This window comes from Azospira sp. APE16, assembly GCF_047901315.1.
In the GTDB taxonomy this organism is placed as follows: domain Bacteria; phylum Pseudomonadota; class Gammaproteobacteria; order Burkholderiales; family Rhodocyclaceae; genus Azospira; species Azospira oryzae.
In genome coordinates, this window is sequence record NZ_CP179682.1 from 885,305 (window position 1) to 994,992 (window position 109,688).

107 protein-coding genes, 1 pseudogene and 1 riboswitch (1 of these 109 cut by a window edge) are annotated in these 109,688 nt (G+C 66.4%); of the genes and pseudogenes, 42 read left to right on the forward strand and 66 right to left on the reverse strand.

Features of this window, described 5'->3' with window-relative positions; genetic code table 11:
- The first annotated feature begins 127 nt into the window (after positions 1–127).
- Complete coding sequence (locus ACLSSQ_RS04440; RefSeq protein ID WP_416243900.1) at positions 128–1,204, forward strand: hypothetical protein; 1,077 nt, start codon at positions 128–130, stop codon at positions 1,202–1,204.
- Positions 1,205–1,443: 239 nt separating this feature from the next.
- On the opposite strand, the gene ACLSSQ_RS04445 is transcribed toward ACLSSQ_RS04440, so the two are convergent.
- From ACLSSQ_RS04445 to ACLSSQ_RS04455, 3 genes are all read right to left on the reverse strand, one after another.
- Entirely contained in the window at positions 1,444–1,890 is a 447-nt protein-coding gene (locus ACLSSQ_RS04445) for a c-type cytochrome (RefSeq protein WP_130459083.1), read from the reverse strand.
- Between the two features lie 153 nt (positions 1,891–2,043).
- A complete protein-coding gene (locus tag ACLSSQ_RS04450; RefSeq protein ID WP_416243901.1) occupies positions 2,044–3,234 on the reverse strand; it encodes an acetylornithine transaminase in 1,191 nt (396 codons plus the stop codon).
- Between the two features lie 245 nt (positions 3,235–3,479).
- Positions 3,480–4,418, reverse strand: coding sequence for a nucleoside recognition family protein (locus tag ACLSSQ_RS04455; RefSeq protein ID WP_416243902.1), 939 nt, complete (start codon positions 4,416–4,418; stop codon positions 3,480–3,482).
- A 109-nt stretch (positions 4,419–4,527) separates the two neighbouring features.
- Here ACLSSQ_RS04455 and ACLSSQ_RS04460 point away from each other — a divergent pair, with 109 nt between their 5' ends.
- Both ACLSSQ_RS04460 and ACLSSQ_RS04465 read left to right on the forward strand, forming a co-directional pair.
- Positions 4,528–4,761, forward strand: a complete 234-nt coding sequence (locus ACLSSQ_RS04460; RefSeq protein ID WP_014235148.1) for a DUF2789 domain-containing protein — start codon at positions 4,528–4,530, stop codon at positions 4,759–4,761.
- On the forward strand, positions 4,754–5,554 hold the full coding sequence (locus ACLSSQ_RS04465) for a TIGR01458 family HAD-type hydrolase (protein WP_416243903.1): 801 nt from the start codon (positions 4,754–4,756) through the stop codon (positions 5,552–5,554). Before ACLSSQ_RS04460 ends, ACLSSQ_RS04465 begins: the two co-directional genes overlap by 8 nt.
- Positions 5,555–5,663: 109 nt before the next feature.
- Here the strand turns inward: ACLSSQ_RS04465 and aceB are convergent, their stop codons facing one another.
- The 3 genes from aceB to ACLSSQ_RS04480 are packed head-to-tail and all read right to left on the reverse strand — an operon-like array spanning position 5,664 to position 8,789.
- Positions 5,664–7,262, reverse strand: coding sequence for a malate synthase A (aceB, locus tag ACLSSQ_RS04470; RefSeq protein ID WP_416243904.1), 1,599 nt, complete (start codon positions 7,260–7,262; stop codon positions 5,664–5,666).
- A gap of 52 nt (positions 7,263–7,314) precedes the next feature.
- Positions 7,315–8,100 carry a sulfite exporter TauE/SafE family protein gene (locus tag ACLSSQ_RS04475; protein WP_014235145.1) on the reverse strand — a complete coding sequence of 262 codons (786 nt, stop codon included), beginning with the start codon at positions 8,098–8,100 and terminating at the stop codon, positions 7,315–7,317.
- Entirely contained in the window at positions 8,100–8,789 is a 690-nt protein-coding gene (locus tag ACLSSQ_RS04480) for a haloacid dehalogenase type II (RefSeq protein ID WP_416243905.1), read from the reverse strand. The genes ACLSSQ_RS04475 and ACLSSQ_RS04480 overlap by 1 nt, the downstream gene beginning before the upstream one ends.
- A gap of 139 nt (positions 8,790–8,928) precedes the next feature.
- Here ACLSSQ_RS04480 and ACLSSQ_RS04485 point away from each other — a divergent pair, with 139 nt between their 5' ends.
- Positions 8,929–9,837, forward strand: coding sequence for a LysR family transcriptional regulator (locus ACLSSQ_RS04485; protein WP_416243906.1), 909 nt, complete (start codon positions 8,929–8,931; stop codon positions 9,835–9,837).
- A 39-nt stretch (positions 9,838–9,876) separates the two neighbouring features.
- Here ACLSSQ_RS04485 and ACLSSQ_RS04490 read toward each other — a convergent pair whose 3' ends face one another.
- Positions 9,877–10,308, reverse strand: coding sequence for a cyclic nucleotide-binding/CBS domain-containing protein (locus ACLSSQ_RS04490; RefSeq protein ID WP_014235142.1), 432 nt, complete (start codon positions 10,306–10,308; stop codon positions 9,877–9,879).
- A 134-nt stretch (positions 10,309–10,442) separates the two neighbouring features.
- Entirely contained in the window at positions 10,443–11,057 is a 615-nt protein-coding gene (locus ACLSSQ_RS04495; RefSeq protein ID WP_014235141.1) for a trimeric intracellular cation channel family protein, read from the reverse strand.
- 265 nt (positions 11,058–11,322) lie between these two features.
- Positions 11,323–11,427, reverse strand: a riboswitch (glycine riboswitch).
- Positions 11,428–11,552: 125 nt separating this feature from the next.
- Between ACLSSQ_RS04495 and ACLSSQ_RS04500 the strand changes: the two genes are divergently transcribed.
- Positions 11,553–12,035: a thioredoxin domain-containing protein gene (locus tag ACLSSQ_RS04500; RefSeq protein WP_416243908.1), complete on the forward strand. Its 483-nt coding sequence runs from the start codon at positions 11,553–11,555 to the stop codon at positions 12,033–12,035.
- Between the two features lies 1 nt (position 12,036).
- Here the strand turns inward: ACLSSQ_RS04500 and ACLSSQ_RS04505 are convergent, their stop codons facing one another.
- The 5 genes from ACLSSQ_RS04505 to clpS form a co-directional block, all read right to left on the reverse strand.
- A complete protein-coding gene (locus tag ACLSSQ_RS04505) occupies positions 12,037–12,924 on the reverse strand; it encodes a DMT family transporter (RefSeq protein WP_416243909.1) in 888 nt (295 codons plus the stop codon).
- Between the two features lie 221 nt (positions 12,925–13,145).
- Positions 13,146–14,456, reverse strand: coding sequence for an isocitrate lyase (gene aceA / locus ACLSSQ_RS04510; protein WP_014235138.1), 1,311 nt, complete (start codon positions 14,454–14,456; stop codon positions 13,146–13,148).
- Positions 14,457–14,874: 418 nt separating this feature from the next.
- Positions 14,875–15,366, reverse strand: a complete 492-nt coding sequence (gene rraA / locus ACLSSQ_RS04515; RefSeq protein WP_205230539.1) for a ribonuclease E activity regulator RraA — start codon at positions 15,364–15,366, stop codon at positions 14,875–14,877.
- A 107-nt stretch (positions 15,367–15,473) separates the two neighbouring features.
- Positions 15,474–17,729 carry an ATP-dependent Clp protease ATP-binding subunit ClpA gene (gene clpA / locus ACLSSQ_RS04520; RefSeq protein ID WP_014235136.1) on the reverse strand — a complete coding sequence of 752 codons (2,256 nt, stop codon included), beginning with the start codon at positions 17,727–17,729 and terminating at the stop codon, positions 15,474–15,476.
- Complete coding sequence (clpS, locus tag ACLSSQ_RS04525) at positions 17,730–18,047, reverse strand: ATP-dependent Clp protease adapter ClpS (protein WP_014235135.1); 318 nt, start codon at positions 18,045–18,047, stop codon at positions 17,730–17,732.
- A gap of 312 nt (positions 18,048–18,359) precedes the next feature.
- Here clpS and ACLSSQ_RS04530 point away from each other — a divergent pair, with 312 nt between their 5' ends.
- Positions 18,360–18,563, forward strand: a complete 204-nt coding sequence (locus ACLSSQ_RS04530; RefSeq protein WP_014235134.1) for a cold-shock protein — start codon at positions 18,360–18,362, stop codon at positions 18,561–18,563.
- Between the two features lie 85 nt (positions 18,564–18,648).
- On the opposite strand, the gene soxZ is transcribed toward ACLSSQ_RS04530, so the two are convergent.
- From soxZ to moaC, 3 genes are read right to left on the reverse strand one after another with little or no spacing between them, the layout of a single operon-like run.
- Positions 18,649–18,966, reverse strand: coding sequence for a thiosulfate oxidation carrier complex protein SoxZ (soxZ, locus tag ACLSSQ_RS04535; protein ID WP_014235133.1), 318 nt, complete (start codon positions 18,964–18,966; stop codon positions 18,649–18,651).
- A gap of 9 nt (positions 18,967–18,975) precedes the next feature.
- A complete protein-coding gene (soxY, locus tag ACLSSQ_RS04540) occupies positions 18,976–19,446 on the reverse strand; it encodes a thiosulfate oxidation carrier protein SoxY (protein WP_287873955.1) in 471 nt (156 codons plus the stop codon).
- Positions 19,447–19,481: 35 nt separating this feature from the next.
- Positions 19,482–19,976 carry a cyclic pyranopterin monophosphate synthase MoaC gene (moaC, locus tag ACLSSQ_RS04545; protein ID WP_416243911.1) on the reverse strand — a complete coding sequence of 165 codons (495 nt, stop codon included), beginning with the start codon at positions 19,974–19,976 and terminating at the stop codon, positions 19,482–19,484.
- A 42-nt stretch (positions 19,977–20,018) separates the two neighbouring features.
- Here moaC and ACLSSQ_RS04550 point away from each other — a divergent pair, with 42 nt between their 5' ends.
- From ACLSSQ_RS04550 to pabB, 3 genes are all read left to right on the forward strand, one after another.
- Positions 20,019–21,506 carry a M48 family metalloprotease gene (locus tag ACLSSQ_RS04550; RefSeq protein WP_416243912.1) on the forward strand — a complete coding sequence of 496 codons (1,488 nt, stop codon included), beginning with the start codon at positions 20,019–20,021 and terminating at the stop codon, positions 21,504–21,506.
- 80 nt (positions 21,507–21,586) lie between these two features.
- The gene (locus tag ACLSSQ_RS04555; RefSeq protein ID WP_014235129.1) at positions 21,587–21,814 is read left to right on the forward strand and encodes a sulfurtransferase TusA family protein; all 228 of its coding nucleotides are present in this window, start codon (positions 21,587–21,589) and stop codon (positions 21,812–21,814) included.
- Positions 21,815–21,881: 67 nt separating this feature from the next.
- Positions 21,882–23,702: an aminodeoxychorismate synthase component I gene (gene pabB / locus ACLSSQ_RS04560; RefSeq protein ID WP_416243913.1), complete on the forward strand. Its 1,821-nt coding sequence runs from the start codon at positions 21,882–21,884 to the stop codon at positions 23,700–23,702.
- A 182-nt stretch (positions 23,703–23,884) separates the two neighbouring features.
- On the opposite strand, the gene ACLSSQ_RS04565 is transcribed toward pabB, so the two are convergent.
- The 4 genes from ACLSSQ_RS04565 to ACLSSQ_RS04580 all read right to left on the reverse strand — a co-directional run bounded on the left by ACLSSQ_RS04565 (position 23,885) and on the right by ACLSSQ_RS04580 (position 29,254).
- Complete coding sequence (locus tag ACLSSQ_RS04565; RefSeq protein ID WP_416243914.1) at positions 23,885–26,722, reverse strand: valine--tRNA ligase; 2,838 nt, start codon at positions 26,720–26,722, stop codon at positions 23,885–23,887.
- Between the two features lie 100 nt (positions 26,723–26,822).
- Entirely contained in the window at positions 26,823–27,314 is a 492-nt protein-coding gene (locus ACLSSQ_RS04570) for a hypothetical protein (RefSeq protein ID WP_416243915.1), read from the reverse strand.
- Positions 27,311–27,742, reverse strand: coding sequence for a DNA polymerase III subunit chi (locus ACLSSQ_RS04575; protein ID WP_416243916.1), 432 nt, complete (start codon positions 27,740–27,742; stop codon positions 27,311–27,313). Before ACLSSQ_RS04575 ends, ACLSSQ_RS04570 begins: the two co-directional genes overlap by 4 nt.
- A gap of 15 nt (positions 27,743–27,757) precedes the next feature.
- Positions 27,758–29,254, reverse strand: a complete 1,497-nt coding sequence (locus tag ACLSSQ_RS04580; protein ID WP_014238544.1) for a leucyl aminopeptidase — start codon at positions 29,252–29,254, stop codon at positions 27,758–27,760.
- 101 nt (positions 29,255–29,355) lie between these two features.
- Between ACLSSQ_RS04580 and lptF the strand changes: the two genes are divergently transcribed.
- Together lptF and lptG are read left to right on the forward strand one after the other, a co-directional pair.
- Positions 29,356–30,441: an LPS export ABC transporter permease LptF gene (gene lptF / locus ACLSSQ_RS04585; protein ID WP_014238543.1), complete on the forward strand. Its 1,086-nt coding sequence runs from the start codon at positions 29,356–29,358 to the stop codon at positions 30,439–30,441.
- Positions 30,438–31,544, forward strand: a complete 1,107-nt coding sequence (gene lptG / locus ACLSSQ_RS04590; protein ID WP_014238542.1) for an LPS export ABC transporter permease LptG — start codon at positions 30,438–30,440, stop codon at positions 31,542–31,544. The genes lptF and lptG overlap by 4 nt, the downstream gene beginning before the upstream one ends.
- Before the next feature lie 97 nt (positions 31,545–31,641).
- On the opposite strand, the gene ACLSSQ_RS04595 is transcribed toward lptG, so the two are convergent.
- Genes ACLSSQ_RS04595 through ACLSSQ_RS04610 form a run of 4 tightly spaced genes read right to left on the reverse strand, consistent with a single transcriptional unit; the run spans position 31,642 to position 33,771 of the window.
- Positions 31,642–32,121: an RDD family protein gene (locus ACLSSQ_RS04595; RefSeq protein WP_014238541.1), complete on the reverse strand. Its 480-nt coding sequence runs from the start codon at positions 32,119–32,121 to the stop codon at positions 31,642–31,644.
- A complete protein-coding gene (locus ACLSSQ_RS04600; RefSeq protein WP_416243917.1) occupies positions 32,121–32,846 on the reverse strand; it encodes a DUF3106 domain-containing protein in 726 nt (241 codons plus the stop codon). The genes ACLSSQ_RS04595 and ACLSSQ_RS04600 overlap by 1 nt, the downstream gene beginning before the upstream one ends.
- Entirely contained in the window at positions 32,843–33,214 is a 372-nt protein-coding gene (locus ACLSSQ_RS04605) for a DUF3619 family protein (protein ID WP_165397465.1), read from the reverse strand. Before ACLSSQ_RS04605 ends, ACLSSQ_RS04600 begins: the two co-directional genes overlap by 4 nt.
- Complete coding sequence (locus tag ACLSSQ_RS04610; RefSeq protein WP_202946032.1) at positions 33,211–33,771, reverse strand: RNA polymerase sigma factor; 561 nt, start codon at positions 33,769–33,771, stop codon at positions 33,211–33,213. The genes ACLSSQ_RS04605 and ACLSSQ_RS04610 overlap by 4 nt, the downstream gene beginning before the upstream one ends.
- Before the next feature lie 195 nt (positions 33,772–33,966).
- On the opposite strand from ACLSSQ_RS04610, the gene ilvB reads away from it, so the two are divergent.
- The 5 genes from ilvB (at position 33,967) to pssA (ending at position 38,782) form a co-directional block, all read left to right on the forward strand.
- Positions 33,967–35,667 (forward strand): biosynthetic-type acetolactate synthase large subunit, encoded by a 1,701-nt coding sequence (gene ilvB / locus ACLSSQ_RS04615; protein WP_152090862.1) that lies wholly within the window; start codon positions 33,967–33,969, stop codon positions 35,665–35,667.
- A gap of 17 nt (positions 35,668–35,684) precedes the next feature.
- Positions 35,685–36,176 (forward strand): acetolactate synthase small subunit, encoded by a 492-nt coding sequence (gene ilvN, locus ACLSSQ_RS04620; RefSeq protein ID WP_014238536.1) that lies wholly within the window; start codon positions 35,685–35,687, stop codon positions 36,174–36,176.
- A gap of 29 nt (positions 36,177–36,205) precedes the next feature.
- Positions 36,206–37,222 (forward strand): ketol-acid reductoisomerase, encoded by a 1,017-nt coding sequence (ilvC, locus tag ACLSSQ_RS04625; protein ID WP_014238535.1) that lies wholly within the window; start codon positions 36,206–36,208, stop codon positions 37,220–37,222.
- A 138-nt stretch (positions 37,223–37,360) separates the two neighbouring features.
- Positions 37,361–38,005, forward strand: a complete 645-nt coding sequence (locus tag ACLSSQ_RS04630; RefSeq protein WP_014238534.1) for a phosphatidylserine decarboxylase — start codon at positions 37,361–37,363, stop codon at positions 38,003–38,005.
- 12 nt (positions 38,006–38,017) lie between these two features.
- On the forward strand, positions 38,018–38,782 hold the full coding sequence (gene pssA / locus ACLSSQ_RS04635) for a CDP-diacylglycerol--serine O-phosphatidyltransferase (RefSeq protein ID WP_014238533.1): 765 nt from the start codon (positions 38,018–38,020) through the stop codon (positions 38,780–38,782).
- Position 38,783: 1 nt separating this feature from the next.
- On the opposite strand, the gene ACLSSQ_RS04640 is transcribed toward pssA, so the two are convergent.
- Together ACLSSQ_RS04640 and ACLSSQ_RS04645 are read right to left on the reverse strand one after the other, a co-directional pair.
- Complete coding sequence (locus ACLSSQ_RS04640) at positions 38,784–40,172, reverse strand: sensor histidine kinase (RefSeq protein ID WP_416243918.1); 1,389 nt, start codon at positions 40,170–40,172, stop codon at positions 38,784–38,786.
- Positions 40,156–40,866, reverse strand: a complete 711-nt coding sequence (locus ACLSSQ_RS04645) for a response regulator (protein WP_014238531.1) — start codon at positions 40,864–40,866, stop codon at positions 40,156–40,158. Before ACLSSQ_RS04645 ends, ACLSSQ_RS04640 begins: the two co-directional genes overlap by 17 nt.
- A 76-nt stretch (positions 40,867–40,942) precedes the next feature.
- Between ACLSSQ_RS04645 and ACLSSQ_RS04650 the strand changes: the two genes are divergently transcribed.
- The 4 genes from ACLSSQ_RS04650 (at position 40,943) to ACLSSQ_RS04665 (ending at position 48,187) form a co-directional block, all read left to right on the forward strand.
- The gene (locus ACLSSQ_RS04650; RefSeq protein WP_416243919.1) at positions 40,943–42,199 is read left to right on the forward strand and encodes a TolC family protein; all 1,257 of its coding nucleotides are present in this window, start codon (positions 40,943–40,945) and stop codon (positions 42,197–42,199) included.
- Positions 42,200–42,215: 16 nt separating this feature from the next.
- Positions 42,216–43,367 (forward strand): efflux RND transporter periplasmic adaptor subunit, encoded by a 1,152-nt coding sequence (locus ACLSSQ_RS04655; protein ID WP_416243920.1) that lies wholly within the window; start codon positions 42,216–42,218, stop codon positions 43,365–43,367.
- A 4-nt stretch (positions 43,368–43,371) separates the two neighbouring features.
- On the forward strand, positions 43,372–46,479 hold the full coding sequence (locus ACLSSQ_RS04660; protein WP_416243921.1) for an efflux RND transporter permease subunit: 3,108 nt from the start codon (positions 43,372–43,374) through the stop codon (positions 46,477–46,479).
- Between the two features lie 166 nt (positions 46,480–46,645).
- On the forward strand, positions 46,646–48,187 hold the full coding sequence (locus ACLSSQ_RS04665; protein ID WP_416243922.1) for a 2-isopropylmalate synthase: 1,542 nt from the start codon (positions 46,646–46,648) through the stop codon (positions 48,185–48,187).
- Between the two features lie 52 nt (positions 48,188–48,239).
- On the opposite strand, the gene ACLSSQ_RS04670 is transcribed toward ACLSSQ_RS04665, so the two are convergent.
- Positions 48,240–48,602: a DUF2069 domain-containing protein gene (locus ACLSSQ_RS04670; RefSeq protein ID WP_014238526.1), complete on the reverse strand. Its 363-nt coding sequence runs from the start codon at positions 48,600–48,602 to the stop codon at positions 48,240–48,242.
- Positions 48,603–48,686: 84 nt separating this feature from the next.
- Between ACLSSQ_RS04670 and ACLSSQ_RS04675 the strand changes: the two genes are divergently transcribed.
- The gene (locus tag ACLSSQ_RS04675) at positions 48,687–49,517 is read left to right on the forward strand and encodes a YihY family inner membrane protein (RefSeq protein WP_014238525.1); all 831 of its coding nucleotides are present in this window, start codon (positions 48,687–48,689) and stop codon (positions 49,515–49,517) included.
- Here ACLSSQ_RS04675 and ACLSSQ_RS04680 read toward each other — a convergent pair.
- The gene (locus ACLSSQ_RS04680) at positions 49,514–51,040 is read right to left on the reverse strand and encodes a hypothetical protein (RefSeq protein WP_014238524.1); all 1,527 of its coding nucleotides are present in this window, start codon (positions 51,038–51,040) and stop codon (positions 49,514–49,516) included. The genes ACLSSQ_RS04675 and ACLSSQ_RS04680 overlap by 4 nt on opposite strands.
- 269 nt (positions 51,041–51,309) lie before the next feature.
- Between ACLSSQ_RS04680 and rpsP the strand changes: the two genes are divergently transcribed.
- From rpsP to rplS, 4 genes are all read left to right on the forward strand, one after another.
- Complete coding sequence (gene rpsP / locus ACLSSQ_RS04685; RefSeq protein ID WP_014238523.1) at positions 51,310–51,561, forward strand: 30S ribosomal protein S16; 252 nt, start codon at positions 51,310–51,312, stop codon at positions 51,559–51,561.
- A 6-nt stretch (positions 51,562–51,567) separates the two neighbouring features.
- The gene (gene rimM / locus ACLSSQ_RS04690; RefSeq protein ID WP_416243923.1) at positions 51,568–52,116 is read left to right on the forward strand and encodes a ribosome maturation factor RimM; all 549 of its coding nucleotides are present in this window, start codon (positions 51,568–51,570) and stop codon (positions 52,114–52,116) included.
- A 70-nt stretch (positions 52,117–52,186) separates the two neighbouring features.
- Positions 52,187–52,963, forward strand: coding sequence for a tRNA (guanosine(37)-N1)-methyltransferase TrmD (gene trmD, locus ACLSSQ_RS04695; RefSeq protein ID WP_416244282.1), 777 nt, complete (start codon positions 52,187–52,189; stop codon positions 52,961–52,963).
- Positions 52,964–52,979: 16 nt separating this feature from the next.
- Positions 52,980–53,351 carry a 50S ribosomal protein L19 gene (gene rplS, locus ACLSSQ_RS04700; protein ID WP_014238520.1) on the forward strand — a complete coding sequence of 124 codons (372 nt, stop codon included), beginning with the start codon at positions 52,980–52,982 and terminating at the stop codon, positions 53,349–53,351.
- A gap of 215 nt (positions 53,352–53,566) precedes the next feature.
- Here the strand turns inward: rplS and folE2 are convergent, their stop codons facing one another.
- The 4 genes from folE2 to ACLSSQ_RS04720 all read right to left on the reverse strand — a co-directional run bounded on the left by folE2 (position 53,567) and on the right by ACLSSQ_RS04720 (position 57,577).
- Positions 53,567–54,364 carry a GTP cyclohydrolase FolE2 gene (folE2, locus tag ACLSSQ_RS04705; protein ID WP_014238519.1) on the reverse strand — a complete coding sequence of 266 codons (798 nt, stop codon included), beginning with the start codon at positions 54,362–54,364 and terminating at the stop codon, positions 53,567–53,569.
- A gap of 93 nt (positions 54,365–54,457) precedes the next feature.
- Complete coding sequence (gene dxs / locus ACLSSQ_RS04710) at positions 54,458–56,311, reverse strand: 1-deoxy-D-xylulose-5-phosphate synthase (RefSeq protein WP_416244283.1); 1,854 nt, start codon at positions 56,309–56,311, stop codon at positions 54,458–54,460.
- Between the two features lie 43 nt (positions 56,312–56,354).
- Positions 56,355–57,263 (reverse strand): polyprenyl synthetase family protein, encoded by a 909-nt coding sequence (locus ACLSSQ_RS04715; RefSeq protein ID WP_416243924.1) that lies wholly within the window; start codon positions 57,261–57,263, stop codon positions 56,355–56,357.
- Between the two features lie 47 nt (positions 57,264–57,310).
- Entirely contained in the window at positions 57,311–57,577 is a 267-nt protein-coding gene (locus ACLSSQ_RS04720; RefSeq protein WP_014238516.1) for an exodeoxyribonuclease VII small subunit, read from the reverse strand.
- Between the two features lie 146 nt (positions 57,578–57,723).
- Here ACLSSQ_RS04720 and ACLSSQ_RS04725 point away from each other — a divergent pair, with 146 nt between their 5' ends.
- The 5 genes from ACLSSQ_RS04725 (at position 57,724) to ACLSSQ_RS04745 (ending at position 61,537) form a co-directional block, all read left to right on the forward strand.
- Positions 57,724–58,833: an aromatic ring-hydroxylating oxygenase subunit alpha gene (locus tag ACLSSQ_RS04725; protein ID WP_416243925.1), complete on the forward strand. Its 1,110-nt coding sequence runs from the start codon at positions 57,724–57,726 to the stop codon at positions 58,831–58,833.
- A 110-nt stretch (positions 58,834–58,943) separates the two neighbouring features.
- Positions 58,944–59,801 carry a DMT family transporter gene (locus ACLSSQ_RS04730; RefSeq protein ID WP_130459055.1) on the forward strand — a complete coding sequence of 286 codons (858 nt, stop codon included), beginning with the start codon at positions 58,944–58,946 and terminating at the stop codon, positions 59,799–59,801.
- Between the two features lie 93 nt (positions 59,802–59,894).
- A complete protein-coding gene (locus tag ACLSSQ_RS04735) occupies positions 59,895–60,251 on the forward strand; it encodes an STAS/SEC14 domain-containing protein (protein ID WP_014238513.1) in 357 nt (118 codons plus the stop codon).
- Positions 60,251–61,099, forward strand: coding sequence for a sulfurtransferase (locus tag ACLSSQ_RS04740; protein WP_416243926.1), 849 nt, complete (start codon positions 60,251–60,253; stop codon positions 61,097–61,099). Before ACLSSQ_RS04735 ends, ACLSSQ_RS04740 begins: the two co-directional genes overlap by 1 nt.
- Positions 61,100–61,111: 12 nt before the next feature.
- On the forward strand, positions 61,112–61,537 hold the full coding sequence (locus tag ACLSSQ_RS04745; RefSeq protein ID WP_416243927.1) for a DUF1992 domain-containing protein: 426 nt from the start codon (positions 61,112–61,114) through the stop codon (positions 61,535–61,537).
- 7 nt (positions 61,538–61,544) lie between these two features.
- On the opposite strand, the gene queG is transcribed toward ACLSSQ_RS04745, so the two are convergent.
- Entirely contained in the window at positions 61,545–62,660 is a 1,116-nt protein-coding gene (gene queG / locus ACLSSQ_RS04750) for a tRNA epoxyqueuosine(34) reductase QueG (protein WP_416244284.1), read from the reverse strand.
- An 18-nt stretch (positions 62,661–62,678) separates the two neighbouring features.
- On the opposite strand from queG, the gene tsaE reads away from it, so the two are divergent.
- The 8 genes from tsaE to ispH all read left to right on the forward strand — a co-directional run bounded on the left by tsaE (position 62,679) and on the right by ispH (position 71,015).
- The gene (tsaE, locus tag ACLSSQ_RS04755) at positions 62,679–63,206 is read left to right on the forward strand and encodes a tRNA (adenosine(37)-N6)-threonylcarbamoyltransferase complex ATPase subunit type 1 TsaE (RefSeq protein ID WP_152090858.1); all 528 of its coding nucleotides are present in this window, start codon (positions 62,679–62,681) and stop codon (positions 63,204–63,206) included.
- Positions 63,155–64,522 (forward strand): N-acetylmuramoyl-L-alanine amidase, encoded by a 1,368-nt coding sequence (locus ACLSSQ_RS04760; RefSeq protein WP_152089701.1) that lies wholly within the window; start codon positions 63,155–63,157, stop codon positions 64,520–64,522. Before tsaE ends, ACLSSQ_RS04760 begins: the two co-directional genes overlap by 52 nt.
- A gap of 225 nt (positions 64,523–64,747) precedes the next feature.
- A complete protein-coding gene (locus ACLSSQ_RS04765) occupies positions 64,748–65,671 on the forward strand; it encodes a bifunctional riboflavin kinase/FAD synthetase (protein WP_287873941.1) in 924 nt (307 codons plus the stop codon).
- Positions 65,672–65,697: 26 nt separating this feature from the next.
- Positions 65,698–68,490: an isoleucine--tRNA ligase gene (ileS, locus tag ACLSSQ_RS04770; protein WP_416243928.1), complete on the forward strand. Its 2,793-nt coding sequence runs from the start codon at positions 65,698–65,700 to the stop codon at positions 68,488–68,490.
- Positions 68,483–68,983, forward strand: a complete 501-nt coding sequence (gene lspA / locus ACLSSQ_RS04775; RefSeq protein ID WP_014238505.1) for a signal peptidase II — start codon at positions 68,483–68,485, stop codon at positions 68,981–68,983. Before ileS ends, lspA begins: the two co-directional genes overlap by 8 nt.
- Before the next feature lie 15 nt (positions 68,984–68,998).
- Positions 68,999–69,559 carry a sulfite oxidase-like oxidoreductase gene (locus tag ACLSSQ_RS04780; RefSeq protein WP_416243929.1) on the forward strand — a complete coding sequence of 187 codons (561 nt, stop codon included), beginning with the start codon at positions 68,999–69,001 and terminating at the stop codon, positions 69,557–69,559.
- Positions 69,559–70,002, forward strand: coding sequence for an FKBP-type peptidyl-prolyl cis-trans isomerase (locus ACLSSQ_RS04785; protein ID WP_130459047.1), 444 nt, complete (start codon positions 69,559–69,561; stop codon positions 70,000–70,002). Before ACLSSQ_RS04780 ends, ACLSSQ_RS04785 begins: the two co-directional genes overlap by 1 nt.
- A gap of 83 nt (positions 70,003–70,085) precedes the next feature.
- The gene (gene ispH / locus ACLSSQ_RS04790) at positions 70,086–71,015 is read left to right on the forward strand and encodes a 4-hydroxy-3-methylbut-2-enyl diphosphate reductase (RefSeq protein WP_416243930.1); all 930 of its coding nucleotides are present in this window, start codon (positions 70,086–70,088) and stop codon (positions 71,013–71,015) included.
- A 1-nt stretch (position 71,016) separates the two neighbouring features.
- Here the strand turns inward: ispH and ACLSSQ_RS04795 are convergent, their stop codons facing one another.
- From ACLSSQ_RS04795 to aspA, 13 genes are all read right to left on the reverse strand, one after another.
- Positions 71,017–71,685, reverse strand: a complete 669-nt coding sequence (locus ACLSSQ_RS04795; protein ID WP_416243931.1) for an energy transducer TonB — start codon at positions 71,683–71,685, stop codon at positions 71,017–71,019.
- Positions 71,686–71,738: 53 nt separating this feature from the next.
- Positions 71,739–75,242: a pilus assembly protein gene (locus ACLSSQ_RS04800; protein WP_416243932.1), complete on the reverse strand. Its 3,504-nt coding sequence runs from the start codon at positions 75,240–75,242 to the stop codon at positions 71,739–71,741.
- 35 nt (positions 75,243–75,277) lie between these two features.
- Positions 75,278–75,910 (reverse strand): pilus assembly PilX family protein, encoded by a 633-nt coding sequence (locus ACLSSQ_RS04805; protein WP_050804331.1) that lies wholly within the window; start codon positions 75,908–75,910, stop codon positions 75,278–75,280.
- 4 nt (positions 75,911–75,914) lie between these two features.
- Positions 75,915–77,036, reverse strand: a complete 1,122-nt coding sequence (locus ACLSSQ_RS04810; protein WP_014238498.1) for a PilW family protein — start codon at positions 77,034–77,036, stop codon at positions 75,915–75,917.
- Between the two features lie 18 nt (positions 77,037–77,054).
- A complete protein-coding gene (locus ACLSSQ_RS04815) occupies positions 77,055–77,432 on the reverse strand; it encodes a type IV pilus modification PilV family protein (RefSeq protein WP_014238497.1) in 378 nt (125 codons plus the stop codon).
- Positions 77,426–78,040, reverse strand: a complete 615-nt coding sequence (locus ACLSSQ_RS04820) for a GspH/FimT family pseudopilin (protein WP_235832416.1) — start codon at positions 78,038–78,040, stop codon at positions 77,426–77,428. The genes ACLSSQ_RS04815 and ACLSSQ_RS04820 overlap by 7 nt, the downstream gene beginning before the upstream one ends.
- Entirely contained in the window at positions 77,989–78,450 is a 462-nt protein-coding gene (locus ACLSSQ_RS04825) for a type IV pilin protein (protein ID WP_014238495.1), read from the reverse strand. Before ACLSSQ_RS04825 ends, ACLSSQ_RS04820 begins: the two co-directional genes overlap by 52 nt.
- Positions 78,451–78,577: 127 nt before the next feature.
- Complete coding sequence (locus ACLSSQ_RS04830; RefSeq protein WP_416243933.1) at positions 78,578–79,927, reverse strand: sigma-54-dependent transcriptional regulator; 1,350 nt, start codon at positions 79,925–79,927, stop codon at positions 78,578–78,580.
- Positions 79,924–81,804 (reverse strand): sensor histidine kinase, encoded by a 1,881-nt coding sequence (locus tag ACLSSQ_RS04835; RefSeq protein WP_416243934.1) that lies wholly within the window; start codon positions 81,802–81,804, stop codon positions 79,924–79,926. Before ACLSSQ_RS04835 ends, ACLSSQ_RS04830 begins: the two co-directional genes overlap by 4 nt.
- A 74-nt stretch (positions 81,805–81,878) precedes the next feature.
- Complete coding sequence (locus tag ACLSSQ_RS04840; protein WP_416243935.1) at positions 81,879–82,646, reverse strand: sulfite exporter TauE/SafE family protein; 768 nt, start codon at positions 82,644–82,646, stop codon at positions 81,879–81,881.
- Positions 82,647–82,758: 112 nt separating this feature from the next.
- Positions 82,759–83,109, reverse strand: a complete 351-nt coding sequence (locus ACLSSQ_RS04845) for a GlpM family protein (RefSeq protein WP_130459041.1) — start codon at positions 83,107–83,109, stop codon at positions 82,759–82,761.
- A gap of 20 nt (positions 83,110–83,129) precedes the next feature.
- The gene (locus tag ACLSSQ_RS04850; RefSeq protein WP_014238490.1) at positions 83,130–84,443 is read right to left on the reverse strand and encodes a dicarboxylate/amino acid:cation symporter; all 1,314 of its coding nucleotides are present in this window, start codon (positions 84,441–84,443) and stop codon (positions 83,130–83,132) included.
- A gap of 92 nt (positions 84,444–84,535) precedes the next feature.
- A complete protein-coding gene (aspA, locus tag ACLSSQ_RS04855) occupies positions 84,536–85,954 on the reverse strand; it encodes an aspartate ammonia-lyase (protein ID WP_416243936.1) in 1,419 nt (472 codons plus the stop codon).
- 336 nt (positions 85,955–86,290) lie between these two features.
- On the opposite strand from aspA, the gene ACLSSQ_RS04860 reads away from it, so the two are divergent.
- Together ACLSSQ_RS04860 and ssb are read left to right on the forward strand one after the other, a co-directional pair.
- Complete coding sequence (locus tag ACLSSQ_RS04860) at positions 86,291–87,469, forward strand: MFS transporter (protein WP_416244285.1); 1,179 nt, start codon at positions 86,291–86,293, stop codon at positions 87,467–87,469.
- Positions 87,470–87,501: 32 nt separating this feature from the next.
- Positions 87,502–87,996 carry a single-stranded DNA-binding protein gene (gene ssb / locus ACLSSQ_RS04865; RefSeq protein ID WP_014238487.1) on the forward strand — a complete coding sequence of 165 codons (495 nt, stop codon included), beginning with the start codon at positions 87,502–87,504 and terminating at the stop codon, positions 87,994–87,996.
- A gap of 105 nt (positions 87,997–88,101) precedes the next feature.
- On the opposite strand, the gene ACLSSQ_RS04870 is transcribed toward ssb, so the two are convergent.
- The 17 genes and pseudogenes from ACLSSQ_RS04870 to ACLSSQ_RS04950 form a co-directional block, all read right to left on the reverse strand.
- The gene (locus tag ACLSSQ_RS04870; protein WP_416243937.1) at positions 88,102–88,782 is read right to left on the reverse strand and encodes a hypothetical protein; all 681 of its coding nucleotides are present in this window, start codon (positions 88,780–88,782) and stop codon (positions 88,102–88,104) included.
- A 198-nt stretch (positions 88,783–88,980) separates the two neighbouring features.
- On the reverse strand, positions 88,981–90,240 hold the full coding sequence (locus tag ACLSSQ_RS04875) for a two-component system sensor histidine kinase NtrB (RefSeq protein WP_416243938.1): 1,260 nt from the start codon (positions 90,238–90,240) through the stop codon (positions 88,981–88,983).
- A 15-nt stretch (positions 90,241–90,255) separates the two neighbouring features.
- A complete protein-coding gene (locus ACLSSQ_RS04880) occupies positions 90,256–90,774 on the reverse strand; it encodes a chemotaxis protein CheW (RefSeq protein WP_416243939.1) in 519 nt (172 codons plus the stop codon).
- An 11-nt stretch (positions 90,775–90,785) separates the two neighbouring features.
- Positions 90,786–92,420, reverse strand: a complete 1,635-nt coding sequence (locus tag ACLSSQ_RS04885; protein WP_416243940.1) for a methyl-accepting chemotaxis protein — start codon at positions 92,418–92,420, stop codon at positions 90,786–90,788.
- An 18-nt stretch (positions 92,421–92,438) separates the two neighbouring features.
- Positions 92,439–94,655 (reverse strand): chemotaxis protein CheW, encoded by a 2,217-nt coding sequence (locus ACLSSQ_RS04890; RefSeq protein WP_416243941.1) that lies wholly within the window; start codon positions 94,653–94,655, stop codon positions 92,439–92,441.
- A complete protein-coding gene (locus tag ACLSSQ_RS04895) occupies positions 94,652–94,966 on the reverse strand; it encodes an STAS domain-containing protein (RefSeq protein ID WP_014238481.1) in 315 nt (104 codons plus the stop codon). The genes ACLSSQ_RS04890 and ACLSSQ_RS04895 overlap by 4 nt, the downstream gene beginning before the upstream one ends.
- Before the next feature lie 10 nt (positions 94,967–94,976).
- The gene (locus ACLSSQ_RS04900; RefSeq protein WP_416243942.1) at positions 94,977–95,345 is read right to left on the reverse strand and encodes a response regulator; all 369 of its coding nucleotides are present in this window, start codon (positions 95,343–95,345) and stop codon (positions 94,977–94,979) included.
- Between the two features lie 295 nt (positions 95,346–95,640).
- Positions 95,641–95,940 (reverse strand): annotated as a pseudogene (locus ACLSSQ_RS04905) (methyl-accepting chemotaxis protein); the annotation flags it as partial.
- Between the two features lie 557 nt (positions 95,941–96,497).
- Complete coding sequence (locus ACLSSQ_RS04910; RefSeq protein ID WP_130459035.1) at positions 96,498–96,857, reverse strand: response regulator; 360 nt, start codon at positions 96,855–96,857, stop codon at positions 96,498–96,500.
- Positions 96,858–97,098: 241 nt separating this feature from the next.
- On the reverse strand, positions 97,099–97,728 hold the full coding sequence (locus ACLSSQ_RS04915; protein WP_416243943.1) for a response regulator: 630 nt from the start codon (positions 97,726–97,728) through the stop codon (positions 97,099–97,101).
- Positions 97,725–98,894 (reverse strand): response regulator, encoded by a 1,170-nt coding sequence (locus tag ACLSSQ_RS04920; RefSeq protein WP_416243944.1) that lies wholly within the window; start codon positions 98,892–98,894, stop codon positions 97,725–97,727. The genes ACLSSQ_RS04915 and ACLSSQ_RS04920 overlap by 4 nt, the downstream gene beginning before the upstream one ends.
- 95 nt (positions 98,895–98,989) lie before the next feature.
- A complete protein-coding gene (locus tag ACLSSQ_RS04925) occupies positions 98,990–100,336 on the reverse strand; it encodes a sigma-54-dependent transcriptional regulator (protein WP_416243945.1) in 1,347 nt (448 codons plus the stop codon).
- Positions 100,329–100,688 carry a 5-carboxymethyl-2-hydroxymuconate Delta-isomerase gene (locus ACLSSQ_RS04930; RefSeq protein ID WP_416243946.1) on the reverse strand — a complete coding sequence of 120 codons (360 nt, stop codon included), beginning with the start codon at positions 100,686–100,688 and terminating at the stop codon, positions 100,329–100,331. The genes ACLSSQ_RS04925 and ACLSSQ_RS04930 overlap by 8 nt, the downstream gene beginning before the upstream one ends.
- Before the next feature lie 19 nt (positions 100,689–100,707).
- Complete coding sequence (locus ACLSSQ_RS04935) at positions 100,708–102,540, reverse strand: sensor histidine kinase (protein ID WP_416243947.1); 1,833 nt, start codon at positions 102,538–102,540, stop codon at positions 100,708–100,710.
- Positions 102,541–102,682: 142 nt separating this feature from the next.
- Positions 102,683–103,474 (reverse strand): ABC transporter ATP-binding protein, encoded by a 792-nt coding sequence (locus ACLSSQ_RS04940; protein WP_205231443.1) that lies wholly within the window; start codon positions 103,472–103,474, stop codon positions 102,683–102,685.
- Between the two features lie 132 nt (positions 103,475–103,606).
- Positions 103,607–104,425, reverse strand: a complete 819-nt coding sequence (locus tag ACLSSQ_RS04945) for an ABC transporter permease (RefSeq protein ID WP_416243948.1) — start codon at positions 104,423–104,425, stop codon at positions 103,607–103,609.
- Positions 104,426–104,429: 4 nt separating this feature from the next.
- Positions 104,430–105,416, reverse strand: a complete 987-nt coding sequence (locus ACLSSQ_RS04950; protein WP_014238470.1) for an ABC transporter substrate-binding protein — start codon at positions 105,414–105,416, stop codon at positions 104,430–104,432.
- Positions 105,417–105,752: 336 nt separating this feature from the next.
- Here ACLSSQ_RS04950 and ACLSSQ_RS04955 point away from each other — a divergent pair, with 336 nt between their 5' ends.
- Together ACLSSQ_RS04955 and ACLSSQ_RS04960 are read left to right on the forward strand one after the other, a co-directional pair.
- Entirely contained in the window at positions 105,753–107,303 is a 1,551-nt protein-coding gene (locus tag ACLSSQ_RS04955) for a tetratricopeptide repeat protein (RefSeq protein ID WP_416243949.1), read from the forward strand.
- Positions 107,304–107,388: 85 nt separating this feature from the next.
- Positions 107,389–108,246: a transporter gene (locus ACLSSQ_RS04960; protein WP_416243950.1), complete on the forward strand. Its 858-nt coding sequence runs from the start codon at positions 107,389–107,391 to the stop codon at positions 108,244–108,246.
- Positions 108,247–108,340: 94 nt separating this feature from the next.
- Here the strand turns inward: ACLSSQ_RS04960 and minE are convergent, their stop codons facing one another.
- The 3 genes in view from minE to minC are tightly spaced (at most 46 nt apart) and all read right to left on the reverse strand, a layout consistent with a single transcriptional unit that may run on beyond the window.
- Positions 108,341–108,607 carry a cell division topological specificity factor MinE gene (gene minE / locus ACLSSQ_RS04965; protein WP_014238468.1) on the reverse strand — a complete coding sequence of 89 codons (267 nt, stop codon included), beginning with the start codon at positions 108,605–108,607 and terminating at the stop codon, positions 108,341–108,343.
- A gap of 1 nt (position 108,608) precedes the next feature.
- Positions 108,609–109,421 carry a septum site-determining protein MinD gene (gene minD, locus ACLSSQ_RS04970; protein ID WP_014238467.1) on the reverse strand — a complete coding sequence of 271 codons (813 nt, stop codon included), beginning with the start codon at positions 109,419–109,421 and terminating at the stop codon, positions 108,609–108,611.
- A gap of 46 nt (positions 109,422–109,467) precedes the next feature.
- On the reverse strand, positions 109,468–109,688 hold the final stretch of the coding sequence (minC, locus tag ACLSSQ_RS04975; RefSeq protein ID WP_287873909.1) for a septum site-determining protein MinC. 628 nt of this gene lie beyond the right edge of the window; the window shows 221 of its 849 coding nt (coding positions 629–849); its start codon lies beyond the right edge, outside the window; the stop codon is at positions 109,468–109,470.

Genomic DNA, 109,688 nt, shown 5'->3' on the forward strand with positions numbered 1-109,688 from the left:
CCGGGCCGGCAAGGCGAACCCGGCGGCAGACGCCGCCGGGGTTTGCAATTGCTTACACCTGCTTACCCATGCCCCATCGGCGGCCCCTTATCCTGACGGCATCTTCCTTCTTCCCCGGTGCCGCGCCATGACCTTCCGCCCCCGCCACCTCCTGTTCCTGCCCTGCTGGCTGGCCGCGGCCGCCGGCGCCTGGGCGGCCCATGCGGACAGCCGCCGCGCCGCCGTGGAGCAGACCCTGGACCGCTCGCCCCTGTGCCGGGGCCTGGGCAGTTTCTACTGGGAAATCGGCGACCGCCGCGGCCCCCTGGCCCGGGGCAGCCGCGGCCGCCCGGGGGGACGTCAGATCGGCGCCGACACGGTGATGCCCATCGCCTCCGCCTCCAAATGGGTGTTCGGCGCCTATGCGGCGGAGCGTTACGACGGCCGCCTGCCGCCCCAGGCGGTGCAGGCCCTGCAGATGCAGGCCGGCGACGACCGCCTGCAGCACCGCTCCTGCGTGCGCAGCAAGACAGTGGCCGAATGCCTCGCCCAGGGCGACAACGGGGGGCGGGACCCGGCCCACGTCGGCCATTTCAGCTACGGCGGCGGCCACGCCCAGAAACTGGCAGTGGCCCTGGGCCTGGGCGAGCTGGACCTGGCCGCCCTCAACCGGGACCTGCACCGGGTGCTGCCGACGGCGGCCGGCATCGACTATCGCAGTCCCCAGCCCGCCGGCGGCATGGCCGCCTCCGCCAACGGCTATGCCGCCTTCCTGCGGGGACTCATGGGCGGCGACCTGCAACTGGGCCGCCTGCTCGGCGCCAAGGCGGTGTGCACCCAGCCGGGCAGCTGTTCCGGGGCGGTGCGCAGCCCGGTGCCCCGGCCCTGGCATTACAGCCTGCACCACTGGGTGGAGGACGGCCCGGGAGACGACGGCGCCTTTTCCAGCGCCGGCGCCTTCGGCTTCTATCCCTGGATCAGCGCCGACCGGCAGCTCTACGGCATCCTGGCCCGGCAGGCCCTGGAACGGGCCGCCGGGGTGGCCAGCGCCCGCTGCGGCGCCGCCCTGCGCCGGGCCTGGGTCAGCGGCGAAGTGCAGGACGGCCCGGCCTCCCAGGCAGACGGGACGCCGCTCGCGGCCGGGCCTGCCGTGGAGGCGGCACCGGGCAACGGCCGCAGCCGCCCCCTGTTGGAGGCCTGGCGCCGGCGCCGCAGTGGCGAATGAGTCTCTGAAGAATGGCTCCCTGCCTGGATGGCAGGGCAGGCAATGGCGGTAACGATAGCCGTGTCGCAGGAACAGCGGCAGCGCCGTCAGGCGCGGGGAAAGGAGTAGCGTTCGCCCTGGCCTCAGGCAGCGGCGAATGCAGCGTCGGGCACTGGGCTAAGCCAGAAAAATGCGGAGCGAAGCGGGTTTTTGGGAGCCCCGCGGAAGCAAGCGGGCCGGTTTCCACCGGCCCCCGGGCATCACTTCTTGAAGGTTTTGTGGCAGCTGCGGCAGGCGTCGTGCACCGCCTCGTAGGCCGGGCGCACCTTGGCTTCGTCCTTGCTGCGGGCTGCTTCCAGCAGCTTGCCGGTGGCGGCGAGGAAGCCCTGGCGTTCCGTTTCGAACTGGGCCGCCTCGCTCCACACCTTGTCCGTGGCCTTGGTCGGCGGGTAGTTGCTGTCGGCGGTGAAATGGCGCCACGGCCCTTCCTTGGCCGCCTCCAGCTTTTCCGCCGATTGCAGGAAGGCGTCGGCGTCGTAGCGCTTGTCCCGCAGCATCATGCCCATGGGCTCGAAGGCCTTGAGGATGGTGTTGAAGGCTGCCCGGCGCTGGGTCACGGGCTTGTCCGGATGGGTGTCGGCCGGCTCGCCGCAGGCGGTGAGCAGCAGGGGCAGGGCCAGGGAGAGAAGCAGGATTTTTTTGCGCATCGGTGTTCCGGGCGTTGGGCTGGGGTTGGGCAGGCGCCGCGGTGCGGCACGGGATGGGACGGCTCAGGGCGGCATTATGCCGGGGACGGGCGGGCCTGCCTGTAACAGAGTTGGTCCGGCCGCTTGGGGCGGCCGGACAGGGCTTGGGCCGCCTCAGGCCCGCAGCAGTTCCTCCAGCCAGGCCAGCATCTGGTCGATCTCCTCCCGGCTCACCGTCAGGGACGGCATGAAGCGCAGCAGGTGGGGCCGCGGCGCGTTGAGCAGCAGACCCTCGGGGCCCCGCTCCCGGGCCGCCTCGACGATGGCCGGGCCCCGCTCGTCGGCCAGCAGCAGGGCCCGCAGCAGGCCCTCGCCCCGTTCGCCCCGGAGACCGAGCCGGTCGGAGAGACGCTGCAATCCGGCGCCCAGGTACTCGCCCTTGGCCGCCACCTCATCGAGGAAGCCGGGGGCCGTCAGCACTTCCAGCACGGCGACGCCGACGGCGGTCATCAGCGGATTGCCGTTGTAGGTGCCACCCTGGTCGCCGGCCTCGAAGCAGCAGACCGATTCCTTGGCCAGCAGGGCCGAGAGGGGCACGCCGCCGCCGATGCCCTTGCCCAGGGTCATGATGTCCGGCTCGATGCCGGCGTGCTGGTGGGCGAAGAGCTTGCCGGTGCGGCCCATGCCGGTCTGCACCTCGTCCACGATCAGCAGCAGGCCCCGGTCGTCGCAGATCTGCCGCAACAGTTGCAGGAATTCCACACTGGCCGGCACCACCCCGCCTTCGCCCTGGATCGGCTCCAGCATGATGGCCACGGTGCGCTCGTTGATGAGGGCAGCCACCGAATCCAGGTCGTTCAGCTGGGCCTTGGGAAAGCCCGGCACCTGGGGCGCGAACAGGGTGTCCCAGCCCGGCTTGCCGGAGGCCGACATGGTGGCCAGGGTGCGGCCGTGGAAGCCGCCGGCGAAGGTGATGATCTCGTGGGCGCCGCCCTTGTGCTTCTGCCCCCACTTGCGCGCCAGCTTGATGGCGCCCTCGTTGGCCTCGGCCCCGGTGCTGGCGAAGAAGACCCGGTCGAAACAGGAGTGGGCGGCCAGGCCGGCAGCCAGCTTCAGGCTGGGCTTGTTGTAGAAGGCCGGGCTGGGGTTGATCAGCTTGCGGGCCTGGCTCGCCAGGGCCTCGACGATGGCCGGATGGCCGTGGCCCAGGCAGTTCACCGCCCAGCCCTGGACGAAGTCCAGATAGCGCTTGCCCTGCTGGTCCACCAGCCAGGAGCCGCGCCCTTCGGCGAAGACCAGCTGGGGGCGCTGGGTGATCCACATCAGGGCGTTGGCGGCAGGGGCGGCGGCGAAGGGTGTTTCCATTGCTTCTTTCTCCTTGCGGGATGGTGAAAAAACAAAAAGGCCACGGGGTTGCCGTGGCCTTTGGGTAGGGAAGTCGGAGGACTTCGGGGATGCTGCCTTACCTGGGGACGAGCGACGGCGACCGGGCGAAATGCCGGCTGCGTCGGGAGGCGGAACAGGTGTGGGTCAGGAGGTCCATGGCGCAACTTTGCCACAGCCGGCGCGGGCCCGGCGTGAATTTTTCGTAACAGTGTGTCATTGGGGCCCTAGGCGGCCAGGATGTGGCCCAGGGTGCGTACGCCGATGCCGACGCAGGCGCCCAGGGCTGCCGGCTTCCATACGGCGGCGACGCGGCGGCCGGCGGAGATGATCACCGCCACCCCGGGCACGTCGAAGGGATGGATCAGCCAGCCGGCGCTGGCGTTGAGCAGTTCGGCGCTGACCTGGCCGCTGCGCCGCATGTCGTCCATCACCCCCATCATGGCGGTGCCGCCGGCCAGGATCTTGGTCAGGCTGGGCAGGATCAGCACCGGGTCGATGGCCGCCAGGGCCAGCAGCGGGGTCAGCCACTGGGTCAGCAGGTCGATGGCGCCGAAGCGCTTCAGGGCGGTGACCGCCACCAGGGACAGCACCAGCATGGGAATGGCGCCCACGGCGATCTTGAAGGCCTCGGCCCCGGCTCGGTTGATGACGTCGAGCACGCCCTTGGCGTCTTCCGCCACCGGGTGGTGCAGGGTTTCGTCCAGCCGCGCCTCCTCCGCCGAGAGGCCGCGGCCGAAGAGGTAGTAGGTGGCCGCCGCGGCCACCAGGCCGCCGAGGAGGGAAAAGGTCAGGGTGGTGCCGAAGTTGAGGCCCATGGTCATCATGGGAAAGGCGGCATTGGCCTGGGACATGGCGAAGACCATGGCCAGGGTGGCGGCGATGTGGCGGTTGGAGACGCCCCGCTGCTCCATCATGGAAAGGGTGGCCATGGGGGCGGCGAAGCTGACGAAGTTGATCTGCAGGGCGGCGAACACCCCCAGGCCGGTGAGGCCGAAGGGTTTCAGGGCCGGGGCCAGCCAGGCCACCACCTTGTCCACCACGCCCCGGGCCTCCAGCAGGCGCATCAGGGAGAGCATCACCACCATCACCGGCAGCAGGACGAAAAGGGACAGTTCGACGGCGGAGCGGCCGGCCTTGAGGATGATGTCGACGAGGATTTCCATGGGGATTTTTGGTCCCGGCTCGGCCGCGGGTGAACTTCGCCGCCGTCCGGGGTTCTATAGTTGTAGGTGCAGCCGCTAGCTTCTCGTCATTACCAACTGGAGGTCAAGCATGGACTTCCCTACCCCGACCATGAGCAATCTCTTCGCCCAGCTCGGCCTGCCGGCCGACGGGCTCTCCATCAACCGCTTCATCGAGCAGCACGGCCCCCTGCCGGAAAATGTGCTGCTGGCCGACGCGCCCTTCTGGACGCCCTCCCAGGCCGCCTTCCTGCGGGAGGAAATCCTGGAGGACGCGGACTGGGCCGAGGTGGTGGACGAACTCAATGCCCGCTTCCATGGCTGAGCCCGATCCCGTACCGTCGGCTCCGCCCCTGCCGCAAAAGCCCCGGGCCGTGCTGATTGACCTGGCCGGAGTGCTGCACGTGGGCGACCGCCCCGTGCCCGGCGCTGCCGCCGCTTTGCAGCGCCTGCGGGCCAGTGGCCTGCCCCTGCGCTTTCTCACCAATACCACCCGGTCGCCGCGCCAGGCCCTGGTGCAGTTGCTGCACTCCATGGGCCTGTCCGTGGCGCCGGATGAAATCCAGACGGCGGTGCGGGCCACGGCCCAGCTGGTGCGCCAGCGGGGGCTGCATCCCCACTACCTGGTGCATCCGGCCATTGCCGACGAGGTGGGTCCCAGCCACCCCGAGCCGGACGCAGTGGTGCTGGGGGATGCGGGAGAACATTTCACCTTCGATGCCCTCAACCGGGCCTTCCGCCTGCTGCAGGTCGGTTGCCCCCTGATCGCCATGGCCCGCAACCGCTATTTCCAGGAACCGGACGGCCTGACCCTGGACCTGGGGGCCTTCGTCGCCGCCCTGGAATACGGGGCCGGGGTGCGGGCCGAAGTGGTGGGCAAGCCGGCGGCGCCCTTCTTCCTCGGCGCCCTGGCCGAACTGGGCGTGGCTCCCGGCGAGGCGGTGCTGATCGGCGACGACCTGAGGGACGACATCGGTGGCGCCCAGGCCGTGGGTATTCCTGGGGTGCTGGTGCGCACCGGCAAGTTCCGCCCGGCGGATGAAAGCGCCGGCGACATCCGGGCCGCCCGGGTGGTGGACGATTTTGCCGCGGCGGTGGCGCTGTTGCTGGGACATTAGGCGGGGGCGACTTCGGCACATGACCAATTTAGGTAGCGCACGCCTGCCCCCAGTCTGAAAAAAAAGCCCCGGTTTCCCGGGGCTTTTTGTGGCGGGTAGCCGACCTGGCTTAGGCCATGGCTTCGTACAGCGGCAGGGTGAGGAACTCCGGATAGTCCGGGGTCAGACTCATCTTGTCGAAGATCACGGCGGCCTGGTCGTAGGTGGCGGTGTCTTCGCCCTGGGCTGCAACGGTGGCCTTCACCTTGGCCAGTTCCTCGGCGATCATGGGGCGCACCATTTCCACGGTGACCTTGCGGCCGTCGTCCAGGATGCCCTTGGGAGAGACCACCCACTGCCACACCTGGGAGCGGGAGATTTCGGCGGTGGCCGCATCTTCCATCAGGTTGTGGATGGGCACGCAGCCGTTGCCGGCCAGCCAGGAACCCAGGTAGTGGATACCGACGTTGATGTTGTTGCGCAGGCCGGCTTCGGTGATGGGCTGCTCGGGCTGGAAGTTGAGCCAGTCCTTGGGGCCGAAGGAGCCTTCCACCTGCTTTTCCCACTGGTTGGGCTTGTCGCCCAGGACCTTGACGAACTCTTCGTGGGCGATGGAAACCAGACCGGGGTGGGCCACCCAGCCGCCGTCGAAGCCGTCCTTGGCATCGCGGGCCTTGTCGTGGCGGATGCCGGCCAGGGCCTTCTCATTGGCCACCGGGTCGTTCTTGATGGGGATCAGGGCGCTCATGCCGCCCATGGCGGGGGCGCCGCGCTTGTGGCAGGCCTGCACCAGGGCCAGGGCGTAGGAGCGCATGAAGGGCACTTCCATGGTGATGACGCCGCGCTGGGCCAGGCAGAAGTCCTTGTTCTTCTTGAATTTCTTGATGCAGGAGAAGATGTAGTCCCAACGGCCGGCGTTGAGGCCGGCAGAGTGGTTGCGCAGTTCGTAGAGGATCTCTTCCATCTCGAAGGTGGCGAGGATGGTTTCCACCAGCACGGTGGCCTTGATGGTGCCTTGGGGCAGGCCGATGTGGTCCTGGGCCATGACGAAGATGTCGTTCCACAGGCGGGCTTCCAGATGGGATTCCATCTTCGGCAGGTAGTAGAAGGGGCCGGCGCCGCGGGCGATCTGTTCCTTGGCGTTGTGGAAGAAGACCAGGGCGAAGTCGAAGATGCCGCCGGCGACGCGCTGGCCGTCCACCAGGACGTGCTTTTCATCCAGGTGCCAGCCCCGGGGACGGATCTGCAGGGTGGCGATCTGGTCGTTGAGCTTGTATTCCTTGCCGGCTTCGTTCTTGAAGGAGAGCTGGCGGCGGATGGCCTGGTAGAGGTTGACCTGACCCTGGATCTGGTTGTCCCAGTTGGGGGAGTTGGAATCCTCGAAGTCGGTCATGTAGGAATCAGCGCCGGAGTTGAAGGCGTTGATGATCATCTTGGCTTCGACGGGGCCGGTGATTTCGGTGCGGCGACGCTCCAGGGCGGCGGGCAGGGGGGCGACCTTCCAGTCGCCTTCGCGAATGTGCTTGGTCTCGGGCAGGAAGTCGGGCATCTCGCCGGCATCGATGCGGGCCTGGCGCTCGACGCGGGCCTTCAGCAGTTCCTGGCGGCGGCCTTCGAAGGCGCGGTGCAGCTTGGCGACGAACTCCAGGGCCTCCAGGGTGAGGATGCTTTCGTACTGGGGCTGGATGGGAGCGGTGATTTGCATACCGGCGGGCAGGTTCAGGCTCATGGTCTCTCCTAGTTTGAATCGTTGAAAACGCGTAATCGGGAAAAGGGAAATTTCAGAAATAGGTTTTGACGAAGTAGATGATGGTCAGCACGGTGCCCACGGCCACCACCAGGCGGCGCAGCCACAGGGCCGGCAGGCGCCGGGCCAGGGCGGCGCCGGCGTAGCCGCCGGCCATGGCGGTCACCAGCATCAGCAGCGTGTGGGGCCAGCTGATGGCTCCGGCGATGATGAAGGTGAGGCCCGACACCGTGTAGTTGATTGCCGACAGCCAGTTCTTGATGGCGTTGAGCTCCTGCATGTCCTCCAGGCCCTGGATCGACAGGGCCGCGAGCATGAGGATGCCCTGGCCGGCACCGAAAAAGCCGCCGTAGATCGATACGGCGAGCTGAAAGAGGGTTCCACCGACGCTCCTGCGCCCGGCATCGGGATCGGCCTGGAGGCCCAGGCGGGTCTTGCTCCAGGCCACCAGCTTCGCGACCTGGCCGGAAAAGGCGAAAAGGGCCGTGGCGGTGAGCAGCAGCCAGGGGATGAGCTTGGCGAAGGCGGCGTTGGAGGTGGCCAGCAGCAGCAGGCCGCCGGCGAGGCCGCCGATCAGGGCCACCACCGTGAGCAGGATGACCCAGGACTTGTGCCGCAGCAGCTCCCGCCGGTAGGCCCAGGCGGAAGACAGGCTGGCGGGCCACAGGGCCACGGTGTTGCTGGCGTTGGCGGTGACCGGGGGCACCCCGGCGGCGAGCAGGGCGGGGAAGGAGAAGAAGGTGCCGCCGCCGGCCATGGCGTTCATGCCGCCGGCGAGAAAGGCGCCGCCGCCCACCAGGGCAATGGTGAGGAGTTCCATCACTGGTTCTCCCGCACGAAGGTCACCACGTCGGAGAGACGATGGCCGCTGGCCGTGGGGCTGACGTTGAGCTGCTCCGGCGGCTGGCCGGTACGGTTGATCCAGAAGGTGGTGTAGCCGAACCAGGTGGCGGCACAGGCATCCCAGCTGTTGGCCGAGACGAAGAGGATTTCCCGGGCCGGCAGGTCGAAGGCGTCGGGTCCCAGCTGGTACACCTCGGGGTCCGTCTTGAATTTCTGCACCATCTCGACGGACAGGATGTGGTCGAAGATGCCGCCCATGCCGCTGCTCTTGACGGCGATGTCGAGCATGGCCCGGGTGCCGTTGGAGAGGATGGCCAGGGGCAGGCCCAGGGTCTTCAGTTCCTTGAGGGCCGGCAGGTTTTCCGGGAAGGCGGAGAGGCAGGCGTATTGGCTCATCAGCCGGCCCCGTTCCGTTTCGCCCATGGTCACGCCGATGGCGGCGCCGGCATAGATGAGGGCGTCCTGGGTGACTTCCCAGAAGGGCTTGTAGCGGCCGCTCATGCTGCGGATGCGGCTGTATTCGATCTGCTTGTCGCGCCACAGGGCGGCGAGCGCCACCCCCTTGCCCGGGAAAAGCTGCTCGGCCAGGGCGCCGACGGAATAGACGTCGAACAGCGTTCCGTAGGCGTCGAAGGCGATGGCTTTGATCGGGCAGGGGGCGGTCATTTTTTCTCTGTCGGACTTGGGGTTTGCGGGTCGATCCGGAGATTATGGATCAGCCTACGCATCGCAGTTTATTGTTGCTCGAGGTAAAAGATAAGCTAGGATTGCGGCGAATGATCTTTTACTTTAAGTATGTAATCGTATGGATGCCTTCAAGCAAATCAACGCCTTCGTGAACGTGGCCGCCAAGGGCAGCCTCTCCGCTGCCGCGGCCCAGGAAGGGGTGACGCCGGCCATCATCGGCCGCCGCCTGGACGCCCTGGAGGCCCGCCTGGGGGTGAAGCTGATGGTGCGCACCACGCGCAAGCTGTCCCTCACCTTCGAGGGCAGCGCTTTCCTGGAGGACTGCCAGCGCATCCTCAACGACCTGGCCAATGCCGAAGCCTCGGTCAGCCTGGGCGGGGTCAAGGCCAGCGGCCACCTCAAGGTCTCGGCCCCGGCCGGCTTCGGGCGCAAGCACGTGGCACCCCTGGTGGCCGACTTCCTTTCCGGCAATCCGGAAGTGACGGTGAACCTGGACCTGACGGACCGCCTGGTGGATCTGGTGAACGAGGCCATCGACCTCTCGGTGCGCATCGGCGAACTGAGCGATTCCAGCCTGGTGAGCCTGAAGCTGGGGGACATGCGGCGGGTGGTGGTGGCCAGCCCCGCCTACCTGGCGCGGCACGGCACGCCCCGGGCCCTGGAGGACCTGGTAGGGCACAACTGCCTGTCCCTCGGCCAGCAGCGGGGCTGGACCTTCCGCCATCCGGAGAAGGCAGGGGAGAGCCTGGTGCTGAAGGTGGCGGGCACCCTGGAGTGCAACGACGGCGCCGTGCTGCACGAATGGGCCCTGGCCGGCTACGGCCTGGCCTGGCGTTCGGTGTGGGAGGTGGGGGAGGATCTGGCGGCGGGCCGGCTGGTGTCCCTGCTGGACGAATGGGCGGCGCCGCCGGTGGGCATCTATGCCGTCTTTCCCCAGCGCCGCCATCTGCCGTTGCGGGTGCGGCTGTTCATCGACTTCCTCAAGAACACCTACGGCAACCCGGGCTACTGGCAGACGCCGGCCTGAGGCGTCGGCACCTGCCTGGTAGTCCGGGGCCGGCGGGGCCTACAGGGCGGTGGCGATCTTTTCCAGGGATTCCAGGTCCCGCTCGAAATCGCAGATTTCCGCCCCCAGGGCGTCCCGCACCGAGACCATGCCCAGGGGGCGCCCCGCCTGCACCACCGGCATGTGGCGGTAGCCGCCGATGTGCATCAGGTGCAGGGCGTAGGAGAGGGGCTTTTCCGGCGGCACGGCGCGGGGATTGGCGGTCATCACCTCGGACAGCAGGGTGTGCTCCGGGTCCAGCCCCGGGGCCAGGACCCGGTTGAGGGCGTCCCGCTCGGTGAAGATGCCGGTGAGAAAGCCGTGTTCCACCACCAGCAGGGCGCCGACCCTGGCGGCGGCCATGCGCTGGCAGGCCTCCCGCACGGTAAGGTCGGCGGTTGCGGTGACCGGGGTCTGCTGGCTGATGATGTGGGCAATGCTGCGGTGGGGCATGGTGGGTCTCCTCATCGTTGTTGTGGTGGGTCAAGCCCGGCGATGAGGGATGGACCCGGCGGCCCGGGGCCGGTTTCCGGCCATCAAAAGAATCGATCGGCGAGCCCCGGGGATTTCCCGGGGCCGCGCCGGCATCAGTCCCAGCGCTGGCGGTAGGAGAAGGTCGGCAGCTTCCAGCCGCGCCAGATGGCGCAGAGGCGCAGGGCCAGGCCCAGGCCGAAGCTGATCAGGGTGTTGGCCTCCGTGCCCAGGCCCAGGTCCCGCAGCACCAGGTAGAGGCTGCACACGGCCAGGGAGACGCTGGCGTACAGCTCCTGGCGGAACACCACCGGCACCTGGTTGCACAGCACGTCCCGCAGGATGCCGCCGAAGATGCCGGTGATCATGCCGGCCATGATCACCACCACCGGGGCGTAGCCCATGCCCAGGGCCACTTCGCAGCCGATCAGGGAAAAGGCGATGAGGCCAAGGGCGTCCAGCACCAGGAAGACGGTCTTCAGGTGGTGCATGAAGCGGGCGAAGAGGGTGGTCACCAGGCCGGCGGAAATGACCAGGTAGATGTAGGGCGGATGCTGGGTCCAGCCGATGGGGAAGTGGCCCAGCACCATGTCGCGGATGGTGCCGCCGCCCAGGGCGGTGACGAAGGCGATGAAGGCGACGCCGAAGATGTCCATGTTGCGCCGGCCGGCGGCCAGGGCGCCGGACATGGCCTCGGCGGTGATGGCGATGAGGTAGATGGTGATCAGCACGGCACACCTCCCCGCAGAGGCAGGCAGGATGCGACAAAGCAAAGGGAATAGGCCGGCAGGTGCGCCGGTATTGGGGCGTGGCAGGGCATGACGGAAGCGCCTTTACAGATAAGGTCCGGCGGCAGGCCATGCTGAAGACCCTTGCCGGATGCGCCTCTCCCCCTGTCCTTGTACCTGAGAGTTTCGGCCTGCGCCCCACGGCGCCGGCTTAGCCCCTTCGGTGGGCCGCGCCGCGTTGCGGCCGGCCGCTCTCCAGACGGCAAATACGAAACCCGCAGTTCCTGGTGCCTGAGCGATTATGGGAGCTTGCGCCTTCGGCGGAGGCCTGGCGCCGGTTGCGGCATGGGCCCCTCTCTCCTGCGGGAGGGCGGATTATCCGCGCCCGGGGCCGCCTTGGCAATGCCGGGCGGCAGGGCCTGCTATCCGTGATCCGGCGCCCGGTTCCCCACCTTTTCCCGCGCCACCCATTCCCCCGGGCGGCGGGATTGGCGCACAATGGCCGCCTTCCCCGCCCACTTCGCGGCCGCTGCGGCGGCCTCTGCCGCCATGTCCCAGTCCCCCGCTTCCCTGTTGCGCTTTGCCGACCTGCAATGGCCCGACGCTGCCGATGGGGCGCCGGCAGCGCCGGTGGTGCTGGTGCTCTGCGCTGCCTGGTGCGGCGTCTGCCGGGGCTTCGAGGCCGCCACGGCGGCCGCCGCGGCGGGCCATGAGGGCGCCTGGGCCTGGATCGACATCGAGGATGCGGCGGACGCCCTGCCCAGCCTGGACGTGGAAACCTTTCCCACCCTGGCGGTGATCCGGGGCGGCGAACTGCGCTTCTTCGGTCCCATTCTGCCGGACGGCACCATCCTGGGGCGTTCCGTCGCCGCCGCCCTGGCTGGTGACGGCCGGCCGGCCCTGCCGGAGGGTTTTTCCGCCGACGAAGGCGATGAAATCCTGGCCCTGGCCGGCGCCGTGGCGCGCCGCGCTAGCCGCTGATCTAGGCCGGGCGGGCCAGCCGCGGCCACTTCAGCAGGCCGTTGGCCAGGGCCGTGCCCAGCAGCACCAGGCTGCCGCCCAGTAGCAGGTGGGCGCCCAGCTTTTCTCCCAGCAGCAACACCCCCCACAACACGCCGAACACCGGAATGAGGAAGGTCACCGAGAGGGCGCCCAAGGGGCCCACTTCGTGCACCAGCCGGAAATAGAGCTGGTAGGCCCAGGCCGTGCACAACACCGCCAGGCCCAGCAGGGCGCCCCAGGCGGTGGGAGTGGCCGCCGCCGGCAGGCCCTGGGGCGCGGCCAGGGGCAGCACCAGCAGGGCGGCGCAGATCATGCTGCCCTGGGTGGTGGCCAGGGGCGTGATGCCCTGGCCGTGGTGTCGGCTGTACACGCTGGCGAAGGCGTAGGCGGAAGGCGCCAGGGCGGCGGCCAGCATGGGCAGCCAGGCATCGGGACTGCCGCTGCTCTGCAGCCCGTCCCAGGCCAGCACGGCCACGCCCCCCAGGCCCAGCAGTAGGCCGGCCACGGTTACGGCGCGGATGGGCTGGCGCAGCCACAGGGCGCCGATGATGACGGCGAAGAGGGGCGAGGTGGAGTTGAGGATGGAGAGCAGGCCGGCTCCCAGGCTCTGGGCGGCATAGGCGAAGAGCAGGAAGGGCAGGGCCGAGTTGCACAGGCCGATGATCAGGTACTGGCGCCAGTGCCGGCGCCACTGCAGGGCCTCGCCGCTCCACCAGGCGAACAGGGTGAGGCTGGCGGCGGCCAGGATTACCCGCACTTCCACCGCCCACACGGTGCCGAAGGCTGGCACGGTGAGGCGCAGGAAGAGGAAGGAGGCGCCCCAGATGGCGGCGAGCAGGAGCAGTCGGGCGAGGCTGGCGGCGTTCATGGCCTGGGGGCGAAGGCGGAAGGAGCCGCCATTCTTGCCTGCAGGCCCGCTTCTGTCATGGGCCTTTTTGTGACAGCACATAAAAAAAGCCGACACCTTGTGGGTGTCGGCCTGTTCCCCAAGCAAGAGGATAAGGGATGATGCAATTCGGATTCCTGATGGCAGCAGAATGAGCTGCTGCCGGGCATCCCGACCCTGGCCGGGATGCCCGCGGGTGCTGCTTAGTGGAACTGTTCTTCTTCGGTGGAACCGGTCAGGGCCTTGACGGAGGAGGAGCCGCCCTGGATCACGGTGGTCACGTCGTCGAAGTAGCCGGTGCCCACTTCCTGCTGGTGGGAAACGAAGGTGTAGCCGTCTTCGCGGGCGGCGAATTCGGGCTCCTGCACCATTTCCACGTAGTGCTTCATGCCTTCGCCGCCGGCGTAGGCCTTGGCGAACTTGAAGGTGTTGTACCAATTGACGTGGATGCCGGCCAGGGTGATGAACTGGTACTTGTAGCCCAGGGCGGACAGTTCTTCCTGGAAGGAAGCGATCTGGCTGTCGTTGAGGTTCTTCTTCCAGTTGAAGGACGGGGAGCAGTTGTAGGACAGCAGCTTGCCGGGGCAGGCAGCATGCACGGCCTGGGCGAATTCACGGGCGAAGCCGATGTCGGGCACGCCGGTTTCGCACCACACCAGATCGGCGTAGGGAGCGTAGGCAACGCCGCGGGAGATGGACTGTTCCAGACCGTTCTTGACGCGGAAGAAGCCTTCCTGGGTACGTTCGCCGGTGAGGAAGGGCTTGTCGTTGGCGTCGTAGTCGGAGGTGATCAGGTTGGCAGCTTCGGCATCGGTACGGGCCAGGATCAGGGTCGGCACGCCCATGACGTCAGCGGCGAAACGGGCGGAGATCAGCTTTTCCACGGCTTCGCGGGTCGGCACCAGCACCTTGCCACCCATGTGGCCACACTTCTTGGCGGCAGCCAGTTGGTCTTCGAAGTGCACACCGGCGGCGCCGGCGGCGATCATGTTCTTCATCAGTTCGAAGGCGTTCAGCACGCCGCCGAAGCCGGCTTCAGCGTCAGCCACGATGGGCAGGAAGTAGTCGATGAATTCCTTGTCGCCGGGGTTGATGCCGCGGGACCACTGGATTTCGTCAGCACGCTTGAAGGTGTTGTTGATGCGGCGAACCATGGTGGGGACGGAGTCGTAGGCATACAGGGACTGGTCCGGGTACATGGTTTCGGAGGTGTTGCCGTCGGCAGCAACCTGCCAGCCGGACAGATACACGGCTTCCAGGCCAGCCTTGGCCTGTTGCATGGCTTGACCGGCGGTGATGGCGCCGAAAGCATTCACGTAGCCCTTCTTGGCGCCGCCGTTGACCTTTTCCCAGAGGACCTTGGCACCGCGCTGGGCGAAGGTGTACTCGGGCTGCAGGGAGCCGCGCAGACGAACCACGTCAGCAGCGGAATAACCACGCTTGACGCCCTTCCAACGGGGGTTCTCAGCCCAGTCTTTTTCCAGGGCGGCGATTTGCTGTTCGCGAGTGCTCATGTTCGGTTCCTCTATAAATAGCGTTGGCGGAAGATTCGGAGGCCAGTGTCGGGGTGACGTTTCCTGTGCTCCGATGGGAAAAAAGTATAGCGCCGATTTTGCACAGCAACACATGTCTTATATAAGACACAAGACAATATTTTTCCTTTTAATTTTATGATGTTGCAAATAGCGTCCCGCTATATGAAACGATATTCGCGGCAGTGAAATGAAATGGGTGGGCAGTGCGGGATGCCCCCGGTTTTCCTGTTCAATGGAATAGGGGAAAACCCGTGGGCATTGTCTGGTCGTGGGAATGGCCGGCCGCCGCCGGGAAAACGGCGGGTGCCCGCGGGCCGCGCAGGCGGGATGGAAGAGGGCGAGGGGACGAGGGCGGGCGGGGCCGTCCCGGCGGACGGCCCCGGCAGGGCGGTGTCGCTTACAGCAGGGGCGTGGCGGAGACGATGACGCCGTCTTCATCCACGTAGATCCATTCCTCCGGCTTGAAGGTGACGCCGCCGAAGGTGACGTCGATGTTCTGGTCGCCGACGCCCTTCTTGATGCTTTTCTGGGGGTGGGTGTCCAGGGCGCGCACCCCCAGGTCGGTACGGTTGATCTCGGCCGAATCCCGGATGCAGCCATACACGACGATGCCTTCCCAGCCGTTCTTCTGGGCCAGCACGGCCAGCTGGTCGCCCACCAGGGCGCAGCGCAGGGAGCCGCCGCCATCCACCACCAGCACCTTGCCCTGGCCGGGCTGGCCCAGGGCTTCGCGCACCAGGGAGTTGTCCTCGAAAATCTTCAGGGTGTGGATGCGGCCGCAAAAGCGGGCACGGCCGCCGTAGGCCTTGAACATGGGGGCGACGACGCGCAGGGTGTGGCCGATGGCGGCTTCGTTGGCATCGCACAGGTCCGGGGTGGTGAAGCTCATGGGGTCTCCTGATTTTCTGGTGGTGGTTGGCGGTTCCGGATTCTAGGCAAAAAAAAGGCTGCGCCGGAAGAGGCGCAGCCTTTTGGGTCGGGTTGCCGTTCTCAGGCTCAGGCTACCGCTTCCGCCTCCTTGGCGAATTCGAGCTTCACCTTGCCCTCCTTGTCCACATCCACGGTGACCTTGCCGCCGTGGGCCAGGCGGCCGAACAGCAGTTCGTCGGCCAGGGCGGCGCGGATGGTGTCCTGGATCAGGCGGGCCATGGGCCGGGCCCCCATGAGCGGGTCGAAGCCCCGCTCCGCCAGCATATCCTTGAGGGCGTCGGTGAATACGGCTTCCACCTTCTTTTCGTGCAACTGCTCTTCCAGCTGCATGAGGAACTTGTCCACCACCCGCAGGATGATGTCGTGGTCCAGGGGCTTGAAGGAAATGGTGGCGTCCAGCCGGTTGCGGAACTCCGGCGTGAACAGGCGCTTGATCTCCACCATTTCGTCGCCCACTTCCTTGCTGGAAGTGAAGCCCACCGACGGTTTCTGCAACTCGGCGGCGCCGGCGTTGGTGGTCATGATGATGACCACGTTGCGGAAATCGGCCTTGCGCCCGTTGTTGTCGGTCAGGGTGCCGTGGTCCATCACCTGCAGCAGGATGTTGTAGATGTCCGGATGGGCCTTCTCGATTTCGTCCAGCAGCAGCACGCAGTAGGGCTTCTTGGTGACGGCTTCGGTCAGCAGGCCGCCCTGGTCGAAACCCACATAGCCGGGAGGCGCGCCGATGAGGCGGGAGACGGCATGCCGTTCCATGTACTCGGACATGTCGAAGCGGGTCAGGTCCACGCCGAGGAAGTAGGCGAGCTGCTTGGCCACTTCGGTCTTGCCGACGCCGGTGGGGCCGGAGAAGAGGAAGGCGCCGATGGGCTTGCCCGGGGCGCCGAGGCCGGAACGGGCCATCTTGATGGCCTTGGCCAGGGCGTCAATGGCCGCATCCTGGCCGAAAACGGTGGCCTTCAGGTCCCGCTCCAGGTTCTTCAGGGTCGCCTTGTCGTCGTTGGAAACGTGGCTGGAGGGGATGCGGGCGATCTTGGCAACGATCTCCTCGATCTCCGGCTTGCCGATGATCTTCTTCTGCCGCGACTTGGGCAGGATGCGCTGGGCGGCACCGGCCTCGTCGATGACGTCGATGGCCTTGTCCGGCAGGTGGCGGTCGGTGATGAAACGGGCCGCCAACTCCACTGCCGAGTTGATGGCGGCGCTGGAATACTTGATGCCGTGGTGGGATTCGAAACGGGTCTTCAGTCCCTTGAGGATTTCCACGGTCTCGGCCACGGAGGGCTCATTCACGTCGATCTTCTGGAAGCGGCGGGAAAGGGCGTGGTCCTTCTCGAAAATACCCCGGTACTCGGTGTAGGTGGTGGCCCCGATGCACTTTAGCTGGCCGCCGGAGAGGGCCGGCTTGAGCAGGTTGGAGGCATCCAGGGTGCCGCCGGAAGCGGCGCCGGCGCCGATCAGGGTGTGGATCTCGTCGATGAAGAGGATGGCGTCCGGATTGTCCTGCAGGGCCTTGAGCACGCCCTTGAGGCGTTGCTCGAAGTCGCCCCGGTACTTGGTGCCGGCCAGCAGGGCGCCCATGTCCAAGGCGTAGACGTGGGCCTTGGCCAGGATTTCCGGTACTTCCCCTTCCACCACGCGACGGGCCAGGCCCTCGGCGATGGCGGTCTTGCCCACCCCGGCCTCGCCCACCAGCAGCGGGTTGTTCTTGCGCCGGCGGCAGAGGGTCTGGATGACCCGCTCTAGTTCCTTGTCCCGGCCGATGAGGGGGTCGATCTTGCCCTGCAGCGCCTGGGCGTTGAGATTGATGGTGTAGCTCTCCAGGGGGCCGGCTTCGGGGCGGCCGTCGCCGTCCGTCTCCTGTTCCGTTTCCGCCTTGGCCGGCTGGGGCGACTTGCTGATGCCGTGGGAAATGAAGTTCACCACGTCGAGCCGGGTGACCCCCTGCTTCTGCAGGAAGAACACGGCGTGGGAGTCCTTTTCGCCGAAGATGGCCACCAGCACGTTGGCACCGGTCACTTCCTTCTTGCCGGACGACTGCACGTGCAGGATGGCGCGCTGGATCACGCGTTGGAAGCCCAGGGTCGGCTGGGTGTCGATCTCGTCCTCGCCGCTCACCGTGGGGGTGTGCTCGTCGATGAAGGTCTGCAGGTCCCGCCGCAGTTGTTCCACGTTGGCGGAGCAGGCGCGCAGGGCTTCGGCGGCGGAAGGATTGTCCACCAGCGCCAGCAGCAGATGCTCGACGGTGATGAATTCGTGGCGCTTTTGCCGAGCCTCGACGAAGGCCATGTGCAAGCTGACTTCAAGTTCCTGCGCGATCATTCAGTTTTCCTCCATAACGCACACCAGGGGGTGCTGATGCTGGCGTGCAAATGCAACAACCTGATCCACCTTGGTGGCGGCGATGTCCCGGGGGTAAACCCCGCACAATCCCCGCCCCTCGTTATGGACTTTGAGCATGATTCGCGTCGCTTGTTCTCGATCTTTGGCAAAAAACTTTTGCAACACCAGAATGACGAAGTCCATGGGGGTGAAATCGTCGTTCAAAAGCAGCACCTTATACATCGGTGGCGGCTTGACCTTGGAGCTCTTCTTTTCCAGGGCCACGCTGCCCTGATTGTTTTCATGCTGTATCGCCATGGACCGATTCTAATCGGCTTTGGGCATTCTGCAACACTCTTGGCCAAGGCCCGTATTTACTGGCCCGGAGCCCCGTCTATCAAGGACTTTCGCCGGGTCCGGGGCAAATGGGCGGCGGGGGGCGCAAAATAGCTTGACGTATGCAAACAACTTAGCGTACAACGTCGGCTGTGTTTGGCTTCAAGTAATTGCCGGATTCTTTAAACACTCTGGCACGGCGCACGCACGGTCTTGAAAACCAAACATGCCAGTCGGGGAGTCAACGCACAGTAGTTCCCGTTTTAAGATTTATTCAAGAAGGAAGTAGCACATATGGCAACTGGTACCGTCAAATGGTTTAACGACGCCAAGGGTTTTGGTTTCATTACCCCCGATGATGGCAGCGAAGATCTGTTCGCTCATTTCTCCGCCATCAACATGAATGGCTTTAAGACCCTGAAGGAAGGCGAGAAGGTCAGCTTCGACGTCACCCAAGGTCCTAAGGGCAAGCAAGCGTCCAACATCCAGAAGGCTTAAGCCCCACAGGATTTGCACCAAGAAAAAGCCCGCCTGGCATCCAGGCGGGCTTTTTTGTTTTGTAGGGCCGGATGCTGGTCCGGAGTCAGGCGCCGACGACAGCCTCGTCGCTGCGGCTGTCGCCCTTGTTGTCATGCCATTGGGCCTGCAGCCGGTCGCCCGCCTTGACGCCCTGGAGGCGGAAGGTCAGCACCGGGTTTTTCGCCACCGAGGTGTTGAGCTGGGCCTGGACCATGGGCTTGCCGTTCACCGCCAGGCTGAAGGTCTGGATGAAGTGGGGCGGCAGATTGTTGCCGGTTTTCGGGTCCCGGCGCTGGCCGGTTTCCATGGGGTGCTGCAAGAGCACCTTCACTTCGGTGAATTCGCCCTGGTGGGTGGCGCGGATTTTCATGGGTTCTGCCATTTTCTTCTCCTAGCCGCCGCAGCCGCCGATGGTGACGCCGATTTCCCGGGTGGCCACATAGGTCTTGCCGCCGGCCTTGACCACGGCCTTGACCCGGGTGGATTCGGCCAGCTTGAGGGGCACCTTGAGGTAGGGCAGGACGCCCGGCGCCAGATCGATGCTGGCGGCCAGGGGGAAGGGATTCTTTTCGACGAAGAGGGCGATGCTCTGCACTGCGGGCAGCTTGACCAGTACTTCCACCGGCACATTGCCGCCGTTCTCAGCCACGTCGGCGGCGACGATTTGCACTTCCCTGCTGTCGGGCACCGGCGAGGTGCCGTAGGCCTTGAGGGCGTCGCCCAGGGTGGTGGCGGCAAAGGCCGGCTGGTTCCAGTCGGCGGCGAGCACCCGGGTCGGGCGCAGCAGGCCGGCCCCCAGGAGGGCGACGGCGAGGCCGCCCCGGGCGGCGCTTTGCAGGAGATGACGGCGGATGGCGTCCATGGGGTCTCTTGGGTAAGGAATCTGTCGGAGGAGGGTCACTCGGCCTGCCACAGGCCCGATTTGCCGCCGGCCTTTTCCAGCAGGCGGATGCCTTCGATGTGCATGCCGCGATCGACGGCCTTGCACATGTCGTAGATGGTGAGCAGGCCGGCGCTGACGGCGGTGAGGGCTTCCATCTCGACCCCGGTGCGGCCGGTGCACTGGGTGGTGGCGGTGCATTCCACCGCATTGGCAGCGGCATCGATGTTGAAGTCCACGGCCACCCGGGTGAGGGCGATGGGGTGGCACAGGGGAATCAGGTCGGCGGTGCGCTTGGCGCCCTGGATGGCGGCGATGCGGGCGATGCCGATGACGTCGCCCTTCTTCGCGTTGCCGTCCCGGATCAGGGCCAGGGTAGCTGGCTCCATCAGGATGCGGCCGGTGGCGATGGCACGGCGCTGGGTTTCGGCCTTGTCGCCCACGTCCACCATGTGGGCCTGGCCGCCGGCGTCGAAATGGGTAAATTGTGTAAAGGTTGTTTCGGCGGCCATGGCGTCAGGGAACGGGCAAGGGAAGCGCGGTATCATAGCACCATGAATTTTGCCCCGCGAACCCAGCCTTCCCGCCCCCGGCGTGTCCGGCGCGGCGCCATCGCCACCATGCTGGTGGCCGCTCTCCTCGGTGCCATGCCGCCGGTCCTGGCGGACGGTCTGCCGGACCTGGGGGACTCCTCCCAGAGCGACATTCCGCCCCAACTGGAGAAGAAAGTCGGGGAGAGCATCCTCAACGAAATCCGCATGCGCGATCCCCAATACCTGGACGATCCGGAAATCGCCGCCTACGTGGACCAGCTGGGCCAGCGTCTGGCGGCGGCCAGTCCCGATCCGGGCTTCGGCTTCACCTTCTTCGTCATGAAGGACCCCACCATCAACGCCTTCGCCACCTTCGGCGGCTACGTGGGGGTGAATACGGGCCTGATCACCTCGGCCCAGAGCGAATCGGAACTGGCGGGGGTGCTGGCCCACGAAATCTCCCACGTCACCCAGCATCACCTGGCCCGGGGCATCGCCAAGGAAAAGCAGAACTCCATCGTCGCCATGGCCGCCATGGCCCTGGCCCTGCTGGCCGCCAGCAAGAACCCGGATGCGGCCTCCGCCGCCATCGTCGGCTCCCAGGCGGCCATGGTGCAGTCCCAGCTCGGTTTCTCCCGGGACTTCGAGCGGGAGGCGGACCGCATCGGCTTCCAGACCCTGGAGAAGGCCGGCTTCGACGTGCGCGGCATGGGAGATTTCTTCCAGCGCCTGCAGCAGGCTTCCCGCCTCTACGAGAACAATGCCCCGTCCTACATGCGCACCCACCCCCTGACGGTGGAGCGGATCGCCGACATGCAGAACCGGGCCCAGAAGACGCCCTACAAGCAGGTGCCGGACAGCCTGGATTTCCACCTAGTGCGCGGCAAGCTGCGGGCCCAGCTGGGCACGCCCAGGGAGGCGGTGGTGGACCTGGAGCACCTGCTCAAGGAACGCAAGTTTGCCAATGAAGCCGGCATCCGCTTCGGCCTGGCCCATGCCCAGCTGCGGGCCAGGAACTACGCCGCGGTGGAACAGGAAATCCAGAATCTGCGCCGGCTCAAGGTCACTTCGCCGATGCTGGACAATCTGGCGGCGGAGAGCCGCAGCGCCCAGGGTGACGTGGCCGGCGCCATCGCCATCTACAAGAGCGCCCTGCGCAATGCCCCCTTCGCCAAGTCCCTCATGTACGGCTACAGCGAGGCCCTGCTGGCGGATAAGCGCCCGGCCGAGGCCCTGGCCTATCTGGAAGGCCAGTTGCAGCTGTACACCGGCGACTACAAGCTGTGGAGCCTGAAGGCCAAGACCGCCTCGGCCCTGGGCCGGCGGCTGCAGCAGCACCAGGCCCTGGCCGAGGCCTATGCCCTGCAGGGGCAGCTGCTGCCGGCCATCGACCAGCTGCAGATGGCCCAGCGCTCCGGCGACGGCAATTTCTACGAGCAGTCCGTGGTGGATGCCCGCCTGCGGGAGCTACGCACCCGTCAGGAAGAGGAAGCCCGGCAGAAGCGCTAGGCCGGCCTTCCCGGCGGCTTGGCAAGGCCCCGGGGGGCCGCTACCATGGCGGCCTGCCTTTCTCCTGAATCCCGCCTGCCATGACCCCCGATCGCGAACTCGACGTCAAGGGCCTCAACTGCCCCCTGCCCATCCTGCGTACCAAGAAAGCCCTGGCGGAAATGCAGAGCGGCCAGCTGCTGCGCGTCCTGGCGACGGACCCGGGGGCGGTGAAGGACTTCCAGGCCTTCGCCAAGCAGACCGGCAACGAACTGCTGGCCTCCGGCGAAGAGGAGCGGGTGTTCACCTTCCTCTTCAAGCGCAAGTAGGCCCTGCCGTCCGGTGCGGCGGCCTCCTTGCCGTGCCGTTCCTGCCGCTTTCTTTTCCCCTTCCCCGTTGTCCCTGACCCCGCCGTCCCCGGGCCCCGTCGAGGCCGCCGCCTTCGCCTTCCTCGAAGAGGAGGGCGGCGCCCGGCTGTGCACTGACCTGCGACAGACCCATGCCCTGCACACCTTACAGGACCTGGAGCGTGGGCTGGCCGCCGCCAAGGATGGCGCCGCCCGGGGCTGGTGGGCCGTGCTGGCCCTGGATTACGAACTGGGGCGCCTGCTGCAGCCGGGCAAGGCGGGATGCCCGCATCTCCTGCCCGACAGCCCAGCGCCCCGGGGCCACCTGTGGCTTTTCGCCGCGGCGCAACGACTTGACGCCGATGCCGCCCGGAACTGGCTGGCGGACCAGGTGGCGGCCCTGCCGGCAGAGCAGACCGCCTGCGGTATCGCCGAGTTGGTGCCGGGGCTGGACCAAGCCGCCCATGCCGCGGCGGTGCAGCGCATCCGGGACTACATCGCCGCTGGCGACTGCTACCAGGTCAATTTCACCTTTCCCCTGCATTTCCAGGCCTACGGCCATCCCCTGGCCCTCTACGCCCGCCTGCGGCAACGCCAGCCGACGCCCCTGGGCGGCCTGGTGCTGACGGCGGAGCGACGGATCCTCTCCCTGTCCCCCGAACTGTTCGTCGCGCGCCGCGGCGACACCCTGCGCACCCGCCCCATGAAGGGCACCGCGCCGCGGGGGGCGGACGAGGCCGGCGATGCCGCCAACCGGGCCGCCCTGGCGGCCTCGGCCAAGGACCGGGCGGAAAACCTGATGATCGTGGACCTGCTGCGCAACGACCTGGGGCGCCTGGCCCAGACCGGCTCGGTGCGGGTGGAAGAGCTGTTCGCCATCGAGACCTACCCCAGCGTCTTCCAGATGACCTCCACGGTCAGCGCCCGGGCCCCGGGCGTCGGCCCGGGCGAGACCCTGGCGGCCCTCTTTCCCTGCGGTTCCATCACCGGCGCGCCCAAGCTGCGGGCCATGGAAATCATCGAGGAACTGGAAGTCGGGCCCCGGGGCCTGTACACCGGCAGCCTGGGGCTGCTGGCGCCGGACGGGGATTTCTGCCTGAACGTGGCCATCCGCAGCCTGGAACTGGCAGCCGACGGGCGCGGCGTCATGGGTGTGGGCAGCGGCATCGTCACCGACTCCGAGCCCGCCGCCGAGTACCGGGAATGCCTGCTCAAGGCCCGCTTCCTCACCGACCTGGACCCGGGCCTGGAGCTGATCGAGACCCTGCGCCTGGATGACGGCGTCTTCCCCGACGGCGAACTGCATCGTCAGCGCCTGGCCGCCTCGGCCCAGGCCCTGGGCTTTACCCACGACGACGCCAGCGTGGCCCAGGCCCTGGCCGCCCTGGCCACGGCCCATCCCCGGGGGTGCTTCCGTGTGCGCCTGAGCCTCAACAAGGCCGGCACCCTGCAGCGGCAGGTCGTGCCCCTGGAGTCCGCTCCGGGGCCGTGGCAGGTTCATCTCTCGCCCCACCGTCTCGATTCCCGCCGCTACCTGCTGCGCCACAAGACCACCGCCCGGGCCCTCTACGATGGGGAATTGCAGCGGGTCATGGCCCTGCCCGGCGGCTTCGATGCCCTTTTCCTCAACGAGCGGGACGAAGTCTGCGAGGGTGCCCGCAGCAACGTCTTCGCCCGCCTCGACGGCGTGCTCTACACCCCGCCCCTGGCCTGCGGCCTGCTGCCGGGCATCCTGCGCCGGCGCCTGCTGGAATCCGGCGAGGCCCGGGAACGGGTGTTGACCCTGGCCGACCTGGCCCGGGCCGAAGCGCTGTACATGGGCAACGCCCTGCGGGGGCTGGTGCCGGTGACGCTGTCGTCCCAGGGCTGAAAGGCCACCTGCCCTGGGGGCAAGCAAGGACGGCATTCGCCAGCGATGTCCTGCCAGAAATGGCGTGCCTATTGCCTCGCAGGCCGAGTGCCTGCAATGTCTCTAGGGCTTCAGCTTCCCCAACCCTGAAAACAAAAACGCCCCGGCTCAACCGGGGCGTTTTTCTGGGGGGGCGGGCCGGCTCAGGCCTTGTTCAGCTTTTCCAGCTGGGGCTTGAGCTTGTCCACGGTGGCGCTGAAGTTGGCCAGGCGTTCCTTCTCCTGGGCCACCACGGCTTCCGGGGCCCGGGCGACGAAGCTCTCGTTGGAGAGCTTGGCATTGGCCTTGGCAATCTCCCCTTCGAGGCGGGCGATTTCCTTGCTCAGGCGCTCCTTCTCGGCGGCCACGTCGATCTCCACCTTGAGCATCAGGCGGAAGTTGCCGACCACGGCCACGGGGGCCGGCTCGTCGCTGGCAATGTCGTCCACGATCTGCACTTCGGAGAGCTTGGCCAGGGCCGCCAGGTAGGGGGCGAAGCGGGCCAGGGCTTCCTTGTCGCCGACGGCGAGCAGGGGCACCTTGGTGGCGGGGGACATGTTCATTTCGCCGCGCAGGTTGCGGCAGGCGCCTACCAGTTCCTTGAGCAGGGCCACCTGGGCTTCCGAGGCTTCGTCCAGCTTGGCCGGGTTGGCTTCCGGGTAGCGGGTGAGCATGATGGACTCGGCGTCCTTGCGGCCGGCGATGGGGGCCACGGCCTGCCACAGTTCCTCGGTGATGAAGGGGATCAGCGGGTGGGCCAGGCGCAGGATGGTCTCCAGCACCCGCACCAGGGTGCGGCGGGTGGCCTTGGCTTCTTCCGGAGTGCCGCCGTTCATCTGCACCTTGGCGATTTCCAGATACCAGTCGCAGAACTCGTCCCAGATGAAGCGGTAGAGGGTCTGGGCCAGCAGGTCGAAGCGGTATTCCTCGAAGTGCTTGGCCATTTCCTGCTCCACCTTCTGCAGGTGGCTGACGATCCAGCGGTCGGCAAAGCTGAACTTCAGCGGCGCATCAGCGCTGCAGGCGCCGCCGGCGGCCTGCTGGTGCTCCAGGGCCAGGTCGTGGCCTTCCACGTTCATCAGCACGAAGCGGGTGGCATTCCACAGCTTGTTGCAGAAGTTGCGGTAGCCGTCGCAGCGGTTCAGGTCGAACTTGATGTCGCGGCCGGGGGATGCCAGGCTGGCGAAGGTGAAGCGCAGGGCGTCGGTGCCGAAGGCGGGAATGCCTTCGGGGAACTCCTTCTTGGTCTTCTTGGCGATGCTCTCGGCCTGCTTGGGATTCATCAGGCCGGTGGTGCGCTTCTGCACCAGGGCGTCGATGTCGATGCCGTCGATGAGGTCGATGGGGTCCAGCACGTTGCCCTTGGACTTGGACATCTTCTGGCCTTCACCGTCCCGGATCAGGCCGTGCACGTAGACGTGCTTGAAGGGGATCTTGCCGGTGATGTGCTTGGTCATCATGACCATGCGCGCCACCCAGAAGAAGATGATGTCAAAGCCCGTGACCAGCACGGAGGAGGGCAGGTAGAGATCCAGGGCCGGGTTGGACTTGGCCGGGTATTCCGGGGTCCAGTCCAGGGTGGAGAAGGGCCACAGGGCGGAGGAGTACCAGGTGTCGAGCACGTCCGCATCCCGGGTCAGCTGGCCGGCGTAACCGGCGGCGTCGGCCTGGGCCCGGGCTTCTTCTTCGTTGTGGGCGACGAAGACTTCGCCGTTCACGCCGTACCAGGCGGGAATCTGGTGGCCCCACCACAGCTGGCGGGAGATGCACCAGTCCTGGATGTTGTTGAGCCACTGGTTGTAGGTGTTCACCCAGTTTTCCGGGTAGAACTTGATCTCGCCGGACTGCACCACGTCCAGGGCCTTCTCGGTGATGGACTTGCCGTCCTCGCCGGGCTTGCTCATGGCGACGAACCACTGGTCGGTGAGCATGGGCTCGATGACCACGCCGGTACGGTCGCCGCGGGGCACCTTGAGCTTGTGCTTGTCGGTCTTTTCCAGGATGCCCAGGGCTTCCAGGTCGGCCACCACGGCCTTGCGCGCGTCGAACCGGTCCAGGCCCCGGTACTTCTCGGGGGCGTGCTCGTTGATCTTGGCATCCAGGGTCAGGATGCTGATGATCGGCAGGTTGTGGCGCTGGCCCACGGCATAGTCGTTGAAGTCGTGGGCCGGGGTGACTTTCACCACGCCGGTGCCGAATTCCATGTCCACATAGGCGTCGGCGATGACCGGGATTTCCCGGTCGGTCAGGGGCAGCTTCACCATCTTGCCGATGAGGTGCTTGTAGCGCTCATCCTCCGGGTGGACCATGACGGCGGTGTCGCCCAGCATGGTCTCAGGCCGGGTGGTGGCCACGGTCAGGGTGGCGCTGCCGTCCGCCAGGGGGTAGCGGATGTGCCACATGAAACCGTCTTCCTCCTCCTGCACCACTTCCAGGTCGGAGACGGCGGTGTGCAGCTTCGGGTCCCAGTTCACCAGGCGCTTGCCGCGGTAGATGAGACCTTCCTTGTAGAGGCGGACGAAGGATTCGGTGACGATCTTGTTGAGGCCGGCATCCATGGTGAAGCGTTCCCGCTTCCAGTCGGGGCTGGTGCCCATGCGGCGCATCTGGCGGGTGATGGTGCCGCCGGAGTATTCCTTCCACTCCCACACCTTCTCCAGGAACTTCTCCCGGCCCAGGTCGTGGCGGGAGATGCCCTGGGCGTCCAGCTGGCGCTCCACCACGATCTGGGTGGCGATGCCGGCGTGGTCGGTGCCCGGCTGCCACAGGGTGTTGTGGCCCTTCATCCGGTAGTAGCGGGTGAGGGCATCCATGATGGTCTGGTTGAAGCCGTGGCCCATGTGCAGGGTGCCGGTGACGTTGGGCGGCGGCAGCAGGATGCAGAAGGACTGGTCGGCGGGCTTGCTGGTGTCCAGGCCGGCGGCGAAGTAGCCGCGTTCTTCCCAGAGCGGGTACCAGTGGCGTTCGACGGCTGCCGGCTCAAAACTTTTGGCGAGTTCCATAGGAATCAGGGGATTGGGGCGAAAGGAAAGGGCGCAATTATACCGGAAGCGGCGGGCGCTCCCGGTCTGCTTGTCCGGAGATTTGGGCCGGTCGGCCCGTTCAGTTGCCCGGGGCGGGCGGGTCGAAGGGCAGCTGCAGCTGTTGCCGACGGGCGATGAAGTCCTTCAGGGCGGCTTCGGTGGCGGCGATGATGCCGGCCTTGAGGTCGTCCTGCAGGCCGGCCAGGGTGGCTTCCACCAGGCTGGGTAGCTCGGAGGCCAGGCGTTGCTCTATGGAATGGGCCAGTTCGGCCGCCAGGGCGTCGGCCAGGGTTTCCCGCAGGGCCTCCAGGTCGGGGCCGGCGTCCTTCTCGTCGGGGGCGTCGGCGCTGACCGAGGCCAGATCCACCACTTCGGTGAGCACCGGAATGTCGTCATCGCCTTCCGGCACCAGGTCGGAGAGGTCCAGATCCAGGGGGCCGGCCGGCGCCGGGGGCGGCGGTGGAGGCGGGGCGGCGACGAAGCTGCGGCGGCGCGGGGGGAAGGGGATGACGCTGGAGTTGCCCGTCGGCGGGGTCGGGGTGCCGTCGTTGCCGTTCATGAAGTCGCTCATTTGGCGGAAAGGTCGTGGCGGTTGATCTCGTAGCCCCGATCCTTGTAGAACTTGAAGCGGGCCCGGCCGGGCGTCTTGTCTTCCTCTTCGCGGCCGACGATCTCGATGAGGCGCTTGAAGCGGGCAAAGCCGGGCGGTACCTCGTCGTCCAGGTTGATCAGCAGCTCGTCCTGGGGCAGGCGTTCCAGGGCGGCCGGCGTCTCGGCGATGAGCACCGGCGTTTCCGTCGCCAGGGGCGCGTCGGCCCGGCAGTGGGGGAGGAAGCCCAGGGCCGGCTGGGTCCACAGCAGGCGGTCGATCTGCTCCGCCACGGGGGGCTGGGAGGTGTAGATGGCCAGGGGCAGGCGCTGGGAAAATGCCTTGTGGGCGAGCTTGACGGCGATGGCCAGCTTGTTCGGCACGTCGTAGTAGAAGTCCACCCGGGTCATGGTCGTGGGCCTGCCTTAATCCAGCTTGCCGGCCCGCTTCAGCAGGTAATGGGTGAGCAGGGGCACGGGGCGGCCGGTGGCGCCCTTGTCGGCGCCGGATTTCCAGGCGGTGCCGGCGATGTCCAGGTGGGCCCACTCGAATTTCTTGGTGAAACGGGCGAGGAAGCAGGCGGCGGTGATGGCCCCGGCGTAACGGCCGCCGATGTTGGCCATGTCGGCGAAATTGCTCTTCAGCAGCTCCTGGTAGTCCTCCCACAGGGGCATGTGCCAGGCCCGGTCGAAGGCCTCGTCGCCGCAGTGGGCCAGTTCCCGGGCCAGACTGTCGTTGTTGCTGAAGAGGCCGGTGGCCACGGCGCCCAGGGCGACGACGCAGGCGCCGGTGAGGGTGGCCACGTCGATCACCGTTTCCGGCTCGAAGCGTTCGGCGTAGGTGAGGGCGTCGCACAGCACCAGGCGGCCTTCGGCGTCGGTGTTGAGGACTTCGATGGTCTGGCCGGAGAGGGAAGTGACCACGTCGCCGGGCTTGGTGGCGCTGCCGCCGGGCATGTTCTCCGTAGCCGGCACGATCACCGTCAGGTTCACCGGCAGCTTCATCAGGGCGGCGGCCTTGATGGTGCCGAGGACGCTGGCGGCGCCGCACATGTCGTACTTCATCTCGTCCATTTCGGCGGCCGGCTTCAGGGAAATGCCGCCGGTGTCGAAGGTGATGCCTTTGCCCACCAGCACCAGGGGCTTCTCTTCCTTCTTGCCGCCCTTGTACTGCAGGACGATGAACTTGGGCGGCTGGTGGGAGCCGCGGGCGACGGAGAGCAGGCTGAACATGCCCAGGGCTTCCATCTCGCCCTTTTCCAGGATCTGGCATTCCAGGCCGTGTTCCTGGGCCATGGCGGTCGCCTGCTCGGCCAGGTAGGTGGGGGTGCACAGGTTGCCCGGCAGGTTGCCCAGGTTCTTCGCCAGGGCCATGCCCTCGGCGATGGCCAGGCCCTGGTTGAGGGCTTCTTCGGCCGGCGTCAGTTCGTTGCGCCGTTCGACGGCGAAGGTGAGCTTGCGCAGGGGGCGGCGGACTTCGTCCTTCTTGCTCTTCAGCTGGTCGAAGCGGTAAACCGTTTCCTGGGCGACGATGGCGGCCTGGCGCACACGCCAGCTGACGGTGCGCTTTTTGACCGGAATTTCGGTGAGGAAGACGACGCCGTCGAAGGAGCCGGTTTCATTGAGGGTTTTCACCGCCGTGCGCACGGCCTGGCAGTATTCCTTTTCCCGGAATTCCTTCTCTTTGCCCAGGCCCACCAGCAGGACCCGGTCGCACAGGGTGCCGGGCACGTTGTGCAGGAGCAGGGTGGAGCCCAGCTTGCCTTCCATGTCGCCGCGGCGAATGATGTCGGAAATATAGCTGCGGGCAGCGTTGTCCAGCAGTTCCGCCGGCAGGGTCAGCTTGCGCGGTTCGTGAACTCCGACCACCACACAGGCGCTGCGCTGCTTTTCCGGACTACCGCTTTTTATGCTAAATTCCACCGTCCGCTCCTATCCGTAACTTTGTGATAAATCGGCAAAAAAGTAGCTAAACCGCAAATTCAGCGTCGATTATCACCGTTTCCTTTCGGCAAAGTCAAAGCATGATTTTCCAGCGCGCCGTGCGGCGTGAATTTACCCAGGCGGCCCTGGGCGTGTTTATCGCCCTCTTTGCCATTCTCCTGACCACCCAGCTGATCCGCCTGCTGGGCCAGGCCGCTGCCGGCCAGGTCGCATCTGAGGCCGTGGTGGCCCTGCTCGGCTTCGCCGCCCTCAATTCCCTGCCGGTGCTGCTGTCCCTGACCCTGTTCATGGCCATCCTGCTGACCCTGTCCCGCAGCTACCGGGATTCGGAAATGGTGGTGTGGTTCGCTTCGGGCCAGTCCCTCACCGCCTGGGTGCGGCCGGTGCTGACCTTCACCCTGCCGGTGGTGGTGAGCATCGCCCTGCTGTCCCTGCTGATTTCGCCCTGGGCCCTGAAAATGAGCGCCGAGTACCGGCAGAAGCTGACCGGCCAGAACCGGGACGACACGGCCCAGGTTTCCCCGGGTGCCTTCAAGGAAGCCAGTTCCTCCCAGCGCGTGGTGTTCGTCGAGGCGGTGGCGGACGATTCGACCCAGGTGCGCAACATTTTCGTCAGTTCCATGCAGCACCAGAAACTGGGGGTCATGATGGCCGCCACCGGCCGTTCCGAACAGATGGAAAACGGCGACCGTTTCATGGTCATGGAGCATGGCCGTCGTTATGAAGTGACGCCCGGCATTCCCGAGTTCCGGGTACTGGAGTTCGTGCGCTATGCCCTGCGGGTCGACACCAAGGAAAGCCAGGGCATCGAAAAGACGCCGAAAAACACATCCACCAGGGAATTGCTGAAAAACGGCAGTCCCGGCTACATGGCCGAATTCCTGTGGCGGGTGGGGGTGCCCTTGTCCGCCCTGGTGCTGGCCCTGCTGGCCATTCCCATGAGCTTCGTCAATCCCCGGGCCGGCCGTTCCGCCAACATGATCCTGGCCCTGCTTACCTTCACCATCTACAGCAACCTGCTTTCCGTCAGCCAGGCCTGGGTGGCCCAGGGGCGCCTTTCCTTCTCCACCGGCTGGTGGCTGGTGCACGTGCTGATGGCGGCCCTGTTGCCCCTGCTGTTCTTCCGCCGCATCGCGGTGTTCTCTTTCCTGCGGCTGCGTAAATGAAGCTTCCTCTCGGCAAGACCTATCAGCGCTACCTCTTCCGTGAGGTGTTTTTTGCCACTTTGCTGGTGCTGGCGGCATTTCTCGCTCTCTTCGGCTTTTTCGACCTGATCAACGAGCTGGGGGATATCGGCAAGGGGGCCTACCGTATCCAGCACGCCATCATTTTTGTGACCCTGACCCTGCCCGGCCGCATTTATGAACTGATGCCCATCGCCGTGCTGATCGGCTCCCTCTTCGCCCTGTCCACCCTGGCCCGGCATTCGGAAATCACGGTCTTGCGGGCTTCCGGCCTGTCGACCCGGGAGCTGCTGATGACCCTGTTCCGGGTGGCAGCCCTGTTTGCCTTCCTCACCTTCATCATCGGTGAGTTCCTGGCGCCGCCGTCGGAGAAGCTGGGCCAGCGCATCCGCCTGCAGGCCCAGGGCACGGCCCTTTCCGCCGATTTCCGCACCGGCCTGTGGGTCAAGGACGAAAACCGCTTCATCAACGTGCGCACGGTGACGCCGGAAGCCAAGCTGCTGGGAATCCGCATCTACGAGTTCGACGACCAGCAGCGGCTGCAGATGGTCAGTGAGGCCAAGGAAGGCGAATACCTGCCCACCAGCGAATGGCGCCTCAACAGCGTGGAACAGACCATCCTGGAGCACGACGCCAAGGGGCAGCCGGTGCGGGGCCGGGTGGCCCACCAGGACGAGGTGATGTGGCAGTCGGCCCTGAATCCGGACATTCTCTCGGTGCTGCTGGTGGTCCCGGAGCGCATGTCGGTGTGGAACTTGATGTCCTACATCAAGCACCTCTCCGACAACCGGCAGAAGACCCAGCGTTACGAAATCGCCCTGTGGAAGAAGGTGGTCTATCCCCTGGCGGCCCTGGTGATGGTGGCCCTGGCCCTGCCTTTCGGCTACAGCCACAACCGGGTGGGCGGCGTCAGCCTGAAAATTTTCTCCGGTGTCATGCTGGGGGTGTTCTTCCACATGCTCAACGGCCTTTTTTCCAACCTGGGCATCATCAACAGCTGGCCACCCTTCTCCAGCGCGGTGGCGCCGTCCGCCATGTTCCTCCTGGCGGCGATGGGCATGATGTGGTGGGTCGAACGGCGTTAAGCGCAGGCGGCAGGAGATTCCTGCGTATGGATAAAAAGAAACCGGGCCCTGAGCCCGGTTTCTTTTTATCCGCTGGCAGCCTGTCTGCTGCCGTGGTTCAGGCGTGGTTGCTATTGACCAGGCGGGTTCCCGCCAGCCGGTCATGCAGGAACTGGCCGTCCCGGTCAAACAGGGCCCACACCAGGCCGGCGCCGAAAAAGCCCAGGCTGGGCCAGGCCAGCAGGTAGCGCAACAGGGCCTGCAGGGGCTGGATGCCGCCGCCGTTGGCGTTCACCAGGCGGATGCGCCAGGTCTTCATGGCCAGGGTCTGGCCGCCATGGAGCCAGAGCCAGCCAAAGTAAAGCAGCAGGACCAGGAAGAAGTGACCCCACAGCAGGGCGGGGTGTGCCATGACCTTGCCGACCAGCCCCAGCAGGATGTGGGGCAGGAGCCAGGCGAGGAAAAGTACGGCCAGGGCCAGCAGGGTGTCGTAAAGCATGCTGGCCAGGCGGCGGAACAGGCTGGCCGGGCTGCGCTGGTCGGGGGCGGCAGGCTTGCCCTGGCCGCTGGCCAGGGTGGAGTCGGGGCGGGAAGTCATCAGGGCTTGCGGCTGGGTGCCGGCGCCCGCTTCGGCATGGGCGGCAGCAGGGAGGGAATCTGTCCGTCGCCCGGAATGCGCAGGATCTGGGGCGGATGGGGCAATTGGGGGATGCCGCCCTTGCCCAGCACCTTCTTCCCGTTAGGCAGGGCGGGGGGCGTTGGTCTGGGATGGGGGGTGGTCGGGGCCGGTCGCAGCGACAGGGGGGCGAGGGTGCGCAGGGGCAGGGTGGTAAAGGCCTTGCCGATGCCCTGGGGTGTCGCCTGGCGCGGCCGGGCGGCGCCTGCTTCCTTGAGCTGCAGGCGCTGCTCTTCCGACAGGTTGGCGTACTCTTCCCACTTCTGCTTCACCGCGTTCTTGCGTTCCGGCGGCAACTGTTTGATGTTTTTGTACTTTTCCCGGACTTCCTTGCGCTGCTCGGGGGTCATGTTGGCCCATTCCCGCATGCGCCGCTGGACCCGCTCCTGTTCCTGCTCGGCCATGCGCGGATAGCGGGCGGCAATGCCGAGCCACTTCTTGCGCCGGTAGTTCTCCATCCGGTTCCAGTCCTCCGCCAGGGGGGCAAGGATCTGCTGCTGGGTCTGGTCCAGCTCCTGCCAAGCCGGCTGGGGCGGGGTGGCGACGACGGCGGTGGTGCCGGGGGTCTGGGCGCCGGCGGGCGCAACCAAGCCTGCCAGCAGGGCCAGCAAGAGTAGGAAGGGGAAGGAGGCCGGCTTACCGGTCATTCGTCAGGGTTCTGGTCCAGCCAGGCGGCAAATCCCTGGTCCGTGTAGGCGTCCAGGGGCAGATCGTCGGCCAGCAGGGCGCTATCCACGTCTTCCAGTTCGTTCATCTGTTCGTCGGCCTGCCACAGCATGCCGGAGGAAAGGCCGACGACCAGGGCCAGGGCGGCCAGCATGTGCTTGGGGCGGAAGCCGTCCAGGTGCAGGTGGAAACCCAGGCCGGCCAGGATGGGGGCGTGGGCGGCCACCCGCTGGTGGGCGAGCGCCTGGCTACGGGCTGCCGCCAGGCGATCCGTGATGCTCGGGCTGAGCGCCATGGTCTCCTGGTTCAGATGCCGCCGTATCTGGTAGGCAAAGTGCTGTTCGTTCATAGGGTTATTCCTTTTGCTTTCAATGCGGCGGCCAGGGTGTGGGTGGCCCGGGAGCAATGGGTCTTGACGCTCCCTTCGGAGCATCCCATGGCTGCCGCCGTCTCTGCGACGTCCATATCTTCCCAATAACGCATGAGGAAGGCCTCCCGTTGACGTCCGGGTAGGCGGGAAATCTCTGCTTCAATGACGGCCAGGACCTGGGACTGTTCCAGGGAGCCCTCCGGGCTGTCGCCGGCCTTGCCTTCCACCTCCAGGGTGTCCAGCGGGTCGCTGTCCTCGTCGTCCCCCGGGGTCAGGGAGGAGAGCAGGGTGGTCCACATGGAGCGGACCTTGCTGCGGCGGTAATAGTCCCGGATGGCATTTTGCAGGATGCGTTGGAACAGCATCGGCAATTCTTCTGCCGGCCGGTCGCCGTATTTCTCGGCCAGGCGCATCATGGCATCCTGGACCAGGTCCAGGGCAGCTTCTTCGTCACGCACGGCGAACAGGGCCTGTTTGAAGGCCCGGCGTTCGACGCCGGCGAGAAAATCCGACAGTTCGCGTGGTGTAGCCAGAATGAATCCTAGTCGGGGAGATAATTGCCCGCTGTGCGGGGCTTGTTTTTCCGGCCTGCGCCCGGCCTGGATGCGGGCCTCGGGGTGCGGCTGAATGGCGGGCTTTTACTGGCCTTGGGCGGGTATTTTACCTTGACCAATCCGGGGCGAGCCATTAACGTAGCAGGTTTTTCGAGCGACTTACGTAAGGCCATAAAAATGACGCTTACCGGTGCGGAGATTGTAATCAGGTGCCTTCAGGAAGAAAAGGTCGACTATGTGTTCGGCTATCCTGGCGGTTCGGTGCTGCATATTTACGACGAACTGTTCAAGCAGGACGACATCAAGCATATCCTGGTACGCCATGAACAGGCTGCCGTCCATGCTGCCGATGCCTATTCCCGCTCCTCCGAACGGGTCGGCGTGGCCCTGGTGACCTCCGGTCCCGGCGTCACCAATGCCGTCACCGGCATTGCCACGGCCTATATGGACTCCATCCCGATGGTGGTGCTGTGCGGCCAGGTGCCGACCTACTACATCGGCCAGGATGCTTTCCAAGAATGCGACACCGTGGGCATCACCCGCCCCTGCGTCAAGCACAACTTCCTGGTGAAGGACGTCAAGGATCTGGCCTCCACCATGAAGAAGGCCTTCCACATCGCCAAGACCGGCCGTCCCGGCCCGGTGGTGGTGGATATCCCCAAGGACATCACCGCCAACAAGTGCGAGTTCGAATATCCGGCCTCCGTGCAGATGCGCTCCTACAACCCGGTGGTCAAGGGCCACCTGGGGCAGATCAAGAAGGCCGTGCAGATGCTGCTGGAAGCCAAGCAGCCCATCATCTACACCGGCGGCGGCGTGGTCCTCTCCGACGCCTCCGAGAAGCTGGTGAAGCTGGCCAAGCGTCTCAACTTCCCGGTCACCAACACCCTCATGGGCCTGGGCGGCTACCCGGCCACCGACAAGCAGTTCGTCGGTATGCTGGGCATGCACGGCACCTACGAAGCCAACATGACCATGCAGCACGCCGATGTGGTGCTGGCCATCGGTGCCCGCTTCGACGACCGGGTGATCGGCAATCCCGAGCATTTTGGCGGCGTGCCGCGCAAGATCATCCATGTGGATATCGATCCTTCCTCCATTTCCAAGCGGGTCAAGGTGGATGTGCCCATCGTCGGCAACGTGCCCGATGTGCTGGACGAGCTGCTCAAGCTGCTGGACGACGGCGCCAAGCCGGCTCCCGACGTCTCCGACTGGTGGCAGCAGATCGACGGCTGGCGCGCCAAGAACAGCCTGGGCTACAAGCAGGGCGACCTGATCGAGCCCCAGTACGTGGTAGAGAAGCTCTACGAGGTGACCCAGGGCGAAGCCTTCATCACCTCCGACGTGGGCCAGCACCAGATGTTCGCCGCCCAGTACTACAAGTTCGACAAGCCCCGCCGCTGGATCAACTCCGGCGGTCTGGGCACCATGGGCGTGGGCCTGCCCTACGCCATGGGCGTGCTTTTCGCCAATCCGGGCGCCCAGGTGGCCTGTATCACCGGCGAAGGCTCCATCCAGATGTGCATCCAGGAGCTGTCCACCTGCAAGCAGTTCGAACTGCCGGTGAAGATCATCAACCTCAACAACGGCATGCTGGGCATGGTGCGGCAGTGGCAGGAGATGTTCTACTCCAAGCGCTACTCCCAGTCCTACGTCACTTCTCTGCCCGATTTCGTCAAGCTGGCCGAATCCTACGGCCACGTCGGCATGCGCATCGAGAAGCCCGAGGACGTGGTGCCGGCCCTGAAGAAGGCCTTCACCGAATACAAGGACCGCCTGGTGTTTATGGACTTCATCATCGACCCCGAAGCTAACGTCTACCCCATGGTGGCGGCCGGCAAGGGCCTGTCCGAAATGATCCTGTCCGAAGACCTGTGAGCCCGGAGTAGAGAACCATGCGACACATCATTTCCATCCTGCTGGAAAACGAAGCCGGCGCCCTGTCCCGGGTGGCGGGCCTGTTCTCCGCCCGCGGCTACAATATCGAATCCCTCACCGTGGCTCCTACCGAGGATGCCTCCCTGTCCCGCATGACCATCGTTACCACGGGGTCAGAAGATGTGCTGGAACAGATCACCAAACAGCTCAACAAGCTGGTGGACGTGGTCAAGGTGGTGGATCTTTCCGAAGCCGCTCATTCCGAGCGGGAACTCATGCTCATCAAGGTCCGCGCCACCGGCAAGGACCGCGAAGAGATGAAGCGTATGGCCGATATCTTCCGCGGCCGTATCATTGACGTGACCGATTCGACCTACGTCATCGAGCTGACCGGCACCGGCGCCAAGCTGGACTCCTTCATTGCCGCCCTCGATGCCGGTCTGATCCTCGAAACCGTGCGTACCGGCGTCTGCGGCATCGGCCGCGGCGACCGCATTCTCAAAGTTTGAAGCAAGCCCTTGAACCCGAAAGGAAAAAAATGAAAGTTTATTACGACAAGGACGCCGACCTCTCCCTCATCAAGGGCAAGAAAGTCACCATCGTCGGCTACGGCTCCCAGGGCCACGCCCACGCCCAGAACCTGAAGGATTCCGGCTGCAAGGTCACCGTCGGCCTGCGCAAGGGCGGTGCCTCCTGGGCCAAGGCCGAAAAGGCCGGTCTGAAGGTGGAAGAGATCGCCAAGGCCGTCAAGGGCGCCGACGTGGTCATGATCCTGCTGCCCGACGAGAACATCCCCGCCGTGTACTACGCCGACGTGGAACCCAACCTGAAGAAGGGCGCCGCCCTGGCCTTCGCCCACGGTTTCAACGTGCATTACAACCAGGTGGTGCCCCGCGAAGACGTGGACGTCATCATGGTCGCCCCCAAGGGCCCTGGCCACACCGTGCGCTCCGAGTACCTGAAGGGCGGCGGCGTGCCTTCCCTGATCGCCGTGTACCAGGACAAGACCGGCAAGGCCAAGGACATCGCCCTGTCCTACGCCGCTGCCAACGGCGGCACCAAGGGTGGCGTCATCGAAACCAACTTCCGTGAAGAGACCGAAACCGACCTCTTCGGCGAACAGGCCGTGCTCTGTGGCGGCGCCGTGGAACTGGTGAAGATGGGCTTCGAGACCCTGGTGGAAGCCGGCTACGCTCCCGAAATGGCCTACTTCGAGTGCCTGCACGAGCTGAAGCTGATCGTGGACCTGATGTACGAAGGCGGCATCGCCAACATGAACTACTCCATCTCCAACAACGCGGAGTATGGCGAGTACGTGACCGGCCCCGAAGTCATCAACGAAGAATCCCGCTACGCCATGCGCAACGCCCTGAAGCGCATCCAGACCGGCGAATACGCCAAGATGTTCATCCTGGAAGGCAAGACCGGCTACCCCAGCATGACCGCCCGCCGCCGCCTGACCGCCGATCATCCCATCGAGCAGGTCGGTTCCAAGCTGCGCGACATGATGCCCTGGATCAAGAAGAACAAGCTGGTGGACCAGTCCAAGAACTAAGACTGGCGCGGGGCGGAGCTAACCGGAGGCGCAGGCTGCACGCGCTTTCCGGGGCTCCGCCCCGGTTTCGTTGCAACTCCCGTCTTCACGCTGCGGCCCCGGCCGGAGCGTCCGCAAAACAGCCCTGAGAGCGCGTCCTTGAACAACTATCCCCATCCCATCATCGCCCGCGAAGGCTGGCCCTTCCTGACCATCGCCGTGGTGGCGGCCCTTGCCGGCAGCGCCTTTGCCCCGGTTTACGTGGCCGTGCCCCTGTGGATCATCGCCCTCTTCGTGCTGCAGTTTTTCCGCGACCCGGCGCGCAAGATCGCCGGCGGCGCCAAGACCATCGTGGCCCCTGCCGACGGCCGCATCGTCGCCGTGGAAAAGGCCCTGGACCCCTACCTCAACCGTGAGGCGGTGAAGGTCAGCGTCTTCATGAACGTCTTCAACGTGCACTCCAACCGCAGCCCGGTGGACGGCACCGTGCAACAGAAGTGGTACAACCCGGGCGCCTTCGTCAATGCCGCCCTGGACAAGGCCTCCGTCGAGAACGAGCGCTGCGCCCTGTGGATCAAGACCGCCGACGGCCAGGACGTGACCTCCGTGCAGGTGGCCGGCCTGGTGGCCCGGCGCATCCTCAACTACGTGGATGGCGGCGTGCAGCTGGCCCGGGGGCAGCGCTACGGCTTCATCCGCTTCGGTTCCCGCGTGGACGTGTACCTGCCCCTGGATGCCCGCATCAAGGCCAGCATCGGGGAGAAGGTGTATGCTTCCTCCACCGTTCTTGCCGAGTTGGCGTAATTCACAGAAAAAATGTCCGAACTGAAACCCCGCAAGGTCCTCTTCAACCCGGAATTGAAACGCCGGGGCATCTACGTCCTCCCCAACCTGTTCACCACCGCCGCCCTGTTCGCCGGCTTCTTCGCCATCGTCCAGGCCATGAACGGGTTCTATGAACAGTCCGCCGTGGCTATTTTCGTGGCCATGGTGCTGGACGGGCTGGACGGCCGGGTGGCGCGCCTGACCCACACCCAGAGCGCCTTCGGTGCCGAATACGATTCCCTGTCCGACATGGTTTCCTTCGGCGCCGCGCCCTCCCTGGTGATCTACGAGTGGGCCCTGCGCGGCATGGGCAAGCTGGGCTGGATCGCCGCCTTCATCTACTGCGCCGGCGCCGCCCTGCGCCTGGCCCGCTTCAACACCACCCTGGAAGTGATCGACAAGCGCTTCTTCCAGGGCCTGCCCAGCCCGGCTGCGGCCGCCCTGGTGGCGGGCTTCGTCTGGCTGATGCTGGACAACGACATCGTCGGCAGCGACGTGCGGGTCATCGCCTGCATCCTGACCATCTTTGCCGGCGTCTCCATGGTCACCAACTGCCGCTTCTACAGCTTCAAGGACATCAACCTGCGCAAGAGCGTGCCCTTCATCTTCGTCGGTGCCATCGTCCTCGCCTTCGCCCTGGTCTTCATGTATCCCCCGGGCGTGCTGTTCGGCCTGTTCGTGGTCTATGCCCTCTCCGGCTACGCCCTCTCCGGCCTGCGCCTGCTGCGGCGCAAGCCCGCTTCCACTCCCCTCTGATTCACCTTCCGGGTGGCGGCGGGAAGCTCACTTCCAGCCGCGCACCTCCCAGCACCGGGGCCTCGTCCAGCCAGACGTCGGCCCCGTGTTGTTTGGCGATCTCCCTGACGATGGCCAGGCCCAGGCCGCAGCCTTCCGGATTCTGCTCCCCGTTGATGCGGTGGAAGCGCTCGAACACCTTTTCCCGCTGCTCCGGCGCAATGCCCGGGCCGGTGTCGTCCACCTGCAGCACGGCCGCCCCGTCCCGGGCGAAGGTGCGCACCGTGACGCTGCCGCCGGCGGGCGTGTAATGGATGGCGTTGTCGATGAGGTTGCTCAGCAGCTCCTCCAGCAGCCGCGGGTGGCCGAGGAGGGGGGCCGGCGCCAGGTCGAAACCCAGGTCGATATTGCGTTCCAGGGCCCGGGGGTGCCAGGTCTCGGCGCACTGGTGCACCACTTCCACCAGGTCCAGGGGCTTCATCGCCTGCTCGCCGCCCGGTTCGGCCCGGGCCAGGGCCAGCAGCTGGTGGGCCAGGTGGGTGAGGCGCCGGGTGGCGGCCAGGATGCGTTCCAGCTCGGCCCGCAGTTCCCCGGTCTGGGCCGGGGCCGGGCCATTGAGGCGGCGCAGGGCCAGTTCCGCCTGGGCCTGCAGGGCGGCCAGGGGCGTGCGCAGCTGGTGGGCGGCGTCGGAGACGAAGTTGCGCTGGGCCGAGAGGGAGCCGTCGAGGCGGGACAGCAGATGATTCAGTTCTTCCACCAGGGGGCCGATTTCCCGGGGCACCCGGTCTGAGGAGACGGCGCTGAGATCGTGGTGGGAGCGCTGGGAGAGCTGCTCCCGCAGGTCCTCCACCGGCTTCAGGCCGTGGCGGATGCCGAGCCAGCCCAGGCCCAGGGTGGCCGCCACCAGCAGCAGTTCCGGCAGCAGCATGGAGGTGAGGATTTCCTGCACCAGGTTGTCCCGCTTGGTCTGGGTCTCGGCCGCCAGGATCAGCAGGGGAATGCCTTCGCGCAGGACGAAGAGGGCGGCGACCCGCACTTCCCGGTCGTGGAACCAGCCGTCGTAGTAGATGCGGCCGTCTTCGGGCAGCTGCTGGGGCGGGCGCGGAATGCCCCGGTGGCCGGCGACGGATTCGCCCTGGGGGCCGATAACCTCGTAGAAGACGTTGTCGTAGCGGTCGGTGAGGAGGATTTCCTGGGCCTGGGACGGCAGGTTGAGCACCGGGTGGCCGCTGACGATGTGGATCTGGCCGGAGAGGGCCAGGGAGGTGTCGAGCAGGGCCCGGTCGTAGGCCCAGGTGGCGGAACGCAGGGCGATGCCGTAGGCCATCAGGCCGCCGGCCGCCACCAGGGCCAGCATGGCCGGCAGCAGCCAGATCAGCAGCAGGCGCCGCAGGCTAGGCTGGCGGATCATCGCTGGCCGCGTCCGCGCCGTCCTCGTCCTTCGGCTTTTCCAGGTAGTAGCCCAGGCCGCGCACGGTGCGGATGGAAATGCCCCCGGTCTCCAGCTTGACCCGCAGGCGGGATATGAACTTCTCGATGGCGTTGGGGGTGATGTCCTCGTCCCAGCTGTAGAGGGACTGCATGATCTGTTCCTTGCTGACGATGCGGTTGGCCCGGCTGACCAGGAACTCCAGGGCCGCCCACTCCCGGGCGGTCAGGTCCAGGGGCTCCTCCCCCAGCCAGGCCCGCTTGCCCACCGTGTCCAGACGCAGCTTGCCCAGGCGCAGCTCCGGGTCCGGCTGGGTGCGGCCGCGGCGGATCAGGGCCCGGGCCCTGGCTTCCAGTTCGGACAGGGCGACCGGCTTGACCAGGTAGTCGTCGGCGCCCAGGTCCAGCAGGCGCACCCGCTCCTCCAGGGCCTCCCGGGCCGAGAGGATCAGCACCGGCGTCGCCAGCTTGCGTCCGCGCAGCCGTTGCAGCACCTCGCTGCCTTCCATTCCCGGCAGGCCCAGGTCCAGGATGGCCAGGTCATAGTTCTGGTCCGTCAGCCAGCTGTCTGCCTGCTTGCCGTCCCGGGTCCAGTCCGTGACGTAGCCCGATTGCCGCAAAGCCTTCACCAGCCCGTCGGCCAGCAACTCGTCGTCTTCCACCAGGAGAATGCGCATGGGGCGTCAGTAGTTGGTCAGTAAGGGGCAATACGATACCAGCCTCCTAGGTATCGAGAAACTGCAGGCCGCTTCGATGTCACGTTCCCTCCTCATCTGTCTGGCCCTGCTGGCGACCGGCCCCGCCTCACTGCATGCCGCCGAGCCCCTGCAGGAGCTGGGCCTGGCCCAGGCCGAGGCCCTGTGGCTGGCCCACAACCGGGAAGTGCGGCTGGCCCGGGAGGGCGTGCAGGCGGCCCAGGCGGACAGCCTCACCGCGGCCCAGGCGCCCAATCCCCAGTTCAGCCTGTCCACCTCCTCCATCAACCCCCGCAGCGGCATCGGTGCCGGCAGCCTGGGGCAGAAGCGGGTGGATTCGGTGCTGCGACTGGATCAGGTGATCGAGCGTGGCGACAAGCGGGAGCTGCGCCAGCAGGTGGCCGGCGCCGCCCTCGAAGCCGCCGGCCAGGGCCTGGCGGAGGTGCAGCGGCAGAGCCGCTTCCAGCTGCGGGTGGCCTACTGGGACCTGCGTCTGGCCCAGGAGCGCCGCCAGGTGGCCGAAGAAAGCGGCGAACTCTACCGGCGCAGCGTCAAGGCGGCGGAGATGCGCCTCAAGGTGGGCGATGTGGCCGGCGCCGACGTTTCCCGCCTGCGCATCGAGGCCGGCCGCGCCGAGAACGAGGCCCGGGCCGCCCGGGCCGACCTGGAGCGGGCCCGCCAGAACCTGGCCTACCTGATCGGCAAGGAATCCGAGGCCGCCAGCCTGCGGGCGACGGAGCCCTGGCCCCGCAGCGAAGGCGAGGCGGTCACCGCCCGTCGTCCCGAGCTGGAGAACCGGGCCGACGTTCTCGCCGCCCGGGCCCGGGTCAAGGCTGCCGAAGCTGCCCGGGAGCTGGCGCGGGCCGCCCGCAGCCGGGACGTGACGGTGGGCGTGCAGTTCGAACACTTTCCGCCGGGCGATGCATCGCCCAACAACACCTACGGGGTCAGCCTGAGCGTGCCCCTGTTCCTGCGCCATGCCTACGAGGGCGAGATCGCCCGGGCCGAGGCCGAACTGCTGGCCGCCCGCACCCGGGAGGAGCAGGTGCGGGCCCTGGCCCTGGGCGAGGTGGCCCAGGCCGAATCCCTGCTGGGCGCCGCCCGGGAGCGCCGTCAGCGGCTCGAGGACGGCCTGCTGGCCGAGGCCGAGCGGGTCGCCAGCGCCAGCGAATATGCCTACGGCCGCGGCGCCCTGGGCCTGCTCGACCTGCTCGACGCCCGCCGCACCCTGCGCGCCGTGCGCCTTGATGCCGCCATTCTCCGGGCCGAATACGCCAAAGCCCTGGCCGCCTGGCAGGCGGTCCTGGGCCAATAGAACAAAAGGAACGCCCATGAAGCCCCTGAAGCACTCCCCCCTGCTGCAGAAGAAAGTCCTGCTCCCCCTGGGTATTGTGGCGGCCCTGGCCGTGGCGGCCGTGCTGGTCCTGCGTCCGGCTGTGCCGCCGGCCGGGCCGGCGCCCCTGGCCAAGCCGGCCCTCAACACCAATCACAGCATCAGCTTCCCGCCGGGGGCGCCCCAGCTGGCCTACCTGCGCATCGAAGCCGCGCCCGAGCTGCCGGTGCCCCTGCTGGAACCCCTGGCTGGACGGGTCAGTTACGACGAAAACCGTACCGCCCGCATTTTCGCCCCCACCAGCGGCCGGGTGCTGAAGGTGCTGGCCCAGGCCGGCGACACGGTCAAGGCCGGCGCCCCCCTGCTGACCCTGGACGTGCCGGACTACGCCGACCTGCGCAAGGCCGAGTCGGATCGGGAGACCAAGCGCTCCGCCCTGGAACGGAGCAAAGCCCTCTACGAACTGGAAGTGGTGGCGCGCAAGGATCTGGAGGCCAGCCAGAACGATTACCGGGCGGCCGAGGCCGAAGTGGAGCGCAGCCGCGCCCGCCTGCGCAATCTCTCGCCCCTGGCCGGGGAGAGCGGTTTCGCCCTGCGCACGCCCCTGGCCGGCATTGTCACCGAGCGCCAGGCCAGTCCCGGCGTCGAGGTCCGCCCCGACGGCGCCGCACCCCTGTTCGTGGTCAGCGATCCCCGTTCTCTGTGGGTCATGGCCGAACTGACGGAAAAGGACCTGGGCAAGCTGAAGGTGGGCCAGGCCGTTTCCATCGCCGTGGACGCCTATCCGGAACAGCGCTTCCCCGGCACGGTGGAGGCCATCGGCGACGTGCTCGATCCCCAGTCCCGCCGGGTGCCGGTGCGCTGTGCCGTGGCCAACCCGGAGCGCCGCCTGAAGCCGGAAATGTTCGCCCGCATCGTGCCGGAGAATCCGGACCGGCGCCTGCCCAAGGTGCCCAACACGGCCCTGGTGACCGAAGGCCTGCACACCTATCTCTTCGTCGAATCCGAGCCGGGGGTGGTGGCCCGGCGCGAAGTGGTGCTGGCCTTCCGCGGCCACGACAGCAGCTTCGTCGAAAGCGGGCTGAAGGCCGGGGAGCGGGTGGTCACCGCCGGCGCCCTGCTGCTCAACGCCGAACTGGCCGGGAACTGAGGCCATGCTGGAACGCCTGGTTACCTTCGCCCTGGCCCAGCGCCTGTTCGTCATCGTCGGCGTCCTGGTGCTGATCGCCGTGGGCGGCTACGCCGTGGTCAATCTGCCCATCGAGGCCTTCCCCGACGTGCAGGACGTGCAGGTCAATATCGTCACCCAGGCCCCGGGCCTGGCGCCGGAGGAAGTGGAACGGAGCATTTCCCTGCCCATCGAGCGGGAGATGAACGGGGTGCCGCGCATGACCCAGCTGCGCTCCGTTTCCATCACCGGCCTGTCCATCGTCACCCTGACCTTCGCCGACAACACGGACGACTACTTCGCCCGCCAGCAGGTGACGGAAAAGCTGCAGAACGTGCTGTTGCCGCCCGGTGCTCAGCCCGGGCTGGCACCCCTGACCACGGCGGTGGGGGAAATCTACCGCTACGTCTTCGAGGCTCCGGCGGACATGCCCCTGCACGAGGTGCGGGCCCTGCAGGACTGGGTGGTGCGGCCGGCCCTGCGCCGGGTCACCGGGGTGGCCGACGTGGTCAGCTTCGGCGGCGCGGTGAAGGAATACCAGGTGCGCATCGACCCGGCCCGCCTGCGCAAGTTCGCGGTCAGCATCGACCAGGTCTCCCAGGCCCTGGCCAGCAACAACGCCAACGCCGGCGGCGGCATCATGCGCCGCGGCGACGAGGCCCTGGTGGTGCGTTCCATCGGCCTGCTGTCCAAGGTGGACGACATCGCCCGGGTCACCGTGGCAGTGCGGGAGGGCAAGCCCATCCTGGTGGGCGACGTGGCCCGGGTGGAGATCGGCCCCCGCACCCGTTCCGGCATCGTCTCCTTCAACGAGCGGGACGACGTGGTGCAGGGCATCGTGCAGATGAGCAAGGGCCAGAACGCCATCAAGGTTTCCGCCGCCCTCAAGGAGGAAATGGCCCGGGTCGGCGAGCGCCTGCCCGCCGGCGTGCGCCTGGTGCCCATCTACGACCGCATCGAACTGGTCAAGCACACCGTGCACACCGTCAGCGAAAACCTGCTGGTGGGGGCGGTGCTGGTGGTGGGCATCCTGATCCTGTTCCTGCGCTCCTGGTTCGCCGCCGCCGTGGTGGCGGTGGTCATTCCCCTGTCCCTGCTCACCGCCTTCGTCATGATGCATACCAAGGGCGTGGCGGCCAATCTCATTTCCCTGGGGGCGGTGGACTTCGGCATCATCATCGACGGCGCCGTGGTGCTGGTGGAGGCCCTCATGGTGCGCCTGGCCATGGGCGAGCCGGAGAAGAACCCCCTGCACGGCACCCTGCAGTGGCGCATGCTGACCCTGAAGCACACCGCCATCGAGATGGGGCACCCGATCATCTTCTCCAAGGCCATCATCATCCTGGCCTTCCTGCCCATCTTCACTTTCGAGCGGGTGGAGGGGAAGATTTTCGCCCCCATGGCCTACACCCTATCCTTCGCCATCATCGGCGCCATCCTGCTGACCCTGACCCTGACGCCGGCCCTGACCTCCTTCTACCTGAAGCAGCACAATCTGGCGGAAAAGCACCTGGACTGGATGCACCGCCTGCAGGAGCGTTACCGGGAGCTGATGCAGTGGGCCGACGGCCGGCGGCGGCAGATCGTGGTCGGCTCCGGCCTCATCCTGGCCCTCTCCCTTGCCCTGGTGCCCCATCTGGGCAGCGAGTTCCTGCCCAAGCTGGACGAGGGCAACATCTGGCTCACCGTGACCCTGCCGCCGGCCACCAATCTGGCCAAGACCAAGGAGGTGGAGCAGGAGGTGCGGCGCATCCTGCTTTCCTATCCGGAGGTGAGCAAGGTCATCGCCCACGTCGGCCGGCCCGACGACGGCACCGACCCCAAGGGGCCCAACAACATGGAAATCCTGGCGGACTTAAAGCCCCACAACGAGTGGCGCTTCCCCAGCAAGGAAGCCCTCATCGCCGACATGAGCGGGAAAATCCGGGCCATTCCCGGGGTGCCCACCAACTTCTCCCAGGTCATCGAGGACAACGTGCAGGAATCCATTTCCGGGGTGAAGGGGGAGATCGCGGTGAAAATCTTCGGCCCCGACCTGGACATCCTGGAGGACAAGGCGGAGCAGGTGGTGGGCGTGCTCGGCGCCATCCACGGCGCCGCCGACGTGGCCGCCATCAAGGTCAGCGGCCAGACCGAGCTGGACATCACCCTGGACCGGGAACGCATGGCCCGCTACGGCATCAGCGCCCAGGACGTCAATGCCACGGTGCAGACGGCCCTGGCCGGCAGCGCCGTGGCGGTCTTCTACGACGGCGACCGCCGCTTCGACATCGTGGTGCGCCTGGAGAAGGAGTACCGGGACGCGGTGGACGACGTGGCGGACCTGCCCATCGCCCTGCCCCACAGCGACCATCCCTCCCTGGCCGACCCCGGCACCATACCCCTGGCCGCCATCGCCAGTGTGGAAGTGCGCCAGGGCCCGGCCCGCATCGCCCGGGAGGCCGGCGGCCGCTATGTGGCGGTGAAGGCCAACCTGCTGGGTCGGGACCAGGGCAGCTTCGTCGCCGAGGCCATGGCCAAGGTCAAGGAGCAGGTGCATCTACCCAACGGCTACAGCATGACTTGGGGCGGCCAATTCGAGAACCAGCAGCGGGCCACCAAGCGTCTGGCGGTGATCGTGCCCCTCTCGGTGCTGGGCATTTTCGTGCTGCTGTTCTGGGCCTTCCGCTCCATGCCCTTCGCCCTGCTGGTGCTGGGCATGGTGCCCTTCACCTGGGTCGGCGGCATCCTCGGCCTGGCCGCCGCCGGTCTGCACATGTCCGTCTCCGCCGCCGTCGGCTTCATCGCCGTGGCCGGCATCTCGGTGCAGAACGGGGTGATCATGGTGGAGCAGTTCCTCGAGGGCGTACGCAACGGCCAGAGCGTCGCCGAATCGGTGCGGGAAGGCGCTGTCGGCCGCCTGCGCCCGATCCTCATGACGGCCCTGATGGCCGGCCTGGGCCTGCTGCCGGCGGCCCTCTCCCACGGCATCGGCTCCGAGACCCAGCGGCCCTTCGCCGTGGTCATCGTCGGCGGCATCGTCTCCGCCACCATCTTCACCCTGATCCTGCTGCCCCTGCTGTTCCCGGCCCTGTGCCGGACGGAGGAAAACTGAGGCGGCACTCCCCCGAGAGGCAGGAGGGACGGCCATCTCCGGGCATCCATGCCCGATAGTGGCGTCCCTTCTGCCTCGCAGGGCATCCCGCTTTGGCGGCGCGGTGCGCTAGAATCCTTTCCCCTGCGCAAATAATTCCAGCGGCGGCAGATTCCGGAGAGAGACCATGAAACAGCAGCTGATCATTTTCGACACCACCCTGCGCGACGGCGAACAGAGCCCCGGCGCTTCCATGACCAAGGAAGAGAAGCTGCGGGTGGCCCGCCAGCTCGAGCGGATGCGGGTGGACGTGATCGAGGCCGGCTTCGCCGCCGCCTCTCCCGGCGACTTCGACGCCATCCACGCCATCGCCGAGGCGATCAAGGATTCCACCGTCTGTTCCCTGGCCCGGGCCAACGAGAACGACATCCGCCGCGCCGGCGAGGCCATCAAGCCAGCCGCCCGGGGCCGCATCCACACCTTCATCGCCACCAGCCCGATCCACATGGAGAAGAAGCTGCGCATGACTCCGGATCAGGTGGTCGAGCAGGCGGTCAAGGCCATCGGCTGGGCCCGGGAATACACCAACGACGTGGAATTTTCCGCCGAGGATGCGGGCCGCTCCGAGATCGACTTCCTGTGCCGCATTTTCGAGGCCGTGATCAAGGCCGGCGCCACCACCATCAACGTGCCCGACACCGTGGGCTACAACCTGCCCAGCCAGTTCGCCGAGACCATCCGCCAGCTGATCGAGCGGGTGCCCGGTGCCGACAAGGTGGTGTGGTCCGTGCACTGCCACAACGACCTGGGCCTGGCCGTGGCCAATTCCCTGGCCGCCGTGCTGGCCGGCGCCCGCCAGGTGGAATGCACCATCAACGGCCTGGGCGAACGGGCCGGCAATGCCTCCCTGGAAGAGGTGGTGATGGCGACCCGCACCCGGGCCGACATCTTCCCGGTGGAAACCCGGGTCGATACCACCCAGATCGTGCCCGCCTCCAAGCTGGTGTCCCAGATCACCGGCTACCCGGTGCAGCCGAACAAGGCCATCGTCGGCGCCAATGCCTTCGCTCATGAGTCCGGCATCCACCAGGACGGCGTGCTCAAGCACCGGGAAACCTACGAGATCATGCGGGCCGAAGACGTGGGCTGGTCCCAGAACAAGCTGGTGCTGGGCAAGCACTCCGGCCGCAACGCCTTCAAGACCCGTCTGGCCGAACTGGGCATCGACCTGCCCAGCGAGGAGGCCCTCAATGCCGCCTTCGCCCGCTTCAAGGAACTGGCCGACAAGAAGCACGAGATTTTCGACGAGGACCTGCAGGCCCTGGTTTCCGACGAGACCGTGACGCCGGAGCAGGAGCACTACAAGCTGGTCTATTCCCAGGTCTGCTCCGAGACCGGGGAGATTCCCGAATCCGCCGTCACCCTTGCCGTCGGCGGCGCCGAGCACAAGGCGGCTTCCTCGGGCAGCGGTCCGGTGGATGCCACCTTCAAGGCCATCGAGAAAATCGCCGCCAGCGGCGCCGAGCAGCTGCTCTATTCGGTCAATGCCATCACCACCGGCACCGATGCCCAGGGCGAAGTGACCGTGCGCCTGGCCAAGGGCGGGCGCATCGTGAACGGCCAGGGGGCCGATACGGATATCGTCATCGCCTCGGCCAAGGCCTATCTCAACGCCCTCAACAAGCTCCACTCCTCCCTGGAAAAGCTCAATCCCCAGGGCGATATCTGAATGGGCTGAACTGGCCGCGTCGGCCAAGCGCAGCAGCGCCCGGCCCGGGCCCTCACCCTGCGGTGGGGGCCTTTTGCTTGGATGGGCGGGTGAGGCGGGCGTAGGCCACGACGCAGGCGAAGAAGGCCAGGCTGAGCAGGGTTTCGATGCCCGCCAGCCACTGGGTCAGGCCCTGGTCGGAGGTGACCCGCACGGACCCTTCGGCCAGGTAGAAGAGAATGAAGAGGGAGCTCCACTGGTAGGTGTAGCGGCGCCCCTTGAGGATGCCGAACAGGGGCGGCAGCAGGAACACCGCCTTCAGCGCCAGCCAGGAGCCACCCGGCTTGAGCGGCGCCAGCCATAGCTCCCAGGCCAGGCAGAGAAAGATCAGGGCGATCAGCAGGGTGCTGGCGATGAGGACGAGGCGTTTTTCCATGACGGGGCTTCCAGGCGGGGTCGGCTATTATAGCGGCGGTGTCGGGGCGGCCTGTCCCGGGTTTTTTCCTATTTGATGGTGGCGATGGCCAGACGACGTTACTCCCAGCGGGAAGGCATGCTGCCGGAAATGTTCAGACGTTTCCGGGAGGAGCGCTTCACCCAGACCGCCGCCAGCCTGGCGTACACCACCCTGCTGTCCCTGGTGCCCCTGGTGGGCCTGGTGGTGGCCGTGCTCTCGGACCTGCCCTTCTTCCCGGTGATCCTGGACCAGGTGAACACCTTCCTGGTGGCCAACCTGCTGCCGGACAAGGCCGGCGTGGTGATCGCCAAGTACACCCTGATCTTTTCCCAGAAGGTCAATCGCCTGACCTGGCTCGGCGTCATGGTGCTGGCCGGCACGGCCCTGGTGCTGATGCTGACCATCGAGCGGGCCCTCAACCACGTGTGGCAGGTCGGCGTCTCCCGTTCCCCGGGGCGGCGGCTGAAACTCTATCTGGTGATCGCCCTGCTCGGGCCCCTGGTGCTCGGCGCCGTCTTCGGCGTCACCTCCTACGTGGTGACGGCCTCCCTGGGCTTCTTCAACGAGGCCCTCTGGGTGCGCAACGCCCTGCTCAAGGCCCTTTCGGCGGTGCTGCTGGGGGGCTTCTTCGCCTTCCTCTACTTCGCCGTGCCCAATGTGCCGGTGCGCCTGCGCCATGCCATCTGGGGCGGGGCCTTCGCCTCCCTGGCCATCACCCTGATGCAGCGCGGCTTCGAGTTCTACCTGGCCAAGGTGCCGTCCTATACCCTGATCTACGGCGCCTTCGCCGCCGTGCCCATCTTCCTGGTGTGGCTGTACCTGTCCTGGCTGGTGGTGCTGCTGGGCGCCCTGCTGGCCGCCACCCTGCACCGCCGCAATCCGCCGGGAGGCTAGTCCGGCTGTTCCTCGACGGCGATGGAGAAAATCTCCACCCGGGCCGTCTGTTCGTCCAGGCTGGTGGTGCGCACTTCCTTGATTTCCAGGTTGTCCCGTTCCACCAGCAGCACGAAGCGACCCTGGTCCGCCGGCAGCAGCCCGGCCGGCGTCACCAGGGAGTCGTTGGGCCGCAGGCCCGGAACGGCGGGCAGGACCAGGACATGGGGGTGGGCGCTGGCATTCTCGCCGGGCAGGGCGATGGTGGCGGGCAGGGCCTTGGGGGCCAGGATCTGCAGGCCGATCTCCAGGTGCTCCGGATTTTCCGAGAGGGCCCAGCGTACGATGCAGGCCTGCCAGCCGCCGCGGCCCGGCGGATGGTTTTCCGGCTTGAGGGCCACCACGTCGCCCACTTCCAGCTTTTCCGAGGTGCCGGCAAGGTGCATCAGGGCGTAGCCGTCCGGGCTTTCGTTGGTGATCATCCAGGAGGAGCCTTCGCCTTCTTCCAGGGAAGGGCCGCGCAGCAGGCCGGCCAGGGGTTCCAGGCCGGCGTGCAGGGTCACCCGGTAGCTTTGGCGCCGGCGCGGGAAGCGCCGCCGGGCCGGGTTGCCCCAGAAGCGGATGAGGCGGCGCAGGACGCTGCGCCCGCTCAAGGTGGCGGCGAATTCGGGCAGTTCGCTGGCGCCTGTCCGCTGGCTGCCGGATTCCAGGGTGTGCAGCTGCCGCTCGAGGAAATGGGCCAGCTGGTCGCAGGAGAACCACAGCACCGGCGTTTCCGGCGGCGGCAGGCGGCGGGCCAGGGCCACGGCCGGGCTGTCCCGGTTGGGGTCGATCCAGAACAGGCCCCGGTGGCGCTCGTCGGTGATGCTGAGGAATTCCAGCCGGTGTCCGTGCCGTTGGGCGATGTCGGCAATGAATTCCAGTTCCCGGGCGCTGAAGGAGGCAGGCTGGGCGCAGGCCAGGAGCAGGGTGCTGGCGTATTCGTTCTCGATGCTAGAGGCGGTGCCTTCGGGCGGTTGCCCCTGCAGGCCCCGTTCCCGGGCCAGGGCGTAGGTGCGGTGGGCGGCTTCCCAGATGCCGACGGCGGCGGGGGAGGCTACCAGGGCGCTGATCAGCAGGTGCTGCTTGAGCAGGTGCTGGGCGCGCCAGAGAATCACGTCCTGGGGCTGGCGCAGGCCCTTCACCAGGTGTTCGTCCACCTGGTCCTGCAGGATGGCAAGGAAGTTGCGGGCCAGCAGTTCCAGCAGTTCCTGGGCGGACTTGACCAGGGCACGCAGCTTGCGCGGCAGGGGCAGGCCGGCCTCGTCCAGGCTGGGGGTCAGCCGGGCCACCGCGGCAACGCTGCGGGCGTGGATCAGGTCCAGGACCCGGTGGCGCTGCTGGGCGCTGGCCGCCGTGTCCTCCATGGCCAGCAGGTGGCCCTTGAGGGTCGTCAGCTCCTGCCCCAGGTCGCCGGACGGCGGCAGTCCCAGCCATTCGATGATGGCGGTGATGCCCAGGGGGGGCGGCGCGGTTTCCGGGGGAACGGAGGACGGTTCGCTCATGGCGTGGTCGGCTAGGGGCGGCGGCGCCGGCTCAAGGGCGCCCGCGGGAGTTTAAAGGTGCGTGGATTATAGCGTGCCGTGTCGCCATCTCCAGGGATTTGCCCGACAGGCGGGCGTTTCCGGGGAGTTCCCGGCCGCCAGGCGGCGGGGGCGGGGCGGATTTGTTTCCCGTTTCCGCCGGGGCAAAGTAGGGGCTTGTTTTATTGCTTGTTTTGCCGCGGTTTATTGTTATAATCTTGCCCTTTTTCTGATTTCGGAAGAGAACAACGATGGTTGTCATTCGCCTTGCCCGTGGCGGCGCCAAGAAGCGCCCCTTCTACAACATGGTGGTTACCGATTCCCGTAACCGTCGCGACGGCCGTTTCGTCGAGCGCGTGGGTTTCTACAACCCCGTGGCCTCCGGTAATGCCGAAGGCCTGGTGATCAAGATGGATCGCCTGACCTACTGGACCGACAACGGCGCCCAGCTGTCCCCGACCGTGGCCCGCCTGGTCAAGCAGTTCGCTGCCAAGGCTGCCTGATAAAGCGTGACGGCAACTGATACCAACCCGGTCATCGTCCTGGGGAAGATCACCGTCCCCTACGGTATCCAGGGCTGGGTCAGAATCCACCCCTTCGCCGACGATCCCCTCGCCTGGGCCAAAATGCCCGAGTGGTGGGTGGCAACGGAGAAGGGGGACGGGGCGGCCGAAGTGCCTTTGGCACAATGGCGCTCCTGCAAGTTGAAGCAATGCCGCTGGCACGGAGACGGGCTGGTTGCAAGGCTTGAAGGCGTTGACGACCGGAATGCCGCCGAGGCCCTGCAAGGGTTTCTGGTGGGCGCTCCCCGGGAAGCGATGCCGGCTACGTCGGAAAACGAGTTTTACTGGACCGATCTGATCGGTCTGGACGTGGTCAATACCCGCGACGAGAAGCTGGGCCAGGTGGTCGGGCTGATCGAAACCGGGGCTAGCGACGTGTTGCGCGTCGCCGCCGAAGACGGGGAGGAGCGTCTGCTGCCCTTCGTTGCCGCGGTGGTGCTGGCGGTGGAGCAGGCTGACCACCGCATTCGCGTCGAGTGGGAAAAGGATTGGTGAAAGTCCGCCCGGCTTCGCCTCCGAGGATCGGTTGAGCGTGCGTTTCGACGTCGTCACCCTCTTTCCGGAGATGTTTGCCGCCCTGGCCAACTTCGGCATCAGCCGTCGGGCCCTGGAGGACGGGCGCTGGGTGTTGAACACCTGGAACCCGCGGGATTTCACCGACAACAATTACCGGACCGTGGACGATCGCCCCTATGGCGGCGGCCCGGGCATGGTGATGCTGCCTGAGCCTCTGGAAAAAGCCATTGCGGCGGCCAAGGAGTCCCAGCGGCAGAATGGGGTGGCTCAGCCCCGGGTGATCTATCTGTCACCCCAGGGGCGCCCCCTGACTCACGCCAGCGTCATGCGGCTGAAGGAAGAGGCGGGTCTGATCCTGCTTTGCGGCCGCTACGAGGGAGTGGACGAGCGTCTGATCGAACGCTGCGTTGACGAGGAAGTGTCGATCGGGGATTTCGTCCTCTCGGGCGGCGAGATTCCGGCCATGGCCCTGATGGATGCCGTGGTGCGGCAATTGCCGGGGGTGCTCAACGATGCCACCTCGGCCGAGCAGGACTCCTTCGTGGACGGACTGCTGGATTGCCCCCATTACACCCGCCCCGAGGTGTATGAAGAAATGCCGGTGCCGCCGGTGCTGTTGTCCGGCCACCACAAGGACATTCGCCGCTGGCGACTGAAACAGTCGCTGGCGCGGACCCGGGAGCGTCGCCCGGAGCTGTACGCCAAATGGCTGACGCAACAGACCGAGGGAGGCAAAAAGCTTTCCAAGGAAATTACGCAACTCCTCGGCGAACTCGAAAGAGAAGCGCAAGCGGAGCAATGCGGTGAGATGAAAAGCAGTTCTTAACTTAGGAAGTACTCACATGAACCTGATTGCACAACTGGAACAAGAAGAAATCGCCCGCCTGACCGCCGGCAAGACCATCCCCGAATTCGCCCCCGGCGACACCGTGGTGGTTGGCGTGAACGTGGTGGAAGGTACCCGCAAGCGGGTCCAGGCCTACGAAGGCGTGGTCATCGCCAAGCGCAACCGCGGCCTCAACTCCGCTTTCACCGTGCGCAAGATTTCCTCCGGCGAAGGCGTGGAACGGACTTTCCAGACCTACTCCCCCCTGATCGCTTCCATCGAAGTGAAGCGTCGCGGCGACGTGCGTCGTGCCAAGCTGTACTACCTGCGCGACCGTTCCGGCAAGTCCGCCCGCATCAAGGAAAAGCTGGTCCTCAAGCGCGGCTAAGCTGTTTGGCCGTTGCCATGAAAAGGGCGCCGCAAGGCGCCCTTTTTTTATGCCTGAATTCCTCCGGCGCTACTTCTTCTTGCGCCAGGGACATTTCTTGCAACCCTTCTTGCAGCACTTGCCTGACATTGCGGCTCCTCGGCTTGGTGTCCCGCCCCGGGGACTCGCCGGGTTAGTCAGGTGTTATCAAGAATGGTTCGCAATGTTTTGCGCTATCAGGCGCGCTTGTCCTTCTCGATCAGGGCGTAGGCGGAGTGGTTGTGGATGGACTCGAAGTTTTCCGATTCCACCACGTAGTGGTCGATGCGGGGATCTTCGTTGAGGCGGGCGGCCACGTCCCGCACCATGTCCTCGACGAATTTGGGATTGTCGTAGGCCCGCTCGGTGACCCACTTCTCGTCCGGACGCTTGAGCAGTCCGAACAGTTCGCAGGAGGCCTGGGCTTCCACCATCTGCACCAGGTCCTCTATCCAGAGGAAGGCGTTGAGACGGGCGGTGACGGTGACGTGGGAGCGCTGGTTGTGGGCGCCGTAGTTGGAGATTTCCTTGGAGCAGGGGCACAGGCTGGTCACCGGCACCACCACCCGCACCGTGGAGGTGATGCGGCCGTCGGCGATTTCGCCGATCAGGGTGACGTCGTAGTCGAGCAGGCTCGGCACGCCGGAGACCGGGGCGGTCTTGGCGATGAAGTAGGGGAAGCTCATCTCGATGTGGCCGCTACGGGCCTCCAGGCGGGCGGCCATGGCCTGCAGCATGGTGGGGAAGGATTCCACCGAGATTTCCCTTTCGTGGCTGTTGAGAATCTCCACGAAGCGGGACATGTGGGTGCCCTTGAAGTTGTGCGGCAGGCCCACGTACATGTTGAAGCTGGCCACGGTGTGGCGCACGTCGCCGCCCTTGTCGCGGATTTTCACCGGATGGCGGATGGCCCGGATGCCCACCTTGTTGATGGCAATGCGGCGGGTGTCTTCGCTGTTCTGGACGTCGGGAATGGGAGTCTGGGAAGTAGTCATGGCGGGCTTATCTGCAGTGGGCCGGGCGGAGAGGCAATCGGGATGCGCCTTCCAGCCGGGCGGTGAGCCAATGGGGGCGCGCTTTCCCGGCCTTCAGGCGGGCAGCCGTTGCTGCACCTGGCGGACGATGCCGTCCACGTCCAGGCCTAGCTCGGCCAGCAGCAGGTTCTGGTCGCCGTGGTCGATGAAATGGTCGGGCAGGCCCAGGCGCAGCAGGGGCACGGTCAGGCCCATCTCTTCCAGGGCCCGGGCCACTTCGCTGCCGGCGCCGCCGATCAGGGCATTCTCTTCGACGCTGACCAGCAGCTCGTGGTTCCGCGCCAGCTCGGCCAGCAGCTCCCGATCCAGGGGTTTGACGAAGCGCATGTTGGCGACGCTGGCATCCAGGGCGTCGCCGGCCCCCAGGGCTGCCTGCACCATGCTGCCGAAGGCCAGCAGGGCCACGCCCTTGCCCTGGCGCCGGATCTCGCCCTTGCCCACGGGCAGGGCGGTGAGGGCCGTTTCCGGCGTCACGCCGCTGCCGCCGCCGCGGGGATAGCGCACGGCGCTGGGGCCGTCGATGCCCATGGCGGTGGTCAGCATCTTGCGGCATTCGTCTTCGTCCGCCGGGGCCATGATCACCAGGTTGGGGATGCAGGTCATGAAGGAAAGGTCGAAGGCGCCGTGGTGGGTGGCACCGTCGGCGCCCACCAGGCCGCCCCGGTCGATGGCGAAGACCACCGGCAGATTCTGCAGGGCCACGTCGTGCACCAGCTGGTCGTAGCCTCGCTGCAGGAAGGTGGAGTAGATCGCCACCACCGGCTTCAGGCCTTCGCAGGCCAGGCCGGCGGCGAAGGTGACGGCATGTTGCTCGGCGATGCCGACGTCGAAATAGCGTTCCGGGTACAGCTCGGCAAAGCGCACCAGACCGGAGCCTTCGCCCATGGCCGGGGTGATGCCCACCAGGCGCGGCTCGGCCGCCGCCATGTCGCACAGCCAGTCGGAGAAGACCTGGGTGTAGGTCAGCTTGCCGCCGCCCTTGCCGCTCTGGATGCCCACTTCCGGCTGGAACTTGGAAACCCCGTGGTAGAGCACCGGGTTGGCCTCGGCCAGCTTGTAGCCCTGGCCTTTCTTGGTGATGACGTGGAGGAACTGGGGCCCCTTGAGACCCTTCAGATTCTGCAGGGTGGGCACCAGGGCGTCCAGGTCGTGGCCGTCGATGGGGCCGATGTAGTTGAAGCCCAGCTCCTCGAACAGGGTGCCCGGGGTGAGCATGCCCTTGACGTGCTCCTCGGCCCGCTTGGCCAGTTCCAGCAGGGGCGGGGCCACGCCCAGCACCTTTTCGCCGGCGCGGCGGGCGGCGGAGTAGAGACCGCCGGAGAGCAGGCGGGCCAGGTACTTGTTCAGCGCGCCCACCGGGGGCGAGATGGACATGTCGTTGTCGTTGAGGATGACGAGCATGTTGGCGTCGGCGACACCGGCGTTGTTGAGGGCCTCGAAGGCCATGCCGGCGGACATGGCGCCGTCGCCGATGATGGCCACCGCCTTGCGGTTCTCCCCCTTCTGCTTGGCCGCCAGGGCCATGCCAAGTGCGGCGGAGATGGAGGTGGAGGAGTGGCCGACGCCGAAGGTGTCGTAGGCCGATTCGCAGCGCTTGGGAAAACCGGAGAGGCCGCCGTGCATGCGCAGCTTGGCCATGCCGGCGCGGCGGCCGGTGAGGATCTTGTGGGGGTAGGTCTGATGGCCCACGTCCCACACCAGCCGGTCTTCCGGGGTGTCGAAGACGTAGTGCAGGGCGATGGTCAGTTCCACCGTGCCCAGGTTGGAGGAGAGATGGCCGCCGGTACGGGATACCGACTCGACGATGAAGGTGCGCAGTTCCTCGGCCAGCTGGGGCAGCTGGCGCTTGTCCAGGCGGCGCAGCTGGGCCGGGCTGTCGATGGTGTCTAGCAGGGGGGTGGCGGTCATCATGGTGCGGCGCTCGAATTCGGTGGATGCGCGAAGGCCCGCTCTAGAACTTGCGGGTCGTGATGTAGTGGGCCAGTTCGATCAGGCGCTGGGCCCAGGGGCCGAAGCCTTCCAGGGCGCCGAGAGCGTCGCGGCGCAGGTCGTCGGCCAGCTGGCGGGCTGTTTCCAGGCCCAGCAGGCGGACGTAGGTGGGCTTGTCGGCCGCCTCGTCCTTGCCGGCGGTCTTGCCCAGGGTGGCGGTGCTGGCGGTGCAGTCCAGAATGTCGTCCACCACCTGGAAGAGCAGGCCGGCGCGCTTGGCGAAGGCGTCCAGGCGCTCCAGTTCGGCGGCGGCCAGGGGCGTGCCGCAGTGGGCGCCCATGAGCACGGCGGCCCGGATCAGGGCGCCGGTCTTCAGGGCGTGCATCAGTTCCAGCTGGGGCTGGTCGAGGCTCTTGCCGACGGAGGCCAGGTCGATAGCCTGGCCCCCGGCCATGCCGCAGGAGCCGCTGCCGTGGGCCAGCAGGCGCACCAGTTCCAGGCCCTGGGCCGGGCTCGGCCAGGGCTGGGCGGCGAGGATCTCGAAGGCGCGGGATTGCAGCGCATCCCCCACCAGCAGGGCGGTGGGTTCATCGTATTGCACGTGGCAGGTGGGGCGGCCCCGGCGCAGCACGTCGTCGTCCATGCAGGGCAGGTCGTCGTGCACCAGGGAATAAACGTGGATCATCTCCACCGCACAGGCGACGCAGTCCAGGGCTTCCGGTGTGGCGCCGCACAGTTCGCCGGCGGCGAAGGCCAGCAGGGGACGGACCCGCTTGCCGCCGCCCAGGGCGCTGTAGCGCATGGCGTCGTGCAGGTTTTGGGGAATGGTCTCGGCGGAGGGCAGGAAGCGGCCCAGGGCGGCCTCGGTGCGGGCCTGGGTGTGGGCCATCCAGTCGGGGAAGGGCAGGGCGGAAGCGTCGGAAGATGCCATGGGAAAACCTGGAGAAGAGGTGCGAAGGCGCAGGTCGGGCCGTGCCTTCAGGCCTCGGGGCTGTTCAAGTCCTTCAGTGTACCGCTTTCCAGGACCTGCACCCGCTGTTCCGCATCGGCCAGCTGGCCCTGGCACAGTTTCAGCAGTTCGACGCCGCGCTTGTAGGCGGACAGGGATTCTTCCAGGGACAGGTTGCCGCCTTCCATGGCCTGGGCGATACGCTCCAGGTCGGCGAGGGCTTCTTCGAAGGAGGGGGAGGAGGGAGAGCCGGGAGGGGTTCCGGTCTGGCCGCCGGCGCTGGTGGAAGCGGGCATGGGCGATTGATCCATATCAATAACCGGTGGAAACGCAAAAAATACCGTATCGCGGGGCTTTTGGTCAAATTTGCGCCGGGGTAGAATCCCGCCTTCGTTGATTTTGCTTCATTTTTCACCCATTGCCTTTTTCCGGAGGTGTGGACATGTCCGACATCGCATCCAGCACCAAACTGGCTCCTGCCGTTAGCCAATTCCCCGTCGAATGGTATTTCGACGAAAAAATGTTCGAATTGGAGATGAAACTCTTCTTCGAGCAGGGGGCGGGGTACGTCGGCCACGAGCTGATGGTGCCCAATGTGCACGACTACCGCACCATGGAATGGCGCGACCACGGCCGCATGCTGGTGCGCCAGCCGGACGGGGTTTATGACATGTCCAACATCTGCCGCCACCGCCAGGCCATCATGCTGCAGGGCAGCGGCAACGCGGAGCACATCGTCTGCCCGATCCACCGCTGGACCTACGACAGCGAAGGCAGCCTCAAGGGCGCGCCCCACTTCCCCGCCAATCCCTGCCTCAACCTCAACAAGCGCAAGCTGGATTCCTGGAACGGCCTGCTCTTCAAGGGGCCGCGCAACGCCCAGGCCGACCTGGCCGGCATGAACGTGGCCGGCGAGTTCGACTTCACCGGCTACAAGCTGGACCGGGTCGAGATGCACGAGTGCAACTACAACTGGAAGACCTTCATCGAGGTGTACCTGGAGGACTACCACGTGGTGCCCTTCCACCCCGGTCTGGGCAACTTCGTCACCTGTGACGACCTGACCTGGCAGTTCGGCGAGTGGTATTCCGTGCAGAAGGTGGGCATCACCAACCTGGACAAGGTCGGCTCCGCCCCCTATGGCCGCTGGCAGAAGGCGGTCAAGGACTTCTACGGCGCCCGGGGCGAGCAGCCCAAGCAGGGCGCCGTGTGGCTGACCTACTACCCGAATGTGATGGTGGAGTGGTATCCCCACGTGCTGGTGGTGTCCACCCTCATCCCCCAGTCGGTGAACAAGACCATGAACGTGGTGGAGTTCTACTACCCCGAGGAAATCGTCGAGTTCGAGCGGGAATTCATCGAGGCCGAGCAGGCCGCCTACATGGAAACCGCCATCGAGGACGACGACATCGGCGAGCGCATGGACCGGGGCCGCTGGCAGCTGCTCAAGGAAGGGCGCAACGAAGTGGGCCCCTACCAGTCCCCCACCGAGGACGGCATGCAGCACTTCCACGAGTTCTACCGCCGCATCGTCGAGCCCCACCTGAAGTAGAATTCTCCCAGCCCAAGCATCGGGGCGCCTGCGGGCGCCCCTTTTGTTTCCCCCGCGCCGTTTTCTGCGGCGTTGTTTTTCCGGCTTCATCGCCGAAGGATTTCCTGCCCATGCAATCCCTGTGGATGGTCGCCGCCGCATTCCTGTTCGCCTGCATGGGCGTGTGCGTCAAGCTGGCGGCCGAGGCGGGCTATTCCCCGGCGGAAATCGTCTTCTACCGCAACGCCATCGCCCTGGCCCTGATGAGCGCCTCCATGCTCTGGGGACGCCTCGATCCGCGCACTCCCCACTGGAAATTCCAGATCTACCGGGGCGTCTCCGGCTTCATCTCCCTCATGCTGTACTTCTACGCCATCGCCTGGCTGCCCCTGGCGACGGCGGTGACCCTCAACTACACCTCGCCCCTGTTCCTGGCCCTGTTCCTCGCCGGCCTCTCCGGCGCCCGCCTGCCCGCCAGCCTGGTGGGCGCCCTGGTGGCCGGCTTTGCCGGGGTGGTGTTGCTGCTGCAGCCTACCTTCCATGCGGACCAGCTGGCCGGCGGTCTCATGGGCCTGGCTTCCGGCGTCCTCGCCGGCCTGGCCTATTACAACGTGCGCGAGCTGGGGCAGAAGGGGGAGCCGGAGTGGCGCACGGTGTTCTACTTCTCCCTGCTGTCCACCCTCGGCGCCGGCTTGTGGATGCTCTTCTTCCGCTTCCATCCCCTGACCCTGCGCGGCGCCGGCCTGCTGCTGGGGGTCGGCATCTTCGCCACCCTGGCCCAGCTGGCCATGACCCGGGCCTACAGCCGGGGCCGCACCCTGGTGGCGGCCAGCCTGGCCTACACGGCGGTGGTCTTCGCCAGCCTGTTCGGCATGCTCTTCTGGGGCGAGGTGCTTTCCCTCGCCGCCTGGCTGGCCATCGCCATCATCGTCCTCTCCGGCATGGCCGCCACCCGCTTCTCCCGGGCCAATCCGGCGGAGCAGGACTAGGCCGGCACCCGGCGCCGCCGGGCCCGCCCATGGCTGCGCCGGCCGCCCCATTCCAAGTTAAACTCATATCCACATAACAACACGGAGCAAGCCATGATCGTTACCGACCACCAGGACAACCTGGTTTCCGTCGCCGTTTTCGGTGAATTCACCCTGGCCGATTACAAGGAGTTCGAGGAGCTGGTGAATTTCAAGGTGAAGTTCGAAGGCCCGGTGAATCTCTTTTTCGATCTGCGCCAGATGGCCGACGTGACCCTGGACACGGCCCTGGAGGAAATCCGCTTCTCCAAGGCCCACGCCAACGATTTCGAGCGCATCGCCGTCATCACCGAGAGCCAGTGGGTGACCTGGAGCGCCTGGCTCTCCCGTGCCTTCGTCGATGCCAGCATCCGCGTCTTCTCCGACGAAGCCGAAGCCAAGGCCTGGCTGGCCGAACAGGACGTCATCTGATGCCTGCGGCCATCCACACCACCCTGGTGGATGGGGCCACCCTGGCCGCCCGCCTGGGCGATCCGGCCTGGGTGGTGGTGGATTGCCGCCATGATCTGGCCGACCCGGCCGCCGGGGAGACCGCCTACGCCCGGGGGCACATTCCCGGAGCCGTCTTCCTGCATCTGGACCGGGATCTTTCCTCTGCGAAAAACGGCCGCAACGGCCGCCATCCCCTGCCTGATATCGCCACCCTGGCCGCCGCCCTGGGCCGGGCCGGCATCGGCCCCGGGGTCCAGGTGGTGGCCTACGACGACTGCGGGGGCATGATGGCCGGGCGCCTGTGGTGGCTGCTGCGCTGGCTCGGCCACGAGGCCGTGGCCCTGCTGGACGGCGGCCTGCCTGCGTGGACTGCCGCCGGCGGCGCCCTGAGCGCCGAGATGCCCGAGCCTGCCGCCCGCACCTTCACGCCCGCGCCCCGGGACTGGGTGCTGGGCGCCGACCAGGTGCTGGCCGGCCTGGGCCGGACGGACCGGATCATCGTCGATGCCCGGGCGCCGGACCGTTTCCGCGGCGAAAACGAAAGCATCGACCCGGTGGGCGGCCATATCCCCGGCGCCCGCAACCGCTTCTTCCGCGACAACCTGGGGCCCGACGGCCGCTTCAAGCCGGCCGATCAGCTGCGCCAGGAGTGGACAGAGGCCCTGGCCGGCTTTGCTCCTGAACAGGTGGTGCACCAGTGCGGCTCCGGCGTTTCCGCCTGCCACAACCTGCTGGCCATGGAAATCGCCGGCCTGCCCGGTGCCCGGCTCTACGCCGGCTCCTGGAGCGAGTGGTGCGCCGATCCGGCACGGCCGGTGGAGCGCTGAAAGGGCAGGGCGGTGCTGGCCTTCGAACTGCTGGCGGAACAGCGCATCAACGAGGCCCTGGCCAAGGGCGAGCTGTCGGACCTGCCCGGCAGCGGCCAGCCCCTGGAGCTGGGCGACGACCTGCTGGTGCCGGAAGACCAGCGCCTGGCCCAGCGCATCCTCAAGAATGCCGGCTACACCCCCCCGGAAGTGGGGCTGCGGCGGGAGATCGCCCAACTGCGTGCCGAACTGGAACTGCTCGACGAGGTGGAGCGCGGTCCCGCCTGGCAGCGCCTCTGCCTGCTGATGAGCCAGCTGAGCCTGGCCCGTGGCGCCGCCATCAATCTGTCCCTGGAAGACCGTTACTGGGAGCGCCTCAAGGCGCGCTTCGCCGGAAGTGTGGGGGATGGGGAGAAGAGGGGCGAAGGGGACGGCGGAGGCCGCGGGCCCGCCGCCTGAAGAGGCTTCAGACGCCGCCCGTGGGCGGCGTTTTCTTTTCCAGCTGCCGTTCGGCCCAGGCCACGTGCTCCCGCACCACGGCGGAGTCGTCCTCCCGGCGGGCGGCCAGGGCCGTCCTGGCTTCCTCCGTCGCCGGGCCGTTGCCCAGGGCCACGGCGATGTTGCGCCGCCAGCGTTCAATGCCGATGCGGCGGATGGGGCTGCCGGCCATGCGTTCGAGGAAATCCGCCTCGCTCCAGGCCATCAGGGCCGAGAGCCGCGCCGCATCCAGGCCCTGGCGGGGCGTGAATTCCGGGTCCCCCACTTGGCCGAAGCGGTTCCACGGGCAGCACAGCTGGCAGTCGTCGCAGCCGTAGATGCGGTTGCCCAGCAGGGGCCGAAGTTCCTCCGGCATGGCGCCGTCCAGCTCGATGGTCAGGTAGGAGATGCAGCGGCGGGCGTCCACCTGGTACGGAGCGACGATGGCCCGGGTCGGGCAGACGTCGATGCAGCGCGTGCAGGCACCGCAGTGATCGCTCACCTCGGCATCCGCCGGCAGGGGCAGGTCGGTGTAGATTTCGCCGAGGAAATGCCAGGAGCCCTCCCGCGTCAGCAGCAGGGTGTGCTTGCCGCGCCAGCCCAGGCCGGACTTGCGCGCAAATTCCACCTCCATCACCGGGGCCGAGTCGGAAAAGACCCGGTAGCCGAAGTCGCCGATTTCGGCCTGCAGCCGGTCCGCCAGCTTCTGCAGGCGGTTGCGGATGACCTTGTGGTAGTCCCGTCCCAGGGCGTAGCGGGAAACATAGCCCAGGGCCGGATCGGCCAGCACCTGCTCGGGCTCGGCGCCCCGGGGCAGGTAGGGCAGGCGCACCGAAATGACGGTCTGCACACCGGGCACCAGCTGGCCCGGATCGAGCCGCAGGGGGGCGTGTTTGGCCATATAATCCATGCTCCCGTGGCGCCCCTGGTCGAGCCAGGCCAGCAGCCGCTGCCCGGCCTCGCCGATCTCGGCCCGGCCGACGGCCACCTCGGCAAAGCCCAGTTCCCGGCCCCAGGCCTTGAGGCGGGCGGCCAGTCCGGGCCAGTCCGGGGCCGCTCCTCCCGCCGCCGGGCGGGCGGGTGTGCCGGCTCCCGTTTGCTGCATTTCTTCCGTTGGTTCCATATGCCCGATCATAGCGAATCTGCTGCCCAATCCCTTAATCCAGGCCAAAGTCTGCTGCTGGCGAACGAAGCAGCGACCCAGGCCCTGGGTGCCGCCCTGGCCCAGGCCGCCGGGCCGGGCCTGGTGATCTACCTGGAAGGAGACCTGGGGGCGGGCAAGACCACCCTGGTGCGGGCCCTGCTGCGGGCCCTGGGCCACACCGGTCCGGTGAAGAGCCCGACCTACGCCTTGGTTGAAGTTTACAAACTTTCGAGCTTATACTTGTATCACTTTGATTTTTATCGTTTCGAGTCGCCGGAAGAGTTTGTCGATGCTGGGTTGGATGATTATTTCCGCCAAGGGGCCCTGTGCCTCGTGGAATGGCCGGACAAAGCCGCGGGCTTTGTGCCGCCGCCCGATCTCGTCCTGGCTTTCCGCTTCCGCGACGATGACGGCCGTGATCTCCTGCTGCAACCCCATTCTCCGGGAGGTGAGCAATGCGTAAACGCTCTCATGTCCCGCCTGTCGAGCGACGCCGGGCCCTGCTGAAGGCCGGCGGGGCCGCCCTGGTCCTGCTCGTCACGCCCCTGGCCCGGGCCGCCGCCGGCAAGTCGCCCTCCATCCTCTCGGTGCGGGTGTGGCCCGCCGCCGATTACACCCGGGTCACCCTGGAGCATGACGCCCCGGGCGGCGCTCCCCTGAAGTTCACCCAGTTCTCGGTGAAGAATCCCGAGCGTCTTGTGGTGGATATCGAGGGCATCGAATTCAACAGCGTGCTCGACGGCCTCTCCAACAAGGTGGCGCCGGACGATCCCTACATCAAGCTGCTGCGGGCCGGCCGCTTCAAGCCCGGCGTGGTGCGCCTGGTCATGGAGCTGAAGACCGAGGTGCAGCCCCAGGTCTTTTCCCTGAAGCCGGTGGGCGAGTACGGCAGCCGGCTGGTGCTGGACGTCTACCCGGCCAATCCGCCCGATCCCCTGCTGTCCCTGCTGGACAAGAAGGACGGCGACGGGTTGGATGCCATCGCCGAGGCCGGCCGGCGCGAACCGGTGGCCGAGGCGCCGTCCCAGACCCAGCAGGCCCCGGGCCGCGCCCAGGAAGCCCGGCCGGCGGAACCGGCCAAGCGCAACACCAAGCCGGTGGTGGATCGTCTCGTTACCATCACCCTGGACCCGGGCCACGGCGGCGAAGATCCGGGGGCCGTGGGCAAGGGCGGCAGCCACGAGAAGGATGTGGTGCTGTCCATCGCCAAGCGCCTGAAGGCCAAGATCGACGCCGAGCCCAATATGCGGGCCGTGCTGACCCGGGATTCGGACTTCTTCGTGCCCCTGCACATGCGGGTGCAGAAGGCCCGCCGGGTCCAGGCCGACCTCTTCGTTTCCATCCATGCCGACGCCTGGATCAAGCCCGATGCCCGGGGTTCCTCCGTATTCGTGCTGTCCGAGCGCGGCGCCTCCAGTTCCCAGGCCCGCTGGCTGGCCCAGAAGGAAAACGAGGCCGACCTCATCGGCGGCGTGAACATCGGCGTCAAGGATCCCTTCCTCGCCCGCACCCTGCTGGACCTTTCCCAGACTGCCACCATCAACGACAGCCTCAAGCTGGGCAAGGCCGTGCTGGGGGAGCTGGGCGGCATCAACGCCCTGCACAAGGCCAGCGTGGAGCAGGCCGGCTTTGCCGTGCTGAAGGCGCCGGACATTCCCTCGATCCTGGTGGAGACGGCCTTCATCAGCAATCCGGAAGAGGAAAAGCGCCTCAACGACGACGCCTACCAGGATCGCATGGCCGAGGCCATGCTCAAGGGCATCCGCCAGTACTTCGCCAAGAATCCGCCCCTGGCCAAATCCAGGCTGGCCCGGCTCGACTGAGCCCAAGTCCCCACCGTCTCTGATGCCTGCCCGGAGAGGCAGGCGGGACGGCCTTTGCAGGCAGGCCATGCCGTCCAGGACCGTCCCTTCTGCTCTGGCGGGCAGCCCCCTGTGGCGGTTCTCTCCCGGAGCGGGCGGCGGTGCCGCAGGACGGGGGTAAAACCGTTATAATTCAGCCTTTTTTCGCGCCCCGCCCGGGGCATAAGAAGGATTCCGGCTTCCACCATGCTCGTCCTGCGCGGCGTTAAAACCTCGGCCCCCAGTGCCACGGTGCTGACCATCGGCAATTTCGATGGCGTGCATCTTGGCCACCAGGCCCTGCTTGCCCGCGTCGGCCAGGCCGCCCGGGCCTGCGGCCTGCCGGCGGCGGTGCTGACCTTCGAGCCCCATCCCCGTGAGTTCTTCGACCCGGCCTCGGCCCCGGCCCGGCTCACCACCCTGCGCGAGAAGCTGGAACTGCTGCAGAACTACGGCGCCGACCTCACCTGCGTCAGCCCCTTCAACACCGTCTTCGCGGCCCTGACGGCGGACGAGTTCATCGAGCAGGTGCTGGTGCGCTGTCTCAGGGTGCGCCATCTCATCATCGGCGACGACTTCCGCTTCGGCGCCCGCCGGGCCGGCGATTTCGCCCTGCTGCAGGCCGCCGGTGCCTCCTTCGGCTTCCAGGTGGAGGCCATGGAGAGCGTGGTGCAGGGCGGCGAGCGGGCTTCCAGCTCCGGCGTGCGCGAGGCGCTGGCGGCCGGCGACATGGCCCGGGCCGCCCGTCTCCTGGGTCGTCCCTACAGCATCGACGGTCGCGTGGTGCATGGCCAGAAGCTGGGGCGCCAGCTGGGCTTTGCCACCGCCAACATCCGCATCAAGCACAATCCCCTGCCGCTAACCGGCGTCTTCGCCGTGAGCGTCACCGGCGCTGCCGGCCGGCCCCTCAACGGGGTGGCCAACCTGGGGGTGCGTCCCACCGTGGGCGGTCAGCTGCAGCCCCTGCTGGAAGTGCACCTCTTCGATTTCGACGGCGACATCTACGGCGCCCACCTTTCCGTTTCCTTCCTGCACAAGCTGCGGGACGAGATGAAATTCCCCGACTTCAACGCGCTCGTGGCCCAGATCGGCCAGGACGCGGAAGCCGCCCGCGCATTTTTCCAGCGTTAAGAAAACCTTAGGTATTTGAGGCTGTTATGGCTGACTACAAGAACTCCCTGAATCTTCCCGACACTCCCTTCCCCATGCGTGGCGACCTGCCCAAGCGGGAGCCCCAGTGGGTGCAGCAATGGCAGGAAAAGAAGCTGTACCAGAAGATTCGCGAGATCTGCGCCGGCCGGCCCAAGTTCATCCTGCACGACGGCCCTCCCTACGCCAACGGCAACCTGCACCTGGGCCACGCCCTGAACAAGATCCTCAAGGACATCATCGTCCGCTCCAAGACCCTGGCCGGTTTTGATGCGCCCTACGTGCCGGGCTGGGACTGCCACGGCCTGCCCATCGAGCACAAGATCGAAGTCACCCACGGCAAGAACCTGCCCGCCGACAAGGTGCGGGAACTGTGCCGCAGCTACGCCGCCGAGCAGGTGGAAGTGCAGAAGAAGGAATTCATCCGCCTCGGCGTGCTGGGCGACTGGGACAACCCCTACCTGACCATGAACTTCGCCAACGAGGCCGGCGAGATCCGCGCCCTGGCCGAAATGGTCAAGCAGGGCTACGTCTTCAAGGGCCTGAAGCCCGTCAATTGGTGCTTCGACTGCGGCTCCGCCCTGGCCGAGGCCGAGGTTGAATACGCCGACAAGAAGTCCCCCACCATCGACGTGGCCTTCCCCGTCAGCCAGGCCGATGCCCCCAAGCTGGCTGCGGCCTTCGGCCTCAATGCCCTGCCCAAGCCCGCCTATGCCGTGATCTGGACCACCACCCCGTGGACCATTCCCGCCAACCAGGCCCTCAATATCCACCCCGAACACGAATACGCCCTGGTGGACGCGGGTGACCGCCTGCTGGTGCTGGCCAAGGAGCTGGTGGCCGACTGCCTGAAGCGCTACGGCTGCGAAGGCACGGTGCTGGCGACCGTCAAGGGCAAGGCCCTGGAGCGCCTGGAATTCCGCCATCCTTTCTACGACCGGGTTTCCGTCGTCTACCTGGCCGACTACGTGGGCCTGGATGCGGGCACCGGCATCGTCCATTGCGCCCCCGCCCACGGCGTGGACGACTTCAACGCCTGGCGCCATTACGGCCGCGGCAACGACGAGATCATTTCCATCGTCAAGGGCGACGGTGTCTATGTGGACGAGCTGCCCTTCTTCGGCGGCCTCTCCATCTGGAAGGCCAACCAGGCCATCTGCGACAAGCTGTCCGAAGTGGGCTGCCTGCTTTCCCACGGCAATGTCAGCCACAGCTACATGCACTGCTGGCGCCACAAGACCCCGGTCATCTACCGGGCTACCGCCCAGTGGTTCGTCGGCATGGACCGCCTGCCCACGGACGGCAAGTCCCTGCGCGAAAAGGCCTTGGCCGGGGTCGAGGCCACCGCCTTCTATCCGGCCTGGGGCAAGCCCCGCCTGCAATCCATGATCGCCAACCGGCCCGACTGGTGCATCTCCCGCCAGCGCAACTGGGGCGTGCCCATTCCCTTCTTCCTGCACAAGGAAACGGGGGAACTGCATCCGCGCACCGTGGAGCTGATGGAGGAAGTGGCCCAGCGCGTGGAGAAGGAAGGCATCGAAGCATGGTTCAAGCTGGATGCGGCCGAACTGCTGGGGGCCGAAGCCGCCCAGTACGAAAAGATCAGCGACACCCTGGACGTCTGGTTCGACTCCGGCACCACCCACTGGCACGTGCTGCGGGGCTCCCATAACGATGGCCACGCCACCGGCCCCCGGGCCGACCTCTACCTGGAAGGCTCGGACCAGCACCGGGGCTGGTTCCATTCCTCCCTGCTCACCGGCGCCGCCATCGACGGCCACCCGCCCTACAAGGCCCTGCTCACCCACGGTTTCACGGTGGACCAGCAGGGGCGCAAGATGAGCAAGTCCCTGGGCAACACCATCCTGCCCCAGGAAGTCTCGGACAAGATGGGCGCCGACATCCTGCGCCTGTGGGTGGCCGCCACGGACTACTCCGGCGAGCTGGCCATGTCCAAGGAAATCCTGGCCCGGGTGGTGGAAGCCTACCGCCGCATCCGCAACACCCTGCGTTTCCTGCTGGCCAACATCGCCGACTTCGATGCGGCCAAGGACATGCTGCCGGTGGCCGAGTGGTTCGAGATCGACCGCTACGCCCTGGCTCTGACCCGCCAGCTGCAGACCCAGGCCCAGGCCGATTACGACCGCTACGAGTTCCACCGCGTGGTGCAGGCCCTGCAGACCTTCTGCTCCGAGGACCTGGGCGGCTTCTGGCTGGATATCCTGAAGGACCGCCTGTACACCACGGCACCGGCCTCCAAGGCCCGCCGCTCGGCCCAGAGCGCCCTGTGGCACGTGACCCAGAGCTTCATCCGCCTGATGGCGCCGATCCTCTCCTTCACCGCCGAGGAAGTGTGGCAGATCCTCTCCGGCGATGCGGACCAGTCCATCATGTTCCACACCTGGCACGACCTGCCGGCCCAGGCCGGCGAAGGCGAGCTGCTGGCCAAGTGGACCCTGATCCGGGAGGCGCGCGGCGAAGTGACCAAGGCCCTGGAGGCCCTGCGCGAGGAAGGCAAGATCGGCTCCTCCCTCCAGGCCGAAGTGCGGATCAGCGCCGAAGGCGACAAGTACGCGGCCCTGGCCAGCCTGGGCGACGACCTGCGCTTCGTCCTCATCTGCTCCAAGGTGAGCGTGGCCCAGGGCGCCGATGCCATCGCCGCCGAGGCCTCCACCCAGAAGAAGTGCGAGCGCTGCTGGCACTACCGGGAGGACGTGGGTAGCAACCCGGAACACCCCGAACTGTGCGGCCGTTGCGACAGCAACCTGCACGGCGAGGGCGAGGTACGCGAACGTGCCTAAGTCCTCCCTGGGCCGCTGGTACGGGCTGGCGGCCCTGGTCATCGTTCTCGACCAGCTCTCCAAATGGGCGGTGCTGGCGAGCCTGAACTACGGCGACACGGTCACCGTGACGCCCTTTTTCGACTGGGTCTTCGTCTTCAACCGGGGCGCCGCCTTCAGCTTCCTCGCCGACCAGCCCGGCTGGCAGCGCTGGTTCTTCACCCTGCTGGCCCTGGGAGTGTCCGGCTGGATCGCCTGGATGCTACGCCAGCACCTGGCCGAGCGCCTGCTGTGCTTCTCCCTGACCCTGATCATGGGCGGTGCCCTGGGCAACGTCATCGACCGGGTGCGTTTCGGCGCCGTGGTGGATTTCCTGCAGTTCCACGTGGCCGGCTGGTACTACCCGGCCTTCAACGTGGCCGACTGCGCCATCACCGTGGGGGCAATTTTGCTGGCCTGGGAGCAAATCCGGCGTAAACCTGTCCAAGGGAATCCGGATTCTTCCGCTTCCTAACGTCAGGGCCCGTTCATGAGCGACCACCGCATTCCTCCCGGCCAGCGCCACGTCACCGATTTTCCGGTGCTGGACCTGGGCATCCATCCCGACATCCACCATGAAAACTGGCAGTTGCGCCTGTTCGGCCTGGTGGCCCAGGAAGTGGTGCTGGACTGGGAACACTTGCTGGCCATGCCCCAGGTGCAGCGGACCAGCGATTTCCACTGCGTCACCACCTGGACCCGGCTGGACGTGCCCTGGGAGGGCGTGCTGGCCCGGGAAGTGGTGAATCTGGCCGGCCCCCTGGCGGAAGCCCGCCACGTCACCCTGCACAGCTACGACGGCTATACCACCAACGTGCCCCTGGCGGCGCTGCTGGACGACGACGTGCTGGTGGCCCACACGGTGGACGACGCCCCCCTGTCCGTCGAACACGGCGGCCCGGTGCGCCTGGTGCTGCCCAAACGCTACGCCTGGAAGAGCGCCAAATGGCTCTCCGGCATCGAATTCCACGCCGAAGACCGTCCCGGTTACTGGGAAGTGCGCGGCTACCACAACGAAGCAGATCCCTGGAAAGAAGAGCGGTATTCCTGATGAGCCAAGTCGATCAAGCAACGGTCCAGCCGGACAGCTTTCTCACCCTGCACTACCGCGTCACCACCGGCGACGGCAGCGAGATTCTCAACACCTTCGACATGAAGCCCGCCACCCTGCAGATGGGCAGCGGGCAACTGGCGGAGAACCTGGAGAAGTGCCTGCTCGGCCAGGTGGCCGGACAGCGCCACGTCTTCCTGCTGGAACCGGCCCAGGCCTTCGGCGAACACAATCCCCGGCTGGTGGAGCGCATCGCCCGGGAAGCCCTGCCGCCGGGCATGGAACTGAAGGAAAACTCCGTGGTGGAGTTCAACGACGGCGAGGGTGCCGAGTTCGCCGGCTTCCTGCGGGAACTGACGGAAAGCCACGCCCTCTTCGATTTCAACCACCCCCTGGCCGGCAAATCCGTGCGCTTCGAGGTGGAGATCATCGGCATCCTCTAAAGGCTTGCCCCGGAGCCTTGGCCCCGCCGCGTCCAACCCCCGGTGCCGGGAGCTGTGGCTCCCGACCCAACTGAGAGTCATCCATGGAAGTCATCCTCGCCAATCCCCGCGGTTTCTGTGCCGGCGTCGAACGGGCCATCGCCATCGTCGAACGGGCCCTGGAGCGTTTCGGCGCGCCCATCTATGTGCGTCATGAAGTGGTGCACAACAAGTTCGTGGTGGACGGCCTGCGCGCCAAGGGCGCCGTCTTCGTCGAGGAACTGGACGAAGTGCCCGCCGGTGCCACGGTCATCTTCAGCGCCCACGGCGTCGCCAAGGCCGTGCGCGAGGAAGCCGACCGGCGCGGCCTCAAGGTGTTCGACGCCACCTGTCCCCTGGTCACCAAGGTGCATAACGAGGTGGCCAAGATGCGGGAACAGGGGCGGGAAGTCATCATGATCGGCCACAAGGGCCATCCCGAAGTCGAGGGCACCATGGGGCAGAGCGTCAATGGCGGCATGCACCTAGTGGAAACCCGGGAGGATGTGGACCAGCTGATGGTGCGGTTCCCCGAGCAGCTGGGCTTCGTCACCCAGACCACCCTGTCGGTGGACGACGCCGCCAACGTCATCCAGGCCATTCGCGGGCGTTTCCCCGATGCCGCAGGACCGCGCAAGGACGACATCTGCTATGCCACCCAGAACCGCCAGGATGCGGTGAAGTATCTGGCCGAATCCTGCGACCTGGTGATCGTGGTGGGCTCCCGCAACAGCTCCAATTCCAACCGCCTGCTCGAAGTGGCCAAGCTGCGCGGTGTGCGGGGCTATCTGGTGGATGGGGCCGAGCAGATTGAGGCCGAATGGCTGCAGGGAGTGAACGCCATTGGCGTCACCGCCGGCGCCTCCGCACCGGAGACCCTGGTACAGGGGGTCATCTCCCGCCTGCAGGCGCTGGGCGCCGGTAATGTGCGCCAGTTGGGGGATGGGGAGCCGGAGGTGAACTTTCCCCTGCCCAAGGAACTGCTGGGCAACTGATTCAGGGGGCCGCCGTGGTTTGAGGCGGCCTGGGGCGAATCGTCACTTCAATGCGCAGCCGGCTCTTCACCGGCTGTCCGTCCTTTTCTGCCGGCAGGAATCGGGCCGATCCGAACTGCTGGGCGACCAGGGCATTCAGTCGCTCACTGAGATGGGTGGATTCCGTTTCCACCTTGTCCACTTTGCCCTGCTCGTTAATGTAGAGCACCAGAATGGCTTTGCCAGACCCCTCTTCGTCATCCACCATGCTGGTATCGATCGGGCTGGCAACGTGCGGACGTTGGGTCACTTCCGCCGGGGGATAGTAGTACGGTACCGGAATGCCGATGTCCGGTTTCCCGCCCTCGGATGAACTGGTGCCGTCGGAACCGCCTCCCTGTGCATTTTTCTCAACGACTTCTGGGGCGGTTGTCAGTTGTGGCGCCGCGGCTGGCGGCGCCTGCAAGCGTAGTCTGTCCTCTAATGCCCGTATGGGTGGGAGCGGGGCAGTCAACCCCAGCCGGACTTGCAGTGGTGTGTATGCATTGCCAAGTTTGGCTTCCAATCCAAGCGCAAGGCGAGGACTGCCACCGAGTGTTCCCGGCGGGAGGCTCAGCAGCAAGACATGCAGGCAGCAGGAAAGAAGTAGGGCCGAAGCCAGCGGTTGTCGATGCATCAGGGGAATAAGCATTACGCCCCTTGCGGGGCGTAATGTGGTTGGTTCCGGAGAATTGCTGCGGAAGGTCAGTTGGCCAACTCCCGCCACATCATGCGATTGCCACTGAGATTGCCGCCGCCGTTGCCGGTGCTGATGGGAAGGGTCATTGCCCCGCCCTTGAGATTGCCGTCGGCAGTGATGGTGAATACTTTGGGTGTTCCCCCCGGCAGTTTGATCACAGTCAGGCCGACGATGGGCGAGGTGAAGGTGTAGATGGCTCGGCCGCCGTCTACGCCGCCGCCGCTCTTGTAGTCCAGGAAATAAAGCTGGCTGGAGCCCCCCGGCTGGCAGGCACTGGCTTCGGGAACGATGCTGGAGAACATGACGGTACCGAAGAAGAGCTGGGCATTGAGATAGACCCGTTCTTTGCCCATCGGCAAATCCAGGTACCAGCCGCCATGGATGTTCCAATTGACCTCCGGTCCGCCAACCTCAGTGCCGTTGGCTACCTTGGCAACCATGGAGCCCCGGCTGATGGTGCTTGTGCCATCGTCTTTTACTGCATAAAAGGACTGGGAGGCCGGGTTGTCCAGGTCATCCTGTCCCAGATAGCGGCCGGTACCGAAGAAAAGAACCGTTTTGCCGTCAATTTCACCAATCTCGGGTGCGGCGGTGATGGCTTGGGACGAGCCGAGGGTCATGATCGGGGAGACTGTGCCTGCTGACAGGTCGAAGCGCCACATGTTGCCGAAGAGGTCGCCGCCATAGGCAGCCACCGCGGTATTGTCCTTGGCAAAATCGTCGGCCTTGACGTTGATGCGACCGAGGCCACTGGGATTGCCGGAGCTACCCGTGTTGGTCGAGAGGGTCTTGATCAGGGCACCGGTACCTGCATCCACCATGAAGATATAGCCCTTGCCATCAGCGGTCGGATAATTGGAACCTTCGGGAATGTTGTTATAGCCGGAGGGCAACAAGGCCACCCAGCGCCCATCTACCTTGGATACCAAGGGGGAGCCGTAGCTGTAGCCCATATTGGGGTTGTCATCTGCCGAGAAGGTCCACAGTACTTTGGGTGCGCTCGGAGTGGTGATGTCGAGCGCGTAGTAGCCGCGCCCACCCTTGCCCAGGCCGCCAATCAGTATGGTTTTCCAACTGCCGGTGACGAATGCATCGGTAACGATGATGGGGCCATCCACGAAGTAGCGGTGGTTGGTGGCGTAGTCCTTGTCCGCCAGGCGCCACAGGTCTTTGATGATCATGGGCGGTACATAGGCCCAGCTCTCGGCACCGGTGGCAGCGTCGAACGCATGCAGCATGCCGTCGTTGGCGCCGACATAGACCATGCCGGTCCGGCCTGCCTGGGCGGCCTTGAACTCGGCATAGCCCGCATCCAGGAACTCCAGGGAAGGAGTCTGTACGTAGACCGGCTGGCCGTGAACGATATCGCCGAGGACGGTGGAGCGATCCCGGTAGAGGCGGTTGTAGCTGCCAAAAGCCACGTCCCGTTCCTGGTCCTCGTAGCGGTTGTGTCCGCGGACATAATTCAGCATCAGTTCGCCGGTCGCCGTACTTTTGTCGGCAGCACTCCAGTCCAGGTATTGGCTGAGCTTGGTGTTATCAAAATATGCTTTTTGCGCCGCAGTCAGATTGGCCCATTCCAGCGCCTTGAGGGTGCTGCCACTGGAGGTATAAATAGCCCGGGTGTCGGTGTTGCCCACGGCGGGAATTTTGCTGTTGAGCTGGGGGGATGCCTTCCAGGTGGCATTGGCGGATATGTTGCCGGTGCTGAGGTCAATGGTGTAGGCAGATAACTCGCCTTCCCAGGCAACGGTGCGGTAATTGGCAACATAGATGTAATTGTCCCCAGCCGTCGGTTCCAGGGCTGACGTTGCTGCTGCGGCGCCGGAGCCGCTGCTGGCCTCCATGGCCCCTAGCGCGCTGGCCAGGCCGTTGACCAGAGCTTCCGGGTTGCGGGCGCTGAAGTAGGTGCCGCGGCCATTGACGGCTGCATGCCAGAGATCGTCAATACGGTCTTCATCCGAGGCATCCAATGGGTCCGGCCAGTTCTTGGTGCCTTGTTTGATGTCGTAGTAGGCGCCGGAGGTGGCCGTCTTGTAGCCATCCTGATATGTCAGGTTGCCATCCACACCGAGACCGATGGTGAAGGTGGTCATGTGCTGATGCGTGGCAACATCATCCTCCTCCAGTTTGGTACCAGCCGGCGGAACATTGTTCGGCATGTCGGAACGCAGGTCGGTGTGATAGTAGTAGTAGGCTACGTCGGCAAGGGTGCTGCTTTTCTTCAGCGCGTCGAAGGAAGGCCGTGTCGCAGTAGCGACTCCATCCTGATCGCCGACCACTGTTTTTCCGTCTTCCTTGGTTGGCCCATAGGTAGACGTTTCATCGTTGGTATTCCAGTAGCCGTCGGTCGAAAGAATCGTGAAGTTACGTTGGCAGGAATACTGGATGGGGTCCGCTCCCAGCTTGCCAGCATAAATTCGACCTGCTTTGGCCAGGGCACCCCGGAGCGGTGTACTGACGGTAGGGTCTCCCTTGTACAAACGGGTAAACCAGGTGTTTTTCTGGGTGGTGTCAAAATTATTGATGGCCAGGAAAGTATTGCTATCGGTGGCCCCCTTGTCGCTGATGGTGGAAAAGCCGACCCGTGCGTGGAAATAATTCTTGTCGAGGGGGTCGCTGGCATTGGGGGTGCCGCGGATATCGGCAAATGCCTGGCCAACGGCGGTCTTGGTCATCTGCATCCGGGTCCGGTACCAGGCATGCCAGTTGGCAAAATTGGTCATCTCCTGGGCGTAGGTGCGTGTCGTTCCGTTGGGGCCGGGATAGCTGGTGGTGCTGGGAACGATACTTACCCGTTTCCAGTTGCTGTAACGGACATATCGGTAGGTCGAGGATTTCTGAGCTTGGCAGGTGCCGGCCTTGCCGAATCTCGGGCCACTGCTTTCCTGGGCAGAACACCATTCGACGGTGGCCGTGTAGTAGAACGGGCCGCCGTAGCGGGTCTTGATGTTGCTATAGGTGCCGTTGGGATAGCTATAGGCATTGGCGCCATCGATCTGGGATACGCAGTTGCTGCCGTTGACGTCATCCCATCCATTTTTACAGGCGACTCGTTCCGGATAGTTGGTAACCAGGTTGATCGAACTGCCGCTCTGGATCCCGTAACCGTCATAAGGGACATTGGTCCAGGTGGTGTAATTGGTCTTGTCGCTATTGTCGGAGTTTTTCGGCGGAGTGTAGTTCACCATCGGGTTGTAATAGACCCGATTGAACGCGCTTAGATAATAAGGAGCATCGCCGTTAGTACAACTGGTCAGACTGGTTCCCGTACTGCGGCAATAGCTGCCATTGACGTAATCGGGCATGTAATCCCAGTCCATACTGCCCGAGTTATCCAGGATGAAATAGATATTCGGCAGAATGTTCTCGGTAGTGGCATTGGCCAGGGGAATATCGGCCAATGGCGTTTCTGCAGCACCGATGCCAATGGGAGTTGCGATCAGGGTGTAGCCCAGGGCGAGTGCAAGCAGACGGACCGAGGGGGATAAAACGGGAGATTTTTTCATGTTCGACTCCTTGGAGTGCGTCGACCGAATGCCACTCAAATGACGATAAAGGCTTGCAGGTAGCTGATATTGTTTCGCGCCCCGGAAACCCGGATGGTGACGCGGTATACGCCCATTGAGGCAATTTCCGGGTCCCAGGAGGGGGGTTGGTAGTTCGAAAGGCCTCCGACCACCCCCTTGCTACTATCTGTGCGAATGTACTGCCGCGTGGAACAGGTGGATGAGTCCAACGGACCAGTGGTGTCGCATAGGCGGTGGATGACATAACAGACAGTGTTGCCAACGCTGTCCTTGGCTTGGCAAGTGGGAGTGGTGGGGCCTCCCTGGCCGTCCCAATTGACGTTGTCACTGGTGTCGCCGGGAGTCACGTTGCCGGTCAGGTCCAGCATGTCCTGGCTGGTGGCGTAATAGCCATTGCCAGGTCGGTCCCCAGTGAGGGAGCTGGAGTTGTTCAATAGCCACGTGCGGGCCGTTTCAATGCCTTGGTCGCCGCTCAGGGTGGCGCTCTGCTGAAATGCCAGATTGCGGGCAATCAACGTGCCTGTATCCACCGAACGGATCAGGGCAACGCCGGCGATCGACATGGCAACTAGCACAATGAGGGCGACAAACAGGGCCAGGCCTTCCTGGCTTCTTGGTGAAGGCGGAATATGGTTGGGCATGGTCATGTCCTCACACGTTGCCCCAAATGACGTTACGTAGCGGCACCACCGTTTCGAACACCTTGTAACGGTAGCACTGCCAATCAGCCGGGAATGTGGTGATGTCAAATTTGGCCCAGGAAGACCAGGCAGCCACAGCTTCTTCTGTCGTTGTTTTGCAGGTTCCGTCGGAACCTGGCTTCTCATACTCTGCGCTGCGCGCCACGACGGCGACGCGCAACGCCTTGATCCGCTTTGAGTTGGCATTGCTCAGGGGGGCCGCCCAGGCTCCTCCTGCATCTACCCAGTCGGTGATTTTCTGGGGGCACGGAGTGCCGGCACAGACGTCCGTGATGCCGTACTGGGCTTGCAGGCTGAGGATGTCGGGAGCGATCTGGAAGGTCTGGAGAACCCCGTTTGCGTCCGGTTCCTGCAATTCGAGTTGCCCATTGGTAATGCGGTAGGTCTTCTGGCTGAGTTGCGGGAAACACTGCAAGTCCGCGCCCTTGTCGTATGCCGGCCAAGCATTGGCAAGCTTATAGGCTCCCGGTGGATTGTAGGAAGGAGCGCCCAGGCCGCTTTCCGTCCAGATGGTCAGCGTAGGCTTTTCTACCTTGGTGATTTGCACCAAGGTGCAGGTGCCGCTCTGCTGAATGAGGGCTAGCGGTTTTGGTACCGCAACTGTCGGTGTGCAGCCGTATAGACTGCGGACTCGCATGGATTCCGAGCCTGCCGCTGGCTTGGTGGTCAGCGCAGTCAGTGCAAACTTGTAGTTCGCATTGGCAGGGTTGTCGAAGTAACGGATGCTTATCTGATCCGGCCCGGTTCCACCTTCAGAAATGACGGCCGGCGTGAGCAAATTCGGGACTGCCCCGGGCGCGGATACCCCGTCATCGATATAACTGAAGACGCGGTCGCAGTCTGAGAACGTGTGTGCGTCGAGGCCCCAACCAGCTGCTTTGACGTCACTTTCCACCATGCTCAAGGACAGGGCGCCGTTGGTTTGGGCGTCGGCTGCACCTGTGGTTCCCCGCTTCTGGCGCTCGGCGGAGGCAAATACCTGGAACACCACGATGGAGGCAATCATGCTGATGACCATGCCCACCATGATCTCAACTAGGCCGAAACCCCTGCTTTTGTTATGCCGACTCATGTGACTCTCCTACGCCGCTCAAATCGGTGGATTGCCAACGATTTGGGCAACGGTGGAATACGTGTTTGACGATGCATCGCCCGGCATCTTCCATTCCACGGTTACCGTAACGGTCGTGCCGTTGATTTCTGTGGTGCGCTTTCCGTTAGGCAGGGCATCGATCTCTTTTTTGCTTTCGGCATACGCACCCAAATTGTCCCGGTCTCCCCACAACTCACCAATGCGTTGATTGGCAACGAATGCTGCGTCGACCCGGCTCTTTGCCTGGGTGACAGCTTTCGTTGAGGCTGCTTGCAGGCCGACGATCGCCAGGATGCCAAAAGAGAAAATCAGTACCGCAATCAGTCCTTCCAGTAGAACCGAGCCGCGTTGTTGGTGGGGAGTGAGGGTCAGCATGATCTGGGATCTCCCGTAGCACTGATGTGGGGGTCGCAGAGGCGGATTTGTCCTCCGGTGCTGATGGTGATGCGCATGTCGTTGGATTTGTCTGCTGCCAGTACCGATTCCGGTACGTCGACATTTATTCTGGTGATGATCGAAGATCCATCAAGGTTCAACATCGCAACCGGCAGGCGGCCAAGGCTGTTGAAGGTGATTGTCGTGGCGTCTCCTGGCGTTGGCGTCAGGATGGCATTGCGCGATCCTTCTCCCGCTGTGGTCTGCTGGATGATGGTGCCGCTGGCGGCTTCTCTTACTGTCCAGCCTGTTCCGCCCTGTGCCCCGGGATTGCCCAAGACGAATTCAACCGCTGTATTGCGCTTGACTGCTTCATTCCTGGCCAATTGAATGCCGGTCATCACCGTTTCGCTTGCTGTTCTGATCTGGGCGTTCTGAATCCATTCGGAAAAGCTTGGCATGCCGAACGTCAGCAAGATCGCCAAGATGACCAGTGCAACAGCCAACTCAATCAGTGTCGCACCTGCCTCAAAAGGCAGATGGCGGGGGGCTCTGCCTAACACGATCCGTCCTTCTTGGTGACCCAGCAGTTGTTGTTCGCTGACCACCCGGAGCCTGCGCTAGGAGTGGAGCGGTTGTTGTCCTGATCAATCCGCAAAGTAAAGCCGGACATGGTGCTCTTCCCAGTCGCTTCAAGGCGATAGGTGTTAGCTGCCACATTGGCACAGGAGAAGGTGAAACTCTTGCTGCTGGTGGCATCGTCGGCACAACCGGGAGCGTTAACGTAGGTCCGGTTGTTGTCATAGAACTGCTCGACTTGGACCCGCTTGGCAGCGAGAAGGGAGGTCGCCTCGGTCAAGCGGCTGCGGACGATGTAGTCCTGATAACCCGGGATGGCAATGGCTGCCAGAATGGCAATGATGGCCACCACGACCATGAGTTCGATAAGAGAAAATCCTGCTTGCCGGGAACTTCCAGTATTGGTGGGCGGCAGGTAGGAAAGCGGGGCATTGGGCATGGGAAGCTCCTACGGGTCGTTTAGCATTAATTTGGAATATGGCGGGGATTAATACAATTCCTGCCGACTATCGGCAAGTTTACCTTGATGAGTGGTTTCCCCTGCCAGTCCCGGCCCCGGTCACCCGTTAGCCCGATGGCTGGTTGGCCAGGCCGTATTTCCGGATTTTGTCGTGTAGCGTGGTCTTGGCGATTCTCAGATCTTCCGCGGTCCGCGCCAAACTGCCCTGGTTTCTTTCAAGGGCGTCGGTGATGAGGGCCCGTTCGAAACTGTCCACGGTTTCGGCCAGGGAGCGCTTTTGAGCGGGCGACTCCACGGTGAACGGTGCCACCCCCGCCTCGATCCCCAGCACGCAACGATCCGCCACGTTCCTCAGTTCCCGCACATTCCCCGGCCAGTCATAGGCCAGCAGGGGCCCCATGCGCGCCGGATCGGCGGCGGGCACCGGCCGTTCGTGACGGGCGGCGGCTTGTAGCAGAAAGTGTTCGAACAGCAGGGGAATGTCCTCCCGCCGCTCCCGCAAGGGCGGCAGGGGCAGGGTGGCGACGTTCAGCCGATAGTAGAGGTCGGCGCGGAAGCGGCCCTGGTCCGAGAGTTCCTTGAGATCCGCCTTGGTGGCGGCAATCACCCGGCAATCCACGGGAATGGGCGTGTTGGAGCCCAGGCGTTCCAGGCTGCGTTCCTGCAACACCCGCAGCAGCTTGATCTGCATGGCCATGGGCATGGACTCGATTTCGTCCAGGAACAGGGTGCCGCCGCTGGCGTGCTCGATCTTGCCGATGCGCTTCTTGGCGGCGCCGGTGTAGGCGCCGGCCTCGTGACCGAAGATTTCGCTCTCGAACAGGGTCTCGGGCAGGCCGCCGCAGTTGATGGCGACGAAGTTGCCGTTCCGCCGCGGGCCGGCCTCGTGCAGGCAGCGGGCCGCCAGTTCCTTGCCGGTGCCGGTCTCGCCAAAGATGAGGATGTCGGCGGCGCTGTTGCCCAGGTCCGCCACCAGCTGGCGCACCTTGACCATGGCCGGGGAGCGGCCGATGAGGCGGGCTTCCAGGGTATCCCGGCTTTCCAGGCGGGCCCTGAGTTGCCGTACCTCCAGGGTCAGGCGGCGCTTGTCCAGGGCGCGGCGCACCACTTCCACCAGATAGTCGGGGGAAAAGGGCTTTTCGATGAAGTCGTGGGCGCCGCCCTTCATGGCCTGCACCGCCAGGGAAACGTCGCCGTGGCCGGTGATGAGCACCACCGGCAGCTCCGGGTCGATGGCCTGCAGCTCCTTGAGCAGGGCCATGCCGTCCATACCCGGCAGGCGGATGTCGCTGACGACGATGCCGGGAAAGTCCCGGGTCAGACGGCGGCGGGCCTTCTCGGCGCTATCGACGCTGCTCACCGGAATATCTTCCAGTTGCAGGGCCTGTTCGCAGCCCAGACGCACGTCCGGATCGTCTTCCACCAGCAGCACTTGCAGGGACTCTTGTTGGCTCATGAGAGGGCTCCAGGGGCGGCGGGAGCGGCCGGCAGGTCCAGGGTGAACACAGCGCCGCCATCGGGGTGGTTGTCCCCCGTCAGGTTGCCGCCGAAATCGGCGACGATACCGGCGGAAATGGCCAGGCCCAGGCCCAGGCCGCTGCCGGCTTCCTTAGTGGTGAAGAAGGGCTCGAACAGGTGATTGCGGGCTTCCTCGTCCAGGCCCGGGCCCTGATCCCGCACCTTCACCTCGATGCGCTCACCCTGGCGCCGGGCGCTGATGTCCAGGGCCTGCTGGGGACGGCCGGCCATGGCGTCGAGGGAATTGGCGGCCAGATTGACCAGCACCTGTTCCAGCCGGTTGGGGTCGCACCAGGCCAGCAGCTCTTCCTCGGGCAGGTCGATGCAGGCCACCACGCCGGCCCGTTGTAGGCGTTGTTCCAGCAGGAACAGGGCGTTATCCAGCGCCCGCCGGATGGGCACGGCCTGGGGCTTGCCGGTGGATTTGCGGGCGAAGGACTTCAACTGGCCGGTGAGGCGGCCCATGCGGTCCACCAGTTCGCCGATACGCTCCAGGTTGCTGCCGGCGGTTTCCTGGTCGCCCCGGGCGAGGAATTTGCGGGCGTTGCCGGAAAGGGTGCGCAGGGCCGCCAGGGGCTGGTTCAGTTCGTGGGCGACGCCGGCGGAGAGCTGGCCGAGCACCGCCAGCTTGCCGGCCTGCACCAGTTCGTCCTGGGCGGCGCGCAGGGTGCGCTCGGCCCGGGTGCGCTCTGCCACTTCTTCCTGCAGGCGGGTGTTGGCGGCGGAGAGGTCGGCCGTGCGCTCCTCCACCTTGCGTTCCAGCTCGTCGTGGGCCTTCTGCAGGGCTTCCCGGGCGGCCAGACGGTCCCGCACATGGCGGCGGCGTTCGTTGAACATGAGGGCCAGGATGCACAGGAAGGCGGCGCCGATGCCGGCCAGGGCGGCCCGGTTGGCAGCGATTTCGCGCACCTGCTCCTGGTGGGAGAAAACGGTGATGGTCCAGGGGGTGCCCGGCAGGGGCTGGGTCTGGGCCAGGAACTTGCCGGCCACCGGGAACATGGAAACCATCTCCGGCCCGGCCTTGGGCAGGCGCACCAGACGGGCGCCGTGGTCCAGTTCAGCCAGCTCCACCACCCCCAGGGGGTTGAGGGCGCGGCGGTTGTACTGCTGGGTCTGGTCGAAGGCACGGCGGGTGGCATCGTCCAGGGGCTTCAGGGTGGTGAATTTCCAGTCCGGCACCGAGGCCAGGATGACCACGCCGTTCTCGTCCGCCACCAGGGCCGGAGCCTCCACGGTGGACCAGGTCTTTTCCAGCTGTTGCAGGCCCACCTTGAGCACCGCCACGCCCACCGTGCCCTGGGCGTTGGTCAGGGCCGAGGTCAGGTAGTAACCCGGCTCGCCTCGGGTGGTGCCGATGCCGAAGAAGCGGCCGCTGCCCGTATCCATGGCCTGGCGGAAATAGGGGCGGAAGGAGAGGTCTTCCCCCAGGTAGCTATCCGGGCGGCGCCAGTTGCTGGTGGCCATGACCCGGCCATTGACGTTGAGGACGTAGATGGAAAGGGTGCCGGCCCGCTCGTTGAGCTGCTCGAGGTATAGATTGAGCTGTTCGATCTGGGCCGGCGTGGGCTTCGGGGTGGTGAGCAGGTGCAGCACGTCCTTTTCCAGCCCCAGGGTGGTGGGGAAGTAGGCGTACTTGTCGATTTCCCGCTCCAGGCTGGTGGCGTAGAGGTCCAGCCGGTGCCGGCCCGTGGCTTGCAGTTCGGCCAGGCCCATGGCCAGGCTGAAGCGGAAGGCCAGCAGGCTGGTGCCGCCCACCAGGGCGGCGAAGCCCAGGAGCAGGATGGCGAGGCGGAAGAGGCGCTGGCTGGGTGGCATGGAGCGTGGCGGTGGTGGAGGGAAGCCCCGTTCGGATTTCCGGATTATGCCGGTCCCGGGCCCTTTGCGGGGGCTCAGGCGGCCGGGGCGAACATGTCCCAGGCCAGCTTGACGATGAGCACGGCCACCACGACGAGGAAGGCTTGGCGCACGAAGCCGGCGCCCCGCTTGAGGGCCAGCAGGGTGCCGACCTGGGCCCCGGCCAGGTTGCAGGCGGCCATGATCAGGCCCACGGTCCACAGGATGGGGCCGTGGCTGGCGAAGAAGGCGATAGCGGAAAGGTTGGTGGCGGCGTTGATGACCTTGGCGCTGGCCGAGGCCTTGAGGAAGTCCATGCCGAACAGGCGGACGAAACCGAAGATGAGGAAACTGCCGGTGCCGGGGCCGAAAAAGCCGTCGTAGAAGCCGATGGTCAGGCCCAGGAGGGCGCCGCGCCAGCGGTCGGCGGGCACCAGCTCGCGGCTGGCGCTATGGCCGAAGTCCTTGCGGCGGAAGGTGTAGATGGCCACCGCCAGCATCAGCACCAGCACCAGGGGGCGCATGGCCTCCCGGGGCAGCCAGGCGACCACGGCGGCGCCGAGCCAGGCGCCCACCAGGGCGGCCAGGGTGGCCGGCAGGACCACGGCCCAGGGAATGGGGACGGCCCGGGCGTAGCGCCAGAGGGAGGCGCCGGTGCCGGCGATGGACGACACCTTGTTGGTGCCGAAGAGGGTGGGGATGGCCGTCTGGGAAAACTGGGAAAGCAGTACGGGAATCTGGATCAGTCCGCCGCCACCCACCACGGCATCGACCATGCCGGCGAAAAAGGCTGCGGGAGTGAGGAGGAACCAGTTGATATCCATGGCGATAAAGGAAAAAAGTGCCCGGCATTGTATGCCGGGCCTAAAGCGGAGGGATAAAACACCGTTTGGCGGGCGGCCCCCGGTTAGTTCCGGGCGCCTCCCGCGACATGCTTCAGTTCCCTTGCGGGAACAGGCGGCTCCAGGCCAGGAGCAGCAGGCCGGCGCTGCCCAGCCAGGCTGCGGTGGCGCTGGCGAGGGTCAGGCCCAGGCTGCAGCGCAGGCTGAGCCAGGCCACCACCAGCAGATAGACCCCGTAGGGCAGCAGGGACCACAGACCGAAGATGGCGGTGGTGCGCAGGGCCGCCCCGCCCCGCTCACTGCCGACGATGGCGTGGGCAATGAGGGCAAAGGTGGGGAACAGGGGCACCAGGCCGGCGATGAAAAAGCTCTTGCTGCGGGACAGCAGGGCAATGAGCAGGACGGCCAGGGCCCCCAGCAGGCTCTTCAGGAACAGGGCGAACATGGGGGCTCCGGCCGGACGGATCAGGCAGCGGCCTTGGCGGTGACCAGGGAATCGTCTTCCGGCACCGGCAGGGATTCCTCGGCCTCGGCCAGCTCCTCGCTCACCGGGTCGATGGCCCCTTCCCACTTGGCCACCACGGCGGTGGCGATGGAGTTGCCCAGCACGTTGGTGACGGTGCGGCCCATGTCGAGGAAGTGGTCGATGCCCAGCACCAGCAGCAGGCCGGCTTCCGGCAGGTTGAACATGGGCAGCACGGCGGCCACCACCACCAGGGAGGCCCGCGGCACACCGGCGATACCCTTGGAGGAGACCATCAGCACCAGCAGCATGGTGATCTGGGCGGTCAGGCTCATGGGGATGTCGTAGGCCTGGGCGATGAACAGGGCCAGGAAGGTGGTGTACATCATGGAGCCGTCCAGGTTGAAGGAATAACCCAGGGGCAGGACGAAACCGGTGACGCGGGTCTTGATGCCGAACTTTTCCAGCTGTTCCATCAGCTTGGGATAGACGGACTCGCTGGAGGCGGTGGAGAAGCCCACCAGCAGCGGGCCGCGCACCAGCTTGATGAGACGGAACACGTCCTTGCCCAGGACGATGAAGCCGGCCAGGATCAGGAGGGCCCACAGGGCGGCCAGGGCGACGTAGAAGCTGAGCATGAACTTGCCGAACACCAGCAGCATGCCCAGGCCGTTGGTGGTGATGGCACCGGCCACGGCGCCGAAGACGCCGAAGGGAGCGAAGCGCATGACGTAGTCGGTGACCTTCAGCATCACGTGCACCACTTCGTCCATGGTGTTCACCAGGGAGCGGGCGGCCTGGTTGTGCAGGTGGCCCAGGGCCAGGCCGAAGAACACGGCGAAGACCAGGATCTGCAGCACTTCATTGCCGGCCATGGCTTCCATGATGCTCTTGGGGAAGACGTGGGTGATGAAGTCCTTCAGGTTGAGGGCCGAGGTTTTCAGGTTGAGGCCGGCGGCGGACTCGGGCAGGGGCACGCTCAAGGCGTGGCCCGGCTGCAGCACATTGGCGAAGAGCAGGCCGATGAAGAGGGAACAGAAGGAGGCGCAGATGAACCAGCCCAGGGCGCGGCCGCCGACGCGGCCGACAGCCTTGGCGTCGCCCATGTTGGCCAGGCCCGCCACCAGGGTGGCGAAGATGAGGGGGGCAATGATCATCTTGATCAGGCGCAGGAAAATGTCGGTGAGGATGCTGAAATAGCCGGCGATTTCCTTGGCGCTGGCGGCGTCGGGGGCCATGGTGTTGCAGGCATAGCCGACGCCGACCCCGGCCAGCATGGCCAGGACGATCCAGGTGGTGAGCTTGTTCATTTTCATCGAAGGGCTCCGTTGCCGCGGGGGCGGCGGTCAAGATCAGTAAAAATCAGAATAAAAACGGGGCCGGCCGCGGGCTGCCGGCGCAAACGGTTTCAGCCCTGGCGGTGGGGCAGGGCGCGGGGTTGGGTCAGCACTTCGGGGCGCAGCACATCGTCCAGCTCGGCCCGGCTCATCAGGCCCCGGGCCAGCACGATCTCGGCCACGCCCTTGCCCGATTCCAGGGCTTCGGCAGCCACCGAGGTGGCGGCGGCGTAGCCGATGTAGGGGTTCAGCGCGGTGACGATGCCGATGGAGTTCTCCACCCGGGTCCGCAGGGCATCCCGGTTGGCGGTGATGCCGTCTACGCAGCGGTCGGCCAGGGTCAGGCAGCCCTGACGCAGGTGATTGACGCTCTTGAACAGGCTGTGGGCGATGATGGGCTCGAAGGCGTTGAGCTGGAGCTGGCCCGCCTCGGCGGCGAAGGTGACGGTCTGGTCGTTGCCGATGACCTCGAAGGCGATCTGGTTCACCACTTCCGGGATCACCGGATTGACCTTGCCCGGCATGATGGAGGAGCCGGCCTGGCGCGGCGGCAGGTTGATCTCGCCGAAGCCGGCGCGGGGGCCGGAGGAGAGCAGGCGCAGGTCGTTGCAGGTCTTGGACAGCTTCACCGCCACCCGCTTCAGGACGCCGGAGAGCTGCACGAAGGAACCGCAGTCCTGGGTCGCTTCCACCAGGTTGGGGGCGGTGATGACCGGCACGCCGCTGGTTTCGGCCAGCAGGCGGCAGACCAGGGGAGCGTAGTCCGGGTGGGCATTGATGCCGGTGCCGATGGCGGTGGCCCCCAAGTTGATTTCCCGGATCAGGAGGGCGGCTTCCTTCAGCCGCTCCTCGTCTTCGCCCAGCATCACGGCGTAGGTGGAGAATTCCTGGCCCAGGGTCATGGGCACCGCGTCCTGCAGCTGGGTGCGGCCCATTTTCAGCACGTCCTTGAACTCCTCGGCCTTGCGCTCGAAGGTGCGGCGCAGGTAGGCCAGGGCGTCCACCAGACGGAAGATGCCGACGTAGGTGGCCAGCTTCAGCGCCGACGGGTACACGTCGTTGGTGGACTGGCTCATGTTCACGTGCTGGTTGGGGTGCAGGTGCTGGTACTCGCCCTTGGCATGGCCCATGATTTCCAGGGCCCGGTTGGCGATGACCTCGTTGGCGTTCATGTTGGTGGAGGTGCCGGCGCCGCCCTGGATGACGTCCACCACGAACTGTTCGTGCAGCTTGCCGGCGATCACCTCCTGGCAGGCGGCGACAATGGCCTGGGCCAGGGGGGCTTCCAGCAGGCCCAGCTGCTGGTTGGCCTTGGCGGCGGCGAGCTTGATCTGGGCCAGGGCCCGGATCAGGTCCGGGTAGATGGAGATGGGGGTGCCGGTGATGGGGAAGTTTTCCACCGCCCGCAGGGTATGGACGCCGTAATAGGCCTCGGCCGGGACCTTGCGGTCGCCCAGCAGGTCGTGTTCGACGCGGTGTGGCTGGTTCATGGTGTCTCCTCTGTTCTGATGTGCCCGCTCGGAGGCGGTCCCTGTTCTTCAGCACGGGCCGTGCCATCGGGAGGGGGCTGGGTCTGGTTTTTAGTTGCTTGTTTTTTATGGGGTTTTGACCGTCGTTTTGGGGGTGTTGTTCGGCTTTCCGGACAAGGGCCGGGTATGGCGTTCGGAAATCCGAATGGATAGGCCGGCGGCGGCTCCGTGGGGCTGCGGCGCTTTTCGTGGCGCCGGGCAAACCTGCTAAGATTCGCCCCTGCTTCTTCCCCCCATCCCTACCTGCTCCCTGTGTCCGCCAAGCCCCTGACCGCTGCCGCTCCCGCCGGCGATGCCATGACCCCCGACGAACGCCGCGCCGGCGCCAGCCTGGCCTCCATCTTTGCCCTGCGCATGCTGGGCCTGTTCCTCATCCTGCCGGTCTTCGCCGTCTACGCCCACACCCTGCCCAGTGGCGACAATGGCCTGCTGGTGGGCCTGGCCATCGGCATCTACGGGGCCACCCAGGCCCTGTTCCAGATTCCCTACGGCATCGCCTCGGACCGTTTCGGGCGCAAGCCGGTGATCGTCTTCGGTCTGCTGCTGTTCGCCCTGGGCAGCTTCATCGCGGCCGCCGCCGACGACCTGCCCATGATCATCGCCGGCCGGGTGCTGCAGGGGGCCGGCGCCATTTCCGCCGCCGTCACCGCCCTGGCCGCCGACCTAACCCGGGAGCAGCACCGCACCAAGGTGATGGCCATGATCGGCTCCTCCATCGGCCTGGTCTTCGCCCTCTCCCTGGTGGCGGCCCCCCTGCTCTACGCCGCCATCGGCATGGCCGGCATCTTCGCTCTCACCGGGGGGCTGGCCCTGCTGGCCATCGTCGCCCTGTACAAGGTGGTGCCGCCGGCGCCCAAGGTGCTGGTGGATGGCGGCCGCACCCGCTTTGCCGACGTGCTGTTCCATCCCCAGCTGCTGCGTCTCAACTTCGGCGTTTTCGTCCTGCACCTGACCCAGACCGCCATGTGGGTGCTGATCCCCGCCGCCCTGGTCAAGACCGGCGACCTGCCCCTGGCCGAGCACTGGAAGGTGTATCTGCCTGCCGTGCTGGTTTCCTTCGCCTTCATGGTGCCGGCAGTGATCGCGGCGGAGAAGTACGGCCGCATGAAAATGGTCTTTAACGGCGCCGTGGTCCTGTTGCTCCTGGTGCAGGCCGGTTTCGGCCTCTTCGGCCAGGGCCTGTGGCCCCTGGCCCTGCTGTTGACCGCCTTTTTCGTCGCCTTCAATATCCTGGAAGCGACCCAGCCTTCCCTGATTTCCCGTATCGCACCGGCGGAAGCCAAGGGAGCGGCACTTGGCATTTATAATACGACCCAGTCTCTCGGGTTGTTCCTTGGCGGCGCCGTCGGCGGTATGCTGGCGCAACGTCTGGGGGGCGATGCGGTGTGGTGGTGTACCGGAATCCTGAGTCTCGTCTGGCTGGCCCTGGGGCTGACCATGAAACCGCCGGTGCGCGCCCAGCAGCGCCCGGCCTGAATTCAAAATTTTTTACTATTGGGGAAACATCGATGGCTGCAGTCAATAAAGTGATTCTTTTGGGCAATCTGGGGGCCGATCCGGAAACCCGTTACATGCCCAACGGTGACGCTGTGGCCACTGTCCGCCTGGCTACCACCGAAACCTGGAAAGACCGCAATTCCGGCGAGAAGCGTGAAGCCACCGAATGGCACCGGGTGGTGTTCTTCCGCAAGCTGGCCGAGATCGTCGGCCAGTACCTGAAGAAGGGCTCTTCCGTCTATATCGAAGGCCGCATCCGCACCCGCAAGTGGCAGGACAAGGACGGCCAGGAACGCTACACCACCGAAATCGAAGCCACCGAAATGCAGATGCTCGGCGGCCGTGGCGGCCAGGGCGGCCAAGGTGGCGGCAGCGGTGCCTCCTACGGCGGCGGCGACGACTTCGGTGGCGGCGATTTCAGCCCCCGTTCCTCCGCCCCCGCTGCCTCTGCGCCGAAGAAGAAGGCCCCGTCTTTCGACGACATGGACGACGACATTCCGTTTTAAGAGCCGTCCAGTCTCTTGCGCTAAAGAAAAGCCCGGAATCCGCAACGGATTCCGGGCTTTTTCATTGCAACCGGCACGCCGGTGTGGGAACGGTGCCCGTCCAGGTCAGGGCACGCCGAGGGATTCCCAGTTGCTCCAGTTGTCCTTCTGGCCACCACCCTGCCAGATGTGCCACAGGGCCCGGTCCGAACCCAGGGCGAAGGCTTCCAGGGGACCGCTGGTGCCGGCGTTCTCGGCCACCAGCAGTTGGCCGATGGCAATGCCGCCCGGCGGTTGTCCCAGAGACGACCAGCCATTCCACCCGCCCGGGCCACTGGGGGATTGCCAGTTGTGCCAGAGGGCGCCATCGGTGGCGATGGAAAAGGCTTCCAGGGTGCCCTTGCCGGCATTTTCCACCACTTCCACCGAGGTGATCAGGGCTTTGGGGCCGGGGGAGCCGAGGGATTCCCAGTTGCTCCAGTTGTCCTTCTGGCCGCCGCCCTGCCGGATATGCCAGAGGGCCCCGTCGGAGCCTGCGGCGAAGGCTTCCAGGGGGCCGCTGTCCCTGGCGTTGCCGATCACTTCCAGCTGGCTGATGAAGACGTCGGCTGGGCGGCCCAGGCTGGACCAGCCGCTCCAGCCGCCGGGGCCGGTGGGCGACTGCCACGAATGCCAGAGTTCGGCATTGGGGCCGATGGTGAATGCTTCCAGCGGGCCGTTGTTGGGATTGTTCCTGATGATGTAGTTGGTCTTGCTCATGCTTGCCTCCTTGGTGATCTTGCACAGGCCGGAGGCTGGGGGTGCCATGATGAAGGCAATCCAGGGAAGTCCGGCGACCCGCCGTCTGAGCGGTTGAGAAGCGGGCAGACGGCAGTTGGAAAACAATAGTCTGTCGCCGGATTATTGCAATATGACTTTGGTATGTTTTGGCGTTGACTTGCTTTCATCCCCACTGATTACGAGGCGATTCGCTTGCATTCAAGTTGCACCAACGGCCTGGGTTGATCATTCGGCTGCTTTCGCCTGAGGAATGTTGTTTTGAAGTGGCAGGCATAGGGTGAAGCGGCTGCCCAGGCCCGGGCTGCTTTCCACCTCGATGTTGCCGCCGTGGAGACGGGCGACGGTGTCGGCGACGGAGAGTCCCATGCCTTCGCCGGAACCCACCGGCCGGGTGGTGAAGAAGGGATTGAAGATGCTTTCCAGATGCTGCGGCGCGATGCCGCAGCCGTTGTCCTCCACCGTCAGGCAGATCTGGCGGCTGTCGGGGCAGCTGCCGTGCAGGCGCACCATGCCCTCGGCCGGGATGGCCAGCAGGGCATTGTCGATGAGGTTTTCCAGGGCCTGCTGCAGCCGTTCCGGCAGGCAGTGCAGCGGCGGCAGGGCGTCGTAGCGCTGTTCCAGGCGGAAGTTGTGGCGCTTCTGGCAGGCCCGTTCCGCCGCCGTGCGGCAGATGGCTTCCAGGTCGGCCTGGCGCCATTCGCCGCTGGCGCAGGTGCTGGAGAACTCCAGGAGATGGCGTACCACCGTGCTCACCCGGGAAATTCCCTGGCGGGTTTCGGCCAGCACCTGGGGGGCGTCCTGGCGCAGGAAGTCCAGGTCGATGCGCTCCCGGCCGGGCGGTTGCTGGCCGGCGGCGGCGCTCTCGTAGGCGTCCACCAGGGTCAGCAGGTCCTCCAGGTGCCGAGCCATGGCGCCCAGGTTGCTCTGGATGTAGCCGAGGGGCGTGTTGATCTCGTGGGCCACGCCGGCGGCCAGCTGGCCGATGGCGGCCAGCTTTTCGGCATGGAGCAGCTGGTCGTGGGTCTGGGTCAGGCGGCGATTGGTCTGTTCCAGGGAGGTCAGGGTGTCCTGCAGGGCCCGTTCGGCCCGTTCCCGCTCGCTGATGTCGTTGAACATGAGGACGGCGCCGACCGTCTGGTCCTCCTCCAGGATCAGGGCCTGGTTGCACTCGACGACGATGCTGGAACCGTCCCGCTGCAGGAACACCTGGCGGCGGTGCTGGAACTCCGCCTCCCCCGCCAGGGGATTGGGCTTGTCCCCATAGAGCACGGCGGCCACCGGCCGGGTCAGCATGTCCTCCACCGGCCAGCCCAGCAGGCGCGAGGCAGCCGGGTTGGCGAAGGTGATGCAGCCGTTGGTATCCAGGCTGAAGATGCCTTCACTGGCCGAGTGCAGGATCAGTTCGTAGGTGCGGCTCCAGCGGGCGAAGGCGGCCAGCACCTGTTGCTGCTGCGAATCCCCGGCGGGGTTGTGGTCCGGTTCCATGGAGTTCCTCCCTGCTCAGGCCGCGGCGCATTCGCTGTCCTGGACCAGCGCGTGAAAATCGTCCTCGGCCAGCACGTGGTTGAGATCCAGGACCAGGATGAAACCCTTGTCCATCTTGGCCATGCCCCGGATGAAATCGGTGCGCAGGTGGGTGCCGAAGGCCGGCGGCGGTTCGATCTGGGTGTCCGGGATGTCCAGGACCTCGTTCACCGCATCCACCATGATGCCCACCACCTGGGTTTCCTCGGCGGTGGGGGTCTCGACGATGACGATGCAGGTGCGCCGTCCGACCACGGTCGGTGCGTGGCCGAAGCGGCGGCGCAGGTCGATCACCGGGACCACGGCGCCGCGGAGGTTGATCACGCCGCGGACCGAGTCGGGCATCATCGGCACCACCGTCAGGTGGCCGTACTCGATGATTTCCCGGACGTTGAGGATGCCCACGGCGAACAGTTCATTGCCCAGCTGGAAGGTGAGGCACTGGGTGCGGGCCTCCGTCTCCCTCTCGGGAGTGGCGGTGACTGGTGCGTTCATGGCCATTCTCCTTAGAACTGGACGAAGTCGCCGCCAGCTTCCACTTCGGCAGAAGCGCTGTCCCAGCTTTCCTGCCGGGATGCCTGGCGCGGTGCCTGGCCGGACTTCTTGGTGCCACGTACCTGCACGTTGCGCTGGGTGGTGCCGTGGCCGGTGTTGAAGAAGCTCATCAGCTGTTGCAACTGCTCGGCCTGGCCGGTCATTTCCTCGGCCGTCGCCGCCAGTTCCTCGGAGGCGGAGGCGTTCTGCTGGGTGGCCTGGTTCAGCTGGTTCATGGCCTGGTTGATCTGGGCGATGCCGCCGGACTGCTCGGCGGAGGCGGAGGCGATTTCCTGCACCAGGTCGGAGGTTTTCTTGATGGAGGGGACGATCTCGTCCAGCAGCTTGCCGGCGTGTTCCGCCAGGGAGACGCTGTTGCCCGCCACCTGGCCGATCTCCTGGGCCGCCACCTGGGAGCGTTCGGCCAGCTTGCGCACTTCCGCGGCCACCACGGCGAAGCCCTTGCCGTGCTCGCCGGCCCGGGCGGCCTCAATGGCGGCGTTGAGGGCCAGCAGGTTGGTCTGGTAGGCGATGTCATCGATGATGCCGATCTTGCCGGCGATCTGCTTCATGGCCACCACCGTGTCCTTCACCGCCGTGCCGCCTTCGTTGGCTTCATTGGCGGCCTTGGCGGCCATGTTGTCGGTGACCTTGGCGTTCTCGGTGTTCTGGTTGATGGAGGCGGTGGATTCTTCCAGGGTGGAGGTGATTTCTTCCACGGAAGCGGCCTGCTCGCTGGAGGACTGGGAGAGGGACTGGGCTGTGGCGGACACCTGCTCGGAGGCGGAGGAGAGGTTGTCGGCAGCGCCCCGCACTTCGCCGATGATCTGGGCCAGCTTGGCCACCATGGCCTGCATGGCGGCGAGCAGCTGGCCGGTTTCATCCTTGCTGGAGGCGTCGATGCGCACGGTCAGGTCGCCTTCGGAGAGCTTGTTGGCGACGCCCACGGCCTGGTTCAGCGGGGTGGTGATGCTGCGGGTGATGAAGACGCCGAGGACGATGGCCAGCAGGCCGGCAATGATGCCCACGGTGATGATCTGGTTGCGGGTGGCCACCACCAGTTCGTCGGCGGACTTGCCGGTAGCCTCCATGGACTTGGTTTCCAGCTCGATCAGCTTTTCCAGGGTCTTGATGTAGTCGTTGAAGGACTTGCGCATGTCGCCCAGCAGGAGGGCGGTGCCTTCTTCCCGGGCGCCGTCATTGGCCAGCTTGATGACCTTGACCAGGTGGTCCCGGTAGGGGCCGCGGGCGGCGTTGATTTCTGCCAGGACGGCCTTTTCCTCGTCATTCATGGGCATCTTGGAGATGGCGTCGAGCTCTTCGCTCATGCGCTTGCTCATGTCGGGCAGGCGGTCGGCCTCGCGCTTGATGTCATCGGCCTTGGTCAGCAACAGCATGTTGCGCACCACGCGGGCGTTGGCATTGAGGATGTCGATGATCACGTTGGCCTTGACCACCTTTGGGAAGCGGTCCTTGACGATGACGTTGAGCTCGTCGTTGATGGCGTTGGCCTTGGTGACGGAGAGCACGGCCACCCCGGTGAGGAGCAGGACGAGGATGGCAAAGGCAATACCGAGACGGGTGCCGATACGCAAGTTGGCGATCATCTGATTCTCCTGAAATTATTAAACTTGGCTGATGCGGGGTGTATTGACGGACGACGGGGCGGCCAGGCTGCGCTCTTCCCTGCCGATGGCGATCTGGGCCAGGGCCTGGACGTCCAGGATCAGGGCCACCTCGCCGGTGCCGAGGATGGTGGAACCGGAGAAACCGCGCAGATGGCGGAAAATCTGGCCGAGGGGCTTGATCACGGTCTGGAACTCGCCCAGCAGGCGGTCCACCACCAGGCCGGCCCGGCGGTTGCCGTACTGCACGATGACCACGTTCTCCCGCTGGCTGCTTTCCCCTTCCAGGTTGAGCAGGTTGCGCAGGCGCAGGCAGGGCAGGGCCTCGCCGCGCAGGTCCAGGTAGTGGCTGCTCTGTCCCCGGCTCTGCAGGCGCTCCCCATCGGGCAGTTCCATGCATTCCTGCACCAGGTCCAGGGGCAGGACGAAGGCGCTGTCCGCCACCTGGATGAGGAAGCCGTCGATGATGGCCAGGGTCAGGGGCAGGCGGATGCGCATGGTGGTGCCCACGCCCTCCTGGCTCTCGATGTCGATGCTGCCGCGCAGGGCGCTGATGTTGCGGCGGACCACGTCCATGCCGACGCCGCGGCCGGAGAGGTTGGTGACCTGCTCGGCGGTGGAAAAGCCGGGTTCGAAAATGAGGTTGAAGACGTCCCGGTCGGTGAGGGCCTGGCCCGGCGCCACCAGGCCCCGGTCCATGGCCTTGGCCAGGATCTTGTCCCGCTTCAGGCCGCCGCCGTCGTCGGCCACCTCGATGACGATGCTGCCGGACTCGTGGTAGGCGTGGAGGCTGAGGCGGCCCTGGGCCGGCTTGCCCCGGGCCAGGCGCTCTTCGATGGATTCGATGCCGTGGTCCATGGAGTTGCGCACCAGATGCATGAGGGGGTCGCCGATTTTCTCCACCACGGTCTTGTCCAGCTCGGTCTCGGCGCCGGTGATGACCAGTTCGATGTCCTTGCCCAGTTCCCGGGAAACGTCCCGCACCACCCGGGGGAAGCGGTTGAAGGATTCGCCGATCTCCACCATGCGCAGGGACAGGGCCCGGTCCCGGATCTCCTCCACATGGCGTCCCACCTGGGCCATGGCCTCGATCAGGGCGGCGTCGCCGTTGCGCTGGGAAAGCAGGGTGGCGGAGGCGCCGGCAATGACCAGTTCCCCCACCTGGTTGATCAGCTCCTCCAGCTTTTCCGCATCGACGCGGATGAAGCGGGTGGCAGCGGAGCGGTTCTCCCGGCCTTTCGCCTGCTTTTCCAGGGCGGCCTGGACCACGGGGGCGGGAATGCCTTCTTCCTGGATCAGCATTTCTCCCAGGGCCGGCGGGGCGGCCTGACCCTGCCGTTCCAGGGCCCGTTCCAGCTCGGCCTGGCTGAGGGCGCCGCTGGCTACCAGAATCTCGCCCAGGCGCTCCAGCCCTTCCGGCGCCTCGGCGATGAGCTTGAGGTAGTCGTCGATGGAACTGCGGGGCGGCAGGAGGGTGATGCGGCAGTCGTCCCGGACGAAGTCGAAGGTGCTGTCGATGGCTTCCCGGCTGGCCTCGCTGCGGAAATCCAGCTCGAAGCCCAGGTAGCAGCTTTCCGCGTCCATGGCTTCCGGCGCCGGCATGTGCTGCCACAGGGTGGTGATGTGAGCGATTTCCCCCAGGGTGCCGAGATAGCGCAGGAAGGAGGCCGGGTCCATGCCGTTCTTCAGGACTTCGGGGCCGAAGCGCAGGGAGATGTGCCAGGCATCGTTATGCACCGGGTCCGCCACCTCGCCGGCGGCCGGCACTGCGCTCGGCGGGGCCTGCCGGGGGCTCTCGGCCTGGGAGGCAGAAGGGGCGCCGCTGCTGGCGATGCATGCCTGGAGACGGGCCAGCAGGGCGGGCCTGCGGGCTTCCTGGGCGGCGGCGTCGGCCACCTCCTCGCCGGCGATCTGGTTGATGAGGAAGCCCAGGTAGTCGCTGCACTCCAGGAGCAGGGCGATGAGGTCCCCGTCCACCGCGACGCGGCCGTCCCGCACCAGGTCGAGCAGGGTTTCCGCCACGTGGGCGAAGGCCACCAGCTGGTCCAGGCTGAACAGCCCGGCCGAGCCCTTGATGGTGTGGATGGCGCGGAAGGTGGCGGAGATGGCCTCTCCGTCCCGCGGGTCCCGTTCCAGGGCCAGCAGGGAATCCTCCATGCCCAGCAGCAGTTCCCGGGCTTCGGCGACGAAGGTCTGCAGGACGTCATCGGTACTCACGACGGCAGCTCCCCGTTGTTGTCGAGACCGAAGGTCTGGTGCAGGTCGTATAGCTCGAACATGGTGTTGACGGCCGGGTGCAGGGCCACCAGGCGCAGGCTGCGCTGCTGCATCTGGGCCTGGCGCAGGACCAGCAGCAGGAGCTGGACGCCGACGCTGTCGATCTCATTGACCTGGCTCAGGTCGATCTCCACCCGGGGGCCGGCGCACAGGGCCAGCAGCTCGTCCTTGATGCCGGCGTCGTAGATAGTGAATTCGCCCTGCAGGGCAAGGTGCATGACGCCGTCGGCGGAATGGGTCTTCATCTCCATGGCGCGCTCCTCAGGGCATGACCAGCTTGGTCACGGCGGTGAGCATCTGGGCCGGCTGGAAGGGCTTCACCACCCAGGCCTTGGCGCCCGCCGCCTGGCCCCGCTGCTTCATGCTGTCGCCGGCTTCGGTGGTGAGCATGATGACCGGGGTGAAGCGGTGCTCCGGCAGCTTCTTCACCTCGGTGACGAAGGTGATGCCGTCCATCACCGGCATGTTCACGTCGCTGATGATGAGGTGCACCTTCTGGCCCTTGAGCTTGTTCAGGCCGTCCTGGCCGTCGCAGGCTTCCAGGGTTTCGTAGCCGGCGCCCTTGAGGGCAATGCTGACGACCTGGCGCAGGGAGGCGGAGTCGTCGACGATGAGAATTGTCTTTGCCATGGGGGCGGTCCTAAAAGAAGGTGATGTCGGAGTCGGCCGGTGCCTGACTGCTCTTGCCGCCATGCACGGCGTGCTGCTCGGCCGTGGTGTAGGTGCTGGCCAGGTTGTCCAGCCAATCCTGGGCGTCCAGGTGTTCCGGCCCGGTGGTCAGGTGCCGCTCCAGCCTTTCCATGTCCTGGCGGACGTGGCCCAGCATCTGGCCGATGCGGTCCTGGAACTGGAGGGAGACCAGGGATTCGGCCACTTCCTGCTGGATGCCCTGGTGCTGCCGGCGCAGGGTGTTGGCGGTGTCCGCCAGGTCGCCGGTGACGCGCTTGAAGCCTTCGAGGATTCCCGCCACCGAGTGCTGGGCCTGGCCCAGGGCCTGCTCGTCGGCCAGGGCGCCCTGGTCCGCCGCCTGCAGGGCACCGTGGATGGCCTCATTGACCAGCTGCACCTTGTCGGCGATGCGCCGGCCGGTGCCGGCCGATTCGTTGGAAAGCTCCCGCACCGCGTCGGCGACCACGGCGAAGCCGCGCCCCGCATCGCCGGCCCGGGCCGCCTCGATGGCGGCGTTGAGGGCCAGCAGGTTGGTCTGGCCGGCGATGCGGCCGACCCCCTGGGCCATGGCATCCAGTTCGTCGGTGAAGGCGGCGAGGCGGCCGATCTCTTCCAGCATGCGGCGCTTGTTGGCCAGCAGCCCGGCCAGGGTGGCGAGCAGGGCGTCCAGTTCCCGGCGGCTGTGCTCCAGGGTCTGCAGCAGGTTGCCGCCCACCGATGCGTCGGAGGCCCGGGCGCTGGCCTCCAGGCCGTCCACGATGCCGGCGAAGCGGGAGGAGAGGGCGGCGATGGCCGTTTCCGTCTGCTCGCCGACCAGGGTCAGCTGCTTGCGCCAGATGGGCAGGATGTGGCCTTCGATGCTGTGCACCTGGGCGGTCAGTCCCGCCTGGCGCTGGCGCTCCTCCGCCTCGCCCCGGGCACCGGCCGCCAGGGCTGCGGCCAGCCGTTCCTGCAGCAGGCGGCTGTGCTGCCGGCCGTACCAGGCGCCGGCTGCCCCGGCGAGCGCCAGCAGCAGGGCGCCGCCGATGCCGCCGGCCGTGCTGCCGCCCTGGCCCAGGGACCAGGCGGCGCCGGCCAGTCCCAGGCCGAGCGGGGTCCAGGTGGTGGGGGCGCTCATTGCCGGGCCTCCGCCAGGTGGCGCACCGTACTGGCCAGGGGTTCGAAGTCGGAGGACTTGTCGAAAAAGAAATCGGCGCCGGCCGCGGCGCAGCGGCGGCGGAAGCCGGGGTGGTTGGTGAAGATGGCGACGATGGTGGCCGGCGCTTCCAGCTTCACCTTGCCCAGCAGGGACATGCCGCTGCCGTCGGCCACCTCGATGTCCAGGATCAGCAGTTCGGGGCGGAACAGGCGGAAATGGCGCAGGCCGATGTCGATGCGATCGGTGACCACCGTTTCCACCCGAGGCAGGTCGGCGAATGCCAGGCGCAGCCGTTCGCTGACCAGCTTCGAGTCTTCGACGATGAGGATTTTCATGGCGCTTGTCCGTGGCGTGCTGCGATGGGTGTATTTCACGCCAGACGCCAAAGCGCCGCCGTCGGCAACGGCGGAATGTGACTTAGGGCAAGCCTGATTCGGGGGTCAGGTAAACCCTACAAGGGGGAGTGCCCGCCGCTGCATGTCGGGGCGGCAGCGGGCCGGCCATGCCGGGGATGGGAGGGGGAAGCGGGGAGGAAGGCTTGAAACGGGCAGCGCAACGACAGGGCGGAGGCGGGGCCTAGGGCCGGCCCAGGCCGTGGCGCAGGGCGTAGCGCACCAGTTCGGCATTGTTGTCGATGCCGAGTTTCTGCATGAGCCGGGTCTTGTGGGTGCTGACGGTCTTGGCGCTGACGTGCAGCCGTTCGCCCACGGCGGCCAGGGCCAGGCCCTGGCTGAGCAGTTGCAGCACTTCGAATTCCCGGTCGGAGAGGGCCTCGTGGGGCGGCGCCTCTTCCGGGGCGCCGAAGACCATGGCGTCCACCAGGGCCGGGTCGATGAAGCGGCCGCCCCTGGCCACCTTGCGGATGGCCGCTAGGAGAATGGCCGGGTCGCTGTCCTTGGTCACGTAGCCGCTGGCGCCGGCGCGCAGGGCTCGGGATACCAGCTGGCTCTCGTTGTGCATGCTGAGGACGACGACGGGGACCTCCGGCGCTTCCGTATGGGCGCGGCGGATCAGGTCCAGGCCGCTGATGCCGGGCATGGACATGTCCATCAGCAGCAGGTCGATGCCGCCCTGGCGCAGCCGGGTCAGGACCTCGCTGCCCTGGCTGGCCTCGCCGGCCACGGTGAGGTCGGCTTCCGTGGCCAGGAGCTGCTTGAGGCCGCTGCGTACGATGCTGTGGTCGTCGGCCAGCAGGATGCGGATCATGGCAGCTCCTCCGCCAGGGGAATGGTGATGTGCAGGCGGGTGCCCCGGCCCGGGGCGCTGTCGATGCGCAGCTTGCCGCCCAGGGCCTCCAGGCGCTCGCCCATGCCCAGCAGGCCGAAGGAGTTGCCGCCCACTTGGCTGGGGTCGAAGCCCTTGCCGTTGTCGGCGATCTCCAGGCGGATGTGCTCCACCTCCAGGCTCAGGCCGATGTCCACCTGGCTGGCCTCGGCATGGCGGGTGACGTTGGTGAGGGATTCCTGGACGATGCGGAAGAGGGTGGTGGCCCGGCTGTCGTCCAGGGGAATGTCGTCCCCGGCCAGCAGGTGGCAGGCGATGCCGGTGCGCTGGCGGAATTCCTCGGTGAGCCATTCCAGGGCCGGCAGGATGCCCAGGTTGAGCACCGCCGGACGCAGCTGGGAGGCCACCTGGCGCATCACCCGCACCGCCTCCTCCACCAGGTGCTGCATGGTGTCCAGGCGCTGGCCGATGGCCGGCGGGACGTCGCCCAGCTCCCGTCGCAGCAGGGTCAGGTCCATTTTCAGGGCCGTCAGCAGGGAGCCCTGCTCGTCGTGGATCTCCCGGGCGATGCGCTTGCGCTCCTGCTCCATGGCGGCTTCGCCGTGGGCGGCCAGGTCCCGCAGCTGCTGCCGGGATTCGAGCAGTTCCTGGGCCATGCGGCGGCGTTCGGTGATCTCCTCGCTGAGGTGCCGGTTGGCCACTTCCAGTTCCGCCGTGCGCTCCTGCACCCGCAGTTCCAGGGTGCGGCGCAGGGCCCGCAGGGTCAGGTGGGTGGTGACCCGGGCCTGCACTTCCTCGCTCTTGATGGGTTTGCCGATGTAGTCCACGCCGCCGCTGGAAAAGCCCTGGATGCGGTCCTCCACGGCGCTGGCGGCACTGATGAAAATCACCGGGATGTCCCGGGTGGCCGGATCGGCCTTGAGCTTGGCGCACAGCTCCAGCCCGCTCATGTCGGGCATGCAGATGTCCAGCAGCACCAGGTCCGGCTGCAGGCTGTCGAGGGCGGCCAGGGCCTGGGCCCCGTCGGCCACGGCGTGCACCGTGTGGCCGTAGCGCTGCAGCAGCTGGGTGAACAGATGGCGGTCCAGGGCGGAATCGTCCGCCAGCAGGATGGTGCCGGTGATGCCGTTGTCGAATCGCGCAGGCATGGGAGCCTCCCGGTTTGCGGCCCTGGGGGGCCGCTTCTTGTGCCGCCCATTTTGACGGCATCGGACCGGGCCCGGCAAGGGGCTCGACGGCGGCTTCAGCGGCGGAAGGTGTCGGCGGCGATCTGCAGGCGGGCCAGCTTGTCGTAGAGGGTCTTCTTCGGCAGCTGCAGGCGCTCGGCCGCCAGGGCCACATTGCCGTGGCAGGCCGCCAGGGCGGCCTCGATGAAGCCCTGTTCCGCCAGCTCCAGGCGCCGGGCCAGGGGCAGCTCGGCCCCCGGGGCGCTGCCCGCCGGGGATGCCGCCTGGGGCTGGTCCAGGCCCAGGCAGAAGCGCTCCGCCGCGTTCTTCAGCTCCCGCACGTTGCCCGGCCAAGGCTGGGCCTGCCAGCGGGCCAGTTCGGCCGGGCCCCAGGCCGGCATTTCCCGGCCGAAGCGCTTGGCCGCCTGCTGCAGGAAGTGGCCCATGAGCAGGGGAATGTCTTCCTGGCGCCGGCGCAGGGGCGGCAGGTCGATGCTGACCACGTTGAGCCGGTAGTAGAGGTCGGCGCGGAACTGGCCGGCCTCGGAGAGGGCCTTGAGGTCGGCCTTGGAGGCGGCCACCACCCGGCAATCCACCGCCACCGGGGCGTTGCCGCCGAGGCGCTCGATGCTGCGCTCCTGCAGGGCCCGCAGCAGCTTGACCTGGAGATTGAGGGGCATGGACTCGATTTCGTCGAGGAACAGGGTGCCGCCGTGGGCGTATTCGATCTTGCCGATGCGCCGCTTGCCGGCGCCGGTGAAGGCTCCCGCCTCGTGGCCGAACATCTCGCTCTCGAAGACGCTCTCGGGCAGGGCGGCGCAGTTGATGGCGACGAAGGGGCCGCGCCGGCCGGAGGCGCTGTGGATGGCCCGGGCCACCACTTCCTTGCCGCTGCCGGTCTCGCCGTTGATGAGGATGTCCACGTCGGTGGGGGCCAGGGCCGCCACCAGGCGGCGCACCTCCTGCATGGCCGGGGTCTGGCCGATCACCGGCAGGCCGTCCTGGGTCGGCAGGGCTTCCTTGAGGCGCCGGTTTTCCAGCAGCAGGGCCCGCTTCTCCAGGGCCTGGCGGGTGACCCGCACCAGATGTTCGGAAGTAAAGGGCTTTTCGATGAAGTCGTGGGCGCCGTCGCGCATGGCCTGCACCGCCATGGCCACGTCGCCGTGGCCGGTGACCAGGATCACCGGCAGCTCCCGGTCCAGCTGGCGCAGCTCCCCCAGCAGGGCGATGCCGTCCCTGCCCGGCAGGCGCACGTCGCTGACCACGGCTCCGGGCAGTTCGGCGGCCAGGGCCGCCAGGGCTCCTTCGGCGTCGGCGAAGCTGCGCACCTCCAGGCCGGCCAGGGTCAGGGCCTGGGCGCTGCCCATGCGCACCGCCGGATCGTCCTCGACGAGAAAGACCGGCAGGGCGGCGGCCTCAGACACGGCGGCTCTCCTTGGCATAGCTGGCCCGGTCGATCTCGAACAGCTCCACGCACAGCTGCAGTTCGGTGCCCGGCGCCGCCTGCACCAGGGGCGAGAGGGCGGCCAGCAGGCTGTCCGCCAGCTGCTTCCTGGTGTCGATGCTGCGCCCCGGCATGAGGCTCAGCTTGGCATGGGCGAAGGCCCGGGGCGTGGCGGCGGTGCCGACGCAGAATACCTCCAGGGCCAGGGCCCGGCTCTTGATGTCCGCTTCCTCGAAGAGGCCGGAGTCGGCCAGGCAGCGGTTGAGGGCGGCGAGGCTGGCGGCCGGGTCCAGGGAGAGGTTGCTGCTGTATTCCAGGGTCAGGTGGGGCATGGCGTGGTTCCGGGGCGGGTCAGGCGGGGGTGGGTTTTGACTGGGTGCCGCTGGCGGCTTCCAGGATGATAGCGAATTCGGCGCCGCCTTCCGGCCGGTTGCTGCCCTCCAGGCGGCCGCCGAAGCCTTCGACGATGGCCAGGGAAATGGCCAGGCCCAGGCCCAGGCCTTCGCCCACGGGCTTGGTGGTGTAGAAGGGTTCGAACAGGTGGGCCAGGACCTCCGGCGGCAGCCCCGGGCCCTCGTCGCGGATGGCGATGCGCACCTGGGAGTCCCGCCGTTCGGCCTGCAGGTGCAGGCGCGGCGCCGGCCGCTCCTGCATGGCGTCGAGGCCGTTGCGCAGCAGGTTTACCAGCACCTGCTCCAGGCGGGTGGTGTCGGCCAGCACCGCCAGTTCTGGGGCGATGGGATCCACCTGGATTGCGGCCTGCAGCTCCCGCCGCCGCGGTTCCAGGATCAGCAGGGCGTTGTCCACGGCCCGGGCCACGGGGACCGGGCTCTTTTCCGCCGGGCCCTTGCGCGAGAAGGATTTGAGCTGGGTGACGATGCGTCCCAGGCGGGCGGTGAGCTGGCGGATCATGGCCAGGTTCTCCCGCACTTCCTCCAGGCGGCCCAGGTCCATGAGGGCCACGGCGTTGTCGGAGAAGGTCTGCAGGGCGGCCAGGGGCTGGTTCAGTTCGTGGCTCATGCCGGCGGACATCTGGCCCAGCACCGCCAGCTTGCCGGCCTGCACCGCCGTGTCCCGGGTCTGGTGCAGGATCGCCTCGGCCTGCTTGAGGGCTTCCACCTTGCGGGTCAGGTCGGCGGTGCGTTCGGCGATGGCCGCCTCCAGGGCGGCATGGGCCTGGTGCAGTTCGGCCCGGCGCTTGCGGCGCAGGTTCTGGTGGGCCGCCAGGGCCAGCACGAAGGCCAGGGCGAAGGCGGCGGTGAAGCCGGCGCCGAGGGCGCTACGGCGGGCTTCCGCCGGGTCGGTGAGGAGCACCACGCGCCAGCCCTGGTGGCCCACCGCCTGGCTTTCCATGAGCAGGTCCCGGGGGCGCCGGTCGGTCACCGCCAGGCGCACGCTGCCGTCTTCCAGGGCCCGGTCGCTGATGAGGGGTTCCAGGGGGCTGTCGCCGTACTTGCGGCTGGCCGCCAGCCGTTCCCGGGCCAGGGGGGAGAGGGGGGCCAGGGTGCGGTAGCGCCACTCGGCCTTGGGGGCGAGGAAAATGACGCCCTCGTCGTCGGCCAGCAGCACGGTGTCGCCGCTCCTGGCCAGGGCGGATTCGAAGGGGGCCAGGTTCACCTTGATGGTGACCACGCCCTCGATGGGGCCGTGGCTGCCGTCCCGTACCGGGGCGGCGAGGAAGTAGCCCGGCTCGCCGGTGGTGGCGCCGACGCCGTAGAAACGGCCCAGGCTGCCCTTGATGGCTTCCCGGAAATAGGGACGGAAGGCGTAGTTGTGGCCGACGAAGCTGCCCGCCTTGTCCCAGTTGCTGGCGGCCAGGGTGTGGCCGCGGCGGTCGATGAGGTAGGCGGCGCTGATCTCGGCGCCGCTCTGGGCGGTCTTCAGATAGGCGTTGGCGGCCTTGGCCTGGGCGCTGCCGGCGGGCTGGGCCAGCAGTTCGTGCAGCTTGTGCTCCAGGGCTAGCAGGCCGGGCAGGGCCTCGTAGCGGGCCAGGGTGGCTTCCAGGGAAAGGGCGTAGAACTCCAGACGGCGGGCGGCGTTCTGCCGTTCGCCATCGAGGAAGATGGTCAGGGCCACCCGGTAGGCGAGCCAGCCGAAGACCAGGCAGGCGGCGAGCAGGGCGGTGCCCAGCAGCAGCCGGCGGCGGCTGGAGGTGGCGGGGGCGGGCAGGGGCGGCAGGGACACGGTGGGAGGGGGCGCGGTCAGGGTTGGGAGACAGCCGCCTATGCTAATGCCCGGACCCGGCGGCGGCCAGACGCAAAGGAAGGGAGACGGGAAAAGCGGGAAAAAAAGCGGGGGACGGCAGCCGCCGCCCCCGCGGCGGTGCCTAGTCCACCGCCGCCAGCTTCAGCTCGTCGGCAGCGTGGCGCTGCTGCTCCTCCATCACCAGGCGGCCCAGCTCCCGCTTCAGCTCGTTGAACTCGTGGCTGGAGGGGTCCCGGGGCCGGGGCATGGTGACGTACTGGTCCCGCTTGATGGTGCCGGGGCGGTAGGTCATGACCACGATGCGGTCCGCCAGGTAGATGGACTCCTCGATGGAGTGGGTGACGAAGAGGATGGTCTTGTTCAGCTTCTCCCAGATGCGCAGCAGCTCGTCCTGCAGGTTGCGCCGGGTGAGGGCGTCGAGGGCGCCGAAGGGCTCGTCCATGAGCATGATGGGCGAATCCAGGGCCAGCACCCGGGCGATGGCCACCCGCTGGCGCATGCCGCCGGAGAGGTCCTTGGGGAAGCGGTCGCGGAAGTCCTTCAGGTGCAGCAGGTCCAACAGCTGGTTCACCGTCAGGTCGATCTCGGCCTTCTCCTTCTTCTGGATCTGCAGGCCGAAGGCGATGTTCTGGGCCACGGTCATCCAGGGGAAGAGGGCGTATTCCTGGAACACCATGCCCCGGTCCGGGCCCGGGGTGAGGATCTTCTTGCCCTCGATGACGATCTCGCCGGCCGAGGGCGGCTGGAAGCCGGCCACGGCGTTGAGCAGGGTGGATTTGCCGCAGCCGGAGGGGCCCAGCAGACAGACGAATTCGCCCTGCTTGACGGTGAGGTTGATGTCCTTGAGGGCGGTGACGTCGCCGCCGGGGGTCTTGAAGACCTTCTGCACGTTGTTGATGAGGATGTCGCTCATGCTGCCTCCGCAGGGCCGCCCCAAGGAGGCAGCCGTCGTTGATCTGGATGTCCGGCGCCCGGGCGGGCGGCGGGCTGAACTGCTGTCACCCCCTGCCGTGGGCAGGGGGGCGGGGGGATGGTCCTGGCCAACTTAGTGCTCCAGGCCGCGGTGCCAGCGCAGCAGGTGGTTGTTGAGGCGGCTGACGGCGGTGTCGATGGCCAGGCCCAGCAGGCCGATGGTGATCATGCCGGCGATGATCTTGTCCGACCACATGAACTCCCGGGCTTCCAGGATGCGGAAGCCGAGGCCGTCGTTCACCGCGATCATCTCGGAGACGATCACCACGATGAAGGCGGTGCCGATGCCGATGCGCACCCCGGCCAGGATGTAGGGGGTGGAGGCGGGCAGGATCACCCGGGTGAACATGGTCCAGTAATTGACCCCCAGGTTGCGGGCGGCCCGCAGGTAGATGCCGTCCACGTGGCGCACCCCGGCGATGGTGTTCATCAGCACCGGGAAGAAGGCGCCGATGGCGATGAGGAAGAAGGACGGCGGGTTGCCCAGGCCGAACCACAGGATCGCCAGCGGGATGTAGGCGATGGGGGGGATCGGCCGCAGGATCTGCACCAGGGGGTTGAACAGGTCGTAGATGCGGTGGTTGGCGCCCATCACCAGGCCCAGGGGCAGGGCCAGGCCGGCGCCGATGATGAAGCCGACGATGACCCGGTAGAGGCTGGAATAGGCGTCGTGCAGCAGCTCGCCGGAAATGAGCCAGGTGAAGTAGCTGCCGCTGCCCGGGACGTAGTCCTGGGTCGGCAGCAGGTAGGCCCACCATTTCACCGCCACGGCGCTGGGGGAGGGCAGCAGCACCTCGGAGAAGAGACCGGCCCGGGAGCCGGCCTCCCACAGGATCAGCACCAGCACCGGCACCAGGGCGCCGTGGGCGAAGGCTTGCAGTTTCTTCAGCATGGCCTTACTTCACCTTCAGTTCGGTCTTGGCCTTCTGCAGCAGGTCCAGCTTGACCCACTCGGCGGCCTTGGGCGGCTTGGCCATGCGGCCGACGCCGTACTTCTGCATGAAGGAGGTGGTGATGTCGATGTGCTCGGGGGAAACGTCGTAGGTGTAGTCAGCGTTGTCCATGGCGTCCTTGAAGTCCTGGGAACTGATCTGGCCCTTGAACATCTGTTCGCGCACGTACTTCTCCGCCAGGGCCATGTCCTTGTTGAACAGGGCGGTGGCTTCGACGAAGCACTTCATGACCCGCTGGGCCACGTCCTTCTTCTCGTTGTAGAGCTTCTCGGTCATCACCAGGAGGCGCACCGGCTCGCCCATGGCGGTGTTGTAGGGCTTCATGATCTCCACCCCGAACTTCTTGTTGAGGGCCTGGGAGGACTGGGGCTCGGACTGGCACATGGCGTCGATCTGCTTGGCGGCCAGGGCCTGGTTGAGGTCGGCGAAGGCGAGGAAGACGATCTGCACGTCCTTGCCCGGCTTGTCGGACCAGGTCAGGCCGGCCTTTTCCAGCTCGGCGTAGAGCAGCAGCTCGTGGGCGCCGCCCCGGGTGACGCCCACTTTTTTGCCCTTGAGGCCCTGGATATCCTTGATGCCGGTGTCGGCGCCGGCCACCAGGCGGGCGCCGCCCTTGGCGAAGCCGGCCACGGTATAGATGGGCACTCCGTTGGCGCGGCCGGAGATGGCGCCGTCGGAGGCCAGGGCGGCGATGTCCACCTCACCGGCGACGATGGCCGGCATGATGTCCGGGCCCTTGGGGAACATGCGTTCCTCCACCTTCAGGTCGTACTTGGCGCACAGCTCCTTCATGTAGGACACGGCGCCGTAGTGGGCGAACTTCAGGTTGCCCAGGCGCACCACGTCCTCGGCCCGGGCCGGCGCGGCGGCCAGCAGGGCGGAAGCACAGAGGGCGGTGACGGCCGCAGCCAGAACTTTGCGTTGTTGCATGGAAGTCTCCTCACAGGGTGGATGTCCCCGGCGGCAGTGCCGGGTTGTGAGGTTCCTGTTTGCAGGGACCGTGCCATCCGCCGGAAAGGTTTGCAGGCGATTGTTTTTTCAGGGATTTGGCTCGGCGTCGGGGTGCCGCGCCTCCCCGGGCTTTCCGGAAAACCGCACGCCCGGGAGGCGGTCGTTCCGGGATTCCGCACAGGGCAGACCGTCGTCTTAACCCGGATTTACCCGGGGCTTAACCCGTATTTACATCCCCCGGGCCAAGAATGCCCCGGTGGCGTCCCGGCGCAGCCGGCGGCGCCGGTCATGGCAAGTACGGGGAGCCGGCAACGCATGTCGCACATCGACGGACTGGAACAGATCATCGCCCTGGTGGGGCGCAGCGCCAGCCTGCGCCAGGAAGGCCGTACCGAGGCCGCCCTGGGCTGCCTGCAGCAGGCCCTGGCGGTTAATCCCCGGCTCTATCCCCTGCACCTCAACTGCGCCCGCCTGATGGCCGAACTGGGCTGTTACGAGGAAGCCATCGCCGCCTACGGCCGCTACCTGCGCGATGCCCCGGACGACGGCGAGGCGGCGGCCCAGTGCCGCCAGCTGCAACTGGAGGCGGAGGAGCACTACGGCACCCTGCTGGAGATCGACCGGGACAATGTGGATTTCCATGTGCTGCGGGGCAACATCCGCCTCGGCGCCGGCCGGGCGGCAGCCGCCCTGGCCGACTTCGACCAGGCCCGCCGGCTCGATCCCCGCTGCTGGGGTCTGGAGGCCCGCCGGGGTGCGGCCCTGGCCGCCCTGTACCGCCACGAGGAGGCCCTGGCGGCCCTGGACCGGGCCCTGGAGCGGGAACCGGGCAATCTCCAGGTGCGCCTGCAGCGGGGCCGGGTGCTGCAGGCCCTGGGCCGCTGGGAGGCCGCCTTCGCCAGCTACGAGCAGTTACTGTGCTTCCATCTCGACCACCCGGAAGCCCTGGTGGAGCAGGCCCACTGCTGCTTCGCCCTGGGGCGCTGGCGCGCAGGCTGGCAGCGCTACGAATGGCGCTGGGAAACCCGGCAGATGGCCGACGCCTGGCTGCCCAGCAATGCTCCCCTGTGGCTGGGCCGCCATTCCCCCGAGGGGCGGACCGTGCTGCTGTGGGCCGAGCAGGGCCTGGGCGACACCCTCCAGTTCCTGCGCTACGTGCCCCGGGTGGCGGCCCTCGGCGCCCGGGTGCTGTTGCTGCTGCCGCCGTCCCTGACCGCCCTGGCCGCCAGCCTGGGGCCGGGAATCGAGGTGCTGCCGGCGCCGGCCGAGCTGCCGCCCCACGACCTGCACTGTCCCCTGCTCAGCCTGCCCCTGGCCCTGGGCCTGTGCCGTCCCGAAGAAGGGCCTGGGACGCCCTATCTACGGGCATCCCCGGAGCGTGCCGCCAGGATGCCCGTCCTGCCTGCCTTCCAGGGCAGGCGCATCGGCCTGGTCTGGTCGGCCAAGGCCGACGGCGATGCCGGCCGCAACCTTGCCCTGACGCAGCTGCAGCCCCTGCTGGGGCCGGGGCGCCGCTTCTATTGCCTGCAGCAGATGATCCCGGCCGCCGACCAGGAAACCCTGGCCGGCCTGCCCCAGCTGCAGCGGGTGGATGAATGGCTGGAGGACTGGGCCGACACCGCCGCCCTGGTGCAGCAGCTGGACCTGGTCATCAGCGTGGACACGGCGGTGGCCCACCTGGCCGGCGCCCTCGGTCGCCCCTGCTGGCTGCTGCTGCAGCATGGCGGCGAATGGCACTGGGGCCGGCAGGGGGCGGCGACCCCCTGGTACGCCAGCCTGCGCCTCTTCCGCCAGCCGGCCTGGGGCGACTGGGACGGCGCCGTGGCCCAAGCGGCGGCCGCCCTGGCGGACTGGCGCGGGGGCTGAGCGCGGCTGCCGGCTTCGGGCCAGGCCTGCCCTGGGGAAGGCCCTAGCTTGCCTATCCGGGGGCCTTTCGCCACACTTGCGCGCCATGCGCAAACTCACCCACCTCGCCCTGCTGCTGCCCAGCGCCGCCGCCTGGGCCATCGACCTCCAGCCGGGGGACCTGCAGGTGCCGCCCTCCGGCACCAGGATGATCCAGCTGGCCTACCAGGACAGTGACCGGGGCGACATGTACGTCCGCGGCCGCAAGATGCCCGGCGAGCCCAAGGTGACCCTGTCCCAGACCCAGCTGCGCCTGGGCGCCACCTTCGACCTGGGCGGCATGCCCGCCTTCTCCTATCTGCAGCAGCCCGTCGGCAGCCTGCATCCGGGCGGCACCCTGTCCAGCCTGCCGGGGGCTTCGGGCTTCGGCGACACCACCATGCTGTTGGCCGTGTGGCCCTACGCCAACCATGCCGGCCAGACCTATTTCGCCGTGGGCGGCTACCTGACCCTGCCCACCGGGGATTACCAGGCGGGGCGCGTCCTCAACATGGGCAGCAACCGGGTCAGCACGGCCCTGCAGGTCGGTCTGCAGACCGCCGTACTGCGCAATCTGCACTGGATGGGCGCGGTGGACGGCATGCGCTCCGGCACCAACAAGGAATTCGGCCCTCTGCGCCGGGAGCAGGACCAGGAGGTGCTGTACACCGCCCAGACCGGCCTGCGCTACGACATCAATGCCACCTTTGCCCTGGCCGCCACCTATTTCTACACCTGGGGCGGCGAGACCCGGGTGGCGGGCGTGGCCCAGAACGACCGCACCCAGCTGGAGCGTTACCAGCTCACGGCCACCGCCAACTCGCCCGTCGGCAAGCTGTCCCTGCAATACGGCGGGGATTTCCGCACGGAAAACGGCCTCCTGGAAGACCGGCGCTGGGTGGTCCGCCTGACCCGCTTCTTCTGAGGCGGGGCCGCCCCTGCCGCCAGGGGCGGGGCCAAACGCAGGACAAAGAAAAAGCCGGGGCATGCCCCGGCTTTCTGCTTGGCGGCGGACCGGCTCAGCGGGCCTGGCCCACTTCCGGCAGGACGATGTTCACTTCCAGCACTTCGAAGTTGTTCTTCTTCTCCAGGGAGACCTTGATGTCGTCCTGGTTCACCTTGACGTACTTGGAGATGACGGCGATCAGCTCCTGCTGCAGTTGAGGCAGGAAATCCGGCGAGCTCTGCTCGCCGCTGCGTTCCCGGGCGATGATGAGCTGCAGGCGCTCCTTGGCGACCGAAGCGGTCTTTTGTTTCTGGCCAAAAAGAAGGTCGAGCAGGGACATGTCACTTGCCTCCGAACAGGCGCTTCAGGATGCCCGGCTTTTCGTAGTCCACGAAGCGCAGGGGCACTTCCTCGCCGAGGAAACGGGCCACCATGTCCTGGTAGGCGTCGGCCACGTCGCTGCCGTTCATGTGGATGGCGGGCGTGCCCTGGTTGGAGGCCTGCAGCACAACTTCGGATTCGGGAATGACGCCGAGCAGGGGAATGCGCAGCAGTTCGTGCACGTCCTTGTAGGAGAGCATCTCGCCGTCCTCCACGCGCTTGGGCGAATAGCGGGTCACCAGCAGGTGTTCCTTGACCGCCTCGTTGCCTTCCTTGGCGCGGCGGGACTTGGACTGGACGATGCCCAGGATGCGGTCCGAGTCGCGCACGGAGGAGACTTCCGGATTGGAGACGACGATGGCCTCGTCGGCGAAGGTGAGGGCCATGACGGCGCCCCGCTCGATGCCGGCGGGGGAGTCGCAGACCACGTAGTCGAAGCCCATGTGCTCCAGTTCCTTGAGCACCTTCTCCACGCCTTCTTCGGTCAGGGCGTCCTTGTCCCGGGTCTGGGAGGCGGGCAGCACGAAGAGGTTCTCGGCGTGCTTGTCCTTGATCAGGGCCTGGGTCAGGTTGGCTTCGCCGTTGATGACGTTCACCAGGTCGTAGACCACCCGGCGTTCGCAGCCCATGATCAGGTCCAGGTTGCGCAGGCCGACGTCGAAGTCGATGACCGCGGTCTTGAAGCCGCGCAGGGCCAGGCCGGAGGCGAAGGCTGCGCTGGTGGTGGTCTTGCCCACACCACCCTTGCCGGAAGTGACGACGATGATTCTCATGGGACCTCTGGATTGGTAAGAGTAAGAGTTGTCGGAAATTTTGGGTTCAGCTGGTCTTGAGGGCTTCGAGCACGAGCTTTTCGCCTTCCAGACGGATTTGTACGGGCTTGCCGGTGAGGCTCTTCTCCGAACCCGGTTCGAAGGTGCGGTACACCCCGGCGACGGAGGTCAGCTCGGCTTCGAAACAGGTGGTGAAGATGCGGGCATTGGCGTCGCCCCGGGCGCCGGCCAGGGCGCGGCCGCGCAGGGGGGCATAGATGTGGATGT

Excerpts from the sequence above, each read along its gene's own strand:
- ACLSSQ_RS04840 (WP_416243935.1), bottom strand. The coding sequence starts at position 82,646 with ATGGATATCAACTGGTTCCTCCTCACTCCCGCAGCCTTTTTCGCCGGC.
- ACLSSQ_RS04665 (WP_416243922.1), top strand. The coding sequence starts at position 46,646 with ATGAAACAGCAGCTGATCATTTTCGACACCACCCTGCGCGACGGCGAA.
- ACLSSQ_RS04575 (WP_416243916.1), bottom strand. The coding sequence starts at position 27,742 with ATGACCCGGGTGGACTTCTACTACGACGTGCCGAACAAGCTGGCCATC.
- ACLSSQ_RS04595 (WP_014238541.1), bottom strand. The coding sequence starts at position 32,121 with ATGACTTCCCGCCCCGACTCCACCCTGGCCAGCGGCCAGGGCAAGCCT.
- ACLSSQ_RS04950 (WP_014238470.1), bottom strand. The coding sequence starts at position 105,416 with ATGCAACAACGCAAAGTTCTGGCTGCGGCCGTCACCGCCCTCTGTGCT.
- ACLSSQ_RS04880 (WP_416243939.1), bottom strand. The coding sequence starts at position 90,774 with ATGAACGCACCAGTCACCGCCACTCCCGAGAGGGAGACGGAGGCCCGC.
- ACLSSQ_RS04735 (WP_014238513.1), top strand. The coding sequence starts at position 59,895 with ATGATCGTTACCGACCACCAGGACAACCTGGTTTCCGTCGCCGTTTTC.
- aspA (WP_416243936.1), bottom strand. The coding sequence starts at position 85,954 with ATGAACCAGCCACACCGCGTCGAACACGACCTGCTGGGCGACCGCAAG.
- ACLSSQ_RS04930 (WP_416243946.1), bottom strand. The coding sequence starts at position 100,688 with ATGCCCCACCTGACCCTGGAATACAGCAGCAACCTCTCCCTGGACCCG.
- ACLSSQ_RS04530 (WP_014235134.1), top strand. The coding sequence starts at position 18,360 with ATGGCAACTGGTACCGTCAAATGGTTTAACGACGCCAAGGGTTTTGGT.
- aceA (WP_014235138.1), bottom strand. The coding sequence starts at position 14,456 with ATGAGCACTCGCGAACAGCAAATCGCCGCCCTGGAAAAAGACTGGGCT.
- ACLSSQ_RS04945 (WP_416243948.1), bottom strand. The coding sequence starts at position 104,425 with ATGCTGAAGAAACTGCAAGCCTTCGCCCACGGCGCCCTGGTGCCGGTG.
- ACLSSQ_RS04660 (WP_416243921.1), top strand. The coding sequence starts at position 43,372 with ATGCTGGAACGCCTGGTTACCTTCGCCCTGGCCCAGCGCCTGTTCGTC.
- clpS (WP_014235135.1), bottom strand. The coding sequence starts at position 18,047 with ATGGCGATACAGCATGAAAACAATCAGGGCAGCGTGGCCCTGGAAAAG.
- ACLSSQ_RS04655 (WP_416243920.1), top strand. The coding sequence starts at position 42,216 with ATGAAGCCCCTGAAGCACTCCCCCCTGCTGCAGAAGAAAGTCCTGCTC.
- ACLSSQ_RS04570 (WP_416243915.1), bottom strand. The coding sequence starts at position 27,314 with ATGAGCGACTTCATGAACGGCAACGACGGCACCCCGACCCCGCCGACG.
- ACLSSQ_RS04565 (WP_416243914.1), bottom strand. The coding sequence starts at position 26,722 with ATGGAACTCGCCAAAAGTTTTGAGCCGGCAGCCGTCGAACGCCACTGG.
- ACLSSQ_RS04850 (WP_014238490.1), bottom strand. The coding sequence starts at position 84,443 with ATGAAAATGAACAAGCTCACCACCTGGATCGTCCTGGCCATGCTGGCC.
- ilvB (WP_152090862.1), top strand. The coding sequence starts at position 33,967 with ATGACGCTTACCGGTGCGGAGATTGTAATCAGGTGCCTTCAGGAAGAA.
- rraA (WP_205230539.1), bottom strand. The coding sequence starts at position 15,366 with ATGAGCTTCACCACCCCGGACCTGTGCGATGCCAACGAAGCCGCCATC.
- ACLSSQ_RS04730 (WP_130459055.1), top strand. The coding sequence starts at position 58,944 with ATGCAATCCCTGTGGATGGTCGCCGCCGCATTCCTGTTCGCCTGCATG.
- ACLSSQ_RS04475 (WP_014235145.1), bottom strand. The coding sequence starts at position 8,100 with ATGGAACTCCTCACCATTGCCCTGGTGGGCGGCGGCGCCTTTCTCGCC.
- ACLSSQ_RS04815 (WP_014238497.1), bottom strand. The coding sequence starts at position 77,432 with ATGCTGACCCTCACTCCCCACCAACAACGCGGCTCGGTTCTACTGGAA.
- ACLSSQ_RS04715 (WP_416243924.1), bottom strand. The coding sequence starts at position 57,263 with ATGGCATCTTCCGACGCTTCCGCCCTGCCCTTCCCCGACTGGATGGCC.
- soxZ (WP_014235133.1), bottom strand. The coding sequence starts at position 18,966 with ATGGCAGAACCCATGAAAATCCGCGCCACCCACCAGGGCGAATTCACC.
- minE (WP_014238468.1), bottom strand. The coding sequence starts at position 108,607 with ATGTCCCTGCTCGACCTTCTTTTTGGCCAGAAACAAAAGACCGCTTCG.
- ACLSSQ_RS04835 (WP_416243934.1), bottom strand. The coding sequence starts at position 81,804 with ATGCCACCCAGCCAGCGCCTCTTCCGCCTCGCCATCCTGCTCCTGGGC.
- ACLSSQ_RS04455 (WP_416243902.1), bottom strand. The coding sequence starts at position 4,418 with ATGGAAATCCTCGTCGACATCATCCTCAAGGCCGGCCGCTCCGCCGTC.
- ACLSSQ_RS04920 (WP_416243944.1), bottom strand. The coding sequence starts at position 98,894 with ATGCCTGCGCGATTCGACAACGGCATCACCGGCACCATCCTGCTGGCG.
- ACLSSQ_RS04740 (WP_416243926.1), top strand. The coding sequence starts at position 60,251 with ATGCCTGCGGCCATCCACACCACCCTGGTGGATGGGGCCACCCTGGCC.
- queG (WP_416244284.1), bottom strand. The coding sequence starts at position 62,660 with ATGCAGCAAACGGGAGCCGGCACACCCGCCCGCCCGGCGGCGGGAGGA.
- ACLSSQ_RS04830 (WP_416243933.1), bottom strand. The coding sequence starts at position 79,927 with ATGAGCCAACAAGAGTCCCTGCAAGTGCTGCTGGTGGAAGACGATCCG.
- moaC (WP_416243911.1), bottom strand. The coding sequence starts at position 19,976 with ATGGCCGCCGAAACAACCTTTACACAATTTACCCATTTCGACGCCGGC.
- ACLSSQ_RS04640 (WP_416243918.1), bottom strand. The coding sequence starts at position 40,172 with ATGATCCGCCAGCCTAGCCTGCGGCGCCTGCTGCTGATCTGGCTGCTG.
- ACLSSQ_RS04955 (WP_416243949.1), top strand. The coding sequence starts at position 105,753 with ATGTCGCACATCGACGGACTGGAACAGATCATCGCCCTGGTGGGGCGC.
- dxs (WP_416244283.1), bottom strand. The coding sequence starts at position 56,311 with ATGACCGCCACCCCCCTGCTAGACACCATCGACAGCCCGGCCCAGCTG.
- pssA (WP_014238533.1), top strand. The coding sequence starts at position 38,018 with ATGTCCGAACTGAAACCCCGCAAGGTCCTCTTCAACCCGGAATTGAAA.
- ACLSSQ_RS04465 (WP_416243903.1), top strand. The coding sequence starts at position 4,754 with ATGGCTGAGCCCGATCCCGTACCGTCGGCTCCGCCCCTGCCGCAAAAG.
- ACLSSQ_RS04860 (WP_416244285.1), top strand. The coding sequence starts at position 86,291 with ATGACCCCCGACGAACGCCGCGCCGGCGCCAGCCTGGCCTCCATCTTT.
- ACLSSQ_RS04600 (WP_416243917.1), bottom strand. The coding sequence starts at position 32,846 with ATGACCGGTAAGCCGGCCTCCTTCCCCTTCCTACTCTTGCTGGCCCTG.
- minD (WP_014238467.1), bottom strand. The coding sequence starts at position 109,421 with ATGAGAATCATCGTCGTCACTTCCGGCAAGGGTGGTGTGGGCAAGACC.
- ACLSSQ_RS04645 (WP_014238531.1), bottom strand. The coding sequence starts at position 40,866 with ATGCGCATTCTCCTGGTGGAAGACGACGAGTTGCTGGCCGACGGGCTG.
- aceB (WP_416243904.1), bottom strand. The coding sequence starts at position 7,262 with ATGAGCCTGAACCTGCCCGCCGGTATGCAAATCACCGCTCCCATCCAG.
- ACLSSQ_RS04810 (WP_014238498.1), bottom strand. The coding sequence starts at position 77,036 with ATGAGTCGGCATAACAAAAGCAGGGGTTTCGGCCTAGTTGAGATCATG.
- ACLSSQ_RS04605 (WP_165397465.1), bottom strand. The coding sequence starts at position 33,214 with ATGAACGAACAGCACTTTGCCTACCAGATACGGCGGCATCTGAACCAG.
- trmD (WP_416244282.1), top strand. The coding sequence starts at position 52,187 with ATGTTTGCCGCCCTGGCCAACTTCGGCATCAGCCGTCGGGCCCTGGAG.
- tsaE (WP_152090858.1), top strand. The coding sequence starts at position 62,679 with ATGCCCGATCATAGCGAATCTGCTGCCCAATCCCTTAATCCAGGCCAA.
- ACLSSQ_RS04650 (WP_416243919.1), top strand. The coding sequence starts at position 40,943 with ATGTCACGTTCCCTCCTCATCTGTCTGGCCCTGCTGGCGACCGGCCCC.
- ACLSSQ_RS04960 (WP_416243950.1), top strand. The coding sequence starts at position 107,389 with ATGCGCAAACTCACCCACCTCGCCCTGCTGCTGCCCAGCGCCGCCGCC.
- clpA (WP_014235136.1), bottom strand. The coding sequence starts at position 17,729 with ATGATCGCGCAGGAACTTGAAGTCAGCTTGCACATGGCCTTCGTCGAG.
- ACLSSQ_RS04555 (WP_014235129.1), top strand. The coding sequence starts at position 21,587 with ATGACCCCCGATCGCGAACTCGACGTCAAGGGCCTCAACTGCCCCCTG.
- ACLSSQ_RS04485 (WP_416243906.1), top strand. The coding sequence starts at position 8,929 with ATGGATGCCTTCAAGCAAATCAACGCCTTCGTGAACGTGGCCGCCAAG.
- ACLSSQ_RS04505 (WP_416243909.1), bottom strand. The coding sequence starts at position 12,924 with ATGAACGCCGCCAGCCTCGCCCGACTGCTCCTGCTCGCCGCCATCTGG.
- ACLSSQ_RS04550 (WP_416243912.1), top strand. The coding sequence starts at position 20,019 with ATGAATTTTGCCCCGCGAACCCAGCCTTCCCGCCCCCGGCGTGTCCGG.
- ACLSSQ_RS04870 (WP_416243937.1), bottom strand. The coding sequence starts at position 88,782 with ATGGCACCCCCAGCCTCCGGCCTGTGCAAGATCACCAAGGAGGCAAGC.
- folE2 (WP_014238519.1), bottom strand. The coding sequence starts at position 54,364 with ATGACTACTTCCCAGACTCCCATTCCCGACGTCCAGAACAGCGAAGAC.
- ACLSSQ_RS04670 (WP_014238526.1), bottom strand. The coding sequence starts at position 48,602 with ATGGAAAAACGCCTCGTCCTCATCGCCAGCACCCTGCTGATCGCCCTG.
- ACLSSQ_RS04760 (WP_152089701.1), top strand. The coding sequence starts at position 63,155 with ATGCGTAAACGCTCTCATGTCCCGCCTGTCGAGCGACGCCGGGCCCTG.
- ACLSSQ_RS04800 (WP_416243932.1), bottom strand. The coding sequence starts at position 75,242 with ATGAAAAAATCTCCCGTTTTATCCCCCTCGGTCCGTCTGCTTGCACTC.
- lptF (WP_014238543.1), top strand. The coding sequence starts at position 29,356 with ATGATTTTCCAGCGCGCCGTGCGGCGTGAATTTACCCAGGCGGCCCTG.
- ACLSSQ_RS04875 (WP_416243938.1), bottom strand. The coding sequence starts at position 90,240 with ATGGAACCGGACCACAACCCCGCCGGGGATTCGCAGCAGCAACAGGTG.
- ACLSSQ_RS04445 (WP_130459083.1), bottom strand. The coding sequence starts at position 1,890 with ATGCGCAAAAAAATCCTGCTTCTCTCCCTGGCCCTGCCCCTGCTGCTC.
- ACLSSQ_RS04440 (WP_416243900.1), top strand. The coding sequence starts at position 128 with ATGACCTTCCGCCCCCGCCACCTCCTGTTCCTGCCCTGCTGGCTGGCC.
- ACLSSQ_RS04765 (WP_287873941.1), top strand. The coding sequence starts at position 64,748 with ATGCTCGTCCTGCGCGGCGTTAAAACCTCGGCCCCCAGTGCCACGGTG.
- ACLSSQ_RS04780 (WP_416243929.1), top strand. The coding sequence starts at position 68,999 with ATGAGCGACCACCGCATTCCTCCCGGCCAGCGCCACGTCACCGATTTT.
- soxY (WP_287873955.1), bottom strand. The coding sequence starts at position 19,446 with ATGGACGCCATCCGCCGTCATCTCCTGCAAAGCGCCGCCCGGGGCGGC.
- ACLSSQ_RS04795 (WP_416243931.1), bottom strand. The coding sequence starts at position 71,685 with ATGCTTATTCCCCTGATGCATCGACAACCGCTGGCTTCGGCCCTACTT.
- rplS (WP_014238520.1), top strand. The coding sequence starts at position 52,980 with ATGAACCTGATTGCACAACTGGAACAAGAAGAAATCGCCCGCCTGACC.
- ACLSSQ_RS04460 (WP_014235148.1), top strand. The coding sequence starts at position 4,528 with ATGGACTTCCCTACCCCGACCATGAGCAATCTCTTCGCCCAGCTCGGC.
- ACLSSQ_RS04490 (WP_014235142.1), bottom strand. The coding sequence starts at position 10,308 with ATGCCCCACCGCAGCATTGCCCACATCATCAGCCAGCAGACCCCGGTC.
- ACLSSQ_RS04785 (WP_130459047.1), top strand. The coding sequence starts at position 69,559 with ATGAGCCAAGTCGATCAAGCAACGGTCCAGCCGGACAGCTTTCTCACC.
- ilvC (WP_014238535.1), top strand. The coding sequence starts at position 36,206 with ATGAAAGTTTATTACGACAAGGACGCCGACCTCTCCCTCATCAAGGGC.
- ACLSSQ_RS04900 (WP_416243942.1), bottom strand. The coding sequence starts at position 95,345 with ATGGCAAAGACAATTCTCATCGTCGACGACTCCGCCTCCCTGCGCCAG.
- ACLSSQ_RS04910 (WP_130459035.1), bottom strand. The coding sequence starts at position 96,857 with ATGAAAATCCTCATCGTCGAAGACTCGAAGCTGGTCAGCGAACGGCTG.
- ACLSSQ_RS04450 (WP_416243901.1), bottom strand. The coding sequence starts at position 3,234 with ATGGAAACACCCTTCGCCGCCGCCCCTGCCGCCAACGCCCTGATGTGG.
- ACLSSQ_RS04805 (WP_050804331.1), bottom strand. The coding sequence starts at position 75,910 with ATGACCATGCCCAACCATATTCCGCCTTCACCAAGAAGCCAGGAAGGC.
- ACLSSQ_RS04915 (WP_416243943.1), bottom strand. The coding sequence starts at position 97,728 with ATGATCCGCATCCTGCTGGCCGACGACCACAGCATCGTACGCAGCGGC.
- ACLSSQ_RS04725 (WP_416243925.1), top strand. The coding sequence starts at position 57,724 with ATGTCCGACATCGCATCCAGCACCAAACTGGCTCCTGCCGTTAGCCAA.
- ACLSSQ_RS04845 (WP_130459041.1), bottom strand. The coding sequence starts at position 83,109 with ATGTTCGCCCTGTTCCTGAAGAGCCTGCTGGGGGCCCTGGCCGTCCTG.
- ACLSSQ_RS04680 (WP_014238524.1), bottom strand. The coding sequence starts at position 51,040 with ATGAGCGAACCGTCCTCCGTTCCCCCGGAAACCGCGCCGCCCCCCCTG.
- ACLSSQ_RS04720 (WP_014238516.1), bottom strand. The coding sequence starts at position 57,577 with ATGCCCGCTTCCACCAGCGCCGGCGGCCAGACCGGAACCCCTCCCGGC.
- ACLSSQ_RS04480 (WP_416243905.1), bottom strand. The coding sequence starts at position 8,789 with ATGACCGCCCCCTGCCCGATCAAAGCCATCGCCTTCGACGCCTACGGA.
- ispH (WP_416243930.1), top strand. The coding sequence starts at position 70,086 with ATGGAAGTCATCCTCGCCAATCCCCGCGGTTTCTGTGCCGGCGTCGAA.
- ileS (WP_416243928.1), top strand. The coding sequence starts at position 65,698 with ATGGCTGACTACAAGAACTCCCTGAATCTTCCCGACACTCCCTTCCCC.
- rpsP (WP_014238523.1), top strand. The coding sequence starts at position 51,310 with ATGGTTGTCATTCGCCTTGCCCGTGGCGGCGCCAAGAAGCGCCCCTTC.
- ssb (WP_014238487.1), top strand. The coding sequence starts at position 87,502 with ATGGCTGCAGTCAATAAAGTGATTCTTTTGGGCAATCTGGGGGCCGAT.
- ACLSSQ_RS04825 (WP_014238495.1), bottom strand. The coding sequence starts at position 78,450 with ATGCCCAATGCCCCGCTTTCCTACCTGCCGCCCACCAATACTGGAAGT.
- ACLSSQ_RS04895 (WP_014238481.1), bottom strand. The coding sequence starts at position 94,966 with ATGGAGATGAAGACCCATTCCGCCGACGGCGTCATGCACCTTGCCCTG.
- ACLSSQ_RS04500 (WP_416243908.1), top strand. The coding sequence starts at position 11,553 with ATGGCCGCCTTCCCCGCCCACTTCGCGGCCGCTGCGGCGGCCTCTGCC.
- ACLSSQ_RS04675 (WP_014238525.1), top strand. The coding sequence starts at position 48,687 with ATGGCCAGACGACGTTACTCCCAGCGGGAAGGCATGCTGCCGGAAATG.
- ilvN (WP_014238536.1), top strand. The coding sequence starts at position 35,685 with ATGCGACACATCATTTCCATCCTGCTGGAAAACGAAGCCGGCGCCCTG.
- ACLSSQ_RS04885 (WP_416243940.1), bottom strand. The coding sequence starts at position 92,420 with ATGATCGCCAACTTGCGTATCGGCACCCGTCTCGGTATTGCCTTTGCC.
- ACLSSQ_RS04940 (WP_205231443.1), bottom strand. The coding sequence starts at position 103,474 with ATGAGCGACATCCTCATCAACAACGTGCAGAAGGTCTTCAAGACCCCC.
- lptG (WP_014238542.1), top strand. The coding sequence starts at position 30,438 with ATGAAGCTTCCTCTCGGCAAGACCTATCAGCGCTACCTCTTCCGTGAG.